This window comes from Microcoleus sp. (genome assembly GCF_041354475.1).
Taxonomy (GTDB): Bacteria; Cyanobacteriota; Cyanobacteriia; order Cyanobacteriales; family Microcoleaceae; genus Microcoleus.
Genome location: NZ_JBGJZU010000009.1, coordinates 1 through 113,870, shown reverse-complemented (window position 1 = coordinate 113,870; position 113,870 = coordinate 1). Strand labels below are relative to the sequence as shown.

Here is a 113,870-nt window from a genome sequence, read left to right as displayed (position 1 = left end):
TGGGAATCTTTCCATAGTTGGTTCTATGGATAACAGTACCATCAAGGAAATCTTACATACCCTTCATCGGGCTGTTAAGAAGCCCACATCATAATCTGTACTCAGATTTGATGTGGGAGTATGTCACTTGCGGAAACTCCTCTGGCAAATAACGACTGGAGCGACCTTTGAACGACTTAACCACCAACGCAGGTACATCTACTCAGCTAATGGCAGCATAAGTATTTTGTTGATACGACTTGAGATATCCACTATATTCGTTTAAGCTAGACAAATCAACAGTCTTTAAGGAAATAGAGGTGGCTAAAGCTAAAAAAACCATGGGAGTCCAGCAAGTATTGCTGTCTCCCACTAAAGAAGTCAAAGCATTGTTAGAGTATCTCTGCCAGCAATCTGGCAAGCTGTACAACAGTGGTGTTTATTTAGCTCGTCAAACTTTTTTCAAGACCGGGAAATTGCTGATTGGCAAATTTGACTTGTCCTTTGAACCATCAATTTCCAAGTCAATGGTTGCTAAATCATTGCCATCAACGCCAATGCAGCAAACATTGATGTCGGTCACAGAAGCCTTCAAATCTTTTAAAGAATTAAGAGATTTGTATATCAAAGGTCAACTGCATTTTAAGCCCAAGCCACCAGGATATCTTACGGGCGCTAAGTTGTTCAAAGTAGCTTATCCTAATTCGGGAGGTTTACAGCCTAAACTTGTTGGGAATCAGTTAAGGTTTTCCTTTTAAACGTGGATTGTATCAGTCAGCCGATGGAACTGTGGTGAATGCAGACTTAAATGGTTCTGCTAATATTCTGAGAAAAGTAGTCAGTAAGCTAGGTGTAAGCCTTGACCGACTGAATAGACGGTGTTTGACGACCGTAGCGAGAGTTAGACTTTGGGCGTTGCCTATGTCTATTCTGTCTGCAGAATCGAGCGTGTCTTTAGACCGCTTGAGTGTCAAAGGAATGTTAAAATTTCAAAGAACAGCAACAGTAGCAACTTGTAGTATTTTTGTACTATAATAAATTAGCTCGATCGAACGAAGTTCCAGTAAAATAGCCAGTTTTCTCCGAACCATGAACAAGATTGTTGTAGGCCTCTCCGGCGGGGTCGATAGTTCCGCAGCAGCCGCAATTCTACACCATCAGGGATATGAAGTGGTGGGTTTAACCCTGTGGCTGATGAAAGGTAAAGGCCAGTGTTGCTCTGAGGGAATGGTCGATGCAGCTAAAATTTGCGAACAGTTGGGCGTTCCTCACCACATAGTTGACAGCCGCGAGGTTTTTCAAGCAAGTATTGTGGATTTTTTGGTGGATGGTTACAGTGCTGGAATTACGCCTTTGCCTTGTTCCCAGTGCAATAAAACTGTGAAGTTCGGCCCGATGCTCAAGTATGCTCGCCAAGAACTCGGAATTGACAAAATTGCTACAGGTCACTACGCTCGGATTACTCATGATACTCTGACAGGTCGCTATCAGTTGCGTCGGGCGATCGACCCCGGCAAAGACCAGTCCTATTTCTTGTACGATTTGACACAAGATTTTCTCGCAGGTACGGTGTTTCCTTTGGGGGAAATTACCAAGACCGAAACTCGCAGAATAGCCGCGGAGTTTGGCTTGACAACTGCTGATAAGCCGGAAAGTCAGGATTTGTGTTTGGTGGAAAGTAACGGTTCCATGCGGGCATTTCTGGATAAATACATTGCTCCGCAAAAGGGTGATATTGTGCACAAGGATGGCCGAGTGCTCGGACAGCACGACGGGATACACCACTATACCATCGGCCAACGCAAGGGACTGGGTATTGCAGCACCTGAACCCCTGTACGTGGTCGAATTGGATGCTGCCAGAAATCGGGTGATTGTGGGCGATCGACTCTTAGCAGTAGAATCCGAGTGTTATGTCCAGCAAGTGAATTGGGTTTCTGTAGCACAGCCAACAGCTCCCATTCGAGCCGAAGTACAGATTCGGTATCGATCGCACCCAGTCCCCGCCACAGTAATTCCCCTAGAATCCTCCCAGGAAGCAGAAAATACTCGCGGTACAAGAGTCAAGTTAATTTTTGACGAACCGCAGTTGAGCATCACCCCCGGACAAGCCGCCGTTTGGTACGAAGGGGACTTGCTTCTTGGTGGCGGACTCATCGAAAAACAAGCAACATCAAAGGCAGGCTAGAAGCCCGCCCCACCCAAAAATTTAAATTCAGTCCTAGACGCCTGGGGGACCAAAAACCCCAGGTGGTTGCCCTTCGACTACGCTCAGGAACCGCGGAGTCGAAACCCTGCGTGAATATTTGTCGAAAAAATCGACGATTTTTGGAAGAAACCGGGTTTTTTGCATAAGTCTTATAAATTGATTTATAGCAACTTGGCGACAGCTACACATCAATTTTTCGGTTCCAAACGCAACACCTTTCCCCTAGCATCGGTGCGATAAACCCAAATTTGGCGGCCATCAGAAACCACAACCCGCCAACCTTTCACAATCATTTGGCCGCACAACTCATTAGTTGTCGAGATTCCCAAACAAGTATTCGGCCAAGTTTGGCGCGTCGATTCAGTCACTCGTAACCCTCCAGCAGCAATACCAGTTTGGCGCGACAAGTCCACTCGAACAGCCTCAACGATGGAAGCGGGCAATTGGCTTGGGGGGTTTTGGGGCGATCCTTGAGCCAAATTGTCTAATTCGGAAGTTAAATTATTCCCTACAAATTCCGAATAGCTGATGTTTTCCAGAACAGGTGTGGGCACAAATTCCTTGATGCTTGGCTGTTGTTGGCTTTCCAACTTGGTTAAGGAATGTTTCAGCGCCCCAGCATTAGCAGCAGCGGTATCTACCAGACTCGGATACATTTCCAATGCCAGAATTCCTGTTAACACCAAAGCCAAGACTAAAGGCCTGGGCTGCTTTTGGGCTTGGTTTTGACTGTCTTGAGAGTTATTTTCGGAAATTCGTTTCATTACAAGCCCTCCACCTCACTTCAGACTGCGGCGCGATCGCTGCTGAACACAACACTAACAATACTTATGTAGACACTGCTAATGTTAGTGTTGGTTCCTTTGTCAAGAACTAACATTACAAGTGCAGCGATGTAAGTATCGTCTTATTCTGTCTCTAGAGTAGAGTTTCAGGAAATAAGTATATTAATCCTCGCCAAACTTCTGATGGTGCGTCAAAACTGATTTTTTCAGGAATGATCCAAAAAAATTAGTAGCTTTTGCTACTAATTGAGTAAAATATTTGTGGATTGTGTCACATATGAACCAAAAATCCTTCGGTATCCATTTAATGAATCGTCTGAGCTATCCCCAAAAATTTATCCTAATTGGCTTTCTCTTTGCCCTGCCCTTAACATTGGTCATATACCTGCTGATTTCCGAAATTAATAGCCAGGTAAATTTTGCTCAAAAAGAAATTTACGGCAATGAATACCTGCGCCCCCTGCGACAATTGAGACAACACATACCGCAACTTCAACTTTTAGATTATCAGCCTTTAAACACAAATTTAAGCCGACCAGAGTTCAGGGCAGAACTAGAAGCAACAATAGACTCTAAATTTCAAAATCTTGCCAATACTGATAGCAGGATCGGAAGTTTATTGAAATCTTCAGAAAAAATGAATCAAACTTATCTTACTTGGCAAAATTTTAAACTGCGTCGCCACCAGTGGAGCTTAGAAACCTATGATTTTTTATATCAAACATTATTAGCAAATATTAATAAATTGGCTGCTGATGTTGGGGATAGTTCTAATTTAATATTAGATCCCGACTTAGACACTTATTACTTAATGGATGCTACTTTATTGAAACTGCCCGAAATTCAAAAAAATCTTTCAGAAATCAGAAGGATTTCTGAAAAAACCAGCCAGAAGTCAAATGCTACACAAGATGATAGAACCCAATATATTGCTCTTTCTGTAAAATTAAGAGAATTAAGTGAGGCTTTAGAGTTTAACATGAATGTTGCGTTTATAAACAATCCACAACACAATTTAAAGCTCAAATTAAATAATGATGTGCAAAGCTTTATTTTTCTTATATATCAATTATCTAAAAGTCTAGATAAACTAAACTATCCATCGGAAACTGTTCAGTATTATGCCTATATTGACTCAACTGAAAGAGTGCTAGAATTAAGTTTTGATCTGTGGGATAAAACCCTAGACGAATTAGATGTCTTACTACATAATCGTATTGAACATCTTATGAACAAAAAGCGAACAATTACAATAGTTGTTTTTTTGAGTCTCTCCATAGTATTTTATGTATTTGTATCTTTTTATCAGTCGGTGATGGAAACTGTCTTGGTACTGGATGAAGCTTCCAAAAAAATGGCAAGAGGGAATCTTGACTACAAAATTAATTTGGATAATAAAGATGAATTGGGGCAAGTTGTGAGGTCATTTAACAAAATTGCTGAGGCATTGGTTTATGCGAACCAAGAAATTACTGTTTTAAACTATCGCCTCAAAGCCGAAAATGTGCGGATGAGTGCCGAATTAGATGTGACTCGCAAAATTCAGCAAATGCTGTTGCCGAAAGACCGAGAACTTAAGGAAGTTATCGGTCTAGATATTGCAGGATTTATGGAATCTGCCGATGAAGTAGGAGGCGATTATTATGATGTACTTCAGCAAGATGGTAGAGTAAAGATTGGTATCGGCGATGTCACTGGACATGGCTTAGAGAGTGGTGTTTTAATGATTATGGTTCAAACGGCTGTGCGAACTTTGCTAGCTTACAATGAACCAGACCCTGTTCGATTTTTAAGTGCTATTAATCGGGCTATTTACGATAATGTGCAACGGATGAAATCTGACAAGAATGCTACCTTGGCTTTGCTAGACTATGAGGAAGGAATGCTGAAATTGAGCGGTCAGCACGAAGAAATGATTGTGGTGCGTTCTAATGGTTCTGTAGAGCGATTTGATACTATCGATTTGGGTTTCCCCATCGGTCTCGATGTAGATATTGCTGAATTTGTTGCTGAAAAAATGGTGCAGTTATATAAAGGAGATGTGGTAGTGCTGTACACTGATGGGATTACGGAAGCTGAAAATATGGATAAGATGCTTTACGGTTTAGAGCGGTTAATTGATGTCATACAAATAAATTGGCAACGAACGGCATCAGAAATCAGGTACGCTGTCATTGACGATGTGCGATCGCACATCGGCGAACAAAAAATCTTTGATGATATCACATTGCTGATTCTCAAACAAAAATAATACTGGGTTATCAGTTATTGGTTAGGATAGATTAGTTATGAAAACCCAAAATTCATAAATAACCGCCTGTAAATCAACACTACATAATCACAAATAACTCCTCACAAATAACTAAGACTAACAGACCACAGACTAATCAACATGAATCAGATATTCGGTAATTTCATTGAGCCGACTCCCAGCCAAGAATATTTAATCATTGGATTTTCCCCTAGTTCTATTCCCCTGAAGCAACGATGGCGGAATAATGGTTTATCGGCTGATTTCCTCGCGGACTACTTGACGACTTTTTTTCCGGGGACTCAAGAGGATGGCTCAGCACTGACAAGACAAGCGGAGGTGAAAAGTGCCGTTAGCTATATTGCTAATGAGTTATTGGAAAATGCGATGAAGTTTAACGATGAAAATTCCCATTACCCGATCGATATTAAACTGCAATTGGAGGAGGACGGGCTAATTTTCTCCGTGGCTAACAGCATTCCGGCTTCTGCTGTTGACAATTTTCAGGGTTACATTCAGAAATTGATGCTTTGCGACCCCAGCGAGATGTATATTGAGCAGTTAGAAAAAAATGCTGCTGATGAGAACTGTACCGCTTCAGGGTTAGGCTTGCTGACTATGCTCAACGACTACAGCGCCAAGATGGGCTGGAAGTTCGAGACGGTTCAACAGGACCCGGAAGTCATTGCCGTCACCACGATGGTACAACTAAGATTATAAGCCCATCGGGCATCAATTATCCAACTTAAGCAACTTTTTTCGCCACAATGGAAATTAAGACAGAAAAATACCACATCTGCTACGATCGAGAGACAGCCACGGTGAGTTTTTCCGGCTCCCTGCGACTAAGCGGGCCCGAAGAATACCAGCCGATTACCCAGTTGCTCGGCGATGTAGCCGATACGCAAACGGAAAAAATTATTCTGAATTTGCAGCAGTTAGAATTTTTGAACAGTTCGGGGATCAGTATGCTGTCGAAGTTCATCATTGAGATGCGAAAAAAACCTGGGGTGCAAATGGCGGTACAAGGCTCTAAATCTGTCGCTTGGCAAGGTAAATCTTTGAAGAATTTGCAACGTCTAATGCCTGCTTTAGTGGTGGAATTAGTGTAGGAACTGCCAGAGCCTTTGGGATTCGGAATGATGATGCAATTTTCTGTTGGTAAAGGCGCAAGTTCTAGGGTTATGTTAGAAGAACAACCATCGAGAGAAGAGCTAGTTTTGGAACTCGAAAAATTGCGCCAGCAAGTGGAAGATTTGAAAGAGGAAAAAGCGGATCTGGAAATTTTGTTAGAAACCAGTGCCGCCCACTCTGATAATCTGACAAGCGAGTTACGCTATCGGGCGTTGCAAGCAGTGCGCGAAGCAGAAAAGCGGCTGGCTCAGTTTCTGGAAGCTATTCCCATCGGAGTGGTAGTTCTTGATTTTGAAGGCCAACCTTGCTATGTTAATCGTGCGGGAAAGCAGTTGCTCGGCAAAGGGGTTTTACCATTAAATACCGTTGATAATTTGTCGGAAGTTTATCAAATTTATCTCGCGGGTACTGATACTATTTATCCGAGCGAAAATTTGCCCATCGTCCGAGCTTTGAAGGGCGAAACTTCCACGGCTGAGGATATGGAAGTTCATCTACACGACAATATAATTCCGATCGAGATTTGGGGAACACCAATTTTTGACGAGGATGGTAGTGTGGCTTTTGCGATCGCAGTTTTTCAAGATATTACAGAACGTAAACAAGCAGAAAGCGATCGCCATAAGTTTATTAATGAACTCTCTCTCCTCAATCAAAGTCTGGAAGCCTCCCTAGATGCCGAGTCAGAATTAACTGATGCCTATGGGCGGTTTGTTCCCCATCAATTTCTAAATTTACTGGGATATGAAAGCATTATCGAAGTTAATTTGGGAGATCAAACACAGCAAGAAATGTCGGTTTTATTTGCGGATATCCGGGATTTTACAACACTTTCTGAGACCATGACACCCCAAGAAAATTTTAATTTTATCAATGCTTATTTGTCGCGGATGGAGCCGGCTATTGCTAGAAATAATGGGTTCATCGACAAATATATAGGTGATGCAATTATGGCTCTATTTAGCGACTGTGCCGATGATGCTGTCAAGGCTGGTATTGCTATGTTAAATATTCTCAAAGACTACAACAAACACCGTCAAAATGTGGGATACATCCCCATTCAAATTGGGATTGGCATTAACACAGGTTCTTTGATGTTGGGGACAGTTGGTGGCAAAAGTCGGATGGATAGCACTGTGATTAGTGATGCGGTTAATTTGGCCTCTCGGATTGAAGGATTGACTAAAGATTACGGCGTACCGCTGTTAATTTCTCATGCCACTTTTGAGAAGTTGCGAAATCCGGCTGATTATGCTGTTCGCATCGTCGATAAGGTACAGGTCAAAGGAAAATCTCAATTTGTAACAGTTTATGAAGTATTTGATGCCGAACCAGAGGAGGTGAGATTGGCAAAGCTAGAAAATTTGCCCATATATAATGAAGCTATGTTATTGTGCGATCGCAAGGAGTTTCGAGAAGCGGGAAAATTGTTTGAAGAGTGTTTGCGGAACAACCCTAGCGATCGGGTGGCTCGCATTTATCTCAAACGCTGTCGAGATTGGCGCACTTTACTCAAAGGAATTTGATATTTGGGAATCGGGAATGGGGCATCGGGCATCGGGCAATTTTAGATTTTGGATTCTGGATTAATGATACGTACTGGGGAATTATTGCGTAAAATGACAATGGGAACAGCTAGGTGGCCGCTAAAAATATTTATCAGACCTTCGGTGATTAAAGTTCTAGCGCTGTTGAGTCTTTGCTGCTGTTTAATTATAAGCTGCCGACAGCCGACAAATCCATCGGTTAACTCTGGCGCTGACAATACTCAAAAAGATCGGATTACGATTGGCACAACCTTGAAACTGCGGACGATCGACCCTGGGGACGCCTACGAAGTGATCTCAGCACAATTGTTGCGCAACTTGGGCGATACTCTCTACACCTATGAGTCGGGAACTACAAAGTTAATCCCGGATTTAGCCACAGCCATGCCCAAAATCAGCCCCGATGGATTAACCTATATAATTCCTCTGCGTCAAGGGGTGATTTTTCATGATGATACACCCTTCAATGCCGCAGCAATGGAGTTTTCTTTACAGCGGTTTATCAAAAATGGTGGCCGTCCAGCTTTCCTGTTAGGTGATGCTGTAGAATCAGTGACAGCGACGGGCGAATATGAGTTAACTGTTAAATTAAAAAAGCCTTTTGCGGCTTTTCCGGCCATGCTAACCTTTGCTGGTACTTGTGCCATTTCTCCGAAAGCTTACGAAATTGGCGACGGTAAATTTAAACCAGATACATTTGTGGGAACCGGACGCTACAAGCTAGCCAAGTATGGCACCGATTCTCTCAAAATAGATGTATTTGATAAATATTGGGGAGAAAAACCCCAAAATAAAGGTATAGATTTGTTGCTGCTTTCTAGTTCCGCCAATTTGTTTAATACTTTTCGCACGGGTGCGATCGATGTTGCTTATTTATCTCTGGATGCAGATCAAGTTCGCAGTTTGGATGAGGGAGCAAAAAAAGGGAAATGGCAGGAATTCGAGGCCGAGAGTAGTACCGTCAGTTATATGACGCTGAATATCCAGTCTAAACCCCTGGATAATATATATGTGAGACAGGCGATCGCAGCTACGATCGATCGCCCACTAATTAACGATCGCGTACTCCGTGGACAAGCACAGCCACTGTACAGTCTGATTCCCACAACCTTTGACGTTCAAAAACCCGTTTTCAAAGAGCTCTACGGCGATGCCAACATGGTAAAAGCCAAGGAATTATTGACTAAAGCGGGATACTCAGCAGCAAATCCTTTAGTATTGCAAATCTGGTATCCTTCATCTTCCGCAAAAAGAGGTTTAGTGGCGAGTACCATCAAGGCCATAGCTAAACTCAAGATGGAGGGAATTCTACAGATAGAAGTTAATAGTGTGGAATCTCCCACTTTATTTCAAAATATTGAGAAGGGAATTTATCCTGCGGTGTTAGTGGATTGGTACGCCGACTTTTTCGATGCCGATAACTATATACAGCCATTTTTAGATTGTGCCGAAGGTTCGGTTGCTGGCGGCTGTTCCAAGGGTGCTAGCCAGGGTCAGGGTTCGTTTTATTATAACGATCGCGTGAATCAACTGATCGCCAAACAGCGCCAAGAACCAAACCCACAAATCCGCAACGCCATTTTTGCTGAACTTCAAGACATACTAGGTAGAGATGTACCTTTCATCCCCCTCTGGCAGGATAAAGATTATACTTTTGCTCAAAAAAATATTACAGGTGTTAGCTTAGAACCGACGCAAGCTTTTCCGTTTTGGTTCCTGAAAAAGCAATAATTTTTAACAAATTTTAACTTTGTTAAAACATCTAAAATTATAGCATTTTTGGGGTACACAACACAGTGATAATAATCACACTATATCCAGATGTCGATCGCTCAAGATCCTTCAAAAATAAACTAAATTTGTAAGTAGAGATTTGGTGGGAGCGGGTATATGAAGTTTGAGATTTTGGCAGCTACAGGGTTACTAATTGCGATCGGTTTTGCCTCTCCAGTGAAAGCCGAAAATCCCGCAGAAGTCAAGCAGTTACTAGAAACCAAAATTTGTTCCGGTTGTGACTTGACAGGAGCGCAACTTTCTGGTATAGATCTCAGCGGTGCAGATTTGAGTGGGGCGAATTTGAGTGGGGCGAATTTGAGGGGAACGAATCTCAATGAAGCCAAGCTGAATCAAGCCAATCTCAAAAATGCCAAACTAGCCGGTGCGAGCTTAATCGCTACGAGGATGCACGGTGCGAATTTGGAGCAAGCTGACTTGAGCCGTGCTAATCTGAATTTGGCTGGTTTAGTGATTGCGAATTTGAAGAATGCCAATCTCAGCAGCTCGAATCTAATCGGAGCTAATTTGGAAAGTGCTAATTTGACTGGCGCAAACCTCAAAAATGTTCGTCAGTCATTGTTGAATCTAGCCAATGTCACTCTCAAAGGTGGGAGTTTGTTCGGAATGGATATGGTGGGAGTCAACCTACGGGATGCAAATTTGACCGGTGCAAATTTGACTGGTGCAAATTTGGTGGGTTCCGACTTGACAGGTGCTAACCTCAGAAATGCAAATATGGCCAATGTAGAGTTGAAGAATGCTGCACTGCCCTAGGGCGATCGCCTATTGTGATATCAGACGATCGTGCTTAACAACTTTAATATAAAAATGTAGGGGTAGTTCAGAAACTGCCCCTACACTTTTAATTGTCAAGGATTAATCTTCTTCGTGAGTATCTTGGGGAAAACGAATGATGTCATCGTCGCCGAGATATTCGCCATTTTGAATTTCAATCATCACCAGGGGAATCACGCCAGGGTTTTCCACACGGTGAGCAGCATTCATGGGAACGTAGGTTGACTGTTTTTGCATCAAAATAGTTTCTTTATCATCGCAGATAACTTTAGCGGTACCGGAGACAACAACCCAATGTTCGCTGCGGTGATAGTGCATTTGGGTACTGATGTGGTGGCCAGGCTTGAGCTCAATGCGATTGATTTTATAACGCTCGCCAGCGTCGATGACTGTAACTTTGCCCCAGTAGCGGGTTTGGGTGCGAGTATCTATTGTTTCCATTGTTTCGACTGTTTCCATTGTTTTCGCCCTGCTGTTGGTGTCGCCAACGGTATCTGCTGTGAATATTTGTAGTTGAAAGTATAGCAGGGAGAGAGTAAGTGCGATCGCATTAAATACTACTCAATTAACCGCCATTCACGAGCATCAACAAATTGAGACAAATGACCCACATTTGTGGTGGCAATTATCACCTCATGCCCTTTATTTGCTTCCAATATTGCTTGAGCCGCCAAAATCACATCCCCATCAAGTGCATTGGCTTCTGCGGTTGGTCTTCCTCTCATTCTCGCGTCAGCCCATAACTGAGCGGCCAAAAGCATTACTTCTGTAGTCAAAGGACGGTATGTCAGTTGTAATTTCAATTCATCAAGTCTTTGAATACCTGCTGACTTACCTGCACGGATTAACTCGCGTCGCACTTCGTAATCAGCAATTTCAGGCAGAATTATTATTTCGCCTCTCCGCATTAAAGAGTTTAGCCGAACTTTGCATTCTTGAACTTCAGTAGAGGATGTTTTAGGGTTGGTCACCATTCCTAATGGGCCAGAGTCCAGAAATATTACTCTACTCATGGGAATAATGGCCGATTAGAAAGACGGTCTTCATCTAAAACTTTACGGAGATATTCCCAAGTTTCAGTTTGTTCCTGTTCATCTCCCTCCTCCACCCATGAATTGATTAAATCAATTGCACCTTGATTTCTTTTTATCCGTTCCTCCAGCGACAGTTTAGTCATATCTATTTTCTCAGGTGTGGGGGCCAGCTCGGACAATATGGGCTTTACTGTCACCGTTTCCAGAAGTAATCGCATCATCTGAAGTAAGTTTGGCCAATATTCTCTGGGAGTTTGCTGAATTATGCGGAGAAATTCGGCGATGGGCTCGCTTAACGGGCGATCGATCTCTTTCCCTTCAGCCATAGGAAGTTCGGGCGCGGAGGTTACGGTTCCTTGGGTTTCGCTGCTTAAAACTTGTTCGGACATAATTACTTTTCTCCTTTCTCTTATCTATATTATGTGCTGTTGATTAACCATGTTGAGAGGCTTTGGCAAATATTGTGAGAAAAAAGTGCCCCTACGTGCGATCGTAGGGGCGGCTTTTTCTAACCATTTATGTCGGAAACAAACAATGTAATAAACCCGCCTCGGCTCAACGACAAAATGGCGTTGAATTAGCAAGAACAGAGTTCACAATTGCTAAGTTTCCATTCAATTAGTTTCCCCAACGAGTGGGGACTCCATTCTGGTATTACGCCAAAACAGACGAGAACGAGTTTCCATTCAATTAGTTTCCCCAACGAGTGGGGACACGTTGCCGAAAGATTTCAAATTCTTAATCTTTTAGAAGCCAAGTTTCCATTCAATTAGTTTCCCCAACGAGTGGGGACATTTTCATTGGTAAGTATTGCATCGTTCGTTCGCAAAAGTTTCCATTCAATTAGTTTCCCCAACGAGTGGGGACTCTGGAATCTATCTATCATGAACTTTAAAAATTTCATTGCTGCAAGTTTCCATTCAATTAGTTTCCCCAACGAGTGGGGACCCCTGCATTATACACCCAATACACCGCAAGGTGTCCAGAGGCCATTTGCGAGGGATAGCAAATTTGTACCTGCAAACCACCTCCGAGCATACCATCGAAATTGTTGAAACCCTTACAGGGCAATATATCGAGGGATAGAACGAACTTGCGCGATCGCAGCCATTTCTTCCATCCCTCGCGAGTGATATACCAAATCTGGGTTTATTAACCTTTAACTGGTTCCCAGGCTAGAGCCTGGGAACCGAGATCCAGAGGCTCTGCCTCGCTTGCGGACAAAAACAGGAGGCAGAGCCTCATAGAAGGCATTCCCAGGCTCTAGCCTGGGAACCAGCAAACTATTTTATTTTTACAGTTAAATTTCTGCTTGGACTGCTTGATCTAAACGATTAGTTTCACCTTTGGCATCTTTGAGTAAGTCATCCCAATTGTCTGGAGGGATGCCACTTTCAAGCATTTTTTTGAAAGTTCGATAAGCGTATGTCTTACTGTCATAAGCTCGCTTAGAGTTCTCATCATTCACCCAGGCGAAAACAATAATTTTACCCTCTTGATGATATCGGAAAAACAGTCGGTACTGCTGAAAAAATTTAGCTCTAAACCAGTGCTTATAATCATCTCCGAGCGTATCACCCTGACGATAATCACTACGTGTTGGATCTTGAGGAATAACATCAAATGCCAGCTTTGCTATGGCAGCTAGACGCTTTGCGGCATTTTTATGCTTGTAGTCTTGAGGATACTTTTGACGCAAATGTTCAACTTGCGTCAGAAGTTCTTCAAACTGGTTGAGGAAGAGAGGATGGGCAAATATATTCCACCCATTAATCACCAGCGGCTGATTTACAGACAAACTTATTCATCCTCATCCGAGAGTGGTGCATCAAGCTCAAGATCAATTTCAGAAACTAAGGACTGAACACGACTTACTAAATCAGAGCTAATTGCTTGTAAGTGGTGAGGATTCTGTTTCATATCTCGTGCCAGAAAATTCAGAAACAGTCCAAGTATCGGATCGCTTTCTGTCGGGTTAGCACGAGAAATGACTACTTGACCGTCAGAGTCGATCGTATAGCAGATTTTATCACGCTTATTCAAGCCAAGGGCTTTGCGAACTGGCTCAGGAACTGTAGTCTGATAGCGATCGGTCAGAGTAGACTCTGAGTATAGGGCTAGTATTGCAGCCATAGCAACCTCTAAATCTGGCGGTTCAAATCTATGGTAATGCAACCGCATTGTCTTGTCAAGAGACTACTGGTTTAACTGGTTCCCAGGCTCAAGCCTGGGAACCGAGATCCAGAGGCTCTGCCTCGCTTGGGACAAAAATAGGAGGCAGAGCCTCATGGAAGGCATTCCCAGGCCAGAGCCTGGGAACGAGCAATCAAGCCTGGGAACGAGCAAAACCAGCCAACACCTACGCTTTGAGCTTCCGACGGCGAATCAGCACGCTCATCACTTGCTTAGGATTAGCTGCACGCTGTACGGGACTCCAATCCCCCACTTCCGCAAAACCCAGTCGGTACAAAGTGAGTATCGTTTCCCTCACACCCTGGGGCGAACCGACAACAGTTAACAGCACCACATCCTGTTCCGATACTGCTGCTGATTCGTCATTTGGGCACTCAGATTCGCGATCATCAGGCAAAAATTCCTGTGACATATTATTTTCTCCTGGTTTTGGGTTTTCTAGAAAAACCCAAAAACCCAGCCGCCCCGCATTTCAACACATAGCAGGGCGGCTACAGAGAATGTTAAGATTCTCGGAGCCTCCAGACTGCTTGTCCCAGTTTGGCGGTTAGCTGTCCATTGCTGTTGTCGCAGCTTTGGGCGAAGCGAAGCGGAGGGAGTGCAACTAGATTTTCGGGCGACGACGCGGGCTGCCTTCTCTACAAGCAAAGCAACCTCTCACTCAAAAGCGTAGCCACATAGGGGGGCCCGTGTCAATCCATTTTGGATTTTAGATTTCCCTCGCGAGTGATATATCAAATCTGGTTCTAACTGGTTCCCAGGCTCTGGCCTGGGAACCGAGATCCAGAGGCTCTGCCTCGCTTGGGGACAAAAACAGGAGGCAGAGCCTCTGGGAAAGCATTCCCAGGCCAGAGCCTGGGAACGAGCAAACACGCCTTTCATGGCGTGGTGATAAAATTAAGCTGCTAATAATATGGCGGAATGAACAATGATGACTCACTAACCCCTCCTGATAACCTTTTGCAGGCCCTCGCGACTAGAGTACGTGTTCTGCGGAGGGAGCAAGGTTTAACCCAAGAACAACTTGCCGATCGGGCTGGGTTGAACCCCCGCCACATTCAGAAGGTAGAAGCTGGGGAACTAAATGTCACAATTAGTACGTTGTCTGCCTTAGCTTTGGCTCTTGGTGTCACAATTACTGGCTTAATAGAACCACATCTTGTCTCTGAGTCTAGACCTCAGACTACTAGCCTGTCACGCCTCTCTCCAAATGAAATGCTGCCATGTTGCAGAAACACTGATGCACTAAATTCTATCGGTCTGACTCCCGAAATGCTATGCCATGCAATTTTCCATGCGTATACGGTGATAGATTCGATAGATTCTAGTTTGCTTGAAGGCGGTTTGGAGCGTCTCGCCGGCGGTACAGTTGAACTAGCAAATTTATCTTCTATTTTTGGTAACTTACTAGGTGCTGGAGTAGCTCTTCATTCGGGCGGACAGTTTGTTCGCAATGGTTCCCACAAGTTTCCCGATTTGGTATCTGTTAATAGTAATTTTGAATCTGGAATAGAGATCAAGGTAGCTCTCGAAACCAACATTCCGAAAGGACATCTGGCAAAATCAGGAATATACTTCACCTTTCGTTATGTATTAGTGACTGTAAGCGGTTTCGATCGGTCTCATCGCGGTGACATAGTTTCAATTTGGGAAGTTCGATGTGGAAGGCTTTCTGATATTGACTTCTCGTTAAGCAACACAGCAGGTGATAGTGGAAAGACGGCTGTGATTAAAACTGAAGCACTGCGCCAAATGAGTCTAGTGTATTTTGACCAAGCACTATGTCCGTACAAGAGATATGTTTATTTCAACTAGCTTTGACTTGGCATACCTCTAATTACAACTGTGCCAGCAATGCTGTAGCAATTGCACGACTCAAAAGTGGCGGAACAGCATTACCAATTTGTTTAACTATCTGACCACGGTTGCCTATAAATATGTAGTCATCATCAAATCCTTGAAGTCTGGCTCCTTCCCTGGGAGTAAGAGCTCGGTCTTGATACGGGTGAATACATTTATTTGAACCAGGGTGTACAAAGTTGACAGTTACAGTAACAGAAGGTTCATCGGGTTCTATTCGGCTATATGAGGTACTAAAGCCACTACTTACCGCTCCGGGAGGCAAGGCAAAAATATTTGAGCCTGCATATTTAATCACCTTTAACATTTTTTCAGTGTGAGCGGTGGCTTCGTGTAGTGCAAGCACTTTCTCAGTTTTACGCCGTTCCAATTCATATTGAGTAGGAGAAATATCACATCGATAGTGAGTGTCTTTTTCTCCAGCACTCACCTCCGGCAGGTCGTGAATTGCCTCCATAACTGTAACCGCTGGTGCAAGGATATATTGCATTAACGGATAGGTGCGTAATACTTTCGGATGACTGAGAGGAGCCATACTGCGACCTTCAAAATAGTGAGTAATTTCGGGAAACTTCACCTTATTGTTATTTCCAAAACGGCCGATAATAACTACCCTTTCTCTCCTTTGAGGTAGACCATAGTGGACTGCATTGAGCACTCGCCAATCTGTGGAATATCCAATAGCTTCAAATAGTTCGACAATTTGTTTAATTGTCTGTCCGTTCTTGTGGCTGATTAAGCCAACCACATTTTCCATGACGAAAAAAGTTGGCTGATAGAACTGAACCAATAATGCAAATGACTCAAACAGTGTATTCCGAGGATCATCAACATTCAGACTACGAAATGGACGTACTGACGAAAAACCCTGACATGGTGGGCCTCCTATAACTACATCAACATCCCCAGGGGTAAGTCCAGTAGTTTTGCAAAACTTATTAGGTGACCATTGTCTGATATCTCCCTCGATCGCACAGACATCTTTGTGATTTGCTTTAAATGTCCTCAGTCGATCTCGGAGAATGTCAATACCAGCTTTTACCTCAAATTCACCTGTCGCCTCAAATCCTGCTGAAAAACCGCCCGTACCACAAAATAAGTCGATAATTTTCAATTTCTGTCCCATTGCTGCTCTTTAGTATTAGCTAATACTATATCAAGTGTCTTATGTAATTTTTAGTTTAGCAGCTAGACAATAAGTATACCAAATAAAAAAATGTAATACCCAGATCCCCGACTTCTGAAAGAAGTTGGGGATCTAACAGCGAGAGTTTTACGTTTAATTAGGTTGATTTACTTACTTGCTCAACACGCCTTCGGGAATTCCCAAAATATCCTCAATCCGAGGCATATCTTCCACAGCAATCACTCGCCCTTCATCCTCAAAACCAGCAATTTGATCGAAATTCAAATACCGATACAAATCGTCAGCAAAAGGATTAATCTTCTTCGCCACAATCTCCATGTATTCTTGGACTGTGGGAATTCGACCCAACAGCGAACAAACTGCGGCTAGTTCAGCGGAACCCAGATAAACTTGCGCGTCTTTCCCCATGCGATTGTTGAAGTTGCGAGTAGATGTTGAAAACACCGTTGTGGCATCTTTAACTCGTGCTTGATTTCCCATGCAAAGACTGCAACCGGGCATTTCTGTACGAGCTCCAGCGGCTCCAAAAATGCTGTAATAACCTTCTTCTTTGAGTTGTTGTTCGTCCATGCGAGTTGGGGGACAAATCCACAGGCGGGCTTTCACTTCCCCAGCACCTTCCAATACTTTCGCGGTGGCGCGGTAGTGACCGATATTGGTCATGCAAGAACCGACAAATACTTCGTCAACCCGATCGCCCGCAACCTCACTTAACAACTTAACATTATCGGGGTCATTGGGAGCAGCCACAATGGGCTCTTTAATCTCATTCAAATCAATTTCAATGATTTCGACATATTCAGCATCAGCATCAGCCTCCAGCAACACCGGATTTGCCAGCCATTCCTCCATCTTCGCTACCCGGCGCATCATCGTCCGCGCATCTGCATAGCCCCGCGCCATCATATTTTTCAGCAGCGCCACATTGGAACGAATGTACTCAGAAACAGTCTCCACGCTCAGTTTAATCGTGCATCCAGCACAAGAACGCTCGGCCGTGGCATCAGTCAATTCAAAAGCCTGCTCGACCTTCAAATCTGGCAAACCTTCAATCTCCATAATCCGTCCAGAAAAGATGTTTTTCTTGTTCTGTTTCTCGACGGTTAGCAAACCTTTTTGAATTGCTACATAGGGAATTGCATTCACAACATCCCGCAGGGTTACTCCCGGCTGCAATTCACCTTTGAACCTTACTAAAACCGACTCCGGCATATCCAAAGGCATCACGCCCAAGGCAGCAGCAAAGGCCACCAATCCCGAACCCGCCGGAAAGGAAATTCCCAAGGGAAAACGAGTGTGAGAATCGCCACCAGTTCCTACTGTATCTGGCAATAACATCCGGTTTAGCCAGGAGTGAATAATGCCGTCTCCGGGACGCAAAGCTACTCCACCTCGTTGAGCCATGAAATCGGGTAATTCATGGTGAGTTTTAACATCAACTGGTTTGGGATAGGCGGCGGTGTGGCAAAAACTTTGGATTACCAAATCGGCGCTAAATCCTAAACAAGCTAGTTCTTTTAATTCGTCCCGTGTCATCGGGCCGGTGGTATCTTGGGAACCGACTGTGGTCATTACTGGTTCGCAGGATGTACCGGGACGCACCCCAACTAAACCGCAAGCTTTGCCGACCATTTTCTGCGCTAATGTAAAGCCTTTGTGGGTGTCTACTGGAATGTTAGGACGGGTAAAAATGGTGCTGATTTCTAGTCCTAAAGCTTCACGGGTTTTGTCGGTTAAGGTGCGTCCAATTAATAGGGGAATTCGGCCACCGGCGCGAACTTCGTCTAGTATTGTGTCTGGTTTGAGGGTGAATGTGGAGATGATTTCTCCGGCTTCATTGGTGATTTCGCCTTTGTAGGGATGGATGGTAATTACCATGCCTGTTTCCATTTTGGCGACGTCGCATTCGATCGGCAATGCACCGGAATCTTCAGCGGTATTGAAGAAAATCGGGGCGATCGCACTTCCTAGAATATAGCCACCACTGCGTTTGTTTGGCACAAATGGAATATCATTACCAATATGCCACAAGACTGAATTAATCGCCGATTTCCGCGAGGAACCGGTGCCGACAACATCGCCCACGTAGGCGACGGGATGACCTTTTTGCTTCAATTCGGCAATGGTTTGCAGAGCACCGGGCATTTTAGTTTCCAGCATGGCCAAAGCGTGCAGCGGAATGTCCGGCCGCGTGGTAGCCTGCGGTGCAGGAGATAAATCGTCGGTATTCGTCTCTCCCGGCACTTTAAACACCGTTACGGTGATGGCTTCGGCTAGTTGGGGGCGACTGGTAAACCACTCGGCATTAACCCAAGAGTCGATGACTTGTTTAGCATAGGGATTGACATCCGACAGGGCCAGGACATCGTGGAAAGCATCAAATACTAACAGAGTTTTGCTGAGGGCGCGGGCTGCGGTGGCGGGAATAGCGGTTTCGGCTGTGGGATTGAGTAAATCGATGAGGGAGTGGACGTTGTAGCCGCCCATCATTGTCCCTAGCAGGTAGACTGCCCATTTGGGGGCGATGAGGGGGCTGTGGATTTCTCCTTTGGCAATGCTGGTCAAAAATCCTGCTTTGACGTAGGCTGCTTGGTCTACTCCGGGTGGCACGCGATCGCGCAATAATTCTACTAAGGTTTCTTCTTCGCCCGGTGGCGGATTTTTGAGCAATTCGCAAAGTTCGGAGGTTTGCTGAGCATCTAGGGGCAGTGGGGGAATTCCCAAGGCTGCCCGTGAAGCTACGTGTTGGCGGTAAGATTCAAGCATTTCTGTCCTTCGTTGATTGTTTGCAGTTCAGTTTACTTTGAAAACTAGGAGCTTGTACTCATGATTTGACAAAGTATCCCACTCTATAAAAACTTAACGCAAGGGTAAAAAAAGTGGAGTTCAATACCAAAGACAAATATTCACCGAACTTGCCCGCCAGTCAAATTTAAAAACTTAGGGTATGGGATTGTCACTTTTTTTCACCAAAAGTCGATGAATTAGGCTGGTTTATGATACTATAATATTATGGTACTTGTTGCCCTATTCCTACATAAGCTCAGTCTCCCCTCCATAACTTAACAATCGCTTGAGCTAGTTTGTTTGTGAAAAAAGATACCTAATTATTAAAGTTAAATCACTCTGGGGCTAAACTAATCAAAAACAGTGGATTAGTTTAAACTGCAAGTGGGGTGAAAAATTCCTCACTTACTTACAGCGATTCCTCAAAAGGAAAAAAAACTAAACGTTATAATTTATAGGGTTTAGGATGGGGTTGTTTCAGGATTCAGATAATGCTAGAGATCGGTACCGATCGTCCGGGATCATCTAAAATCGCCAACTACCAAAAATTCATAGCCCTCGGTAAGAGGTAAAGGAGTCAGGTTTTGTGCAAAAAAGATTATTAGAATGGGTCAATCAAAAACTGGAAAGTTTGATTCCCGAACACTGTCAGAGTTGTGACTTTAAGTCTGAAGTCCGGGAAGCACTGCAAGATACTCAAGAATTATTGCTGGCGATCGCTGAGTCGATGCCACTCCCTTTGGCGATCAGCAGTCTGGCCGACAGTACCATTCTTTATTGCAACGATTTGTGTGCTATTTCTTTCGGAATCAAACGCACAGATTCGATCGAGCCTCCAAAAGCCGAAACACTTTACAATAACCCCGCAGACCGCCAGAAACTACTGGAGGCACTAGCTCGCAATCAGCACATCTCTGAGGCAGAAGTCTGCCTGAAAAAGGCGGACGGCACATTATTTTGGGCAACTGTGTCGATGCGCTACCTGACTTTGTATTCGGAAAAAGCTGTTTTGTCAGTGTTCTGCGATATTACGGAGCGAAAGCGAGCCGAAGCTCTAGAACGGGAATTGCTGGCGTCAATCCATTGTCGCGCTCGTCAGCAAGTCGCTGTCGCTTACTTAGGTCATCTGGCGCTGGCTGAAACAGATTTGTTGGCGCTAATGGACAAAACAGGAGTGTTGATTGCCCAAACTTTGGATGTAGAGTATTGTCAATTTTTGGAACTATTGCCTTCAGGTCATGCTTTCCTGTTGCGATCGGGCTTTGGCTGGTCTGTCGGCCTCGTTGGTAGTGCGACTGTCACCGCTTCACCACGGTCTCAAGCTGGCTATACATTGTCCGTGGGGGAACCAACTATAGTCGCAGATTTGCGGATAGAAACCAGGTTCAGTGAATCGCCAATGCTGCACAACCAGCAAATTGTCAGCGGTGTCACCTTGCTGGTTCCGGGCACTCCCGGTATGGCTAATACGAACTGGGGAGAATCCATTGAAGTCCCCAATACGACATCTCCTGTTTGGGGTGTTTTGGGGGTTCACAGCACTCAAGAGCGGGTTTTTAGCCAAGATGATGTCTATTTTATGGAGGCGATCGCCAATCTGTTAGCCGCGGCGATCGAGCGGATTCGATCGTCAGAACGCCTGCAAATGATGGAAAGGGCGATGGAGAGTGCCACCAACGGCATTGCGATCGCCGATGCGACAGTTGCCGACAATCCGATTATTTATGTCAATCCCAGTTTTGAGCGGATCACAGGCTATAGCCGAGAGGAATTAATTGGTAAAAATTGCCGATTCTTACAGGGCCAAGGCACTAATCCAGCCTCTGTCAAAAAACTCAAAAAATCTATTGAAGAAGGCAAAGAATGCCAAGTTATTTTGCGTAACTTTCGGAAAGATGGTACGCCTTTTTGGAACGAACTTTCTATTGCTCCGGTGTACAACTCGCGACGACACTTGACCCACTTTATTGGGGTTCAAACAGATGTCACAGACCGTCAAAAAGCCGAAGAAGAATTATACTCAAAATCTCAAGATCTAGCTACTTTTAGTGCCAATCTCAAACATTTACATCGAATTACCACCTATAATTATCAAAATTTTCAAGAACTGGTTGATGATTATCTAACCGCGGGTTGTTTGATTTTTGGTCTGGCTATTGGCATCATTGCTAAAGTGGAAAATCAATCTTTTATAATTAGGTCTGCCAAGACAGAATTAGAATTTTTAGCTCCGGGATTAGAATTAAACCTAGAGGATACTTACTGTGACGCAGTGATTAAGTTCAAGAAAACAATGGCCTGTTCTCACATCAGAGAACTACTGGATGAGGATGACCATCCAATTTATCAAAAATTGGGTCTGGAATCCTACATCGGCACACCTATATTTGTTAATAATAAAATCTATGGTACTTTGAGTTTTTGTTCACGAGAAGTCAGACGTAAAAATTTTGCATCCCAGGAAAGAGAAATTATAGAATTGATGGCTCAAAGCCTGGGTAAATTTCTGGCGGCTCACAGAATGGAAATAGAACGCCAGGAAGCAGAAAAAGAGCGATCGGAGTTGATAGTATCTCTCCAAGAAAGTGAAGAACGCTACCGCCGTCTAGTCGAACTCTCTCCAGAAGCGATCGCCGTTCACTGTCAAGGTAAAATCGCCTATATCAACGCAGCGGGCGCAAAACTCCTCGGCGCTAGCTCTCCATCCGCGCTCATCGGCTTTCCGGTGCTGCATTTCGTCCATCCCAGCTATGTAGAAATCGCCAGAGAGCGGATTCGGAAAGTCGAGGAAGAAAATAGACCGATCGAACTGGCGGAAGAAAAATTGATGCGCCTAGATGGAACCATCATCGATGTGGAAGTAGCAGGTATACCCGCTACTTATCAAGGCTCAGCCGCCGCCCAAATTATTATCAGAGACGTCACCGAACGCAAACGAGTAGAACAGCAACTCCTGCACGATGCCTTTCACGACGCACTAACAGGTTTGCCAAACCGCCTCTTATTTATCGATAGACTCGCACAAGCGATACAGCTTTCTCAATATTCTCCCGATTACAAATTTGCCGTCCTATTCCTAGATTTAGACCGCTTCAAAGTAGTTAATGATTCTCTAGGACACATTCTCGGTGACAAACTGTTAATCGCTCTGGCGCAGCGACTTCAGAATTGCGTGCGCGTTACTGATACCGTCGCCCGACTTGGCGGAGACGAATTTACCATCCTCCTAGACCGCATTCAAAACCTCAGCGATGCCACCCTAGCAGCTAACAGAATACAAAAAGAATTGACCATACCCTTTAACCTGGAAGGTCATGAAGTATTCACCAGCGCTAGCATTGGCATAGTTTTTAGTAGAGACGAAGTAGAAGCATTAGAAGAGGAAGATTTGAACGGTCAGCAGAGTGCTTTGTATCACCATCCCGAAGAATTGCTGCGGGATGCCGACATTGCGATGTATCGTGCTAAAGCTTTGGGTAAGGCTCGCCACGAGGTGTTTAATTTGGCGATGCACGACCAAACTATGTCACTGTTGCAGTTAGAAACAGACCTGCGATTGGCGATTTTTGGTAAGGAAGAATTAGGAAAAGATAAGGACGAAAGTTCCCATTTTATTGTTAACTATCAACCGATTATTTCGATCGTTACTGGTGCGATCGAGGGTTTTGAAGCTTTAGTACGGTGGCAGCACCCGGTTCGGGGTCTAGTGCCACCGTCTACTTTTATTCCGGTAGCTGAAGAAACAGGCTTGATTGTACCTCTGGGAGCGTGGGTATTGCGGGAATCTTGCAGGCAATTGCGCCAGTGGCAAGAAATGTTAATGTCAATGAAGGAAGAAGGAAGAGGGAAGAAGGAAGAAGGAAGAAGGAAGAAGGAAGAAGGAAGAAGGGGGAGAGGGGGAGAGAAGGCTACTAATGCCCAATTCCCGATGCCCAATTCCCAATGCCCAATTCCCGATGCCCGATGCCCCATTCCTAATTACCGATTACCAATAATTGACCCTTGGCAATTAACAATGAGTGTTAATCTGTCTCCAAAACAGTTAGGTATGCCCAATTTGTTGGATCAAATTGATGAAATTTTGGCAGAAACAGGCTGCGCTCCAAGTTGTTTAAAATTGGAGATTACTGAAAGCGCGATCGTGGAAAATGTGAAGAAAGCTAATACTGTACTCTCTCAGTTGAAAGCTAAAAATATTCGGTTGTCGATCGACGATTTTGGTACGGGCTATTCGTCTTTGAGTTATTTGCACCGTTTTCCGTTGGATACCCTGAAGATCGATCGCTCTTTTGTGAGTCGTTTGGGAACTAGCGAAGACGGTAATGATGGGAGTCAGCATTTACAAATTGTACGGGCGATTGTGACTTTGGCTCACAATTTGGGACTGGAGGCGATCGCAGAAGGTGTTGAGACAGCCGAACAGTTAGCACAGCTTAGGGAACTTGAATGCGAACTAGCTCAGGGATATTGGTTTTCTAAACCTTTGGATAGTAATGCCATCACTGAAATGCTCAAGCGATCCATTGATTTATAACAGGTTTCACATTTTTTGAAGTCCCCGCAGTTAATCCGTAGGGTGCGTCGCTGCGAGATATAGCAGTCGCCAAGGCGGTTTGGTCATTGAGCGTAGTCGAAATGTCCACTTCGACTACGCTCAGTGACCGGAAGCATCCTAACCACCTTGGCGGTTGCTATATTGGATATAACTTGCAGATTATAGATGGCGACGCACCCTACTTGCTTCAGTTCAAATATAAAGAATTTGGTTTTCCATTTCGTCGGCTGTTGTGGTATTAAGGATTGAAACGAGCCTATTCACGATTTTTCCATATGGATGTCGGACTGCAATAATAATTCCATAATGTTTTTCCTCCCGACTGAAATATTCTTGAGCAAGCGCTGCAAAGTCATTTCGATTGTGGGTAAGAATAGCTGCTTTTTGGCTAATAGCATACTCCAACTGCTCGACATCTGTTTTTCCGAGTTGTCCTGCTTGTTTTGCAGTTGTTGCCTCAAAGCCGCGAGAATTTAGCAAGCTAGCTACAAGCGCATCGACATCTTCATCTAAATAAACATGGATAAAAATTTCACTCATTGATCTTTAACTCGCGGATCGATTAACTCATCGGGAATGCGGTTAAGTTCAATATACTTGTTAATTTCTGCTTGGCAATCTAGATAGTAGCTCAAGGCATCAAATACTTGTGCTAGGGTGAGGTGCGGCAAACGATGAGGAATCTCTTCTGGCGAAACTCCAATGCGCCACATCTCCACGATCGCCCGCACCGGAGTTCGAGTACCCTTGATAATGGGTTCACCACTCAGAATTTCATCATTCCTGACAATGTGACAGTGTTCTGTTGACTGAAGCATATTAGTTTGATTGCTCTATTTTGGAGAATCCATAAATATTTTAGCTCAATATGATAACTAATGAGGAGACGGCAGTGCCCATAGGTGTCAACTTAACGTCAAGCCCAGTCACAGACTGTTGTTTGACTATTAAATCTAGATCCCCCCTAGCCCCCCTTAAGAAGGGGGGGACAGGAATCTTTTCAAAGTCCCCCTTCCCCCCTTGGGGGGGGCTAGGGGGGGGTGGGGATTTAGGGGGATCTAGACTTAGGTAAAAACGAGATTTATCAAAGCTCTCAGGCTTAAGTTGACACTAATGGGCAGTGCCGTTTCCCTACCCCAAGATAATCACGTAGGGACACTCCAAAAGCCGTCTCCTGATTCCGGGTAATATTAAGAATTAGCTTTGAGCGGAATCTCGATCGCAAATTCTGCACCGTTTCCTAGGGAAGAAGTGCATTGCAGGGAGCCGCCGTGTCTGTCGGTAATAATTTGGTAGCTAATGGACAAACCCATTCCAGTACCTTTACCAACAGCTTTGGTAGTAAAAAATGGGTCAAAAAGTCGATTCCGTACACTCTCTGGCATTCCAGGTCCATTGTCAGCTATCTTGACGAGTACGCGATCGGGTTTGGACAGTTCTGTTTTAATGGAGATAATACTAGGATTTTGGCGCATTTCCTCAGTAGAACGACCCAAATCTCGTTCTTCCAAAGCATCTAAAGCATTGCTCAACACATTCATAAATACTTGATTTAACTGTCCGGCATAACATTCCACTAAAGGCAAGTTAGCGTATTCTTTAATCACCGGAATCTCTGGATGATTGTGTTTAGCTTTAAGTCGGTGCTGCAATATCATCAAAGTGCTATCTATGCCTTCATGAATGTTGACTGCTTTCATTTCCGCTTCGTCCATGCGAGAAAATGTGCGGAGAGAAGCAACTATTTGTTGAATGCGATCGGCACCGACTTTCATCGATGTCAGCAATTTAGGCAAATCTTCCATGAGAAAATCAAGTTCAATATTTTCTACTTCTTCTTGAATTTCTGGTACTGGTTCGGGATAGTGGTTTTGGTAAAGTTCGATTAGGTGCAGTATGTCTTGGGTATATTCGTTAGCATGGCTAAGGTTGCCGTAAATAAAGTTAACTGGGTTGTTAATCTCGTGGGCTACCCCCGCAACTAACTGACCGAGAGATGACATTTTTTCGCTTTGAACTAACTGAGATTGAGCGCTAGTTAATTTATCCAATGTGTGTTCTAATTCGCGAGCTTTATTGAGAGTTTGAGTGTAAAGATCTGCTTGATTGAGGGCGATCGCCAATTGAACTGTAATCGCTTGCAACAATTCTACTTCGCTGTCACTCCAGGGGCGCACAGCAGCGGAGTGGGCGCAGGCAACAACGCTGACGACTCCCGAAAGTGCCTGGATCGGAATTGCCAACACAGATTGGTAGCCCATAGGGCTAAGAGACTGTCTCCAAATAGGGTCTGTTATCGCTCCGATATCATCGATTTGCAGCGTTTCTAGACGCAACATCTGTTCTCCTAAAGTGCCGAAGTCAGAAGCTTTATAGCAACCGATTAAATCGGGAAGTTCTCTGGTGCGAGATTCTTGAATAATTTCCCAAAATGCCTCTTCTTGTTCGCTACGGTACTGGGCAAAATAGCAGCGATCGATCTGCATGAAAGCACGAATTTCTTGGACTGCGACAGTAATTATGTTGTCAAAGTCGAGGGAATTGCGGATTTGGGTTGTGAGGCAGTTGAGCAATTTTTCTCGATCGGCTTGCTGCTTGAGTGTGGCGGAAGAGCGCCTCAAAGTAAGTTCTGCTAGCTTGCGATTGGTAACATCTTCGGTAATTGCTAATAAATATTCTGGCTGACCATAGGCATCGATAATTGCGGTTTTCTTAGTATGAAATATCCGCGAGGCTCCTGTAGCTATTTCAATTTCTTCTTCCTCGATATCTACAAGTAGTCTGTTGTTGAGAACTTCCCGGTCTTTGCTCATAAAAGTTTGGGCTTGTTCTGTGGGGAAAAAGTCAAAATCATTTTTGCCTATAACTTCTGTGGCGGAAAAACCGAATAAGTGTTCGGCTGCTGGATTCCACAGTACAAACCGTAAGTCTGTGGCTGATTTGGCAACTACTCCTACTGGTATGGTTTGGAGCACAGATTCCATAAATTTTTGGGTGCGTTGCAATTCGGCTTCTGCCAGTTTGCGATCGCTAATATCTCGGACGTTGGCAATGATGCTAACATTGCCGTTGAGATTAATTTGAGACAAGGCTATTTCTGCATCAAAGGTTGAATTGTCATGGGGACGCCTAGCTTTCCATTCAATGCGGGCTGTTTCTCCGGCTATTACCCTTTGCCAAATTTCGGCAAATTCTGCCAAGGGATTTTCAGCGGTGGAATAGTCATTTTTAAATGATAATGTGGTGGCTTGGGAGGCGCTAACTCGATACATTTCTAACATTCGATTATTGACATCTAGAATGTTTCCTTCTAAATCATGAATGAAGATAGCATCGTAGACATTGTTAAATATAGTTCGGAGGTTTTGTTCGGAAATTTGGACTGCTGCTTCAGCGTTTTTGCGCTCGCCGATTTCTAGTTCTAGCTGGGCGACGGCTTGCCACAATTCGGCTGTGCGATCGCTCACTCTGTCTTCCAACTCGGCGGCTGCTTGTCGCAGGGCTGCTTCAGCGTTTTTGCGATCGGTAATGTCGATCGCAGTACCGAACAATTTTACCACATTGCCGTTGGCATCAGTTTCAGCTCTGCCCAGGGCGTTCAGGTGTCGCAGCGTGCCGTCGGGACGGTAAAGACGAAAGTCAAAATCAAAGGGAATGCCAAAGTCAACTCCCCGCTGTATTTCGGTTTCCCACAATTCCACATCTTCTGGATGGATCAGAGCGACTTGCTGTGCTCTGGTGGGTGCTGTGGCGGCTGGTTCGAGTCCGTGGATGCGGAAAAGTTCCTCTGACCAAGTAACGGTTCCCGTTGTGACATCGAGTTCCCAATTGCCGACATGAGCGAGTCTCTGGGCTTCTTGTAGCTGTCGTTGGCTGTCGCGAATGGCTGTTTCTGTGAGTTTGCGATCGGTGATATCGAGCAAAACGCCACAAAATACTATTTCGCCGTTCTGATTGCGGGTGGGCACTGAGTCGCCCTGCCACCAGTGAATCTCGCCGTTGGGATTGACTAACCGCCCTTCGTAGTGCCAGGGAGATAGGTTTTCTACGGCTTCGTTGACGGAGGCGATGTAGCCATCCAAGTCTTCGGGGTGGATGCGGGAAATGAATGTATAGATGTCTTCCATCATTTCTGCTGCTGTGACACCGCCGATCTCAAAAATGCAATCGCTCATGTAGTCAATTCTCCATACTCCATCCCGGCTGGTAAACTGGAACACAGCTCCGGGGATGGTGGCTGCGATCGTCCGAAACTTGGTTTCGCTGACACTGAGGGCGGCAACAGTCTGTCGCAGTTCTGCCGTGCGGGCTTCTACTCTGCGCTCTAGTTCGGCGTTGGCGTGTTGCAAGGCTGCTTCTGCGAGTTTGCGATCAGTAATGTCGGTAGCCGTACCCGTGGTGCCGAGGGCGTTTCCTGCGTCGTCGAACAGGGCGATCGCATTGAACATCAAATGTTTCATGCTGCCGTCTTTGGCGATTTGGGTGGTTTCGTACTGGAACACTGATTCTCCGGTCAGCAGGCGGGCGAAAACTTCTAAATCTTTCCGGCTTTGTTCTGGTGTCACAAAGTCGGAAAAAGGTCGGCCGACCATTTCTTCTGGTTCGTAACCGTAGATGTATTTGACTGCTGGGTTGACGAAGGTGTAGCAACCTTGGGCATCGACTGACCAAATCATGTCTTGGGAGGTTTCTACCAGGCTGCGGTATTTGGTTTCGCTGGCTTTGACTGATTCCTCTGCTAGTTTGCGTTCCGTTATGTCGCGGGAGACACCGACGGTCATTGTTACTTGGCCATCTTCGTTGCGGATCGGTGTTTTGACTGTACTAAACAGTCGCACTTCTCCATCGTGCCGCACGATCGGTTCTTCGGAAATTGCCAGAGTTTGTCCGGTTTCAAATACGAAGGTGTCATCTTTAATATATGGTCGAGTATCGTCTGGATTGGCGAAAGGTGCATCTACAATTCCTTGAAGTTCCTCTTCACTCATGCCGTAATAGTCGCGAAATGCTTGATTAGCCCAGAGAATTTTTGATTCAGGACCTTTGACTAATACCATGTCGGCGATCGAGTCGAGAATTTGGTGATATCTTTGCTCGCTTTCCCGCAGTTGTTGTTGCGTGCGATCGATTTCTGCTAATTGCCTTTGGGTTTGCAAGTGCAATTCGGCTTGGTAGATGGCGATTGCTAGGTGTTCTCCTATTTGCTTGGCAAATTCGATTTCATCTTCTTGCCAATCACGGGGTTGGCCACATTGGTGAATGCACAGCAATCCCCACAAATGCTTTCCTTGAAGTAGGGGTACGACTAAGTTAGCTCGGATTTGAAATCGCTTGAGGATGGAGAGGTGACAAGGACTCAACCCAGCTCTATAGATATCAGTGAGAGCTTGAACGTAACCTTTTTCGTAGTTAGCTGCAAATTGTTCGCCGAAACAGCGATCGTGAACTTGTGCGCCTAGGGAGGGGCTGTATTGGGGTAGTACGTCTTCGGATACTATTTCGCCGTCGTTCCATTGGGAGTCGGGGATGAATCGATAAATGGCGACGCGATCGGCATTTAGGAGTTGCCGGACTTCTGTGCTTGTGGTGTTGAATATTGTTTCTAAGTCTAGGGATTCGCGAATTTTGCCAATAACTCCCATCAGGGCTTGTAGCTTTTTGAACCAGGTTTGAGACTGCATTTCTCTTTCTAGATGAATTAACTTCATCCGCAGGCTGGTTACTTCGTGATACAGGTATTGATGAAACATATAGTATCTCTTTAGTTATTGTGTGGTTTGGTATAGATTTAGCCGACACCCCAATTAGCGATCTTGATTTGAGTTTGGTAAATACTGGGACTTGATAGCAAATGCTATTGATTTTTCGGTAACTCAGCAGCAAATTATACTGATCTTACCAAGTGTTATTTTTCACCATCCTTCGCTCTGCATAAATTTTTTGTACCTTTAGTGATTGATTTTGCCCTCGATTATTTGGTAAGGTATCAATGGTAGTTAATTTTATAGTTTACTTAGTTTGACATTTTTTACCATCTGTGTTTGTTTTAATTATCACATTCTTATGATGACTGCAAAGTTAATTAGCTATCTTGCTGAAGGTGATAATTAAAAAATTTTATAGAGCGTGTTTACTCAAATTTATGGAAATTGAGCCGATGGCGTTTGAGCAAATTTTGCCTGTTAGATAGTAAGCCTAAATGATTGGTGCAAAAACTGTAGGGATAGTAGATGGTGCGTGCCTAACCCGAATATATTGGCGCAACCAGGGGGGAATCCCTCCGCTGCGCTTCGGCCCTAAAAGAATTACACAATTGATTCAGACCTGCTATAACAGAGGTGGAACTAAGAAGCAATAAGCAATCCCATCTAGGATTTGAGCAATTAACAAACTCCTCAGCGCATCGGGGGTTTCTATATTTAGCTATTATAGCAACCGCCCCGACGATTAGGACATTTTTGAACCCTAAAAGTATTGCTGTTATTGACTCTTCCTTCTTCCTCCCACCTATGCTATAACCTATATTTTATTCTATTTTAAGATGTCTACCAGATTTTTTAAGAAAAACCTAGGCTTTTAATCAGAATGATTCAAGATAGCCTTGGCTTCTTGAATACTTTGCCAAACTAATTTGCTGCATTCCATAAAAGCAGCTCTTTCAGTATCACTCAGAGCGAGTTCGATCACCTGTTCCACACCCTGATATCCCAAGCGACAGGGAACACCTAAAAACATATCTTGTACGCCGTATTGACCATGCAAATAAACGCAGCAAGGCAGTATTCTAGACTGATTCAATAGGATTGATTCTATCATGACACAGACAGAAGATGCTGGTGCAAAATAGGCACTAGAAGTCTTCATCAAGGTGACGATTTCTGCACCTCCGTGACGGGTCCGATCGACTAAACGTGCGATCGTCCTTGCATCCATAAGTTGACTAATGGGAATACCATTGACTGTAGAATAGCGGGGTAAAGGAACCATCAAATCTCCATGAGAACCGAGGACAGTTGCATTGATTTCAGCAATCGAAACGCCCAACTCCATTGCAATAAAAGTTTGGAAGCGGGAGGAGTCGAGAATTCCTGCCATACCCATAACTCGGTGCTTTGGTAAACCGGTAGCTTCCCAGGCTAAATAGGTCATGACATCGAGGGGATTTGTGACTACGATTAAGATTGCTTCGGGGGAATAGGCGATCGCCTGTTGTGCGGCTTCAGTAACAATTTTAGCATTGATTTTAATTAAATCTTCGCGATTAATACCGGGCTTGCGTGGTATACCTGCGGTAATGACGATGATGTTTGAGTTAGCAGTATCAGCATAGTGGTTTGTACCGAGAATTTGGCGATCGTGTCGTTCTACACCCCTTGCTTGCATCAAATCCAAAGCTACACCCTGGGGCCAACCTTCCACAATATCTAGCAATACCACATCAGCCAGATTTTTTTCAGCTATCCGCTGGGCTAAGGTACTGCCAACTTTCCCTGCACCAATAATTGAGACGCGAGTTGATGGACAATTTGAGGTACTGGAATTGATAGAAGTCATTCTATTTTAGATTTGAGATTTTGGATGTTAGATTGGGAATTTTTACTCGTTCCCAGGCTCTACCTGGGAACGCAGATCGGTCGGCTCTGCCTCCAATTTTCCAAGCGAGGCAGAGCCTCTGGGCATGGTTTCCCAGGCAGAGCCTGGGAACCAGTTAAAGTTAGTTGAAATCTTCGAGTTGGTCTACCCGGAGCCAAATATTGGGGGTAGGGACTTTGCCAAATTTGACGAAGGCATAGTCACCACGAACATCGAGCACTTCGCCCTTAGTTTCAAATATATAGGAGGAAAAGCGTCGATCGCTGGCTTTTGCTTCCAAACTATTTTCCAATTTTTCGCGTAGGGCGCGGACTATGCTGCCTTTTTTAATTGCCATGACTTGCTTTGTTTAGTTTAAAAAACTATACAAATTTTAATCTAGATTTGCCTTTATAGCACTTTTTTCTCTTGACTACTGCCTCATAGACCTCTCCGATAATTATTGTGGAATAGGCATCCCTTCGACTTCGCTCAGGACACCGCCTGCCTGTTCTTGACTGTCTTTTTAGGAGATGTCTAATGACTACTGACTACTGACTGATGACTATGTTTGACAAACGGGGCAGAAATGAGTCGATCGCCCTGCTAATTTTATCCGTTCGATCGGTGTGGAGCAAGCGCGACAAGGTTGGCCTTTACGGTTATATACCCAAGCAACACCGCCATAGTTGCCATTGACGCCTTGGACGTTAAGAAAATTGCTGAAAGTAGTGCCACCAGAGTCGATCGCCTTGTCGAGCACTTGAATAATAGCTGCATGGAGACGCCCAATTTGGTCTGCTGTCAAATCAGCGCACAGAGTTGTGGGCAAAACCCCGGACACAAACAAAGCTTCATCAGCGTAAATATTGCCCAAACCCGCCACCAGAGACTGGTCTAGCAATGCTGTTTTAATTGGTCGCGCCCGTCGGTGTAGCTTGTGGGCGAAATATGCTGTGGAAAATTCTGCTGAAAATGGTTCGGGACCCAACAGTTTGAGGCCAGTGACAACGCTGGAAACCTCTGTTTCTGAAGGTACATACCACATTTGCCCGAAGGTGCGTTGATCTACAAACCGCAATTCTTGGTTTTCCTCAAGGAACAACCTGACTCGCGTGTGTTTTGGTAGCGGTTCCGATTGGTTCACCCACAGAAGTTGTCCTGTCATCCGCAGGTGTACACCCAACCAGCCAAATTGGGAAGGAAGGAAGACAGAAGAAGTCAACCCCCCCCACCCCCCCCCAAGTGGGGATGTTGAAGGAAGTACGGTCTGGGCGGGCACGGGGGCACCGCCCCTACATTGAGATAGTTCTGCCAGGAGGTATTTGCCGCGTCTGTACCACCGCTCGATCGACTTTCCTTTGAGTTTTGTCAAAAAATCGGTCGCAGAGATGGAGCGGGCGATCGAGCTGGCTAACAGCACGTCTCCGCCCAAAATTGCTCGATCGAGGGTGAGATGATTTAGCCCGCGGCAAATAGTTTCTACTTCTGGCAGTTCTGGCACAATTAGCGTTGTTCTGTTCCTTGATTTGGCGAACCTTCGACGCTTCCAGGAACTTCGGCACCTGGCTTGCTGTCTGCGGAGGTTTTGGGCTGCTGGGGGGTGCCACCGCTGCCGGTTTTGCGGGTTTTCTCGGCGACGGTGGTTTGCTTGCCACCGGGGGCTGCTGGTGCTTTGGCTTTGGCTTTGGGTGCTGACACTTCGACTACTTCGCTGAGGGCGAAGTTGTTGGTGTTGACGCCGGCATAATTTACGTTGTTAAAGCGAACGATAACTGGGTATTTAATGCCGCTTTGGTCTACCGTAGCAACGGTGCCGACTTCTTGATACCAATAAGATTCTTTGCGGAGAATCCGAACTGTAGAACCGCGTTGAGTCATGAGCTTTGTTTCCTTTGCGATAAATAAACGGATAAAGCCATTTTTTTCACTTTAGTCGATCGCGCGACGCATTTAAAGTCTGTCAGGAAATTTTTGTTTTATACGGTGTTTTTTGTGGTTATTTGTAAAGAAAGGTAAACTTTTTTGTAGTGTGAACTGTGGGGAGCAAAAAATAAATAACCTCTTATTGTCTATCAAATGACAACTGTGCGATCGGGTTGATAAAAAAGTTTACAAATCGGAGAGTGGGGGGTGTTGGGGGGTTGAGAACCTAGAGATCCCCCAACCAAGAGGGCGGGCACGGGAGCACTGCCCCTACAAGGGGGGAATGGAAGCATTCTCAAAGTCCCCCTTCTTAAGGGGGATTTAGGGGGATCTAGACTTCGATATAAACGAGAGATACAGAGGGTTTCAGTCTTCAGTTGAAAACCTGGAGATCCCCCCTAGCCCCCCTTAAGAAGGGGGGAACAAGAGTATTTAAAGTCTCTGGTTAATCCGGTAAATTATCCTTGTATTTAATTATCTCACCGCGCTAAACTATTCCAAAGTATGAGAAGTATTTAAATTATGTCGTTAGTAGATTTAGCTAATACAAAAGTTCGGGTAATTGGATGCAGCGCGGTGATGGCTGTCGGGCAGATTATTTCAAGTGCGATCGCGAATCCGGCAGTGTTAGCAACGGGTTTAACGGGTGGTACGATCGCACTTGGAGGCATTTCGATCTTAGCAGCGATCGTCGGTAGTATGGCTGAGACTATGGCCGCCGATCAACTGGCAAATCGGATGACGGAACGATTGGGGAAAAATCCGAGGATTCTGGACAATCATGATTTGATTAAGGCGGCGGGTGAGGCGATCGGCTATATTTTGAGAGAGGTTGCGAAGTCCGATCGATTAAAGGTGATTGCACTTAGCAAAAATTTGCCTTCTCCTGAAAGGGCTTTAGATCGATTAGCCGAAAAAACTCCCCAATACTGGCTGGATATTAACACGAGTACAGCCGATTTGTCAAGGGGTTTACAGATTTCCGAAGACCAGCTAACCAAGATTTTTTCTGCGGATGTCGAGGAGTTCGATCGCGTTACCGGATTGACACCAGCAGATTGGGCAACTTTCCTGGGGGAATTCGCAGCCAGCGAGGGCAAATCCTTCGATGCGGAAATTGTGGAATTTGTGGCGGACAAGCTGTACACAACTTTCCCGAAAGCGTACCGGGAAGTGCTGAAACTGGATGCGGCGAAGGGAGGCGAAAAGTTTGCGGCGATGCTGTTGAATCTTCACCAAATTGCTTTGACTGAATTGAGAGATTTGGGGCTGCAAAATGGGGAGATTCTGCAAAAGTTGGAGGCGGTGGCGACTCGGCAGCAGATTTGTCAAGTGATGGTGAAATTGGAGGCGATCGAAATTGGCATCCGCGACGATTTGGCGCAGATTCAGAATTTGCTGGAACGATTTATTGATACTGCCGCGCCTCGATTGCCGCTTCCCTACGAGTGCGAAACGATTATTCAAGACCGCACTCAAGACTTTACCGGACGGCGATTTGTATTTGCAGCAATTGCCGAATTTTTGCAGAACAATCGCAAAGGCTATTTTGTTTTAGAAGCAGATCCGGGTGTCGGCAAAAGTTCAATTATGGCGAAGTTAGTGCTGCTGCTGAAGCGGCGCTGCGTCGCCCATTTTAACTCGCAATCTCAAGGCATTGTCCGCGCCGAACAATTTCTGGAAAATGCCTGCACTCAGTTAATTCGACGCTATCAACTAAATTATCCGCAACTGCCGGAAAATGCCACCAGAGATGGCAATTTTCTGAGTCGATTGTTGGGGGAAGTCAGCGCTAAATTGGGCGGCAAAAAGTTGATTATTGTCGTCGATGCCCTGGATGAAGTGGATCTTAGTTTGCAGGGGCGCGGCAGCAATGTTTTGTATTTGCCAGATGCTTTGCCCGATAATGTTTATTTTATTGTGTCGAAGCAGCCGAAAACTCTGCCTTTGCCAAATCATCAGGTTTTTGATTTGATGCAGTACAGTGCAGAAAGTTTGGCGGATGTCAAGGTTTATATTGACAAACGCACGGGCAATAGCGCGTCTATTCAGAGTTGGATTAACCGTCAAAATTTGCAGCGCGAACAGTTTGTGGCGGCGGTGGCGGAAAAAAGCCAGAATAATTTTATGTACCTGCGCTATGTGTTGAATGATATCGATAGCGGCAAGTACAGCGATGTGAATTTGGAAGATTTGCCGAGGGAGTTGGAAGGATATTATGACAAGCATTGGGCGCGGATGGAAATGGCAGTGAGAGATAAAGAATTGCGCCGCCGGAAGTTGAAGGTGATTTATTTGTTGACGAAAACTCGCAAGCCGGTTTGTTGCGATATTTTGGCGGATTTTGCTGAGGAAGATGCTTTGGATGTGCAGGAAGTTCTGGATGATTGGGAACAGTTTCTGCGACGCAATAACTATACTCCACCACATTACAGTATCTATCACGCGAGTTTCCAAAGATTTCTGCATCGTATTGATGTGGTGCAGAAAGCTGGGGTGTCGCTGCGGGATATTGAAACGGCGATTTCTGATAATTTGTGGGAGGCTTTGTACGGCGATGAGTAAGTTTAAAAAACGGTTGGGGAAACTGTCGCCGAAAAAGCGGCTTTATGCTTTGGAAACTCTGCCGGGGCATTTGGCGGAGAGTGTTCAAGGGGAACGGCTGCATCAGTTGTTGACGGATTTTGATTTTATTGAGGCGAAGTTGGATGCGGTGGGAGTTCAAGGGTTAATTGAGGATTATGATTTGGCGAGGGTTTCTGATGTTTTGTTGTCGGAGGGGCAAACTGAAACTTTGCGGTTGATTCAAGGGGCAATTCGCAAGTCGGCGCACGTTTTGGATGGGGATAAAACGCAACTCGCAGGGCATTTGTGGAGTCGGTTGGTGGATTTTGAAATAGCTGAAATTCAGGGGATGTTGGAACAGGGGTGGCAATCGAAAGATAGTGTTTGGTTGCGGCCTTTAAAGGGTAATTTAGAACGGGCAAATGAAGGTGCACTGCGGACACTTGCTGGTCATACTCACTTTGTAAATGCAGTGGCGATCGCACCCGATGGCAAAACTGCTATTTCCGCTTCATTTGATCAAACTCTGAAAATCTGGGACATAGACAGCGGCAGGGAATTGAGAACTCTTACCGATCATACTAGCGGGGTAAGTGCAGTGGCGATCGCACCCAACGGCAAAACAGCGGTTTCGGCTTCAGCGGATAAAACCCTGAAAATCTGGGACACAGACAGTGGCACCGAACTGAGAACTCTCACTGGTCATGCTCACAGGGTAACAGCAGTAGCGATCGCACCCGACGGCAAAACAGCGATTTCGGCTTCATCAGATAATACCCTGAAAATCTGGGACACAGACAGCGGCACGGAACTGAGAACCCTCACCGGTCATACTAGATCGGTACAAGCAGTGGCGATCGCACCCGACGGCAAAACAGCGATTTCGGCTTCAGACGATAATACCCTGAAAATCTGGGACACAGACAGCGGCACGGAACTGAGAACCCTCACCGGTCATACTAGATCGGTACAAGCAGTGGCGATCGCACCCGACGGCAAAACAGCGATTTCCGCTTCAGATGATAAAACCCTGAAAATCTGGGACACAGACAGTGGAATCGAACTGAAAACTCTCACCGGTCATACTGGCGCGGTACTAGGAGTGGCGATCGCACCCGATGGCAAAACCGTGATTTCGGCTTCAAGGGATAATACCCTGAAAATCTGGGACTCCGAGACAGCCAGGGAACTGAAAACTCTCACTGGTCATACTAACTTGGTAAATGCAGTGGCGATCGCACCGGACGGCAAAACCGCAATTTCAGCTTCAAAGGATGAAACCCTGAAAATCTGGGACACCGAGACAGGCCGGGAACTGAAAACTCTTACTGGTCATACTAACTCGGTAAATGCAGTGGCGATCGCACCGGACGGCAAAACCGTGATTTCGGCTTCATGGGATAATACCCTGAAAATCTGGGACACCGAGACAGGCCGGGAACTGAAAACTCTCACTGGTCATACTAACTCGGTAAATGCAGTGGCGATCGCACCCGATGGCAAAACCGCGATTTCGGCTTCATCGGATCACACCCTGAAAATCTGGGACACAGACAGCAACCAGGAACTGAAAACTCTCACTGGTCATACTAAATCGGTAAGTGCAGTGGCGATCGCACCGGACGGCAAAACAGCAATTTCGGCTTCAAAGGATAATACCCTGAAAATCTGGGACACCGAGACAGGCCGGGAACTGAAAACTCTCACTGGTCATACTAGCTTGGTAAAGGCAGTGGCGATCGCACCCGATGGCAAAACAGCGATTTCCGCTTCATGGGATAACACCATGAAAATCTGGGATCTGCTTAGCAGCAAAGAGGTTGCTAGTTTCAGCGGAGATGCTGAGTTTAATTGCTGTGCGATCGCCCCTGATGGAGTGACAGTTGTAGCGGGCGATCGATCGGGCCGGGTGCATTTCCTGCGATTGGAGGGAGTTAGCGGCGGGCGATAATCCAAGAAACCGGGTTTTTGCCCGAATCTGTGGGTTGTAGCGAAGTATTTCGGAAAAAACCCGGTTTCTGGGCCCCCCGCGATCGGTTTTTTTTGTGGATGGGCGATCGAATTTGATTTGTGAGTCCGTTAGTTAGTCGGCGCCAGGGGCTAGTTGGTTCGTTGCCTAGTCCGCCAGGGGTTGAAACCCCTGTCTCATAGCGAAAGTCCTCTAAAAGAGGACTGAAGAATTAGTTGATGTGTATAGGTTTCATGCGAATTTTCAGTCGGTTTCAACCGACTTTCGCTATGAGACGGGGGTTTCAACCCCCGGCGGACTGTGCCACAAAGCAGACAAATTTTCGGTCGGTTTCAGGGCGATCGAATTTGAGAGAAATGTGCGATCGCATTTTTCGATGGATGGGCGATCGGATTTTTGGGTGGATGGGCGATCGCATTTTTCGATGGATGGGCGATCGGGTTTTTGGGTGGATGGGCGATCGGGTTTTTTGTGGATGGGCGATCGGGTTTTTTGTGGATGGGCGATCGAATTTGATTTGTTAGTCCGTTAGTTAGTCCGCGCCAGGGGCTAGTTGGTTCGTCGCCGAGTCCGCCAGGGGTTGAAACCCCTGTCTCATAGCGAAAGTCCTCTAAAAGAGGACTGAAGAATTAGTTGATGTGTATCGGTTTGAGGCGAATTTTCAGTCGGTTTCAACCGACTTTCGCTATGAGACGGGGGTTTCAACCCCCGGCGGACTGTGCCACAAAGCAGACAAATTTTCGGTCGGTTTCAGGGCGATCGAATTTGAGAGAAAGGTGCGATCGCATTTTTGGGTGGATGGGCGATCGGGTTTTTTGTGGATGGGCGATCGCATTTTTGGGTGGATGGGCGATCGGGTTTTTGGGTGGATGGGCGATCGCATTTTTGGGTGGATGGGCGATCGAATTTGATTTGTGAGTCCGTTAGTTAGTCGGCGCCAGGGGCTAGTTGGTTCGTTGCCTAGTCCGCCAGGGGTTTAAACCCCTGTCTCATAGCGAAAGTCCTCTAAAAGAGGACTGAAGAATTAGTTGATGTGTATCGGTTTGAGGCGAATTTTCAGTCGGTTTCAACCGACTTTCGCTATGAGACGGGGGTTTCAACCCCCGGCGGACTGTGCCACAAAGCAGACAAATTTTCGGTCGGTTTCAGGGCGATCGAATTTGAGAGAAAGGTGCGATCGCATTTTTGGGTGGATGGGCGATCGCATTTTTTGGTTTTTGGGCGATCGCATTTTTTGGTTTTTGGGCGATCGCATTTTTGGGTGGATGGGCGATCGGGTTTTTGTGTGGATGGGCGATCGAATTTGATTTGTGAGTCCGTTAGTTAGTCGGCGCCAGGGGCTAGTTGGTTCGTCGCCGAGTCCGCCAGGGGTTGAAACCCCTGTCTCATAGCGAAAGTCCTCTAAAAGAGGACTGAAGAATTAGTTGATGTGTATAGGTTTCATGCGAATCTTCAGTCGGTTTCAACCGACTTTCGCTATGAGACGGGGGTTTCAACCCCCGGCGGACTGTGCCACAAAGCAGACAAATTTTCGGTCGGTTTCAGGGCGATCGCATTTTTTGGTTTTTGGGCGATCGAATTTTTGGGTGGATGGGCGATCGAATTTGAAATCGGAGGCGGTTGAAACCCCGGCGGTTAGAAACCGCGTCTACACAAACGATGTCCGCCTCCGCGGACGAAGAAGGTATTCGCTAGCAACTTTTAGGCGAGCGAAATGGTTTCTTTTATTCATAAGGGGCGTGCGACGCCTGTTATGAATAAAAGAAACTCTCTCCCCCTCCCCCAATCTCCCCCTCTCCCCCTCTCTTGAGATGAGAGTTTTCAACTAGGATTTGGGATGAGTTTCTGAGGAGGACTTCAGCTATGAGACGGGGGTTTCAACCCTCGTCGGACTTCGTAACGTAACAGATAGCAACCTCAAGAAAAAATATACAACCAGACATTATATCAAAAACCCACGTAATTTTGCCGCCACCAAGCACGCACTAATTTAATCTCCTCAAAGCTATAAGCTTCTTGCAAAAAGTCATAGATTGCTTTCAATCTTTCATCCCCAATTATCTCAATTGCTTGCACAATTGGTTGCTGTCGTTCCGGTTCCACTAACAAATGAATATCGACTTTTTGATCCATATCTATTAATTCTACTAAGTGCCCAACAATCGTAGTAGGACTCATGCCTCTGATTTCTGCTATGCCTTCAACTGTTAAACCTTTTCTGTGCAATTCCCAGGTTTGCATCTGTGTATAAGAAGGTATATTCCCAGCATTAGAAGTTTGAGCTACAACAGAAGGTGCTGCACCTGTTGGTAAGCCTTTTTCTTTACAAAAAGTCCGAATCGCTTCCAAGAAAACTTGACCGTACTTATCTCGCTTGTTGCTACCAACTCCGTAAACTTCTACGAATTCGGTGAGGTTTTGGGGGCGTTTTTCTGCCATGTCTCGCAAGCTTTTATCGGCAAAGATGACGTAGGGCGGTACGAATTGTTCGTCGGCTATTTGTTTGCGTAGTGTCCGTAATATGGCAAATAAACTTTCCACTTCTACGGCTAAAGAGCGATTTGTTGCTTGTACTTCGCGTTTGGGTTGAATGGCGATTTCTACTGTGCGCTGACGTTTCATGACTTCCCAACTTTTCTCGTTGAGTTTCAAAATTGGGAAGCCGTCGGTTGTTTCATCTAGCAATCCTTGGTGTAAAAGCGAGCGCACTAAGTTTTTCCAATCTTCTGCACTTCTATCTTTGCCGATGCCATAGGTAGAAAGTTGGTTATGTTGGTATTGCAATACTTTTTGATTTTTAGATCCACGCAACACGTCTATGATGTGATTCATGCCAAATTTTTCTTTGCATCTAGCCACGCAAGAAAGAAATTTCATGGCTTCTATTGTGCAGTCTTCTACGGGTTTTTGATGGCAACAGTTATCGCAATTTCCACAATTTCCGGGGAATGAGTCGCCAAAATAACTTAGCTGAATTGTGCGACGACAATCGGTTGATTGAGCGTAGTTGATGACTCTTCGCAATTGTTGGCGGGCTATGCGCTGTTCTTGTTCATCGGGTTTTTGATCGATGATATATTCGATGGTTTTGACATCACCGAATCCAAAAAATAGGGTACAATGGGATGGTTCGTTGTCTCTGCCTGCTCGACCTGATTCTTGATAGTATCCTTCGAGATTTTTGGGTAAGTCGTAGTGAATGACAAATCGGACATCGGGTTTGTTGATTCCCATGCCGAAGGCAACTGTGGCTACCATTACTTGTACGTCGTCGCGAATGAAGCGGGTTTGGTTGGTTGTGCGATCGCTATCGTTCATGCCAGCGTGATAGGGTAAAGCTGGGATGCCACTTTGTTGCAATTTATAGGCAACTTCTTCTACTTTTTTGCGGCTGAGACAGTAGATAATTCCCGAACCGCCTTTTTTTTGGATTATTTGCAAAACTTCGGCAAAACTGTGCTTGGTTTTGGACCTAACTTCGTAGTATAAATTGGGGCGATTGAAACTGGCGACGTGGATGTAAGGATTGCGCAGGGTTAACTGCTGGATAATGTCTTGGCGGACGCGCTCGGTGGCGGTGGCAGTTAGTGCCATAATGGGGATGTCTGGGTAGCGATCGCGCACTCGTTCCATTTGTCGATATTCGGGACGAAAATCGTGCCCCCATTCGGAAACGCAGTGGGCTTCGTCGATCGCAAAGGCCGAAATTCCCAACTTAGCTGCTACTATATCTAAGAATGGCAAAAATCTCTCGCCCAGCAAGCGTTCAGGAGCAACGTAGAGTAGTTTAATTTTACCTTCGAGAATTGCTGTTTCGCGCGATCGCACTTCCTGAGAATTCAAAGTGCTATTGAGAAAAGTCGCCCCAATCCCATTATCTACCAAAGCTTCCACCTGGTCTTGCATCAAGGCAATTAAGGGGGAAACAACTACACTTAAACCCGGTTTCAATAGGGCTGGCAATTGAAAACACAAAGACTTGCCACCCCCTGTCGGCATCACAATCATCTGATCTCGTTTTTGGAGAGCAGCTTCGACAATTTCTCGTTGTCCCGCACGGAAGGAGTCATAGCCAAAAAAATGTTTCAGAGCTTGTTCGAGGGTGGGTGGGACAGGAGATGTGGGCAGATTCGACCCTGACATTTGCAGTAGTTGGTTTGTGAGTTCTACATTATTCTATGCTTTTTGAGTACAAATACAGTTACAATAATTAAAATTCTTAATTTAACCAGAGAAACCGATGCCGAAAGCTATTTGGAATGGTGCCGTTTTGGCCGAAAGCGACAAGTGCGAAGTCGTAGAAAACAATTTTTATTTCCCGCCAGATGCCATCAAACGTGAATATTTTAAGGACAGCAGCACCCACACTACTTGCGGTTGGAAAGGTGTCGCTAGTTACTACAGTATTGAAGTGGGTGGACAAGTTAATAAAGATGCCGCTTGGTATTATCCTACTCCGAAAGATGCTGCTAAAAATATTGAAGGCTACATTGCTTTTTGGAAAGGAGTTAAGGTAGAAGCTTAAGGCTTTTTTGAGTTAATTTCTTGAGAGAACAGGCCATCCAGCCTGTTCCACCAAGAGTTAGTTTTCTGGTATTTTCAAAGCTAAAACAGGCGGGAGTTCCTGCTATACTATGGCTCTGCCCAAGCAGCCGCAGCTTCCCATCCCAAACCGCGACGAACAATCACCGGTTCTTTGTCTGTTAAATCTAGGATGGTAGATACTTGATATCCAGGATCGGAACCGTCATCAACAATAATATCTACCAATTTTTCCAAACAGTCAAATAGTTCAGCTTTGCCAAAGTTTTGTGTTTTGCTGGTGGCTGATGGTGCTTCACCTTCGTCATCATCGGTAGTCATGTGAGCGGATGTGGAAATAATTGGATTTCCCAAGGCTTCCAACAGTGTAAAACAAATTGGGCGATCGGGCACGCGAATGCCCGTAGTTTTGCGTTTTGGGTTCATCACCAACCGGGGCACTAACTTGGTAGCTGGCAACACAAACGTATAAGGTCCAGGAATTAATCGCTTGATAATCCTGTAAGCTTCGTTGGTGACAATGGCATACTCGGCAATATTTGACAGAGAAGAACAGAGGAACGTTAAAGGTTTATCATTAGAGAGTTGCTTGATCTGCCGGACTCGTTCTACCGCAGATTTAGCATTGATATCGCAGCCGATCGCATAAACCGTATCAGTCGGATAAAGCATTACGGCCCCAGCTTTTAGGGAAGCTTTAATCTTCTCGATTCGGTCTTTTTGGGGTGTAACTGGATGCACTTCGTAAATAATTGCCATGTTATGATATTGCAGGCTAATTGGGCGATGGAAATATCCGCTGAAACAATCAATGATGAAAATTAATTGTTAATAATGAATAAAATAGCTTATTTTGAATGCCCAACCGGTATTGCTGGCGATATGTGTCTGGGAGCCCTCGTCCATGCCGGCGTCCCCTTGGAGTACCTAATTGAAAAACTACATTTATTGGGAATTTCGACAGAGTATCAACTGCGTACCGAATTAGTCCATCGCAATACTCAACAAGCAACTAAATTTCATGTGGATTTGATTGCGGATTTGCCGAAAAAAGCTCAAAATCTGGCTGCTGACTCTACCCTCGATCCCTCGGAAACCGAATCCCCCACATTCGATCGCACTCACCACCACCATCACCACGGTGACGAACATTCTCACCATCACAATGCTGGGGAGGCCGAAACTAGCCACACTCCCCATCGCAACTTGCCAGAAATTGAGCGCATCATCCTCTGTGCCCAGTTACCGGCGCGAGTGGAAGCCTGGAGTTTGGCCGTATTTCGCAAATTGGCAGAGGCTGAAGGTGCCGTACATGGTATCTCCCCAGAGGAGGTTTATTTTCACGAAGTGGGCGCTACGGATGCACTTGTGGATATTATCGGTACTTGTTTGGGTTTGGATTGGTTGGATATTGATGAGTGTTACTTTTCGGCAATGCCCACTGGGGGCGGTACGGTGAAGGCGGCCCACGGCATATTAGCGGTGCCCACGCCGGCGGTGATGCGGTTGTGGGAAATGCACCAAGTGCCGGTTTATAGCAATGGGATCGATCGCGAATTGTGTACGCCAACGGGGACTGCGATCGCCTGTACTCTGGCTTCTGGGTTTGGCCCGCCACCATCTATGCAGATTCAGGCGATCGGATTGGGTGCCGGTTCTCGAATGCTGGTAATTCCTAATATTTTGCGCCTCTGGATTGGGGAGAAAGCAACCCCCCCCTACCCCCCCCAAGGGGGGAAAGTCGCAGGGGAGAAAGCAACCCCCCCCTACCCCCCCCAAGGGGGGAAAGTCGCAGGGGAGAAAGCAACCCCCCCCTACCCCCCCCAAGGGGGGAAAGTCGCAGGGGAGAACTCAACCCCCCCCTACCCCCCCCAAGGGGGGAAAATCCGAGGGGGAGAAGGGGAAACCGCTATTAATTCACAATTACCGATGCCCGATGCCCGATGCCCAATGCCCGATTCCCTAGAAACTATTATGGTATTGGAAACACAAATTGATGATTTGAGTCCCCAGGCGATCGCCTATGTTTTTGATGCTTTGTTTACCTGCGGAGCTCTTGATGTTTTCACCCAACCAATTGTGATGAAAAAGTCGCGGCTGGGGGTGTTGTTAACTGTGATTTGTCATCCCGAACATCAGGCTGCTTGCGAAACAACGATATTTCGCGAAACTACTACTTTGGGAATTAGGCGATCGACTCAACAGAGAACAATTTTGCACCGAGAATTCCAGACTGTTCAAACAGAATATGGCGAAGTGCAAATCAAAGTTGCGAAGACTGGAGAAATGATTACTAATGTCCAGCCAGAATATGAGGATTGCGCGGAAATTGCCAGACTTAAAAATATTAGCTGGCGGGAAGTTCACCGCTTGGCGCTGGAAAGTTGGTACGCTCAATGATACAGCCTATTCTAGCTTCATGACTTTAATCTGCCAGATTTGTGACTAAATGCCCGTCTTCCATGTAAATAATGCGATCGGCAATATCCAAAATACGATTGTCGTGGGTGACAAGCAAAATCGTGCAACCTTGTTCTTTGGCTAGTTTCTGCATAATTTCTACCACATCTCGCCCGGATTTTTTGTCTAAAGCAGCAGTGGGTTCATCGGCTAATACTATTTTAGGGTGGCTGACTAACGCACGGGCGATCGCCACTCTTTGTTTCTGTCCTCCTGACAAATTTTCGGGGTAATAATTAGCCCTCTCTCCCAAACCAACTGCTTCTAACATTGCTATGGACAAAGCATCCATATTCTGATTTAGCATTTCTTTATGCAATTCCAAAGACATTCGCACGTTTTGCTTAGCTGTCAAAAATGTCATCAGATTGTGTGCTTGAAAAATATACCCAATTTGCTTTCTCAGTTTGGTTAATTGATGTTTGCTCGCTGAGACTATTTCTTGTCCCAGAATTTTGAGACTCCCTTCCTGGGCAGAACGTAAGCCTCCTAACATGGTTAATAACGTGGTTTTCCCGGAACCGGAGGGCCCCGTCATAATTACTATTTCTCCTGGGTTGATATCCAAATTTATGTCAAATAAGGCTTGTTTTTTGAGGGACCCTTGGCCGAAGTAGTGATTGAGGTTTTTGACGGAAATTACTGGTTCGGTTATTGTGGTTGTTTCAGCAGGGAGATTTAGGGTTTCCATGGGGATTTTTGGGGCAAAATTTACCGAAAATTAGGGATGATTAAAAGATGATTAAAAGATGTCTGCGGGGTCTGCTGATTGAAGTTTCCGAAGGGCGATCGCACCGGAACCTGTACACATCACAATCGTCAAACCTAACACTACTACTGCTCGATTTGTGGTCATTATAATTGGTAGTAAAGTGGCAGATTGTGCTAGGGAATACATTCCATTGGCGATAATAATTCCTGGCATAAAACCTAAAACTGCTAAGAGGAGAGCTTCTTGAATTAAGACTCCTACTAAATAGCGATCGCTATATCCCATTGCTTTTAAAGTAGCATATTCTGCTAAGTGGTCGGAAACATCGGAGTAAAGAATTTGGTAAACAATAATTAGACCCACAATAAATCCGATGATAGTGCCAAATCCAAAAATAAAGCCAATGGGGGTAGCATTTGCCCAGTAAGCTTTCTCGATTTCCGCAAATTCTGCTAAGGTTAAAACTTTAACATCATTGGGTAAAGTTGCTTGTAGCATAGACTGGACTTTTTTGATATCTGTACCGGGTTTAAGGGTGATTAAACCCACATCCATTTCATCGGGTTTCCTTTCGGGAAATAAGTTCATGAATGTGGAGTCACTGACTATGACATTCCCATCAGCGGTGAAAGAAGTACCGAGGGTAAATAAACCCGATACTTGAATGTTGCGTTTGTTTAGTTCTGTTTCAAGGCTGGATTCTTTCTGGATAATTTGGGCAATATCGCCATATTCAGGTCTCGAAGATTGGTCGAATAAGGCATGATTAAACATTTGAATTTGATGCAGTTGTTGGTTGACATCTGGCAAATTAAATGTGATGTTTCCGGGATCTACTCCAAAAATTAAAATCGCTCTCGTAGTGCGATTGGTGGGATTTCGCCACCGCCCGATATCAATATGCAAAGAAGTTACAGATTTGACTCCTTCAAATCCTTGGGCTTGGTATAATCTATCTCTTTTGAAACTTTTTACCGCAGCAAATGTTTCAAATTGAGGATTGATTAACACTAAGTCTGTTTGTAAACTTTGGTGCGGTTTAATGGCAGAATCGAAAAGTGCATCTCGGAATCCTAGTTGCACGAAGATTAGGATATCTGCAAAGGCAATGCCGGCAATGGCAACTGCAAGGCGGGTTTTTTCTCTGGTTACTTGCAACCATGCAAGGGGTGTTTTGCGAAACATATAATTTGGGAATGGGGGATGGGGAATATGGAATTGGGAATGGGGAATTGGTTATTAGTTATTTGTAATTCGTAGGGGCGAAGCATGACCGCAGATAATTTATTAGTGATAACCAGAGATTTACAGCGGTCATGCTTCGCCCTTACCAAATCGGGATGCTCCCTTTTATTCGGCATCTATCAGTGCTTGAATATCACTGTTCATAATCAAGTTAATATGGCGCGTAATCTTGTCAATTTGCCAATCCCACCACCGAATTTCTAATAATTGTGCAACTTCAGCATCGCTGAAACGCTGTTTGATTATACCTGCGGGATTTCCACCGACAATGGTGTAAGCCGGAACATCTTTTACTACCACAGATTTCGCTGCAATCACCACACCGTCGCCGATTTTGACTCCGGGCATAATCACTGCTTCGTAACCAATCCACACATCATTACCAATCACAATATCTCCTTTACTTGGCAGTTCCATTAATAAATTCATTGCCGTTTCCCAACCATTGCCAAAAATGGGAAAAGGATAGGTGGAAATGCCGTCTAGTTTGTGATTTGCACCGTTCATGATGAATTTGACATTGGTGGCGATCGCACAAAATTTACCAATAATTAATCTGTCATTTCCGTAGTTGTAAAGAACATTTTTCTCGAAGTTTTCCGGACCAGTCGGATCGTCATAGTAGGAGTAATCACCGACAATAATATTAGGCGATTTCACAAAGTTTTTGATGAAACCTACGCGCCACTGGTCTATCATGGGATAAGGTAGGTTTGGATCTGGACCAAATTCTGCCATAACTTTCCATCCTTCAAGGTTCGGATTCGGGACTTTAGTCTTTCTGAATTGCTACCATTACCTGCAAGTTTGTCAACCCTTCAACTTGTTTGCTACCTTCTGAATTCAAGTGAAGTTTTACTTCCACTACTCGGCTGTCCAAGTTTTCTCCCGGTTGGTTGCTAAACACATTTTGTTTGCTGACTTTCAATCCAATCTCTTTAACAACTCCTGGCAATTCTCCGGGAAATGCTTGGCTGGTGACAGTTGCTTTTTGACCGACTTTGATTTTGCTAATATCAGTTTGATAAACTTCGGCTACGACTACCATTTGCTCAGTTTTTCCTACATCCGCAATGCCTTCGTCGCTAATTTTTTCGCCTGGGCGAGTATGAATTTTGAGAATTTTTCCGGGAGTTGGGGTGCGGATATAAGCTTGATTTAATTCCGCTTGGGCGCGATTCACTTGGGCGATCGCACTATTGATTTCTGTTTCGGCTGCTTCTATATCTACCGGGCGTACTTCGGCTATTTTTTCGAGAGTGGCTTTCGCTTCTTCTAGTTGTTGGCTACCACTTCCTTTGATGCGTTTGAGATTGGCTTCGGCTTCATTTAGCTGCTGTTTGGCTGTATTATTAATTCTCGAAAGATTGGCTTGGGCTTCCTTCAGTTGCTGTTTGGCTGTATTGTTGATTCGATCGAGATTTGCTTGGGCTTCTTCAAGTTGCTCTGTTGCTGTACTATTAATCCTGGTGAGATTTGCTTGAGCTTCTTTAACTTGCTGGCTGTTGGTTTCTACTGCTAGCTTTTTGGTATCCATTACGGATTTAGAAATTGCACCTTCGACAACAAGTTGTTGATTTCGCACGTATTCAGATTGTGCATTATTTAACTCTGCTTGCAACTTGTTAATCGCTGCTATTTGTGCTTGTTTTTCTCCTTTCCACTGGGCATTTATGCGGCTAATTGTTGCTGTTTGAGCTTTCTTTTCTCCTTCCCACTGGGCGGTGATTCTGTTAATTGTCGCTTGCTGGGCGCTTCTGTCTCCTTCCCATTGGGCGAGGGTGCGATCGACTGTTGCTTGTTGTGCTGTTTGATTTCCTTGCAATTCTGCTGCTAGCTTGCCAATTGTCGCTGATTGTGCTGCAATTTCTCCTGATTTTGCACCGGCTTTGACTTTTGCTAAATTTGCTTGGGCAACTTTTACTTTTTCTTTGGCTTCGTCTAAGGCAGATTTTAGCCGATCGCCTGCATCCAAAATTGCGATTAACTGCCCAGCTTTCACCCCATCGCCTTCTTTGACTAAAATCTGGGAAATGCGATCGCCATTGAGATTTTGCGATACTCCCAACCGAATCACTTCTCCTTGGGGTTCCAATCTTCCTAAAGCGGTTATTTTCCTAGCTGGAGGAGTTGTTTCCACAGGCAAAGGTTCAGCAGTTTCACTGATAATTCCCGACTGAGAAATTCCGTAAAAAGCAGTACCCACGCTAATTAAAGCGCCAGCAATTACTAATCCCGTTACCAATCGATTATGAGGTTTGATGTAATCTTGAAAGTTCATATATCTCCTCTATTCGCCTTGTTTTTTTTCTAGATAAGCAACCAACAGCTCTTTTAATAAATTCGCTTGTTCTGTGAAAGAAATCCTTTCACCTTGATAAAATCTTCTTCCCAACAAACCATCAACATAGTTGATGATAAATATCGGAATTTCTGGATTGGAGATGCCTAAGTAGCAGCCTACGGCTTCTTCATAACGCTTTCCTGCTTCCTGAAGTGCCTGATTACTCTCAACCTCTTGCCTAGTTTTGTGATGACAAAAATCAAAGGTAATTGACAAACTTTTGACAATATAATCCTCACTTTTACAGACATATTCCATCAGTTTTTCAATCTTTTCACCTAGGGTTGGTGGATTTCCTAATTCCGCTAGCGCTTCTTCTTTTGTATCTTCATAGCTCAAGTATTCAATTAATTGGTCGAACAGGCTTTCTTTACTGGGGAAATAGTGGTAAAGCGTGCCTGTAGAAACTCCAATTTCTGAGGCTATTTCACGCATTGTTACTGAGGAATAGCCTTTTTCGGCAAAGATCTCAAAGCATTGGTTCAACAGTTGTTTGCGGTAGAGTTCGTGGTCAACTATCTTTGGCATAAGGTCGATCGATCTGACATGGTGGATTTTAGATCCTAGGTTATCGAAAATTTAAAATCGATCGAAACATATTACTATATCGAACATCCGATATAGTATAACCTAGATTTTAGCTAGGGCTTAGCTGTTGAGTTAGGTTATATTATATCGAACATTTGTTATAATTAATCTTGCACAAAGTGGTAGATTTTGTCAAGAGGTACAGTAAAATTATTTGGGTCAATGGAAGTGGCAGAAATTAATCCAACTGTATCGATCGCCTTTTTGCACCCTCTGGAAACCAGCTATGAAAGTCAGAAACTACGAAATAGGGGATACCGAACAAATTATCAAACTGTTTTATGAAACCGTACACCAAGTAAATATCCAGGATTACACAAAAGCACAAGTAGATGCTTGGGCTCCTGTTGACATCGACCGGGAAAATTGGGTTAAAAGTTTAAGCAAGAAATTTACCTTTGTAGCGACAGAAGGTGACATAATTGCAGGTTTTGGAGAACTAGAAATCAACGGCCATATCGATCGCTTTTACTGCCACAAGGACTTTCAAAGGAAAGGAGTAGGTACAAAAATATTAGAACACATTGAAGCCAAAGCCAAGGAATTAGGACTAAAAAGCATATTTACAGAAGCCAGTATTACAGCAAAACCCTTCTTTGAAAACAAATATTTTCGGGTAATTAAACAACAAGAGGTAGCACGGAGAGGGCAAAAATTCATCAACTTTGCCATGACCAAAAATCTCTAACATTTTTATCGCTCAAACTCAGAGGTATAATTTAGAGAGAATGTTTTATCAAGGAGTGGAAATTGTGACAGAAGCTACAAATGTGTTGGGTGGAAAATTAGAAACTTGCTGCACGTCGCCCATGACGGGATATTATCGGGATGGCAAATGCAATACAGGTGGTGGCGACTATGGGGCTCACACAGTTTGTGCTCAATTGACAGCAGATTTTTTGCAATTTAGCAAGTCGAGGGGAAATGATTTGATAACTCCAGTCCCCGCATTTAATTTTCCCGGTTTGAAACCAGGGGATTGCTGGTGTTTATGTGCGTCACGCTGGAAGGAAGCGATGGATGCTGGAGTTGCACCCAAGGTAGTTTTATCAGCGACTCACGCCTTAACTTTGGAATACGTTTCTTTGGAGGAATTGAAGCAGCACGCTGCTGATTTGTAGGGAAAAATGGTTGACAGTTGACAGTTGACCCTTCGACTCCGCTGCTCCAACCGCGTAGCCGAAGGGTGGAAGGACACGGCGCGCCACAGTTGACAGTTGACCAATAACCAATAACTAATAACTAATAACCAATAACTAATAACCAATAACTAATGACTATATTCAGTATATTTACGCACATTAATCATAACTTTACAATTATGGGATAGAAAAAAGGTGAAGATTACGGAATTGATTTTGGCAAGTCTACCCATAATAGACGTAAAAATACTGATTAGCAGTAATGATTTAGCCTGTTGTCGATCGATTGGGAGCAAAACAGCGCAACGACAGGCAACTCCTAATTGCTTTAAACAAGCTTTATAATATCCCTAATTTACAAAATGAGTATCCCAGTTAACCGTAAGAGTTGACAGGAAAAGTTTATGCTTAAAAAATAGGCTTGCCTAAAAATCAGAGTGCCTCTCAGAGAAACTATGTCACAGTCTAACAAATCAAGCTATTGCTCCTGTGCGAGGGCGCAAACGCCAGACACTACTACTAACTTGCAGCTCATAGTAGAGCAGCTAACAGCAGAATTAAACAACACCCGCGAGCAACTTCAAGGGGAAATCGATCGCCTCAAAACAGCCAACGAGACTTGGCAAAGAGCGATGGGTGTTGCTCCGATTCTGCTATGGGCGACAGACAAAAACGGCAAATTAACGCTTGCCGAAGGCAAAGGACGAGAAAATTGGGGTTTTTCGCCAGAAGAACTCACCAGAACCTCGATTTTTGAAGTCTACAATCACCATCCAGATATCTATGAAAATATGACTTGGGTATTGGCGGGAAACTCACGCTATTGGAATGCCCAACAGGGGGATTTAATATACGAAATTCGATCGACGCCTGTATACAATTCCCAGGGCGAAGTTGTCGCTGCCGTCGGTGTTTCTACGGAAATAGGGGATGGATCGCGATCGCCAGCGGCATTGCAAAAAGCAAATCAAGAATTACAACGCCAGCTTCAGCAGCAAACAAAAAACTTTCATGCAGCACTTTACGAAAGCGAAAAAAAGTATCGCAATCTCGTCCAAACATCCCAAGAATTAATTTGGTCCGTCGATATTCAAGGCTTGTTAACCTTTGTCAATGCCGCCGCGGAACGCATCTACGGTTATGAACCACCAGAAATGATCGGGCGCAGTTTCACCGAATTTTTGCTTCCCGAACACAAACCCTTACAAATACAAATATTTGAACAACTTTTAGATAACACCAGCCTTCAGCCCCCAGCACCTAACTATGCTTACGAAATAGTACATATTCGTAAAGACGGCACTCCCGTTCACCTGCGGGTAAACAGCATCGTTAACCAAGCCGAAAACGGCACTATTTTAGGACTAACTGGTACGGCGACAGATATTAGCGATCGCAAGCGATCGGAAGAAGCTCTAGAAAAAACAACCGACCAACTTTGGGCAGTTTTAAATGCCGTACCAGGATTAATTTCTTGGATCGATTCAGATTTGCGGTATATAGGAGTCAACCAGCACTTAGCAACTTCTTTCAAGCGTTCTCCTGAAAGCTTTGTTGGTGAAGAAATAGGGTTTCTCGAACGAGGGTCTAACTTTGGACAACTACTGCGACAATTTTTTGAAAGTTCAGATCGGGAAACATCCCAAGAAATAGAAATAGAAATTAACGGCTCCCTGCGCAACTATTTAATAGTAGCTCAAAAATATCATCAAGGAACCGCAGCAGTATCTGTAGGAATCGACATTACCGATCGCAAACGCGCCGAAGCTCAAAAAACCAAATTAATTGCTTCGTTGCAAGAATCAGAACACAAATTTAGGAGCCTTTATGAAGCCACCAGCGACGCAGTAATGTTGCTAAATGAAGAGATGTTTTTTGACTGCAACTTCGCAACATTAAAAATATTTGGATGTAGCAAAAAAGAAGATTTCTATGGTAAACATCCCAGGGATTTATCTCCACCATTTCAGCCTAACGGAGAAGATTCAAAGACTCTTTCTAAACAAAAAATAGCCACAGCCATGGAAACAGGAAGCTGTCGATTTGACTGGGTTCATAAACGACTCGATGGTTCAGAATTTCCCGCAGAAGTGCTGTTAAACAGCATGGAAATTAATGGAGAAAAATTCTTACAAGCAGTAGTGCGCGACATTACGGACCGCAAGCGAGATGAAGATCAAATCAAAGCTTCCCTCGCCGAAAAAGAAGTGCTACTCCAAGAAATTCATCACCGAGTCAAAAACAACCTGCAAGTTATTTCCAGTTTGCTCAAACTTCAGTCTCGCTATATTCAAGATAGCCACGTTACTGAAATGCTAAAAGAAAGCCAAAACCGCGTCAGATCAATGGCCCTGGTTCACGAACAATTGTATCAATCCAAAGACTTATCAAAGATTGACTTTGCTGATTATATCCACAACTTAGCCAAAAATTTATTCCAAGCCTATGAAATCAATGCCAAAGGAATTAAATTACAAACCAATATTGCACCATGTTTTTTGAATATTGACACCGCAGTTCCTTGCGGACTAATTATCAACGAATTCGTGACCAATTCCCTAAAGTATGCTTTTCCAGAGGCAAATCAAGGTACAATTAAAATAGATTTTAGTTTCGATGATGACAGGGTTTGCGTGCTAGTTGTTAGCGATAGCGGCATTGGTTTACCCAAAGAATTAGACTATAAAAATTCTCGCACATTGGGTTTGCGTTTAGTAGTATCTTTGGTTAAACAAATTCGCGGGAATATAGAACTTGTAAAAACTGCCGGGACAGTTTTCAAAATAACATTTTCACAACCAGAAATACACCAGGAGAGCAAACCTAATGTCAAATAATAAAATACTGATAGTCGAAGATGAAAGCATCATTGCTGAAGACCTTTTCGACAGTTTGACAAGTCTGGGATATCAAGTAACTGCCATTGTCTATTCTGGGGAAGAAGCGATTATAGCCGCATCAGAAGTGCGACCAGATTTAGTGCTGATGGATGTGAATTTACAGGGAGAAATAGACGGGATAACAGCGGCAGAGAAAATTAGATCGCGCTTTCAAATCCCAGTGATTTACCTCACAGCTTATGCCGATGAAAATACTTTGCGACGAGTCAATTCTACTAAACCTTTTGGTTACATCGTCAAACCATTTGAAGAAAAAAACTTGCACACAACTATTCAAATAGCCCTCCACCGACATCACTATGATAGCTTGACAAATCTACCAAATCGTTCCTTGCTTCGAGAAAAGCTAAGTCAGCTATTAAACGAACAAACAGAATTGTCAGAATTCATTCCGGTTGTCACTCTCAGCTTAGATAGAATTAACCGGATTAATAGTACCTTGGGACACCATATTGGTGATTTAGTAATTTGCAGTATTGCTCAGCGGCTGAATAACTGTACAAACAAAATTAATCTGGTGGCTCGTTTGGAAGCAGCCGAATTTGCGCTGGTTCTCGAACCTGTGAAAGACAAACAGGATGCGGTCAAGATTGTTCACAGCATTTTGGAAATTGTCGCCCAAGCAATCATTGTAGAAAGCAGCGAAGTTTACCTCACGGCTAGTATCGGTATTTCTTTGTATCCGGGCGACGGTAGGGATGCAGAGGATTTGCTAAAAAATGCTTATACAGCTATGTACTATGCTCAGGAAAAAGGTGGAAATAATTATCAATTTCATGCCAGAAATATTGCAACTAATTCTATCAATAAACTAGCTCAAGAAATTAGTCTTCGTAATGCTTTAAAAAGGTCAGAATTTGAAGTTTATTATGAGCCGAAAGTAGAAATAAAGAGTGGAAAAATAGTAGGTGCAGAAGCTTTAGTGCGTTGGAACCATCCAGAAATGGGACGGGTTTCCCCTGGAGAATTCATTCCCATGGCGGAAGAAATGGGCTTGATTGCGCCTTTGGGGGAATGGGTATTAGAGACGGCTTGTAGGCAAACTCAAGCTTGGCAAGCGCAGGGTTTGGGTCCGCTAAGAGTAGCAGTCAACGTGTCAGCCCGCCAATTCGATCAAAAAAATCTGACGCAAAGAGTCAGTCAAATATTAACAGAAACTGGTCTCGACCCTAAATATCTGGAATTAGAATTGACGGAAAGTCTGGTGTTGCAAGATGAAACAGCAGTATCCCAAGCTTTTAGTGTGTGGAAAAAAATGGGAATTAGGGTGGCAATTGACGATTTTGGCACGGGATATGCTTCCTTAAGTTATTCAAAGCGGTTTCCCTTTGATGTTCTGAAAATAGATAAGAGTTTTATTCGCAATATTACAGAGGATCGTCAGAATGCAGCGATTACGATCGCGATTATTCAAATGGGACACTCGATGAATATGACGGTGGTGGCTGAGGGGGTGGAAGATGAACAGGAACTTGCTTTTTTGTGTACTCACGATTGTGACGAAATTCAAGGCTATTTTTTCAGCAAGGCTTTGCCCCAGGATGAGTTTGAAGCGCTGTTGAAAAGTGGTAAGCGCTGGGAGTTATGGAAGACGGAAGAAGGAAAAAGGAAAATGCAATAAATCCGATCGCCCTTTAAATCCTGATGGTTGGGCGATCGGAATAAAGCCGATTTGCCAAAGCTTACAGCGGGAACTGCTGTGTATTAAAAACAGCTCATCCCGTGTGTGGTTAGACGGCGGAGAAATTGTCGATAAATCGCCCCGCTGAGAAAACCGCGCGGTGTTAGACTGCCGGAACCGCTACCCGATTCTTGGGAACAATCTGTGGCTGATAGGAAAATACCTCTCGCTCACGGGGATTGACGGTAACTTTGATCCACTGCACGTCGTTGAGGCCATTCGCCACATTGTCGCCAAAGGTCTCGACGCGAGTGAAGTTCTCAAGGCGTTGACCCTCACTATCCAGAAATGGCTTGTCAATGCGGTAGTAGTGCGAGTCGCCATGCACGTAGGCCACCGGCTTACGGAAAGCGATCGTCTCATCGCGAAGCGCGATTAAAAAGTCCTTGTAGCCATCAGGCGTGAGAGTGCCATCAGCCTGCTTATCGGTTTCCACCAGTGTTTTCGGATCGCGCAAAGGCGCTCTGGTGCCATCGGTTAGATCCCACCCCGGATTGGCTTGGGTGATAATCATCACCGCCACTGAATTGCTGTCCTTGGCTGCTTTAAAGCTCTCACGCAACCAGACAATATTGGATTGGTTGCGTGCGTTATACTCAGCCGAGTCAGGTGCGGTGTCACAGAGGTTGTTGCATGAACCGGGAACGTTGAGGGTGACATAGGTAACATTACCGACTGCCCAGCGACGGTTTTCGACACAGGGTACGGCACCCTCAACGCCGAGGCACAGCGGCGCTGTCTGCACTTTCTGGGCTAGCTTACGTTGTCCGAGTGTAAACTTGGTGTTGAAGAATAGCTGACGCTCGCGATCGAGCCGCTCGCGTGATGAGAATCCACCGTTTGCGGGGCGATCGCAGTCAGTCCAATCGTTATCGCCCGGTGTGAAGGCTGCCGGTGCCTTCAGCGCGTTGAAGAATCCGAGGGATTGCCTATAGAAATCTTCGCTACAGGTGGTCGGCGTGACCGAGCCGGGGGTACCACTGCCCGCCTTCAGATCGCCGTCGTGGACTGTAAAGACCAGGTTTTGCGAGTTCATGTCAGCGATCAGGTTCGGAACCCCCGTCAACGCCTGTACGTCTGAGTAGGGAAGATCGCCCCAAAGGCCGATCGCGTATGGCTGGCTCTTGTTCTCCTGTTTGCGCTCGGCAGCAGTTGCTACACTGATGGCGGAAGTGACCAAGAATGCTAAGATCGCCCATAAACAAATATTACGTAGCATACGCTTAGTGGTAAAGCGTTGAAACACTGAGTAACCAAACTTCATGATATAAATATCCTCAATTATTCTTTGCCTCGGAGAGCGTATGTTGGAAAAATAGCTGCTGTCCAAACCATTCAAGCCAAAGCTTAGTGTATTGGATATAGTTTATTAAGGAGTTACGAGCAGGTTATTTATGAGTTATGAGTTTGATTTTTGACAGACAATTTAACAACAAGTCCTGATTACGAACCAAAATTCAAAAAATTCGATCGGCTAACCAGTTTCCTAACCACAGTCCAAAACCAGAAGTAGTCATTAACAGAATAGAGGTGTAAAACCCATTCCCAGAGACGATCGACCTTTCGGCGGCCACCATCCTCGCCACAACTCCAGCAATAATCCCGATCGCCACCCAAGCCCCATAGACAGCCTTAGAACCCGCCATTACCAAAGCTAAACCCAGATTCTCGGCACCAGTCAACGCCACCGCACCCGCCATCGCCCCAACTCCCAAGCCAATTAAACCTACAAGCCCCCTAGGGTTCTCAGAAGTAACAGATACTTCCCCCATCAGCCCACACAGCAAGCCCACAACCCCCCAACAGATACCCCCCGCCATCGTCCTGATCCAATCCCCAGAAGCAGTTCCAGCCATCAATCCCGTCACTGTCGCGACTCCCGCCACAGCCAACACACCAGCCACAGCCCTAGACTCAGCCTCAGAAGTGGCGATCGCCCCCAAGCCAGCCCCAACCAGAGCCCAAACCATCCCTGTGATCGCGCCTCCCGCCTGAAAACCTGCGATCGACCCCCCCACCGCCCCAGCTAAAACAAAAGCCGCCAACCAAACTCTCGCTGTTACTGAACCCTCCGCCACCAAAATCACCGCCCACAGCCCATCAGCACCACAGATTAAAGTCCACATCCATAGGGGGACGGCAGATTTGGTCAAAATCCAGCTAGTCAAAGCATAACTGGCAAAGGCGATCGCCAGCGGCCACCAAGGAAAGCCAGAATATTTGGGAGATTGTCGCCTGGAAGTAGCAAAGTTTCGCGACTTTGAATATTGAATCGAAAATTGTTGTTTCCGGTTCGAGGTAGCCTGGGCATGGCTGGGAGTGTGGAGATTGCCACGCCGCCCTGGAAACCTTTGACGGTTTTCAGCTTTAAATCCTTTGTGGCCTTTCGAGGTAGCTTTTGGAGAATTTTGACTTTTTTTGAAATTAGCCCTAGTTTTTGGCTTGATAAAGCCCCTTCTGTTGAGTTTTTCACGTACAGGTGCAGGGGTTGTTGCTGTCTCAAACGCAGGTTCGATCGCTTTTAATTCCGGCTGACTCAGAAACGACACCAATTGCTCGTAAGCTAGATTAATCTCTGCTAATCTTTGTTGAGCTTTTTGTTGCAGCCGATCGTTGTGGGCAAAGCGATCGGGATGCCACACAAAGGCCAAATCTCTGTAAGCTTGCTTAACTTCTTCTAAGGAAGCTCCAGGCTCAATTTCTAGGATTGCATAGTATTGGTCAATGTCAGCCATAAACTTCGATCTGGAAAAAGTGCGATCGTACTTCACATCTTCCACTATTCTCAGGCAAGCTGCACAGCCCATAAATTTTAGATTGGGGATGTGGAACTTGAGAATTACTGACTCGGAATAAATCGATTCGTCCTTGAGGAACGATGGGGCGACAACTCGCTACAATGAGGAAATACTTTCGTGCGATCGCCCTCAGTGCCAGTGTCCGCCAATAAAACACCCACCTTCATCCTAGTTGACGGCCACTCCCTGGCCTTTCGGTCCTACTTCGCCTTTGCCAAAAGTCGAGATGGAGGTTTGCGAACTAGCACCGGCATTCCCACCAGCGTCTGTTTCGGCTTTCTCAAGTCTCTGTTGGAAGTCATGGCGGCGATCGCACCAGAATACATGGCGATCGCCTTTGACACCGCCGCACCCACCTTTCGCCACGAAGCCGACGAAACCTACAAAGCCGGCCGCGCCGAAACCCCAGAAGATTTTATCCCCGATTTGCAAAACCTCCAAGAACTCCTGGGCTATTTAAACTTACCAGCCATCACCGCTCCCGGCTACGAAGCCGACGATGTTTTAGGAACTTTGGCCAACAAAGCCAGCACCTCCGGTTATGATGTCAAAATCCTCACGGGCGATCGAGATTTATTTCAATTAGTAGACACCGCTAAAAAAATCAGTGTTTTATACTTAAGCACAGAGGAATTAAGGCGATCGGGAAAAGGCAAATCCCAAGAATACGGTCCCGAACAAGTCCAAGAAAAACTCGGCATATTGCCCCAACAAGTAATAGATTACAAAGCCCTCTGCGGCGACAAATCCGACAACATTCCCGGAGTCAAAGGCATTGGCGACAAAACCGCCATCCAACTCCTCACTACTTACAACACCCTCGACGGAATTTATGCAGCCCTAGACGAAATTAAAGGAGCAACCAAGAAAAAGTTAGAAGAAGGAAAAGCAGCAGCCTATCATTCTCAGCACATGGCAACCATCGTCCAAGACGTTCCCTTAGAAGTAGAACTAGAAAATTGCCAGCTCAAAGGTTTTGATGAAGCAGCATTGATACCGATGCTAGAAAAATTAGAATTTAAGACATTTTTAAGCAAAGTCAAACAAATTCAACAACGTTTCGGCGGTGTAGAAGAGAAAGCAGAAGCAATCAGCAATAACCAAGAAAGAGTCTCCTCCAACAGTGGAACAGAAAACTTGCTTGTTACTGTAAATACCAATGACAGTGCCACAGAAAACTTACCTGTTACTATAAATACCAATGATAGTGCCACAGAAAACTTACCTATAGCTCTTGAAAATTCAGAAGACCTATGGTTTTGGAGTTATACTGATACAACAACAGCCCAGGAAGCAAACAAATTACCAATCAAACCCCGGATAATTCAAAACATAGAACAGTTAAATGAATTAGTCAAACTGCTAGAAACCCGCACAGACAAAACAACACCTGTGGCCTGGGATACCGAAACCACCGCCTTAGAACCACGAGACGCCGAGTTAGTAGGAATTGGCTGTTGTTGGGGAACCGGCGAACAAGATTTAGCCTATATCCCAACCGGACATAAAACAGGCAAAAACTTAGATAAAACCACAGTTTTAAATACTTTGCGTCCGATTTTAGAAAGCGAAAATTATCCCAAAGCGCTGCAAAATGCTAAATTCGATCGCCTCATCTTCCGCTGTCAGGGAATTAAACTAACAGGAGTCATCTTCGACACCATGCTAGCCAGTTATGTACTCAATCCCGAAACCAGCCACAGCCTCAGCGAATTATCCAGGAAATACTTAGGAATTGTCGCCAAAAGCTACAAAGAATTAGTCCCGAAACACAAAACAATTGCTGACATCAGCATTCCCGAAGTAGCCGACTACTGCGGCATGGATGTGTACACCACATTTCAATTAGTAGATAAACTGAGAGCAGAATTAGATGAACAGGACTTACGCACTCCGACTGAAGAAACCGGGTTTTTTACTGAATCTGCTGGTCATAACGAAGTATTTTCGTCAAAAAACCCGGTTTCTGGGCCCCCATCAAAGTCTTTGCATCGGTTACTACTCGATGTCGAACAGCCCTTAGAACCAATTTTAGCAGAAATGGAACTTCGTGGCATTCGCATTAATTCAGCCTATCTGCAAGAACTCTCACAACAACTAGAACAGAGATTAGTCCAACTCGAAGAAAACACCTATCAAGCAGCGGGGAGAAAGTTTAATTTAGCTTCCCCAAAACAACTAAGCGAAATCTTATTAGAAAAAATCCCCGAAGAGTTTCAGAAAAAATCTCGCAAAACCAAAACAGGATATTCCACCGATGCCGCTGTTTTAGACAAACTCCAAGGAGACCATCCGATTGTAGATGATTTATTAGAACACCGAACATTATCCAAATTGAAATCTACCTATGTGGATGCTTTGCCGCAGTTAGTGCGTGCAGATACCGGGCGAGTGCATACAGATTTTAACCAGACTGCTACCGGGACGGGCAGGCTTTCTTCTTCCAATCCAAATTTACAGAATATTCCCATCCGTACCGAATTTTCCCGACAAATTCGCAAGGCTTTTTTACCAGAATCAGGTTGGCTGATGGTGTCGGCTGACTATTCTCAAATTGAACTGCGAATTTTAGCTCATTTGAGTCAAGAACCTGTGTTAATCGAAGCTTATCAAAATAACCGAGATGTGCATACAGTCACCGCTCAATTATTATTTGAAAAAGAGGATGTTACGCCGGATGAAAGACGGTTTGGCAAAACGATTAATTTCGGGGTAATTTATGGGATGGGGGCGATTAAGTTTGGCAAATCTATGGGCAAAAGCTCAGCAGATGGTAAAAAGTTTATTGAACGATTTAACCAGCGTTATAGTCAAGTGTTTGAATATTTGGAAAAAGTCAAAAAAGAGGCGATCGCCCTTGGCTATGTTTCCACCATACTCGGCCGCCGCCGCTACTTAAACTTCGATCGCCTCAGCGACTTAAAAGGCACTAACCCCCAAGACATCCACCCCGATAGACTTAAATCTCTCAGCAGAGATGACGCCCAATCTTTGCGGGCGGCAGCCAACGCTCCCATCCAAGGCTCCAGTGCTGATATCATTAAACTTGCCATGATTGAAGTCAACCAAGTTTTGCAAAACTATCAGGCGCGATTGCTGCTGCAAGTTCACGACGAATTAATCTTTGAAGTACCTCCCCAGGAATGGGAAGAATTGCAGCCAAAAATCAAAGATGCCATGGAAAATGCCCTACCTCTGAGCGTACCATTGATAGTTGACATCCACGCGGGTCAAAATTGGATGGAAACCAAATAAAAACAGAGAACTATGAGTCAAACAAAAATCACTCTTTTCCGATTAATTACAAGATTTATGACCTTAAGTATGGTATTCTTACTATTCGGATGTCCCCAAAAATTAGCAGCGAATAACTATGCTGTCAAACGAGTCAGCGATGGCGATACCCTTGTCGCCCTCGATAGCGCTGGGAAAGATATCAAAGTGCGTTTTGCCTGTGTAGATGCACCGGAAGTTCCCCACACAAATGCTGAAAAGAATAGCAAAGCAGCAGCCCAAAAAAATCAATTTAAGTGGGGAAATTTAGCGCAGCAAAGAACTCAGCAGCTAGTGAAACAAGGAGGCGATAGAGTGGTTTTGACTGTCACCGATACTGATCGCTACGGACGCCAAATCAGCGAAGTTCGCTTACCAAACGGCACATTTGTGCAAGAAGTTTTGACTAGCGAAGGACTAGCCATGGTTTATCGTCCTTACTTAAAAAACTGTCCCAGCGCCAGTATTCTGGAACAAGCCGAAGCAGCAGCTAAGAAAAATCGCCGTGGCGTTTGGGGAGATTCCAAGTTTGTCCCCGCTTGGGATTTTCGTAAAAAATGATTTAGTTATTTGTTGTTGACTGTTGACTGTTGACTGTTAAATGCGAGCATACCTAATGCTTCCAAAATTCCTCCTGAGTTAGCACAATTTCGAGTTTGCCAGTAGAGGAAAGTTGCAAATTTTCAGATCCTCCCCCCGTCGTCAGGTGCGGGGGATTTTACAAACGCCCATGAATTTTGCAAAATGTCAAGTAGAGCAGGTGGCGGAATTATGCAAGGACCCCATAAATGACGAAATTTGTCGATCGAGTAACAACTTATTTACGGTCAGGCTGGCATCAATTATAATTTAGATAGTGCCTTTCTGGGTAACGAGTACATTGCCCATGTCTTTAACCTTAATCTTGAAAAATCAACTCCAGAACCCTCCTCAAACAGGGTTGAAGCATCTATTCAGTCGCTTGGGTATCAGGCAGAAAATCGGCTGCGGATACGCCTTGGTCATTAGTATTGCAATGTTGGGCGCGGTGGCGGGACGGGTAGTGGAATCCTATTGCAAACACCAGGTTAGGGAACAACTGGCGATCGAGCGAGACAAAGCTGAAATCCTGACCAACCTTAATAATATCGCCCAGGAAGTCAGAATTCACCAGTTGTGGCTGGTGAGTCTGACGAAAAAACCGCAAATTTTCGATCGCGAACGCTCGGACTTTCTCAGTCGCGTGGCTCAGATGAGCGCACAACTAGAACAACTGCAAAGCCTCCCGCAGACTTCAAATCACGGCGTAGTCCAAGATTATCAAAAAATTCAAGAGTTCGCTAAAGCCAACAATAAAGTAGTAGAAACTTACTTCCAACAAGTCCAGAAACTATTGGGGAATGAGAAATTATCTGCTTTGAATCCCAAACAGCAGCAGGTGTTCGAGCGCAACTGGTATAATTTTGCGACGGGGGACAGCGCTTTTAAACTGGAAAAATTTTCCCAGGATTCCGCCCAACTAGCGGGTACTTTTCGCGACAAAGCAGACGAAGTATTTAGAACCTACGACCAAGCTGAAAAACTGGGAACTCTAATTCTCATCTGTTCTCTAGGAATATCAGCAGCGATCGCAGCCATGTTAGCAGCATACACCAGCGGTGCGATCGCCGGCCCCCTAGAAGCCACCACCCTCATCGCTCAGCGAGTTACCGAAGAATCCAACTTTGATCTACAAGCACCCGTCACTACTTCCGACGAAGTAGGATTGCTAGCAATTTCCATCAACGAACTTATCCAGCGGGTAGCAGAATATACAGAAGACTTGCAGGAAGCAAAAATAGCAGCCGAAGCAGCCAACCGCTCCAAAAGTGCATTTCTCGCCAACATGAGCCACGAACTGCGTACCCCCCTCAACGCCATCATCAACTACAGCGAAATGCTCCAAGAAGATGCTCAAGATTCTGGTTCAGAAGACTTTCTGCCCGACTTACAAAAAATTCAAACAGCAGGCAAACACCTGCTGGATATGATTAGCGATATCCTGGATATTTCCAAAATTGAAGCCGGTCACGTCACCCTTTATTTAGAAAACTTCGATGTAGCAACAATGATTGAAGAAGTGATGACCACGGCTCAACCATTAGTAGAAAAAAAAGGCAATGCTTTAGCACTAAAAACCGAAGGTGAACTAGGTACCATGTACGCCGACCAGCCCAAAGTGCGGCAAATTCTGCTCAACTTGCTCAGCAACGCCGCCAAATTCACCGAAAAAGGTGTGATTACCATTGGGGTAGAAAGAATGAAAATTGAAAAACTCCGACCGACAAAAAGGAATAAAAATAAGGAAGATTCTGTCTCTAATTCATACTATACTGCTCAAGTTTTAGTCTTTCGAGTCACCGACACTGGCATAGGGATGACCGAGGATCAATTACAGCAGATATTTAAGCCTTTTATTCAAGCCGATGCTTCAACTACTCGCAAGTATGGAGGGACTGGTTTGGGCTTGACAATTAGTCAACGTTTGTGTCATATTCTGGGCGGCGAAATTAGTGTCGAAAGTCAGGATGGTAAAGGTTCAACTTTTACTGTCAGCCTCCCAGAACGGGTGACTATGCAAGTATGAAGGAAGAAGGAAGAAGGAAGAAGGAAGAAGGAACGACGCTGATTTTGAACGGATACACGGATTAATTATTGAGTAATCCCAACATTATCTGCGATCGACTGCCAGAAAGGACGGAAATCCTATCTTCAGATAGCGGAATACCGATCGCCCGATCGCCACTAACTCCCTACAATGACAATTATACGGGCGATCGAGCATTAGCCTTTACAATATCGCTCTTTTAAAATTCAGGGAATTAAAATTTATGCAACCCAATAATCCAAACCAATTTACCGAAAAAGCCTGGGAAGCCCTGTCTCGGACTCCCGAACTCGTAAAAGCAGCCCAGCAGCAGCAGCTAGAAAGCGAACACTTGATGAAAGCTTTGCTAGAACAAGAATCGGGACTAGCTAGCAGCTTATTTAATAAAGCAGGCGTATCAGTAACCAAATTGCGCGATCGCACCGATGAGTTTATCAGCCGCCAGCCGAAAATCTCTGGAAGCACCAACAATGTTTATCTCGGTCGTTCTCTCGACACTTTACTCGATCGAGCCGAAACTTATCGAAAAGACTACGGTGATGAATTTATTTCCGTCGAACACCTGATACTAGGATACGTCAAAGACGATCGCTTTGGCAAAAATCTATTACAAGAATTTAAACTAGATGAAGCCAAACTCAAAGAAATAATTACCCAAGTCCGGGGGAACAACAAAGTGACCGACCAAAATCCAGAAGGCAAATACGAAGCGCTGGAAAAATACGGCCGAGATTTGACAGAAGCAGCCCGTCAAGGCAAACTCGATCCAGTCATCGGACGAGATGACGAAATCCGCCGCACGATTCAAATATTGAGCCGCCGCACCAAAAACAACCCCGTATTAATCGGAGAACCGGGAGTAGGAAAAACCGCCATCGCCGAAGGACTCGCCCAGCGAATTATCACCGGAGATGTCCCCCAATCTCTCAAAGACAGACAATTAATCAGCTTAGATATGGGCGCATTAATTGCCGGTGCAAAATTCCGAGGAGAATTTGAAGAACGCTTGAAAGCAGTCCTCAAAGAAGTGATGGATAGCAACGGGAAAGTCATCTTATTTATTGATGAAATTCACACCGTTGTCGGTGCCGGTGCTACCCAAGGTTCCATGGATGCAGGCAACTTGCTAAAACCGATGTTGGCGAGGGGAGAATTGCGCTGTATCGGCGCAACAACTCTCGACGAATACCGCAAATATCTGGAAAAAGATGCAGCCCTAGAACGCCGTTTTCAACAGGTTTATGTTGACCAACCAACAGTTGAAGATACTATTTCAATTCTGCGGGGTTTGAAGGAACGTTACGAAGTACACCACGGCGTAAAAATCTCCGACAGCGCCCTAGTGGCGGCGGCTACTTTGTCTACTCGATATATTAGCGATCGCTTTTTGCCAGACAAAGCCATTGACTTAGTGGACGAAGCGGCGGCTAAACTCAAAATGGAGATTACATCCAAGCCGGAAGAACTAGACGAAATCGACCGCAAAATTTTGCAGCTAGAAATGGAAAGACTATCGCTGCAAAAAGAAAGCAATGCTGCTTCCATTGAACGTTTGGAAAGACTGGAAAAAGACTTAGCCAACCTCAAGGAACAGCAAAGGGGTTTGAATGCTCAATGGCAATCGGAAAAAGGTGTCATTGGTAGCATTCAAAAGATTAAAGAACAAATCGACAAGGCTAACATTGAAATTCAACAAGCTGAGTTGAAATACGACCTCAACCGCGCTGCTGAATTGAAATATGGAACCTTAACTCAGTTGCAAAAACAACTGCAAGAAGCGGAAACTCAACTAACAGCAACTCAAACTACAGGTCAAACTCTACTGCGAGAAGAAGTCACGGAATCGGACATTGCCGAAATTATTTCTAAGTGGACGGGAATTCCGATTAGCAAGTTAGTTGAATCGGAAATGCAGAAACTTCTGCATTTGGAAGATGAACTGCACAACCGGGTAATTGGACAGGATGAAGCGGTGACTGCGGTTGCAGATGCCATTCAGCGATCGCGCGCAGGTTTAGCCGATCCGAACCGTCCCGTTGCTAGTTTTATATTCCTCGGCCCGACGGGTGTGGGCAAAACCGAGTTAGCTAAAGCCTTAGCGTCTTATCTGTTTGATACAGAAGAGGCGATCGTGCGAATTGATATGTCGGAATACATGGAAAAACACGCAGTTTCGCGGTTGATTGGTGCGCCTCCGGGATACGTCGGCTACGATGAAGGCGGACAATTAACTGAGGCTGTGCGCCGCCGTCCTTACTCGGTGATTCTATTTGATGAAATCGAGAAAGCACACCCGGATGTCTTCAATATCATGCTGCAAATTCTCGACGACGGCCGCGTTACCGACGCTCAAGGTCACACAGTAGATTTCAAGAATTCTGTGATTATTATGACATCGAATGTCGGCTCTCAATACATTTTAGATGTGGCGGGAGATGAGGAACAAATGCGGAGTCGGGTGATGGAAGCCATGCGGGGAACTTTCCGCCCGGAATTCTTGAACCGGATTGATGAAATGATTATTTTCAAAAGTTTGACTAAGAGCGAATTGCGGCAGATTGTGCTGTTGCAAGTTAAGCGTCTGGAAAAACGTTTGGCGGAACGCAAAATGTCTCTGAAATTGTCGGAATCTGCGCTTGATTTCTTGGCAGAAATAGGGTACGACCCGGTGTATGGTGCGCGGCCTTTGAAACGGGGAATTCAACGGGAGTTAGAAACGCAAATGGCGAAGGGTATTTTGCGGGGAGATTTTGTGGATGGAGATACGATTTTTGTGGATATCGAGAATGAAAGGTTGGCGTTTAAAAGGTTGCCGGCCCAGTTGGTGACAGTTAAATAATCTTAAGGAGTGCAACCGGAATTGATATGATTCCCTACGGGATAGCTGCGCTCGCGCGGCTTTTTTTTCTCTAAATCACGGTAGGTGCTTTAAAAACTTCTAAAATCTTTTGTTTCAAAGTAACTAACTCATCTGTAGCTGCATGAGCTTCATAAATAGCTTCGGATGCTGCTACAAAAGGATCTGCATAAAGGGCAAAATAGAGTGAATTAACTGCGCGCGCTGTGTGAAATGCAGCTAAATAATCTGATAATTTTATATTGCCTTCTCCCATTTTTTCTTGCAAGTCCCACTGAATCTCATCGAGTCGATCGACCAAGGATTGAAGTTTGTTTTGAAGTGAAACATCACCACATTGACCTTTTTCTAGCGCTTCTAATCCTTCGTCAAGAATTGGGTGACTCAAGCTAGTGCGCTCAATTGCGAATTTACAAGCGGCTTTGGCTGCATTTCGCTGTTCGGAAATAGTTGCTTGTTTCAGCATTTCCGATTGTTCAGGAGCGATAATTTCTAAGCGATTTTCTGTCATTGTGTAATTAACTCCTTGTAGTCTTCTGGCAGTGTTATCTCCTCGGTTGTTAAAGATTAGGCTATGGCGATCGCTCAAGGGCGATCGCCTTCTGATTTATCTTTTTTCTGCTCTTGGCGCTCTCGAACAGATTTCGTCAGCAGGTACGTTGCCAAACTGCTGATGGATCTGCTTTCTGCTTCTGCCCATTCTTCGAGAGCTTTTTGAATCTCCTCTGGCAGATATGCGGTAACTCTTCCCCTTGAAGCCATTGGTTGCACTGCAAAACATCTCTACACAGTCCATCTTACGCTGTGGCCATCGCTCAAGGGCGATCGCCTTCTGATTCGTCCTTTTTCTGTTCTTGGCGCTCTTGGCGCTCTCTGACTGCTTTAGCTGCCACATGGGAGAGCAGGTTTGCGAGTGTTCTATCTTCCTGTTGGGCCCATTCGGACAGGGCTTGATGAACGTCTTCTGGCAGTGTAACTGTGACTCGCATACGTGAAGGCATTGGCCGGCATGGTTTTACTTCTATTGTCTTAAATTTTACACTCTAACGTCATTAGATATATTTTTGTGTCATTTGATGTTTTTAACATCAAAATATGCTATTAGTGTATATAAGGCTCAGGCCTTAAAACGTCAGAAGCCAGCCCCTTACTGTGGAAGGTTCCGGGCTGGCTCTGGCTCCAAAAATATCAATGGAGACGAGTTCTATGTTGACATATAAAGACCGCTTGTGTTGTTGGGCGATCGCCCGTTTGTTACCCTCTGAGCAATGGATAATTGTTGCCCGCTTCCGCAGCCGTTCCGATGCCGACGGCCATTTCAAGTTTTTGCGACAAACAATACCTCACGTTAAGTTTGAGGTTGTGTTCGATTTAAGTGGAGACAGTCACCGTTTATCCGCGTTGGCAGATCGTCCTTCCAATCCCGTCACCAGCGCGTTATAAATGGTAATTTTCGCGGCGGTTTCAGTTAACTAAACATTGGCGATCGCACTTTTTGTTAGTAAGTGCGATCGACCGCATCATCTTAGCCAAATCATAATTTACACAGGGATGCCCTCAAGACTAATATTCTCCGAACAGGACTTGAGCGACCCTGGGCTGTGGTAAAATTATCATATCGACACCACTTTCTCGTTACTTAAAAATATGCGATCGAAACTAGAACAAATTACGCTGCAAGACAGAAATGCTGCTGAAATGCAAATCCGCGATAATCGGCAGCAAATTAATTACGACACCAAACAGTATCCACTCGAAATACTTGTTCAAAAATATATGGAAGGAATTGACGAGGATACTAATAAGTTGTTTATTCCTGACTACCAACGTGAAATGACTTGGGATGAAGCAAGGCAATCAAAGTTTATCGAATCTGTAATTTTGGGGCTGCCAATACCTTATCTATTCGTTGCCGCTCTCGGTGATGATGAAAATGATGAATCACGTTTAGAGATCGTAGACGGTGCAGAACGCATTCGTACTCTAACCAGATTTGTCAACAACGAATTAACCTTAAGTGGACTGAAAAAATTAGAGCATTTGAATGGATTTAAGTTTAGTGATTTACTCATGCCTCGTCAGAGGCATTTCAATCGAACTACACTTCGGGTAATCCAACTAAGCAAAACTGCAAATGAGGAATTCCGAAGAGATTTATTTGAGCGGCTACAATCATTTTAATAGCAAAGTAAATACATTTGAAAGAGAGCCAAAAATTTCTGGGTATTAGTTTGAGAAATCAAAAAATTGTTGTGTGGAATATGTCTGCGATCGACTGCTAGGATAATCATGGAAACTGTACTCTTCGACTTTAATACACGCGCTAAAGATGTGGATGATTACTTCATTTTTCTGGAGAGCTTGGAAAAACAGACAACCCAGTTAGCTGTATTCGATCCTGCTGGCACATACAAAATACAAAGTCTCGATCCTGAGTTAGCAAAAACCCTGAGAGCTAATGGTTTTTTGTTACTGTATAACTTAGTTGAATCCACTATGCGAAATGCGATTGAAGCCATATTCGAGGAGTTAAAAAATAAAGCTATCTCTTTTGACAATCTCAAACCAAAAATCAAAATAGTTGTTCTTCAAAATCTTAAAAATCGTTCTCCTAAGAAAATTCATTTAACAATCAACCAAATCTCTACAGATATCATCACAGCTACATTTGAACGCGAAGAACTGTTTTCAGGAAATGTGGATGCTAGGTTGATTAAAGAAATAGCAGAAAAATATGGTTTTTCATATCAAACAGACTTTGCTAAGACAAAGAACGGGCAAAATCTTGTAGTGATTAAAAGTAATAGAAATGACTTAGCGCACGGCATTAAGTCTTTTGAGGAAGTGGGCGGAGATCAGGCTATTGAGGAACTCTTAGAAATTAAGGAAGAAGTCGTAGAGTATTTGACGCAAATACTGCAAAATATCAGAGATTATCTTGACAATGAAGAGTATTTGGAGTTACTCACAGGTAATCCTTAATTTCTATTTTCTTCAGTCCCCCTCTGCTCGGACTTTGTTTTTGTAGACGCGATTTCAATCGCCGAGTGATATTGTTTCCGGTTGCATCGTCAGGTGATTTAACCACAGAGAACGCAGAGAACACAGAGGGAGATAAGAGAGATGAATAATTCCGATGCTACCGGATTTGATATGACTTTGTTTTTGTAGACGCGATTTCAATCGCCGAGTTACTTCCGTACCATCACAGACTCAATTACAGCATTCGGCTGATACTTATTAGTCTGAAAAAATCCCCCTTTACCAGCGCCATATACTCCTCCAAACTGCTTCCCTTCAGCCTTGGGAACAAACATAATCTTTCTAGTGGGTTGCTTGGCAAAAACCACATTTTCTCTCATTTCATTATCCACATTATAAGATAAAGTAGCTTGGCCGTAAATTGCCTCTGCTTGTTTCAGAGTCATTCCCGGCCCGACACCCTGAACTGTTTTATAATTGGCATTGTCAGTCCTTAAAAGTTCAATGACATCGGTATCTTTGAGCTTTGTACCCGCAGCGTAGATTATCCGATACTGCACTTTTCCCGACTGGCTGACGGCCACTGCATCAAAGTCTACCATAAAAGGAGACTGAACCTTAAACAGTGCCGTTGAACCCAAAGCCTTTTTCAGTTGTCCGAAAGTCATCCCCACCTGGGCCGCTCCCATTGTGCGATCGCTAATTGCTACACTTGCAGAAGCAGCTTTTTGAGCAGCATTAGCCACTTTTGGCTGCGCGTTGGTACCCACACGCGCCACAGCGACACCGGGATTTGACATTGCTCCCAAATAAGAGCCGATCGCCAACAAAACAGCTATCATCGATCCAGACAAAACTTTAATATTGAACATGACTAATTCTCCTAGATTTCAAATGCGACTATCTACCCGCATATTTTGGGCTATATTGGGCATCACCTTGTTAGTTTGGATTCTCAGAGGCGTTGGCCTCTTGACATTCATTCCGGGTGTGGTGATTTGGATACTGATTTTGCTGTCTTTTGTCGCGGGTATCCTCACCACTCTACTGCGTAGGTAATTTGGTATCCGGTAAGTAATAACAGTTATTGATTATTGGTTATTGGTTATTGGTCGCAAATCACAAATAACTACTGACAACAACCCATTCCCCATTCCCCATTCCCCATTCCCCATTATTTGAGTTTCATTGCCTTTCCAACAGTCACATTCAATTGCGCTCCGATCAGCATCACCAAACAACAAAGATCTAGCCACAACAGCAAAACAATAAAAGTGCCGATCGTCCCGTAAGTCCAACTGTAATTGCCCAAATGCAAAACGTAGAAGCGAAACAAAGCTGAAATCAGCGCCCACAAAACAGCCGCAAAAACAGCACCAGAAAAAATCGGTATATTTCGTTGGTGGCGGCTCGGCCCATAGCGGTAAATAAAAGCAAAGGCAACTGATATAATTCCCAAAGCAATCGGCCAGCGCCACAACCGCCAAACAGCCAATAGTTGCGACTCCAAAGGGCAATTTTTCACCAAGGATAAGCAATTTTTAACATCTTTTAAATTGCAATTAGCAACGGATTCCAGCAGACAACTCTCGCGGGCAATAGCTTGTACAATTAAATCGCTGACAAATACTGCTCCCGATGCCATAATTAATAGTATAATTGTACCGATACTCAGGGTCAAAGAAATCAGTTTGGCATTCAAAAAATGGCGCGTGCGATCGGGCGGAATTTCATGGATGCGATCGAGTGCAGCCATGGCCGCGCTCATTACTCCAGAAAAAGCCCACAAGGATGCTACAAAACTCAGCGAAAATAGTTGTTGGTTGCGATATGAAAGGATTTCTTTGAGGGAACTACGAATCAAATTCCGCACGTCATCGGGTATGACTTCGCCTAAAAGACCGGCGATTTGATACAGTGTTGATTGCAAAGGTTCAAAAAGGGCGATCGCACATAACACAGCCAACAACCCCGGAAACAGCGCCAGCATAGAATTGTAGGCCATTTCCGCCGATAGCCCCGGCAACCGCTGCTCTCCTGCCTTCACGCAGACTTCGCGAAGCGTGCGCCAAGTCAAACACCGACAAAATAGCCAAAAGTGACTAAATTTCTGTTTGATAGCTCTCAGCAGCTTCCAAAGCACCCGAAACAAAGCTAAAATCAGGTAGCGCAGCCAGTAATAAATGTTCATAATTAATTAAGCTATTACCAATTCGCAATTCGCAATTCGCAATTCGCAATTCCCCATTCCCCAATTCCCCAATTCCCAATTCCCAATTCCCAATTCCCCAATCTATAATCAATATTATGGTTCAAGATGTCAGACAGTGGTTAGATGAAATCAAGCGGCTGCAACAGCAGTTAACAGAGGTTTCGCGCGATCGCGATGAAGCGGGTGAAAGTGCGGCTCAGTGGCGTCAACTCTATAATACCGAAGCGGAACAGCGGCGGAATGATACTAAATTAACTCAGCAAACGATCGCCAATTTAGAAACACAAATACAGCAACTCCAAACTTTCTCTCCCATTGTATCGGAAGGCGAAGCAACTGGAATTGCTCGCATGGAAGAAGTGGAACAACTGCAAACAGTGGGGGAACTTAAGGCTAAATTAGTTATGGTACTCCAAGAGCGCGATCGGGCGATCGAACAAATCAAACAATTGACTCAAGCCCTCAAACAAGAAGAAGCGCGCCACGCCGAAACTAGCAAAAATTTAACTAGCGCCCTAGGAGATGCCGTGGACTTGCTCACGAAAGCCAAAAATCCTGCCCCTGTAAAAACAGAGACAGCGTATTCTTTGGAGATAGTACCTGTTACCACTGGAAATTCGGGAGAAAGTGCGATCGAGATCCGCCACAATCCGGCCCAACTTCCGCCTTCTAAAAATCAGTTACTTCAGCTACCACCTTTTAGCAATTAGTAGGGTGTGTGACAGAGAAAAATCTTTGATTCGTGGGAAAAGATGATTCAGCATTGTGGGGATGTAATACAGAAACCAGCTTTTGCACAAGAGACTGGGTTTCTCAGCCGATAAATCTCCAAAAAGGTGGTTTATGGGGGTTTGTGAACAATACATAAACCCTGTTTTGATCGACAATAATCGAGGTTAAAGGAAATGAATTTTTTTAATCAATTGGCTAATGGTTTAAGTCAGCGTTGGAATGCCTTTACGCAAGAACTAGAGTGGTCAAGGCTTCATGGACAGTCTTACCAGCTTTGTAAAGAAGGCAAATTCACTGAAGCGTTTTTGGTAGCTGAACAAGCATTAATCTTAGCTCAATCCCTTCACTCAGGCGACCATGCTGATGTGGCACTCAGTCTCAATAAATTGGGATTACTCTACTACTCCCAAGCACGCTACAGTGAAGCGGAATCCCTCTACCTACAGGCATTAGAGATGGAACAACGCCTATTTAGAGGCGACAGTTATAGGGTGGCATTCAGTCTCAGTAGCTTGGGATCACTCTACGACTCTCAAGGACGCTACAGTGAAGCTGAAGCCTTCTGCCTACAGGCATTAGAGATGGCACAACGCCTATCTACACACGGCAGTTCTACTGTGGCAATCATTCTCAATACATTGGCCAAACTCTACGATTCCCAAGCACGTTACAGTGAAGCTGAACCCCTCTACCTACAAGCATTAGAAATGTGGCAACGCCTATTTGCAGGCGACCATCCCGATGTGGCAAAAAATCTCGATACCTTGGCAGAACTCTACAACTCCCAAGGACGTTACAGTGAAGCTGAATCGCTCTGCCTACAGGCATTAGAGATGAGACAACGCCTATTTACAGGCCGGGCGTCAAGTTAAAAATCCTTAAGCGGTTGCTTTGGAATTACCCGCCAATGGGGTATTAGTGGAATATGTGCGGTTTAATCGTTTTGATTTTACCGCCACCACAGGTCAAAACCCTTAATCTGCCGAATATTGGGCATTTATTTGACCTGCTAAAATCCCATCGCCCCAGCTACCGCATCCAAAGTCGGAGCAATGCCATTTTTAAACTGATTGTTGCTGTGATTAATCGCCGTATCCGGGTCTTTCAAACCGTTACCCGTCAACACGCAAACTACCGTCGCCCCCGTCGGAACTTGGTCTTTTACCTTCAGCAAACCGGCCACAGAAGCTGCACTCGCAGGTTCGCAAAAAATCCCTTCCTGGGATGCTAACAAACGATAAGCATCTAGAATTTCCTCGTCGGTGACAGCACTAAAACTGCCGCGACTGGCTTCCGAAGCTGCGATCGCCTGTTTCCAGCTAGCCGGGTTCCCAATCCGAATCGCCGTAGCCAGAGTTTCCGGGTGCGACACCGGATGTCCCGTCACCAAAGGTGCAGCCCCCGCCGCTTGAAATCCCATCATCCGTGGTAGGCGAGAACATTTTTTAGCTTGATGGTATTGACAAAAACCCATCCAGTATGCTGTGATATTTCCGGCATTTCCGACGGGAATGCACAGCCAGTCGGGGGCATCGCCCAAAGCGTCCACGACTTCAAAAGCGCCGGTTTTTTGGCCTTCCAATCGGTAAGGATTCACCGAATTTACCAAAGTCACGGGGTAGTTGACGGCCATTTCGCGGACAATTTCTAAAGCCCGATCGAAATTGCCTTGAATCGAAATCACTTCCGCACCGTACAGCAAAGCTTGGGCTAACTTGCCCAAAGCCACGTAACCTTCGGGAATCAACACAAAGGCGCGCATTCCCCCACGTCGGGCGTAGGCGGCCGCTGCTGCCGAAGTATTGCCCGTACTGGCGCAAATTACCGCCTTGGCACCTGCTTCCTTGGCCTTGGAAATCGCCATTGTCATCCCCCGGTCTTTGAAACTACCAGTGGGGTTGAGGCCGTCGTATTTGACTAGGACTCGCACGTCTCTACCGATGAGAGCTGCGATCGCAGGTGCTGGAATTAAGGGAGTATTGCCTTCTTGGAGTGTCACTACCGGCGTGGCTTCACTCACCGGCAGGTAGGGGCGATAAGCTTCGATCAAGCCCGGCCAGCCGTAGTGTTTCGGCAAGACTGCGCGGGCAGCAGGGTTATGAGTAGAGTCAGTTACAGGTAGAATCAGGGTCACGATGTCAATGGTTTTAGGCAATGGCCGAGGAATTTACACCAATTTTAGCTCGATCGGTTAATTTGATGTTTAATATGATCGGTTCAGGTTAAAGTTACTTAATGGTGTGAATGTGTAGATATGTCTACCCAATTACTAATGTCAAATAATTCCTCCACTCTTTCTCGGCCTCAAATCACGGCTAGCAATCCCGAAATGGCTAGTTCTTCTACCCTACCGACCGGTTTGACCCGCAAAGTAGAGTCTGTTAAGTCTCCGTATCAAGCCGACCACCAAGTTAAATTTCTGCACCTGCAAGCAGAAATCGAATCCTTGCTGCTGCAAGTGCAAACCCTCAAACAGCGACGCTATGTTGCTTGCTCTCAAGTTGCGATCGGTCAAAATTCTGCCCGTAGCAACAACAATTAGCCGTGGCAACTCGTGCTAATTGTGCCGCCCCTGTGGTATAAAAAGTAAAGTTTTGTTAACCGCAGTGTTTTTTTAACCAAAAGCGCTAGCCAATTAATCTGCGGCTAGCGATAGCTAGCATTTGTTAAAACGCGCTTGTTAAAACGCGATCGCCTACCTCTAAACTAGCCTGCTGCTGACTTGCAGCAGGCGACATGGTACTGCGTTAATTTTGTGACCGGTTCTACTGGTACAGGGAAAATCTAGATCGATCCCCAACTTCTAGTTGGGGATTTCCAAACATTCCAAGAGAGTTTATGACAGCATCGATCGAAAAACCACTAAATTTGACATCCGCAAGTGATACTTCCAACTTGCGCCTCAAAGATATTCTCAAAACCCTGCCACGGGAAGTATTCGTCAAAAACCCCCGCAAAGCTTGGACAAAAGTCATCATCAACGTTTTGCTAGTTGCTGTCGGTTACTGGGGCCTAGCAGTATCCCCTTGGTTTCTACTACCAGTAATGTGGATTTTCACAGGTACTGCATTAACCGGTTTTTTTGTGATCGGGCACGACTGCGGACACCGGTCATTTTCTAACCGCCGCTGGGTAAACGATTTAGTCGGACATCTAGCATTTTTGCCATTAATTTACCCGTTTCACGCATGGCGTCACGGACATAATTATCACCACAAGCATACCAACAAAATTGGGGAAGACAATGCTTGGCAGCCCATGAGAGCAGAAGACTACGCTGCTGCTCCCAAGGCTTTACAAATAGCTTATAGTTTAATTTTTGGTCCGCTATGGTGGGTAGGCTCGATCGCCCATTGGGCAAAAGTGCACTTCATGTGGTGGCGCTTCAAAGGCCAACAGAAACAAGAACAAGTCCGCTTTTCTGTGTTAGTAGTTTTAATCGGTGCTGCGATCGGATTTCCGATTTTAATTGCTACAACCGGAATCTGGGGATTCGTCAAATTTTGGTTACTCCCGTGGATGGTTTACCATTTCTGGATGAGCACATTCACAATTGTTCACCACACTGCACCAGACATTTCATTCAAAGAACCTTCTGAATGGAACGAAGCCCAAGCGCAACTATCGGGAACAGTTCACTGCGATTATCCTCGCTGGGTAGAGTTCCTGTGCCACGACATTAACGTCCACGTTCCCCACCACTTGTCAACAGCTATTCCCTGGTACAACTTGCGCCTAGCCCACAGTAGCTTGAAAGAAAATTGGCAAAATCATCTCTATGAAACCAAATTTTCTTGGTCTTTGATGAAGCGAATTTCCGACAACTGTCACCTCTACGATCCCGCTGGCGGCTATCTGACATTGGAAGATTTTAAAGCTCAAGCTAAGTAGTCAGCAGTCATTAGTCAGCAGTCATTAGTTATTGGTCATTGGTTATTGGTTATTTGCTACGAATTACAAATGCCCAATGCCCAATGCCCAATGCCCAATGCCCAATGTCCGATTCGCAATGAAACATGAATTTCAATCCGAATAACTGCCGCAACGAAAGCGAAGTAGAAACCAAACTAATTGTCAGCTATCTACTGCCAAAACTGGGCTATACCCCCGACAATTGGCACCAAGAAATAGCCTTTGGGAATATCCGTCTAGACTTCCTATCCTTCGCCACCCAAGTTCTCCCCATAGTCATCGATGCCGACTCGCCAATGAGCGTCGTAATTGAGGCGAAACATCCGAAGGAAAAATTAGACCGCCACATCAGGAGACTGAAACGTTACTTAACAAGTTTAAACATTCGCTACGGATTGATCACCAATGCGAAAGAAATTAGAATATATGAAATAGTAGCCTCCGAGATTCAGCTAGTATTCAATTGCTCTGGCCAAGAACTTGAAACCAGAATCGATGAAATTATTGCTTTAATTGGCAGAGATAGTTTAAGAATCATCAAAAGTCCAGAAAATCTCGAACTAAAAGATAGTCAACTAAATATAGTGCCATTCGCTCCCGAAATTGTACCCGAAATAAAATTAGATATAGTTGAACCCACAACCAGTCAAAATACTATGAAAATAATTGCTGTTTACCACAATAAAGGCGGAGTCGGCAAAACTACAACCGTAGTCAATTTAGCCGCAGCCCTCAGCAAGCAATGTAAAAGAGTCTTGGTGATAGACTTAGACAGTCAAGCTAATACAACCTTTGCCACAGGATTAGTCAAATTTGATGACGAAGAAGATGATGATTTGAAACAAAAAAATATTCTGCACATCTTACAATCAGAGGATTTTTACTCAATATCAGAAGTAGCTAGAAAGTCTAATTTTTGCACTCCAGCAATAGATGTAATTCCTTCTCACATTGATTTAATGCAATATGAAACAGAACTAAACTCACTGGATTACAGTAGAATGATTCTGATACAGAAACTAGCAGAAGTACAAGATAAATACGATATTGTATTGATTGATACGCCACCCTCTTTAAATTTTTATGCCAGAGTTGCCCTGATTGCAGCCGATTATTTAATTATTCCTTCTGACTTAAAGCCTTTTGCGAATCAAGGATTAATTAATGTCAAAGATTTTATCAAAAAAGTTAATGGATTTAAGAAACAAATCGGCAAAAATCCTCTACAGGTTTTAGGTGTACTTCCTTGTAAAATCTCAACTAACGCTAAATTTATACAGCACAGTTTGCCTAGGCGGAGGGATGCAATTCCCAAACGTTACGGTATGGAAATTATGGAAAGCGTAATTTATGAAAGAGATGATTTGGCTAAGTGTGCAGAACAAACTCAAATATTCGGAGATATCGAAATTGCCGACCCCATTTCGGTGTTAGACTTTAAGCCAGATTCAATCGCATCTCAAGAGTTTGAAGTCTTAGCAATGGAAGTTTTGGAAAAGATAGGTGAGACATAATGCAAAAATTATCCCCGTCGTTGGTTGCAGTAAAAAAGATTACATCTAAAGTTCCTCGTGACAATTTTGCCGATCGCGATTTAGAAAAAGTCGCCCAACTAATTTTAGAATTAGGAGGATTGATCAACCCCATAATTCTCCGGCGCAACGGGATGGACGCCTACGAGATAGTAGACGGAGACTTTGAATACTATGCGGCGGCGAAAGCCAGGGAAATCAACCCTATGAAAGGCGAGACAATCGGAGCATTTATTCTGGAACCAGAAAATGAAGAACTTCTGCTAGAGCAAGTTCAAGCGCTGAGAAAATGTACAACAACTGAGAATTTAGTTGAGATCCCCGAAACCGGGTTTTTGTACGAAAATACTTCATCGCAGCCCCCAGATTCAATTAAAAACCCGGTTTCTTTGGTCGAAGTCCCTAATTCCGGTGAAAATGAAACTCCTCAATCATCATCCAGTTTAGAACAGCGACTAACCAATCTTGAAGCTCAGTTTGAAAACCAAATTAATGAATTAAAAGCCGAGTTTTCCCGTGAAAAACAGGTGTTAGCCCAGAGTATACAAGAATTAGAAACCAGACTTTTACAACAAGTACCTCTGTTAGTGGAAGCTGAGTTAACAAACAGAATTAATGAGTTGAAATCAGAGTCGCCACCCGAAAAACAAGCGGTGGTAGAGAGGATACGAGAAGTTGAAAACGTAGCTTCCGAATCAATGTCGCTGTTGGAAGCACTCAATACTTTAGATAAATCTGGATTGTTGGCGAATTTTAAAGATGCTGGCTTGAAGTCTCAGATAATCGACAGAATAATCAAAGAACGAGAGGTTCAGCCGTTTGTGTCATTTACAAGTGCGGTGAAACGTATTGAAGGGTTAACCGACAAAGCAATGATTAAAATAATTGATAAGTGGCACAAATACTCATAACTCGCAATTCCTGTAGCGTGTTTTCTTGCCTTTCCAATTAGGTTCAGATCCCCCTAAATCCCCCTTAATAAGGGGGACTTTGAATGCTCTTGTTCCCCCCTTGTTAAGGGGGGCTAGGGGGGATCTCCGGGTCAATAAAACACGCTCTGTGCCCACTGGGAACGTTAGCCCAGTCAGGCTCCACACGAAAAAAAGTAAAGATGAGTTAAGCAATGTATCATTGGTGTCCCCCAGGCAGTTAAACTCATCACAGTCGCTTGTTTTAGGAATTGCAGTAACTTTTGTCGTTAGCGAAGCCCTCGAAGAGGATCGCCAGGGATGTCGCCCCACGTAAGCCGCGTAGATATACATAAATACCTAAAACACCTGATTTTAATGACAAAAGAGGACTTGTAACAAGATGGAGCGATCGCAAGATCAAAACCGAATAATTGAATATTTGCGGATTAAGCCAATTAGTCACAGTCAAATTTACACTTCCCAAATTGCGATACCAGAGACTCAGCGGGGCGAAATAATACGCGATCGCCGTGAAGCTCTCAGAAGAAGTCTAATTGAGCAAGGGAGCAACTTGATCCCTTTAATTGTACGCCCCACAGAAGCTTACAGCAACGAAGAAGAATACGAAGTTGTCTGCGGCGCTGATTGGTGCATGGTTGCTAAAGAAATTGGCCTCGCACAAATGTGGGCTTGGGTTTTTGAAATGACCGATGAGGAAGTAGCTGCTGCTCAAACAGAAATGGAACTTTTAGCTCCACAGCCAACTCAAAAAACAGCCCAAATTGAGAGTCTAATGCAACAATTTGAGCTATCATTTCAAAAAAAAGTAGAGAGTCTAACAAAACAAATAGAACAATCAATAAAAAAAAATGAAGACCTACTCAAAAAACAAGTAAAAGCTCTAACTGAGCAGAAGTTAGAGGGTGACAAAATAGAACAGATTAGGATTGTAATCGAAGAAATTGAACAAGCATTTAACAAAAAGGTAGATAAATTGGCTAAAAAAATTGAGCAATCGGGCAGCAATATTCCTCCCACATCTTCTGCTATGGATGAGATGAATCTTGAAGGTGCGTTAACACTGTTGGATGAATTCGAGAAATTGCTGTCAATTAAATTAGAGTTCACCGTCGAAACAATTAATCAGTTTGTGTCGGAGGCAATTACAGACCTAGAATCCGACCTAAAAAATCAAATTGCAAGGCTCCGTCGCCAACTTGGAGCCACCGCCCACAACTCTGGAATACAACCAGAGACTAAGCCCAAAACTAAGTCGAAGACACAGCCAAAAAAACCGTTTTTGCCACAATTACCGCCGTTGCAATCGCCGCCAGAAGACTACGACAGTCTCTCCCTCAGACGCTTGAAGGCGATCGGCAAAGAGCGGAAATTGCACGGTTATGCACGGATGAAACGACCAGAAATTCTGGCTGCTCTCAAACAGATTGACGGTAAATAAAATCGAAGGAATACCAACATACCCTAATTATTAAATAATTCGGGTATTTAACACAGATATTAAAACATTGCTAAAATAGACTCACAACCTCTTGGTGCCGAGTATATCGATGCTTCACACCCACAGGAAAATACTCCGAATCCCCCGTTACAGTTAGCGTCACAATGGGTAATATCGTTTCCGGCTGCATCGGAATGATTTAACCACAGAGAACGCAGAGAACACAGAGGGAGATAAGAGAGATGAATAATTCCGATGTTACCGGATTTGATATGATTTAACCACGAAGGCGCGAAGGACGCGAAGGAAGAGAAGAGAGAGATTAATCATTCCGATGTCAACGGATTTGATATAACTGATATTCTGGCGGTACATAGTTAGCAAATTCGCTGTTTAGCCGCCGCTAAATCATTATTTTTGGGGTGATTAATTTAAGTCTTGATTATTGCCTATCGGCAGTTCTATAATAAATTCTGTACTGTGATTTTCTCGTGAAATACATTTGAGTTTACCTCCATGCTTTTGGACTACTATTTGATGACAAATATACAATCCTAAACCAGTGCCTTCTCCCACAGGCTTAGTCGTAAAAAAAGGGTCAAAGATTTGATTTTGAAATGCTTTTATAATCCCCATTCCATTGTCCAAAATACTAACAGATACACATTTACTATCTAAAATATTTGTGCTAATTTTGATGCAAGGTAAAGTTTCCCCATCCTTCAAGTCTCTTTTCATCCGTTTGTCTGCCAAAGCATCGATCGCATTAACAAGTATATTCATAAACACTTGATTTAACTCCGAAACATAACATTCTATTTCTGGCAAATTACTATATTCTTTAATCACTTGAATGCTAAAATTTCCGGGATTAGATTGCAAGCGGTTATCCAAAATCATGAGGGTACTATCCAATCCCTCATGAATGTCTACTATCTTGACTTCCGACTCGTCCATCCGGGAGAAATTACGCAAAGATAAGACTATATTTTGAATTCTGTTTGTTCCTTTTTTCATAGAAGCTAAAACTTTTTGCAAATCTTGCATCGCAAACTCTAGATCCACTTCTTCTATGGCGTTTTGAATTTCTGGGGCTGGTTGAGGATAAAATTTTTGATACAATTTAACCAGCTCTAGTAACTCTTGAGTATATCGATTAGCGTGAGCTAAATTTCCACTGATAAAAGTAATCGGGTTATTGATTTCGTGAGCAACTCCCGCCACTAATTGTCCCAAACTAGACATTTTTTCGTTGTGGATTAATTGAGCTTGTGCCTGCTGTAAGTCTAGTAAGGTTTTTTTCAGTTTTTGACTTTGAACTCGTAACCGATCCTCTACTTGCTGCCGTTGTGCGATCGCAGCATACAGCATTAAATTAGTCAGTACCACAACGCCGATAAAAGACTGCAATAACACCAGAGATTCATTCAGATCTGGACGTACAAAGGGTCCGCCACCTTTAACTGTTCCTAAAACAGCAATGGCCGAAACAATAAAAATTAATAATGTTGACCCTTTGATGCCAAAACGAAATACTGCCCATAGGATAAAAGGAATCATCATATACTCCACCGGATAGCCGCCACCAAAAGCAACTTTACCGACGGCACATACCAGCAGGATTAATAGAATAAATTCAGCCTGTTGTAACTGAAATGGCCGAGATTTAAAATGTTTAAATTTCCGGTGGTATTTTTGCTGGATTGGGGCATTGCCGAATTCAAACAATTCTTGAATAAGCTCTAAAAGTAGTGGACTCCAGATTAACAACAGAGGAGTAAAAATCAGAATCCCGCCTACATTAGACATCCACCATGTAAACCAGTTAGTTCCCCAACTTTCCAGAGGGACTATACCTCGCAAATAGAGAGTGGTAATCCCGACTGTGGCACTGACAATGGGCCCACACATTCCCCCCATAACTACAAATCTGAACACACTTTGGGGGCGATCGAACAGATGGCGACTTCCCACAAACTTATGTAGCAGGAAACTGCCTAAGATTGCCGAGCCGCTAGTTCCCACGGCGATGCTAGAAGCAATGGCGATGGAAATAGCTACAGAAGCTGGATTTGTTTTGTCCAAAAAAGCCCAAATATTGGCAAAAAATGAACCGATCCAAATTCCAGGCCAAACGCGATATCCTACTAGCAGGACCGCTGCTAAAGCGAATCCGTCAGGAGGCCAAACGGGAGTCACATTGTCCGGGGTGGATGCCAAAAATCGTCCCAATTCAGCGGTGCTGTAATATACAGCAGCTAAAACGGCAACTGCTGTCGAGTGCAGCAACCATTTTGGTAGGGATAAAAAATTCATTAACAACCCTCGAATTGAATCGGATTTTTTTCACTATACTGCAAGCCCATCACCAAGCTGTTGACAAAATTGCTTTCTGCCTTGAGCAATGCAGCCTTTGCTTCAGATTTCTGGCTTTCTTGAGTTTCTTGCCCTCGATCGCTACGCCTCTAATCGCTAATTCATTGGACGTTTGTGGAAAACGCATACATATACCCATCGTTGCGCACATCCTATCAAAATATCAGAACTGCTCAACTGACAACACCGACTTGCCCATAAAGCTCGTCTATCGACGAGTATGTCTTGATTAATTTGACACTCGCCCGTCAAGCGAAGGACGGGGATTCTTCGTTCACAGACCCAACTTGCTCAGACTGGATGACTCCAATCAAAGTAGAGGTCGAATCTCCCGAAGCGTTGGGGTCTTTGACCCAAGTTCCCACATGCCCTGTGGTACTCAAGGCTAAGCTCAGAATGTTAAGTGCCGCATTCCAGTCTCGGTCTAGAACCAGCCCACATCGACAAACGTGAGTTCTCGTTGATAGAGACTTTTTCACCACCGTGTGACAGCATGAGCATTCTTGGGACGTGTAGGCTGGGTTAACTGCAACAGTTATCTTACCTAACTTCTTTCCAAAATACTCTAACCACTTCCTGAACTGATACCAACCTGCATCATTGATAGATTTGGCGAGACAATGATTCTTTACCAAGTTTTTAATCCTCAAATTTTCATAGGCGACCAAATCGTTAGATTGGATTACGCAACGCGCCACTCTCTTAGCGTGTTCTTCACGTTGCCTACTTATTTTGAGGTGTACTCGCCCTAGTCTATTAATGGCTTTCTGGCGATTGGCAGAGCCTTTCTTTTTACGAGAAACACGGCGTTGTCTAAACTTCAACCGCTTCTCGTTGGTTCGATAAAACTTGGGATTAGGTTCGGTTTGACCGTTGCTGTCGGTGTAGAACTCTTTAAGCCCTACATCCAAACCAACAGTTTTACCAGTTGGTTGAGCAGCTACTGCTTGGTGCTCATTCCTAATCAGAAACTGAACGTAGTAGCCATCAGCCCGACGTACTAACCTGACTCGTTTTATCTGGTCTAACTGGTAGAAATGTAAGTCCCACGTTCCTTTGAGTTTTAGTCTACCAATGCCTTTCTTGTCGATGAAGTTGATTGTACGTCTGTCCTCGGAAAGCTTCCAGCCTGAAGTCTTGTACTCAACTGAGCGACAATTCTTCTTGAACTGCGGATAACCTTTCTTTCCAGGAATTGCCTTTTTACAATTCTCGTAAAACCGAGCGATGGCAGAATAGGCACGCTCAACCGCAACTTGGCAGGCATGAGAGTTCAAGGCATTTACAAAGGGAAACTCTGCCCTCAGCTTAGTGTTATGGCGATATAGTTCCTTCTGTCCTACACCACGATTATCCATCCAGAATCGGATGCATTTGTTGCTGACAAATTGAGCGGTTCTAATCGCCTCGTCTATCGCCGAATATTGAGTTGTTTTTCCTTTCGCCTTGAATTCTAAGACAATCACTTGACGTGGAACAATTCTACGGCAACTATTGTAGCATAAATAAAGCCGTCAAGCGAAGGACGGGGCTTGAATCCCATTTTTTTGGTCAAAATCCGACGCAACAAGTTCCAATGACTAATCCTATCTATCCCGGCATTACTCTAGGCAACCACTACCGCATTGTCCGCGAATTGGGACATGGTGGCTTTGGGCGCACCTACCTCGCTGAAGATGCTCACCGATTTAACGAGCCCTGTGTTTTAAAAGAATTTGCGCCCCAAGTACAGGGGAGTTACGCTTTACAGAAATCCGAGGAACTCTTTGAGCGGGAAGCCGGAGTGCTCTACAAGCTCAAACACAACCAAATTCCCAACTTCCGCGAACTGTTTCGGGTGAATATTAGCGATCGAGGCTACCTATTTCTCGTCCAAGACTACGTACCAGGTCAAACCTACCGTTTTCTGCTAGATGCCCGCAAACGTCAGGGTTTGCGCTTCATAGAAGCCGAAGTCAACCAACTGCTAATCCAGCTTTTGCCCGTGCTGGAATATACTCACTCTTTGGGAGTCATTCACCGCGACATCTCCCCAGATAACCTGATTCTGCGACTGTCTGACGGGATGCCCGTACTCATCGACTTCGGCGGAGTCAAACAAGTCGCGGCCACCGCAGAGTCTCTGTTTGCTGAGACTAACAGCACTCCCGCCCCCGCCACTCGCATCGGTAAACTCGGCTACGCCCCCGCCGAACAGATGCAGATGGGCATTGTGTATCCCCACAGCGATTTGTACGCTTTGGCAGCAACGGTTTTGGTATTGCTGACAGGGAAAGAACCCCATCAGTTGCTAGACAGCCATACCCTGAATTGGCATTGGCGATCGGAATGTTCTGTGTCTCCCAATTTGGCTCTAGTGTTGGATAAAATGCTCGCTCACGGGCCTAGCGATCGCTATTCCTCGGCTCGCGAGGTAATGCAGGCTCTCTCTGGCAATCCGGCTTCCATGCCTCACTCACAACCGACACCAACATCAACCTTTCCGCCCACCCAAGCGCCGCCGGAGTTACAGCCCATACCTATCGTGCCCCCGAAACTGCCGGGAGTTCCGGTTTCCATGACTAATATTCGCAGTCAGGAAAAGTTGCCTGCTTGGAAAATGGTGTTACTGGTGGTAGCAGTTTTGTCAAGTATGGGAGGATTGGGCTGGTTTGCGGGTAATTATTTGCTAAATCTGCAATCTAAAGTGCAGAAAATTCCCGTAGCTACGGGCCCAAAGCAGCAGCAGGAAGATGCTTTGCGCGATCGCTTTCAAAAATTAGAAATTGACGATAGATTTTATAATGGTTACGTGAGTCTGGTGGACGAGACTTTCTATGCCAAATACTCGGAATTGGGAGGACGGCTGCTAAAAGAAGGTGAGGGCGATCGCACTTGGCGAGAAAGGTGGCAAAAAATCGGTGACGAATTACTTGACAAATTGGAAAACATCAGCAGTAACGCTAGAAAGAAGTTGGGCAGTTACGACACCAGCGATATCAATACCTGGAAAGTGGAAGTCAACAAGATCAATTTGAGTAGTCGGGCGCTTTATGATTTGGCTGATGCTAAGTTTTTCTATCTGTTTCCAGAACAACCGCGCGATCGTAATATAATTGGTTTGGCGATCGGACAAATTTGGCAAGCAATTACAGCAGATGCCCTCGCAGCCTTACAAGCAGGAGCAACTATCGAAAGCGTTGAATTTGAAAACCGAGCTTCCCAAAAAACCCTCAAAGGCAATCTCAAACCAGGAGAAGGGAAAGCTTACATAGCCAGACTAGCTCAAAATCAAACTCTGCGAGTAAATTTGCAAGCTCCCCCTAAATCTACTCTGCTGTCAATTTATACTCCGGGGCGGACAAACAAGTCACGAGCTTTGCTGGAAGATGCAGAGGGACTTAGTTGGTCAGGATTGTTGGATGATGCTGGTTATTATGAATTCGTGGTAGTTTCTAAATCGTCAGAGCCAATTTCCTATGATTTGAATATGGCGGCAGAATAAATAATCGCCCCTGGATTCATCCGGCGCGTAGCGTGCTGTATTTTTCCCATCTCAAATCTCAAATCTCAAATCGATTGACGTTGCACAAAACCCAGGCAATAATAGAGAATAGTAATCAAGTGAATTTTCAGGTTCAAAAAAGAATATGCTGAGATTTGCGATCGTAGCTTTAGTGACCTTAGAGTTAGTATTGCTGACAGCACTAGGTATGAATCCAGCCACTGCGACAGTCAGCAACCCCGAATTTTACGCTTGGAACTTTGCCTCTGTAGGCAGCAGCGAACTTGTTTGTAAAAAAATGGTAGTCGCCCCCCAAAACTTAGTTCTACCCTCATCGCCCATGCAGGCGGTTAATATCAGTTCAGCTATTGTGGACGAAAAATTTTGTGCGAATTCCACTAAACCTTTGAAATAAGACGGTTAATCGGTTTTTTGTCGCTAGCAACCGAGTGATGTTGTTGGCGGCAATTTTTAGGTAAATTCACTGAAAGGAAGCGTGAATATAGTCATATTCTGAAGGCTGAATAATTAAAATTCAAAACTACACTTGAGAAAGCAAAAAATCCCGTGAAACTAAATCATCTGAAAGTTTTCCTTCTGAGGGTAAATATATGGCTACAGGAATATCAATAGAAGTCAAATACTTACACATCAAAGGACCAACATCTCGCCACTCTAAACCACCAAGTCCGCATCCAAGTGCCGGCATTGCTAACGACTTTATCCCTTCACTTTTGTAGTTTTCACAAAGCCACTGCAAGCCATTCTCAATGTCAATAAGAGTTGAATTATTTTTCCAGTGATTCTTGGTGGGAAACAATAAAAACCATGTTTGAGAGTTATCATTTAAATTTTCTGAAGGCAATAATGTAGGCTCAGCTAATTGTTCTATAACCGATGACTCACGTTTGTATAAGTAAGGTTTTCCTATCTGCAAACTCTTATTTCTGCACACTTTTTCATACCTGACATATACATCAGGAAAACGATCTTTTGCTGTTGATGCCAATCCTTTGCCCATGACACCTACACAATTAACGCTAACAGTAAGAGTTTGCATTTTTGAAAAAAACATATCTCCGCGAATCAGAGAAACAGTTGAAGTAAGTCTAGCACTCCAGACTGGTTGAAAAAATCTTTCTGGTTCAACAGTAATAGGTATCTCCGAAAAAATAGGCTTGTCACAAGCAAGCAGCTTTTTTCCTAAATCTTCTCTGGCGCGATCGCAAGCAACATAAATCATTTGAATATAACTTGGCACAATCGGTTCAGGAACCAAGCATTCAGCCATCATTTTTCTTTTTGACCCATCTTCATTATTCCACCATGTTTTATTGATTTCCTTCCTGATTTGAGGTAAAAGTTTTTCACTTTCCTCAATGGGAATGATTTGCGAATCCTGACTAGCAGCATTACCTGTAGTAATAAAAATGTTTTTTTTATCTAATATTTTCTTTTTTATGCAGATAATTGCCACTTGATGAACGGCTGTTTTATTGATAACTGAGTAAAGCATTGCATTGCGCGGCTGAAAGTAAAGATTAGCGAAACTCCACAAGGATTTATTATCGCTAACTATTCTTCTAGAACGAATATCAACTATTTGACTGTTGTATATAGGCGTGTTATTCAATCCCTCTATCTCGATAATTTCGTGAGATAAAATACCCTTTTCTAAAATAGAAATAATGTTGTCAAAATGAACAATATAGTACAATCCTTGAATGCCGATTTTTTGAACCATTTTTTACCTAAATATCCAATATTTTATGAGTAAATAGATTGATAAAATTATACCGACATCAAAATTTAGCTGACTTGCACTAATCAAACTAGGTTTACTGGCATTCTATCATAACCACACAAACATTGCTTCAAAGGCCGATCGCCATTGGTGTCAACTTAAGACTGAAAGCCTTGATAAATCTCGTTTTTAGCTGAGTCTAGATCCCCCTAAATCCCCACCCTGCCCTAGCCCCCCCACCCCCCCCTGCCCCCCCCAAGGGGGGATGGGGGAAGGGGGACGAAAGAGAACACTCTTGTCCCCCCCTTCTTAAGGGGGGCTAGGGGGGATCTAGGCTTAATAGTCAAACAGCATTCTCTGACTGGGTTTGACGTTAAGTTGACACCAAAGGCCGATCGCACTTCCCTACATCCTCCAAGACTCAAAAACAAAAAGTCCGCCTGCGCGGACTTCGTTTGTCTAGAACCACACATCAGTCTAGCCGACTAATCACTCCAAATTCAAAACACAATCAGGAAAACGAGTATTCACACAAACCACCGGGCCCACATTCGTCCCCCGTAAATTGGCACGTTCCAAATCAGCCTGACGAAAATCCCTCACCGCATCTATATTTGTACCACTCAATTGAACTTTAGTCAGCCTAGTATTAGACAAAATAGCATTCTGCAAATTCGTATCGCGCACATCCGCAAAAGACAAATCAGCCCCACTTAAATTCGCTCGACTGAAATTAACTCTAAACAAAAGCGATCGCCTCAAATCAGTATTCGACAAATTAGCTTGCAACAAATAAGATTCCGCCAAATTAGCCCCAAAAAGTTTAGCACCACGCAAATCAGCCATCGTCATATTTGCCCTACCCAAAAAAGCATTAGACAAATTCGCACTGCGCAGATTAGCACTATCCAAATCCGCACCATACAAATCAGCATTAACTAAATTAGCACCAGCCAAATTAGCATCAGTTAAATCCGCTTGTACCAAATTAGCTTCATAAAGATTTGCGCCGCTTAAATCTGCTCCTTTCAACTTAGCCCTGTACAAGCTAGCCTTGAACAAATCAGCATTTCTCAAATCACAACCCTCACACTCCTTAGTTTCCAACAATTGCCTCACATGATCGGCATTTTGAGCTAGAACAGGAGCGGAATACCAAAATAAAGCTAAACTTGCCGTTACAGTTGCTAAAACTTTAAATTTCACAAACAAACCTCACAGCCACTTCAAATAAATTATACTAACAAACTCTAGACTTTAAACCCATTGCCCCTCTCTTTTCTCCCTCCTCTGCGTTCTCTGCGCCCTCTGCGGTAAATCCCCAAAAAACCTATTCGCAGCAAGGCGGGCCAAGCCCGCCCTACCTAACTGGGATTAAGCCTCATCTAAAGCAGCAACACCAGGCAATTCCTTACCTTCAAGCAACTCCAAACTAGCACCGCCACCAGTAGAAATGTGGCTCATTTCTGAACCCAAATTCAACTGTTCCACAGCAGCCACCGAGTCACCACCACCAATAATAGTGGTAGTACCAGTCTTAGTCAGTCCAGCCAAAGAATGAGCGATACCTTCAGTACCCGCAGCAAACTTCTCCATCTCAAACACGCCCATGGGTCCGTTCCAGATGACAGTTTTGCAATCAGCCAAAGCATCTTGGAAAGTTTTCACCGAATCCGGGCCGATATCCAAACCCATCCAACCATCAGGAATGCTCTCAACAGAGACAGTTTGAGTATTAGCATCACCAGCAAACTTATCAGCAACTACCACATCAGTAGGTAACAGAAAAGCAACTCCCCGTTCCTTCGCCTTAGCTTCCAAAGACTTAGCCAATTCCAGCTTGTCATCTTCCACCAAAGACTTACCAACGCTCAAGCCACGAGCCTTGTAGAATGTGAAAACCATGCCACCGCCCAAGAGCAATTTGTCGCACTTCTCCAGCAGTTTTTCAATGACTCCAATCTTGCTCGAAACCTTAGAACCGCCGATAATGGCAGCTAAAGGACGTTGAGGATTGTCGATCGCACTACCAAGATACTGCAACTCCTTCTCCATCAAAAAGCCAGCCACAGAAGGACTCAGATACTTAGTAACACCCTCAGTAGAAGCATGAGCTCGGTGAGCAGTGCCAAAAGCATCATTGACATACAAATCAGCCACAGAAGCTAACTTCTTAGCAAATTCCGGGTCATTTGCCTCCTCTTCTGGGTAAAAGCGGACATTTTCCAGCAAAATCACATCGCCATCTTGCATCGCCGCGACGGTAGCAGCGACTTCATCACCGATGCAGTCGTCAGTTTTTTTGACTTCTTTACCCAACAATTCCGACAGTCGCTTAGCAACAGGAGTCAAGCGCAACTTCTCAGTCACGCCCTTGGGACGGCCGAAGTGGCTGCACAAAATTACCTTAGCGCCCTTGGATGCTAAATCTTGAATTGTCGGCAGAGCAGCCCGGATGCGAGTATCATCGGTGATACTGCCGTTGTCGAGTGGCACGTTAAAGTCCGCCCGCACGAGTACCCGTTTTCCCGATAAGTCCGATGCCGATAAATTTGCTAGAGTTTTTTTTGTCACAGGATTAACCTCCTAAATATGTGTCTTTTTGTTGAATTCCGTTGTAATGGTGGCACTGGTCACTGGTACTTGGGCCTCGGACGCATTCAACCGCGCCCGTACAAAAAACGGAAGATGGAACAAACGGCACTGATTGGCTTAACCTAAACATTTTATCGGACTCCGTGTCCCGGAGATGTGCAGTATGTTCAAGACTGTCTTATTTCCAGTAGATCAAAGCCGAGAAGCCCGCGAAGCCGCCGAAAAGGTTGTCAATATTGTGAAAACCTATGGTGCTCGTTTAGTGATTCTGTCGGTAGTCGAACCCCCAGCCGAGAGTGGCGAATCCCCGCCGCGAGAAACAATGGCTTCACCCGAAGCCGTCGCCAAACTGCTGTCTGATGCTCAGGCGATGTTCTCCCAGCAGGGAATTCAAGCTGAAATCATTGAACGGGAAGGCAAGCCTGCTTTCACGATTTGTGATGTGGCTGACGAAATTGGGGCTGATTTGATTGTGATGGGCTGTCGAGGGATGGGTTTAACTGATGATGGGGCGTCTGACAGCGTTACCAGTCGGGTGATAAACTTATCTCCTTGTGCAGTTTTGATTGTGCCTTAGTCATTGGTCAGTAGTCATTGGTCAGTAGTCATTGGTCAGTAGTCATTGGTCAGGAGTCATTAGTTATTAGTTATTAGGTGAATGATAACTGACTACTGCCAACAGCCCACTGACCAATAACCCATGACCAATGACTAACAATTAATAACCAATAACTAATAACTAATAACTAATAACTCATGAAAATTCACTGGTATCCCGGTCACATTGCCAAAGCGGAACGGGCATTAAAAGAACAACTAAAGCGAGTAGATGTGGTACTAGAAGTCCGAGATGCCCGCATTCCTTTGGCTACTCACCATCCCCAAATGCTGAATTGGGTGGGCAGTAAAGCACGCATCTTAGTTATTAATCGGATGGATATGATTTCGCCTCGGTTGCGGGAGGAATGGGAAAGCTGGTTTGAAGCAAGGGGGGAATCGGTTTATTTTACTAATGCCGAACATGGACACGGCATAAATGCTTTGGCGGATGCTGTACAGAATGCTGGGGTGCAACTGAATCAAAGAAGATTCGATCGCGGGATGCTTCCTCGTCCTGTCCGAGCGGTGGTGATTGGCTTTCCCAATGTGGGAAAATCTGCTTTAATTAACAGGCTGTTGGGACGCAAAGTGGTAGATAGTGCGCGCAGGGCTGGAGTAACTCGATCGCTCCGATGGGTTCGCATTTCTGACCAAATTGAGTTGTTAGATACCCCCGGAGTGATTCCCACCCGTATTAACAATCAAGACAATGCCCTAAAGTTAGCTATTTGTGAAGATATTGGCGAAGCAGCTTACGACAATCAGGTAGTAGCAGCGGCGATGGTGGATTTGCTCCTGGGGCTGGAAGCTACTGATGATACTTTGATCTCAGTATCTGGTTTCAAATCTAGATATAAATTAGATGCTTTATCTAGTAATGGTGAAAATTATTTACACGAGGTAGCGAAAGAAAGACATCAAGGAGACGTGGAACGAATGGCACGGCAAATGTTGAATGATTTTAGAACTGGTGTTTTGGGTCAGCTTCCTTTGGAGTTACCGCCGATTTGATCTAGCAGTTTAAAATCCACAATCCACACTTGACTTGAGGCTGATGATTTTCACTTCATCTCCTATGTGTAGTATTTTTCCTGATAAGCGATCGGGTACTCGCGTGTTAATGTTAAGTTGCGACAAGTGATTTAAAGGCAATCGTCTTGCGGAATCAGCTATGGTTTTATTCCGCTTGGCTGTGAATACCTTTTCAAAATTGGGATAAACTTCTTCCCTAAAATAATGGCGCTGCGATAGGATAGAGCGTTGGCTGGGATTAAGAGCTTCAAATGTGGTTGTTCCTATTTGCAAGCGCACAATTTCTTCATTTTCTGCAAACAGTTGGTCTTCCCAAAACGGCGGCACGTCTCCAATTTCAATATTAGCTCGTAAGTGCTGTCGCATTTCATTGACACAAACTCTGGGAAACCAAGATGCAATTTCTGCAATTGTTTCGGTACTGATGATGGTTGGTCCGGGTGCTGCGGGATTTTCGGGAAAGCCGGTTAGCAAGTTCTCAACTAACTTGACACGGAAACCGAAGTAGTTAGTCAACCAAGATTGTATTCTGGCCCGTTCTCGATCGATGTGAAAAAATATTTCTTGTTCAGTGCCTTGAATTTTCAGACCGACGATGTTATTGCTGATATTAAAGGATAAACGCAGAAAATAAGCTCCGTTGTGGCGATCGCCGTTGACAAATTCCCCTTGCTCGTCATAGATAGCAAAGGAGCGATCGCCTTTTAGAGCCCCGCTAGGAAGAAGAGTTGCTTGACTGACAGCTATGCCGTCTAGGGATTTGATTGGATAGATATGAATACTGGCAACGTAAGCCATTTCGATTTATTGAGCAAAATTATTGTGAATCTCTAATTATAGCTTTTATTTGGTATTAACGTGGTAATAATTTATAATTATTCATCATTTTTTTAAATTAGTCAGAGATGGCTTGTAAAGAAACAATAAAAAAATTAGTCAAAATTTATTGTACATATTATGCTCAGAATGTTTAACGCTGAAAGAGAGTTATAAATAATGATGGAACCAAAAAAAACAGGCGGGATGTCGAGGCGGAATGCCATCTTGATGGCTGGTGCAGGGGCGCTGGTGGCAGCCATTGCACCAGGAGTCTTAAAAGTGGAAGCGGCGAATGCTAACACAGAGGCCAGCCCAGACATCACTTCTGATGCCGCACTCCAGAAATTGATGGATGGGAATCGGCGCTACATTCAACAAAAACGGACATTTCCCGACCAAGGCCGATCGCGCATTGTAGAAGTAGCAAAGGGTCAACGTCCGTTTGCGATCGTTCTTTGCTGTTCCGATTCGCGGGTGGTTCCTGAAATTCTTTTCGACCAAGGATTGGGGGATTTATTTGATATCCGAGTAGCTGGAAATGTCCTAGACGATGCTATTATCGGTACCATGGAATATGGTGTCGCAGAATTGGGTACTCCCTTGATAATCATCCTGGGTCACGAACGCTGCGGTGCTGTCAAAGCAGCTTTAGACGGCAAACCAGTTCCTGGTAAAATTGGCAGTTTGGTGGCGGCGATTAAACCGGCGGTTGATTCGATCAAAGGTCAACCGGGGGATGCCTGGGATAACGCAGTCAAAGCTAATGTGAAAATGAACGTAAGTAAGTTAAAACAATCATCACCAATTATAGCTGACGCAGTTAAAGCAGGCAAACTTAAAGTTGTCGGGGGACGCTATGATTTGGATACTGGTACGGTAGAGATGGTTGGTTGATTTTCTTGATTGTATCTGACTTTTGACTATTTTTATGAACAGGCAAGATGTCTGTTCCACGAATAGGGAATTTGATGGTGGGGTAGGCCGGAGAACCCGCCCGTAAAAGCCTTCAACTCAGTTAGATTAACCCCATCTCTTGCAGTCCCCGGCGCAGGCGTTCTGCTTCAAAAGGACGGCGCTGTTCGTGAAGGGCGATCGCCCTTTTGAATTCTGCTAAACTCTCAGGCATTTTACCAATTTTCAGCAGCGCTACTGCCAAATTTTGATGGGCTTCCGCGTGTTCTGGTTCGATTTTAATCGCTTGTCGATAATAGGCGATCGCATCTGTCAAATTCCCAGCGGCTTTCAGCGTTAGTCCTAAATTATAGTGACCAGTGGCAAAAGTGGGGTCAATTTTCAAAGCAGCTTTGTAAGCCATTTGGGCACTGGTCAAATCTCCCTCATCTTTGAGCAAATTTCCCAAATTATTGTAAGCACCCAACTTGATTGGTGGGAATACTTTGGTATTAATTGCTGCTTGATAGTGTTCCTTCGCTTTCACAAATTGCTGTTGGTGGCGGTAAGCAATTCCCAAATGATAGTTAAGTTCGTAAACAATAGAATCATCAATGGGAACAACCGTCAAGCCCTTAGTTAATAAATCAATTCCCCGCTGAATTTGTCCGCTTTCTACATATAAAGCGCCTAATTTACTACAAGCATAGGCATCGTTTGGATAATAGGTGATATATCTTTCCATTGCCACTTGAGCTTTTTGGAATTTGTTTTTAGTGGCGATCGCATCTTGTTGATAACCAGAGTGCAAAATCGCCACATCCGCCAGAGCACCTATTTTCCACTCCGGTTCCCTCTGCAAAATCTCAGCCACGCTGTCGTCTACCATGGCGTGATAAGGTCGAGAAAACCGGATATCGTGGCGATGGCGAAACAACCGCGACACCAGGGAATAGGGAGATTGAGAAGCACCGATTTCTTGACGGATCAGATTGATTACTAAAGTGCGATCGCTCTCAAGAGCCTGCTTCATTTGAGGTACAATCTCCGGTACCAGCACTTCATCGGCATCCAACACTAAAATCCAGTCACCCGTGGCGTACTTGAGACACTCATTGCGGGCGGCTGCGAAGTCATCGCCCCATTCAAAGTGATAGACTCGCGCCCCGAATTCTCGTGCAATTTCACAAGTGCGATCGCCCGAACCCGTATCCAGCACCACCATTTCGTCAACAACATCCTTAACGCTAGCCAAAGTCCGCAGTAGGGTTGCTTCTTCATTCTTTACAATCATGCACAAACTTAGATCCATCGGGCCCAATCTTTCCTATTTTTAAAGAATTATTGTAGTTTGATTGAGAAGTAAAAAATCAAAACCTCAAGCCAAAGTTGTCATTTTCCCTTCAGCATCCAGCCTATAGCAGTCCTTGCAGGAGTCGTAAAGTTTTTTACCCCACCCCAACCCTCCCCTTATTAAGGGGAGGGAGTAAGAAATTCACAAATGATTTAGGATTGCTATAGTTACTTTCTAGCTTTTACCTTTCTTCACTAAAAAGGTGGGGTTAACTCTTTTGACATACTCAACGACCTCAAAATTTTAACTATTCCTGATAAATCGTACCACTTGATGTTCTTCCCTACGGTAGAGACAACCAATCAATATCTGTTGTTATTCTAAGAACATAAGACAAGGCACAAAACAGTTTAGGATTCAGGAGAAAAAGAAATGGGCATTATTGCATGGATTGTTTTAGGACTCATTGCCGGCGCGATCGCTAAAGCTATTTATCCCGGACAACAAGGCGGCGGTTTCCTCGCTACAACAGGTTTAGGAATTTTGGGAGCGCTAGTGGGAGGTTATTTAGGTCAAGTCTTTCTGGGGACGAGCGGGGGAGCATCCTTCGGCGCATTAACACTACCTAGCGTTGCTTTTGCCGTCCTAGGTGCGATCGTTCTACTTTTCATCTGGGGTTTATTAACTCAACGTACCGTATAAAAAATCTTGTAAATTCCCAGTCAATAATTTTAACAATCCTCCAGGCAGAATACTGGAGGATTGTCAATTGAGTAAGAATTAATAGCAGTTGCCCTGGGGCTTGGGCGGTTGCTATATAACTCATCTCAATATCAATTAATCAATCCGAAAATTAAAAGGCAAGCGAACATAAACTCCCTGGGGATCGTTCATCGACTGCACCACGGCAAGTTCCTGCTGCATTTTATGCACTTCTGCCGTCAGCGGATCGAGTTTGACTGCGGCTTTGGTGGCGCGCACGCCGGACAGTTTCTCCAAAATGCGCTCCTCTAAACTGCGACGTTTTGGATATTCTTCCAATTGCCAATCATTCCCTAGTTTAGCTTGTTTGACGGCTTCTTTGACAGCATCTTCAAGACCCCCAATTCGATCGACTAAACCCAACTCCTTAGCGGCCGCACCAGACCAAACTCGGCCTTGAGCAATTTCCTGTACCTTTTCTTTGGGCAGTTTGCGAGAATCGGCGACTTTAGTAATAAATCGATCGTAAATGCGATCGACAACCCTCTGAATATTAGCCAGTTCTTGAGGATTTTTAGGGCGAGAAATCGTGTTAGTATCAGCAAAGCGGCCAGTTTTAACGACATCCCAAGTTACGCCGTTGTTGGTAGCTAATTTTTCGACGTTGGGTAACATTCCAAAAACGCCAATCGAACCAGTAATCGTATTGGATTCAGCAAAAATCTTGCTAGAACCCATAGAAATCCAATAGCCACCGGAAGCTGCTAAATTACCCATGGAAACGATCACGGGTTTTTTCTTAGCAGTGAGTACCACTTCCCTGCCGATGATTTCAGATGCCGTGACACTGCCTCCGGGACTGTTGACGCGCAAAACTACTGCTTTTACGTCGTTATCTTCTCGGATTTTACGCAATTCTTGAGCGATGCGATCGCCTCCTACTTGACTGACGCCCCCTTCGCCGTCTACAATTTCTCCTTCGGCATAAAGAATAGCCACTTGCTTGTTATTATCAGCGCGATTCGAGTTTTTATTTTCAGCAATTTTGGCGTAATTTTTCAGACTAATTTGTTTGAAAGATTTGTTTTCTCCATCGGTTCCGGTTAGTTTCTTAAGTTCGGTGACAATTTCGTCAAAGTATGCAACTTTATCAACTAACTTGCTTTTGAGAGCTTCCTCAGCCATCAACGTGCCACCATTATCTGCGATCGCCTGCAATTGCGGCACAGTCAATTTGCGATTTAGCCCCACAGTTGTCAGATATTCACCCCAAATATCTCCCAACAACTTTTGAGTTTGCTGGCGATTTTCGGGGCTCATCTTTTTCAGCAAAAATGGTTCGACTGCTGACTTATATTTGCCGACGCGAGTAACTTGCACTCCCACTCCATATTTTTCTAAAGCGCCGGCAAAAAACGTCGTCTGACTGCTAAAACCGTTGATTTCCACAGAACCAAAGGGATTGATAGCAATGGTATTGGCAACGGAACCAAGGTAATATTCTCGCTCGTTCCAATCCATTTCATAAGCAAAAATTGGTTTTTTAGCCTCTCGAAAACGCTGCAATGCCGATCGCACTTCTTTGAGATTAGCAAACCCACTGCCGCCGGAATCAGAATTACCTTCCAGATAAATACCAACTATTTTTGGATCTTTTTTCGCAGATGCGATCGCATCTAAAACAGTACGCAGCGTCACAGTATCTGAACCATCCTCAGAAAGCACTTCTTCAATGGCAGCCCCGGTACTGCGGCTGGGTTTGCTGTCAGTAATATTGAGAGAAAGATCTAATACTAATACAGACTTATCTTTAACTTGCGGCCCCGAATCTTTAGACGACGACGCAGCCATAGCAATTAGAATTACGAGTCCTCCCAATCCTATGCTACCGATCAACGCCAATCCTAGGAGGCTTCCCAGCAAACTTGCAAACGTATATTTTAGGAAATCTTTCATTTAATTAATTGGTAATTGGGCATGGGGAATTGGTAATTGGGCATAGGGAATTGGGCCTAGGGAATTGGTAGCAACCATTGGTGTCAACTTAAGCCTGAAAGCCTTGGTATCTCTCGTTCATAGCCAAGTCTAGATCCCCCTAAATCCCCACCCCCCCCAGCCCCCCCCCAAGGGGGGAAGGGGGACGAAAGATCGGACTCTTATCCCCCCCTTCTTAAGGGGGGCTAGGGGGGATCTAGATTTAATAGTCAAACAGCAGTCTGTGGCTACCTTTGACCTTAAGTTGACACCAATGGGTAGCAACTAACCACTAATATCAAATCCGGTAGCATCGGAATTATTAGTAGCCCAAATTAGGAGACGGCTTGGCCTTAGTCCCTACAATATTACTTTGGGTAGGGAGACGGCACTGCCTTGGACTCTATATCATAAGGAGTGCAACCGGATTTGATATAACTACAAACTACTAACTACTGTCAACTGTCAACTCCCAACTGCCAACTGACATCTTTTTATCTTAACCTTTCCAAAACTCCAGAATGTTTTAACTCATCAAGGTTAGCGCAGCCGGTACAGAACATCACTGTGGCAATCTCTGCAATTAAAACCTCAACCAAAAGCTCTAAGGCTGATTCCGATTCCGCTGCTGCTTGCAAAAACGCTCTCGCCAGCCCCGCCATATCTGCACCCAGGGCGATGGCCTTGGCTGCATCCAAACCATGCTGCAAGCCTCCAGAAGCAATCAAAGGAACATCAGGCGCTGCGGCGCGGGTACTGACAATGCACTCGGCTGTCGGTATTCCCCAGTCAGCAAAGGTTGTGCCCAATCGGCGTTGCTTACCATCACGGGCACGCTCTCCTTCTATTTTCGCCCAAGAAGTGCCTCCAGCTCCGGCAATGTCGATCGCACTCACCCCGGCTGCGAGCAATTTTGTTGCCATCTTTCCTGAAATGCCATTACCAACCTCTTTCGCAATTACAGGTACTGGCAATTTTTCGCACAATTTGGCAATCTGATCGAGGAGTCCTTTAAAGTTAGTATCACCTTCAGTTTGAACACACTCTTGCAGAGGATTGAGGTGCAAAATTAGAGCATCTGCTTCCAGAATATCCACAATTTTCTGACACTGTGCCAAACCGTAATTATAGTTTAATTGAACTGCGCCGATGTTAGCAAATAACAGAATATCAGGAGCGCGCCGGCGCACTGCAAAGGTATCGGCGAGTTGAGGATTTTCGACGGCGATGCGCTGGGAACCGACACCCATAGCAATTTTGTATTTTTGAGCGACATCTGCAAGGCGATAATTGATAGTCTGGGCTAATTCAGTGCCGCCAGTCATGGAGGAAATTAGCAGAGGTGCAGCTAATTTTTTTCCTAGAAATGTTGAGGTTAAATCGATTTCAGTGCGATCGAGTTCTGGCAAACAGCAGTGAGTAAAACGGTAGCGTTCAAATCCGCTAGTAGTTTCGCGGAATTGTACATCTTCTTCGATGCAGAGCCGGAGGTGGTCTGCTTTACGGGTTTCGATGGGCGAGGGCGGGGTTAGGGACAAGTTCACAGGGGAGTTCACAGGGGGAATTTTGGGGGTTAAACTATCATCTTAATTCTACTCTTTTATTGCGATCCAGGAACAGTCATTGACACGCCATTATCCGTCGGTTTAAACTTCAATAAAAAAGGCACAGCTTTTTGCGCCCAACCTTTGACTGTTGTGTAATTCCTAGCATCTTCTCCGAAACAAATTTCCAGCATATCCGTGTGAATTATCCCCGGATTTAAAGGGATCGCAGCCATCCCCCGTGGCAATTCTTGAGCTAAGGCTTTGGTCAGTCCTTCTATGGCCCATTTAGAAGCACAATAGGGAGCCACTTCCGGTGAAGTTGACCTGCCCCAACCAGAAGTGAAATTAACCACAATCCCGCTTTTTTGGGCAATCATGGCTGGAACAAAGTGGCGAATCACATTCGCAACACCTTTAATATTAACATCAATTACCTGGGAAAACTCTTCACTGCTGACATCCCACAGGGGAGCGAGATGATTGATGACACCTGCATTGTTAATCAGCAAATCGGGAGGGGAGTAATTTGTAAGTATTTCTGTTGCCCAGTTTTTCACTTGAGCATCCACTGCCACATCCAAACACTTAAAATTGTGAGGGGTGCTATATTTTTGTTGGAGTTTTTCCACTGCTTGGGGAGAACGGGCGCAGCCTAAAACAGTATGTCCTAGCTCAATAAACTTTTCAGTCATCGCCAAACCAAGGCCGCGACTTACTCCAGTAATTAAAATGATTTTTTTCATAAATTTGTGGAAATTGTTAAATTAAATAATACAATACATTGTGCATAATAGGTAATTGACAATTTTACAGACCGGAATAGATTATGAAAGTAAAAGCAGCCGTTGCTCGTAGCGCGGGGAAACCTTTAACCATTGAAATGGTCGATTTATCAGGTCCACAAGCCGGAGAAGTCCTGGTGGAAATTAAAGCCACGGGTCTGTGCCATACTGACGCTTATACTCTTTCTGGTGCCGATCCTGAAGGTTTGTTTCCGGCTATTTTGGGCCATGAGGGAGCTGGTATTGTCGCAGAAGTAGGAGCGGGAGTAACTAGCGTCAAAGTGGGCGATCGAGTAATTCCACTATATATTCCCGAATGTCGCAACTGCGAATATTGTTTGAACCCAAAAACTAATCTCTGTCAAGCAATTCGAGTGACTCAAGGACAAGGGGTGATGCCCAATGGCACCAGCAGGTTTTCCCTAGACGGGGAGAAAATTCATCATTACATGGGAACTTCCACCTTTGCCAATTATACAGTATTACCAGAAATTGCGGTAGCAAAAATTCGTGACGATGCTCCCTTTGACAAAGCTTGTTTAATTGGTTGCGGAGTAACAACAGGCATCGGCGCTGTCATCAACACCGCAAAAGTAGAACCAGGCTCTAATGTGGTAGTTTTCGGTTTAGGAGGGGTGGGTTTGAATATAATTCAAGCCGCTAGGATGGTAGGAGCTAATATGATTGTCGGCGTAGATCTCAATGGCGACAAACGAGCACTGGCTGAAAAATTCGGCATGACTCACTTTGTGAATCCCCGCGAAATCGAGGGAGATTTAGTTGCTTATTTAGTAGATTTAACCAAAGGGGGAGCTGACTACAGTTTTGAATGTATAGGTAATATCAATGTCATGCGTCAAGCCTTAGAATGCTGCCACAAAGGCTGGGGAGTGAGCGTCATTGTCGGCGTAGCAGGAGCTGGTCAAGAAATTAGTACCCGCCCATTTCAGTTAGTAACGGGCAGAGTGTGGAAAGGCACAGCTTTTGGCGGAGCCAAAGGCAGAACAGACGTGCCAAAAATAGTGGATTGGTACATGAACGGTAAAATTGATATTGATAGTTTAGTAACTAAGGTAATGCCAATCGAGCAAATCAATGAAGCCCTGGATTTAATGAAAAAAGGCGAAGTAATTCGTACAGTTTTAACATTTTAAAGGAAGTCAAGGAGGGCCGACACGCACCATCCACGGCCCCTACCAAGAATCAAACTTCTCAATTCTCTCTTCCTCTGCGCTCTCTGCGCCCTCTGTGGCAAAAAAGATCCATACTCAAATAAAATTAACATGATATCCCAATCGCTAAAACTTCACCAAGAACATAAAAGCTGCGGCGGAAAACTAGGCTATTATAGCCATCAATCCTCAGCCTGCAATAGCGAAATGAAATTCGCAGTTTACCAACCACCACAAGCCGAATATCAACCCGTACCAATTCTATATTTCCTCTCAGGATTAACCTGCACAGAAGAAAACTTTATGATAAAATCTGGAGCCCAACAATTTGCAGCAAAATATGGGTTAATGCTAGTAGTGCCGGATACTAGCCCGCGGTATACAGGTATTCCCGGCGAAGACGACAATTGGGATTTGGGAAGTGGTGCGGGTTTTTATATTGATGCCACAGCAGCACCTTGGAATTCTCACTATCGGATGTACAGTTATGTTGTCGATGAGTTACCTAAATTAATCGCTGAAAACTTTCCGGTACTAGCGGAAAAGCAGGGAATTTTCGGTCATTCTATGGGCGGACATGGGGCTTTAATTTGTGCGTTAAAAAATGGCGATCGCTATCTTTCAGTTTCTGCTTTTGCGCCTATTTGCGCGCCCATGCACACCCCTTTGGGACAAAAAATATTCAGCCACTACCTCGGTGACAATCGGGAGGATTGGCGGGCTTGGGATGCGAGTGAATTAGTGCTGAAAGCACCATATAACGGTTCAATTTTAATTGATTGTGGCACGGCAGATTCGTTTCTAGCTGAGGGGCAATTGTTGCCGGAAGTTTTTGCAGAAGCTTGTGCAAAAGCTGGACAGCAGTTAAATTTAAGAATGCAGGAAGGTTACGATCACAGCTATTATTTTGTGGCGAGTTTTATGGAGGATCATATTCAGCATCATGCTGCTGTTTTGTGCGGGTAGTTTGTAGCAGGAAGCAGCCGCCTGTTAACTGGTTTAACTGGTTCCTAGGCTCTGCCTGGGAACCGATGTCCAGAGGCTCTGCCTCGAATTAACTGGTTCCTAGGCTCTGCCTGGGAACCGATGTCCAGAGGCTCTGCCTCGAATGGCTGCCATCAAATTTGGAGGCAGAGCCTCCGGATCTACGTTACCAGGCCAGAGCCTGGTAACGAGTGAAGGCAGAGCCTCCGGATCTACGTTACCAGGCCAGAGCCTGGTAACGAGTGAAGGCAGAGCCTCCGGATCTACGTTACCAGGCCAGAGCCTGGTAACGAGTGAAGGCAGAGCCTCCGGATCTACGTTACCAGGCCAGAGCCTGGTAACGAGTGGAGGCAGAGCCTCCGGATCTGCGTTACCAGGCCAGAGCCTGGTAACGAGTGGAGGCAGAGCCTCCGGATCTGCGTTACCAGGCCAGAGCCTGGTAACGAGTGAAGGCAGAGCCTCCGGATCTGCGTTACCAGGCCAGAGCCTGGTAACGAGTGAAGGCAGAGCCTCCGGATCTGCGTTACCAGGCCAGAGCCTGGTAACGAGTGAAACGAGTGAATTATGGATTAATTTAGGGTAATCGGAAATACCCAGTCTTTGTACTTGCTATCGCGATTTTCGATGATTCCACTCAATTTTTCCAATATCTTTTCAGTGATTGGTCGCTCTTTTGGTAAATGATAGTTTTCGATGCGCTTAATTGGGGTAACTTTAGCTGCGGTGCCACACAGAAATATTTCATCAGCAATCAATAATTCTGATTTGTCAACTGGTCTTTCTATGACTTCAATTCCTAAGTCTCTGGCGATAGTTATTACGCTGTCTCTGGTGATTCCTTCGAGAATGTCTTGCTCGAAACCTGGTGTCACTAATTTACCGTTTCGGGCGACAAATATATTCATTCCTGAAGCTTCGCTGACTTTTCCCTGACTATTCATCATGATAGCTTCGTCAAACCCAGATTGTACTGCTTCTGTTTTGGCTAAGGCTGAGGTGATGTAAGCACCGCTAATTTTTCCTCTCAAGGGTAAACTGCGGTCTTCTTGGCGATACCATGAGCTAATTCTACAGTTTACTCCTTCCTTGGGCAAATAGTCGGAAAGTTCTAATCCGTAGACAAAAAAGTCTGTTTCTACGTTGTGGAGTCTGGGGGCAATTCCCAAACTTGATGTGTAGACAAATGGGCGGATATAAAAAGATTTGGTGGGCTGATTTTTTTTGACAAAATCAGTGATTATTGATTGTATTTTGTCGGCGGGCAAATCGCATTGCAGGAAGCTGGCACTTTGGCTTAATCTTTGACAGTGGCGGTCTAGTCTAAATAGTAAGATGCGATCGCCATTTTCGGGATCGGGAATTCCGCGCAAACCGCCCAAGACTCCGGTTCCGTAGTGCAGTGCGTGGGTGGCTATGGAGATTTTGGCGTCGGTAAATGGCAGGAATTGATTTTGAAAGTAGGCAATGGGGAGAAAACTATCCATGATTCAAGGTAGCGATGAGTTTTTCAGTCCGCGAGGAAAGGTGAATTTGGTTATATTACCATAAGTTATTATTTTGTTGTTTAAGGGAATTGTAAAACTTTAAAAAGTTATCTCCTTTTGGTTGATAATTGTTTTCGGAAAGATTTGGTTAAATTACAAATAAAGAGGTAGCTATGGGGCGTAAATGTTTTATCATTGAAATGGGGATGGGTATTGACCAGCACGGACAAGAACCGACGGTAGCGGCGGCTAGGGCGGTCCGAAATGCGATCGCCAATAATGCTTTACTCGGTGTCTGGGAAGTGGCGGGTTTGACCGATCCAAATCAAATGATTGTGGAGGTAAAGGTGGCGGTTCCTTACCCGGAACAAGTGCGAAGGGATGAGGTTTTGGCGGTATTGCCTTTTGGTGAAAAATCTCTGATTGTTGAGCAAGGTGGGATGGTGGTGGCTGGAAGGGCGATCGCCTCTCTGAATGATAAAAATGATGAAATGTTGATTGCAGTGGCTGCGGTGACTGTTTTTGTGGACACTCAGGACTGATTTGTGGTTATTTGAATCAATGGGCGATGTGCTAAGTGCGATCGCCAATCAATCTTTTAGCAAAATAATTACTTCTGTTAAAATGCTAGCTGGTGGAAAGCACAGGTTGGCGCGATCGACTGAACCCTGATATAGTAGAGAAACAGGTATGCCTGAGAGCGCTTTTTGCTCAAAACATTTCCAGGCTGGATATCAAGTATGCTTCATCGAATTCTTGCCAAAAGTCGCTATCTAATGTTAATCGCTGTGCTAGGTTCCTTCGCAGCCTCTGTCACTCTCTTGATCTACGGTGCCTTTGAAACTGCTAGCACGATAGTTTATGCTTTAACTTCAGGACCAGTATCGAGCGAGAACTCGAAAAAACTGGTTCTGTCTTTCATCGAAGTTGTAGATTTATTTCTCCTCGCCACAGTATTTTACATTACAGCACTCGGACTTTACGAGCTGTTTATTGACGAGCGCATCAAAGTACCAGACTGGCTGGAAATTCACACCATCGACGACCTGAAAAGCAAGCTCACCAGCGTGATTGTAGTGGTATTGAGTGTATTGTTTCTGTCTGAGGCGGTGAAGTGGAATGGGGTGACGAATATTCTGCCCTTTGGAGCTAGTATCGCTTTAGTAATCGCTTCCCTCACCTATTTTTTGAGTTCCCAGGTGAAGAAGCCGAAATCGGATCAATATTAGTCATTAATCCTAGGAGTAATGTAGAAAACTATGCTGAAAGAAGTTAGAATAAAAAATTACAAATCGATTGATAAGCTGAAACTGGAGTTAGGGCGAGTCACTATATTGATCGGTGAAAATGGTTGTGGCAAGAGTAATATATTAGAGGCGATCGCCCTAGCTTCTGCGGCGGCTGATGATAAACTGGATAACGAGTTTTTAGCATCTAGGGGCATTAGGGTTACAGAACCTCAATTTATGCGATCGGCTTTTGAAAAAGATAATCTTACTAAAGAAATTAAAATTGATTTAATAGGAAATGATCAACAACCATTTAGTTGTGTTTTAGAAAATGATAACTCTCCCTATTCTAAGTGGCTTAACAAAATCGATTTTTATAGTTTTATTGTTCCAGCGATAAACTTTATCAATGACAATAAAAATCATCTAGAAAATACTTTTAATATTCAGGAAGAATACGAGAACGATCCAAATAAATTGTCTATAGAACAAGCAAGCCAGGAATTAAAACTCAGAGAGTTAGTAAAAAGCGGAGATAAGATACTACAATCATTGCAAAGACATTCTAAAATGTTTGCTATACGTGAATTTATCATTTATTCTCCTGAAAACCAAGCATTACGAACTTTTGAAAAAGAAGGACAAATTCAACCATTAGGAATTAATGGAGAAGGCTTATTTAAACTTTTAAAAGTTTTGAATTCAGATGAAAACCAAGAGCCACTTAATGAAATCAAGAAAAAACTGCAATTGATAGATTGGTTTCAAGATTTTGAAGCGTCTCCAAATTTATCCAATATTCAAAATTCTCTCCAAATCAAAGATAGATACTTAGATCCAGATTTAGCTTACTTCGACCAACGCAGTTCTAATGAAGGCTTTTTATTTTTGCTTTTTTACTTTGCTTTATTTATTAGCGATATCACACCTAAATTTTTTGCAATTGATAACATTGATGCTTCCCTCAACCCTCGATTATGTCGCAGGTTAATCCAAGAATTAGTTGAATTAGCAAAAAAACACGACAAACAAGTTATATTTACAACCCACAACCCGGCAGTTTTGGATGGCTTAGATTTAGATGATGACGAACAGCGGCTGTTTGTGATCTATCGCAGCCAATTAGGGCATACTAAAGCAATACGCATTCTGAAACCTGAACCTTTGGAGGGACAAGAACCTGTATCATTATCAGAGGCATTTTTGAGAGGCTATATCGGCGGACTTCCTGAAAATTTTTAATATGATTAAGTTTGGATTGATTACAGAAGGACATACCGATCAGATTGTTATTAAGAGTATTTTAGCTGGATATTTCAACAGATCAGATCTAGTTATTAGACCACTGCAACCAGAAATAGATAAAGACAAAAACTCTGGTGGTTGGACTCTAGTTTTTGATTATTGCAGATCAAAAAAATTTCAAGAATCATTTCAATCTAATGACTATATCATTATTCAAATAGATACTGATGTTTCAGAAGATTATAATATCGCTCATCAAGATGAAAATGGCGAATTTACTCCTCAGCAGTTGATTCAAAAAGTTATTGAGAAATTCAGAGATGCGATTGGTGAGGATTTTTACAACACAAATCAACAGAAAATCCTGTTTGCAATCTCTGTACATTCTCTTGAGTGTTGGTTGCTCCCACTGTATTATACAGATAAGAAGAAAGCAAAATTCAAAAACTGTCTCAAGACTTTAAATGATGAGCTTTCCAAGAAACACAGGTTTACAATTGACAAGAATGCTAAAAATCCTGATTATTATCGAGAAATATCAAAACAATACGGGAAGTATAAAGTTTTGATGCAGCATTATCAAGATAATCCTAGTTTAAAAACTTTTATAGAAGAGATTGAGAGTAGAAATATTCAAATTGTTGAAGAGGATGACTGGTAACTATCCAGATTTTTATGTCCTTCCTATAATAGAGACAAAGCTTAGGAGATTAGTATGCAAGCATACAAACTTAGAGGTAAAAATGATTCAAGACTTAACAAATTATCCCCATAGCATTTTTCAATTCTCTGAAATACAGGACACGCCACTGCCGTTTCCCTACCTGAGAACGGATATAAATTTCCCAAATACCTAAACTTCCGACTCCAATTCCCTAACCCGCAACTGCACCGGCAACTCTACAGGATTCAATTCAGATGACTCCAATAAACCTGTAGCTTCTTCCTCAGCATTTGGTTCGCCATCGCGCACTTTTCGCCATTTATCAGCCAAAGTATCCCGCTGATTGATTAAATAAATGCTCACTAAAGTTAACCCAACTCCCATCGATTGCAGCGGATTTAGCACTTCGCCTAAAAACAAATTGCCGAACAGTAAGGCAAAAACTGGGGTAAGAAAGGTAAGAGAACTTAAACTGGTGAGACTGCCACTTGAAGCAAAATAAAAGAACAAACCGTAGGCGATCGCACTTCCGAACACAGTAGAATAACTTAAGGCCATCCAGCCGGAAAAATCGATATTGACAAATTGCTCAGATTCAGTTGCAGCCGAAACTGCCAACAACGGCAAACCACCCAAAATCATGTGCCAACCAGTCGCCACCACCGGGTCAACATAACGACAAACCCAGCGCACCAAAACTGTTCCCACAGCCATCGACAATGCCGCCAACAGCATCAGCCATTCTCCACCCTCAAACAACTGTGCGATATCAGCAGAAACCTCGACATTTTTAGGATGAAACAGTCCCAAAATCCAGCTATCCGGCAACCCAATTAAACTAATCCCAATCACGCCAATAACTAATCCCAGCCAGCCCCAAAAACCAATTTTTTCTTGAAACAGCCACAAACACAATATCGCCACAGCTAGTGGCTGAGAGTCAATCATCACCGAACCTAAACCCGCACCGGTTCTGGCCAAACCTTCTGCTAAAAAGCCTTGAAACAAAGTACCGTCAACTAAGGCAAATAACGAAATCCACAGCCAAGCTTTCCAGCCCTGGGGCTGTGATTTTCCCATAAATGCGGCGGCTAGGAGCACCAACACGCCAGCCGGCATCAAACGCACGACAGCCACAAACAGCGGAGTCGTGTGGGGCATGACTCCTTTCATAGCTACCATGGCGGTTCCCCACAGGAAAAACGGCGCAATTAGTAACAGCGGCGCGAAAGGCAGTTTGGAATCGGTAATTTTTAGCTGCATGGCGGAGGGCTCCTGATAATTGATGAGACTGACTCTCGTGGGGATGATGTAGTTTTGTTAAGCAATTTTTACAATTATATATTGATGTTGGATGAAGTGCGATCGGACTCTGTGGGGGTAGGGGGGTAACTTCTTCGTTGTTCCTGCTTCGTTCTTCCTTCGGATAAGGCACACTATAAGTTAGCTACACAATTTCACATTGCGCGAAAACTGCCCATGATTTGGCCATTCAAGCCTCGCTACCGTAAACAAATCGCTCACATCGAAATCACTGGCGCCATTGCTGGAGAAACCCGCAAACGAGTTTTAGAAGCCCTCAAAACCGTTGAAGAACGCAAATTTCCCGCTTTGCTGCTACGGATAGACTCTCCTGGTGGCACTGTGGGCGATTCCCAGGAAATTTACAGCGCCCTGAAGCGTTTGGGGGAAAAAGTCAAAATAGTTGCCAGTTTTGGCAATATTTCGGCTTCTGGGGGAGTTTACATCGGTATGGGTGCCGAATATATCGTGGCTAATCCAGGTACGATTACCGGTAGCATTGGTGTAATTATCCGGGGTAATAATCTAGAACGGCTATTGGAAAAGGTCGGTGTTTCTTTTAAGGTCATCAAATCTGGGCCATATAAAGATATTTTGTCATTCGATCGCGAATTAACTCCACCAGAACAGCAAATTTTGCAAGATTTGATCGACACCAGCTATCAGCAATTCATAGAAACAGTGGCCTTCGCCCGGAAACTGCCTATTGAACAAGTTAAAAGTTTTGCCGATGGTCGTGTTTTCACGGGCCAGCAAGCCTTAGAGTTGGGTTTGGTGGATAGATTGGGTACTCAAGAGGATGCCCGTCGCCATACAGCCGAACTGGCGGGACTTGACCCGGAAAAAACTGAGTTGTGCACTCTGGAAAAACCAAAACCTTTCCTAAATCGCGTCTTGGGGAGTAGTCTGGATACATCGGGGCTTTCAGCTTACAAAAGTTGGCTGGAATTCGAGCTGTCTGCTAGTGGTTTGCCACTGTGGCTGTATCGCCCGTGATTAAATAAATTAGTCAGTTGGCAGTTGGCAGTTGAAAGTTGTTGGTAATTGCTAACAAATAACAACTAACAACTAACAACTGCCAACTCTCAACTCTCAACTAGCAACAGACTAATAACAAAAAAATGGAGAATATTTGCGTGGAATGGCAAGTGCGGGCGATTCGCGGGGCAACTACTGCCAGCGACAATTCGGTAGAAGCAATTCGAGATGCGGTGAGAGAATTATTAGATGAATTAGAAGCAAGAAATGATTTAGAGCCTGAATTAATTATTAGTGCTACGTTTTCTGTCACTCGCGATTTAGATGCTGTGTTTCCTGCCGCGATCGCCCGCGAACGTCCCCGTTGGTGTAATGTTCCCTTATTGGATGTGCAGCAGATGTATGTCAAGGGTGCTTTGGAACGTTGCATCCGGTTTTTAATTCACGTCAATTGGCCAGCACATACCGAAATTTATCATCCTTATTTGCGGGGAGCTCAAAATTTGCGGCCGGATTGGAATTTAGCAGTGGCGGTGGCTGGGGAGAAATAATAAATTTTTGGCTTAGAGAAGCGATCGCATTCTGGTTGATTTTTTTTATACAAGACTTACGGACGCTTCTACCTAAAAAACCCGGCTTCTTGGAGAAACCGGGTTTTTGTCAATCAGACGCTTTCTTGTGATGCAACCTAATCCCTAAAAAGATGTCATATATAAAACTCCAAAAGTCCTTTTTCCCTTCTAATATTCCCAAGCTTTGAGGAGAACCTTTTTCATCTAATAGCGGCTTGACAGCTTCATAGGCTGGCTTGTAGTTGTACCAAGGAATTGAAGGCCACAGGTGATGAATCAGGTGATAATTCTGACCCAAAATTAAGATATTTAGAATTGGACTAGGATATACTCTGGCATTTTTCCAGCGATCGCGCTCGTGAAATGGACGGTGTGGCAAATAATCAAAAAATAACCCCAAGGCTAACCCCACCACTAAAGCAGGAGAAAACCAAAAATTCAGCACGTAACCTAAATGGTCGTATTGAATGGAGATATACACCACTCCGATCACAAATAAACGGCTGAAAAACCATTCCCAAAGTTCGTTTTTTCGCCACAGTTTGCGCTTAAAGAAGAAAATCTCGTGGTAAAAAAACCTCGCAGCAATTAACCACAGAGGCCCGCCGGTGGAAACATAATGGTCTGGATCGTTATCTGGATCGTTAACGTGAGCGTGATGCTGCATATGTACCCGTGTAAACACGGGAAAAGCAAAACCCAACATCAGGGCGCTACCGTGTCCCAAAATAGCGTTAATGGTGCGATCGCGGTGCGCTGCATTATGAGACGCATCGTGAATCACTGTTCCAGCCATGTGCAAAGCCAGAACATTCAGGAAAAAACAGCACCATTGGGGCCATTCCCCATACCAGAAACCCCAGTATGAAATCACGATAATCGCTAATGCACTCAAAAATAGCAACAGCGTCGGATTGAAGTCACCTGGAGGACTCAGAAACTCTTTCGGCACTGTCAGTGGCCGTCCTGCCTCCGACATTTTTGTTAGCACTCCTTAATATTTCACACTTGCGTAGTATAAGATACAAGGCTGCCAATAGTAAAGTTTTGTGAAATAAGTGTATCTAATCTCGATCGCCCGTCCTGTACACAAAATCCCAGTCACACAAAGCTGTAGGCAAACTACAAAAAATAAATGGGTATATTTGTATATTTGTCAAGTAGTAGACGAAAATTATTGGAAAACTGTTGCGATCGAAAAGAAAAGATTACCGATGGGTAAAAAGTCAGATATTCTATATATTGGTCAATACCTGCGGTCTAAACGATCGAAAAATTTTTAAGAATTAAGACAACTAGCGTCATTGCTTGTACTGAAAGATGAAACGTTAGCCGAAAATTACACAATAAATCCTCCAGCCACCCCATCTCAATTCATGCAACTGCCAAAAGCCTTACGCCGGACTAAAATCGTCGCCACCATTGGCCCCGCCACCTCTGATCCACAAGTGCTGCGGAACCTCATAGAAGCAGGTGCGACAACTTTGCGACTCAACTTTTCTCACGGCTCAGAAGAAGACCACCAACGGAGCATTCGCTTAATCCGGCAAACATCCTTTGAACTAAATCAGCCGGTGGCAATCCTGCAAGACCTCCAAGGCCCGAAAATTCGCTTAGGTCGCTTTGAAAAAGGGTCGATTGTGGTCAAAAATGGCGATCCGTTCATTTTAACCAGCCGCCCAGTTCCAGGCACTGAGATGATTTCCTCAGTCACCTATGAACCTCTAGCAGACGAAGTGACCGAGGGAGCGATGATTCTGCTAGATGACGGGAAAGTGGAAATGCGCGTGGAAAAAGTAGACCGGGTGTCGCGGGAATTGTACTGTCGCGTTGTTGTCGGCGGACCGCTTTCCAACAACAAAGGCGTGAATTTTCCGGGAGTGTACCTGTCAATTAAAGCGCTGACCGATAAAGACCGCAAAGATTTAATGTTCGGACTCGACCAAGGTGTCGATTGGGTAGCTCTGAGCTTTGTGCGGAATCCCCAGGATATGCTGGAAATTAAAGAGCTGATTGCCAGTGCCGGTAAGCAAGTACCTGTTATTGCTAAGATCGAAAAGCACGAGGCGATCGAACAAATGGAGGCTATTCTGGCCCTGTGTAACGGAGTGATGGTTGCCCGCGGGGACTTGGGAGTAGAACTGCCGGCAGAAGACGTGCCGATTTTGCAAAAGCGACTGATTGCTACTTCTAACCGCATGGGAATTCCGGTGATTACCGCTACCCAGATGCTCGATAGTATGCTTCACAATCCTCGTCCCACCCGCGCGGAAATTTCCGACGTGGCCAACGCGATTCTCGATGGGACTGATGCGGTGATGCTCTCGAACGAAACCGCCGTGGGGGACTTCCCGGTAGAAGCAGTGGCGACTATGGCAAGAATTGCGGTGCGGATCGAGAGAGAAGGAATTAGGGGCAATATTAGGAATGTAGAAGATATTGGTCGATCGATCCCCAACGGCATCAGTCAAGCTGTCAGCCAAATTTCCGAACAATTGAATGCAGCAGCGATTATGACGCTGACAAAAACCGGTGCTACAGCCCGAAATGTGTCGAAGTTCCGACCAAAAACTCCGATTTTGGCAGTTACTCCCCACGTAGACGTGGCGAGACAACTGCAACTGGTGTGGGGAGTAAAACCGCTGCTGGTGCTAGATTTGCCCTCGACCGGTCAGACATTTCAATCTGCAATCAATGTCGCCCAGGAAAAAGAGTTACTGTCCGACGGAGACTTGGTAGTGATGACTGCCGGTACTCTGCAAGGGGTAGCGGGTTCAACGGATTTGATCAAAGTTGAGGTAGTGACAGCGGTTTTGGGTAAGGGAACTGGTGTGGGGCTAGGCTCAGTCAGCGGTATGGCCAGGGTAGCTCACACTGCTGCGGATGTGGCGAATTTCCACCCAGGAGACATTTTGGTAGTCAACCACACTAGCGCTGAGTTTGTGGAGATGATTCGGAAAGCAGCAGGTGTGGTGACGGAGGAAGAAAGTTTGACTTCTCACGCGGCGATTATTGGTTTGCGTTTGGGCGTACCGGTGATGGTGGGCGTGAAGAATGCCACCCAGGTGATTCGGGACGGCACTATGCTGACGCTGGATATGCAGCGGGGTTTAGTTTATTCCGGTGCTAGAGGTGGCGGGACTGACGGCGAACTGGATGTTTGATGGCAGTTCTGAGTGATGAGTTGTAGGGTTTGAATTCTACAACTCATTGCTTTTTGTCTGGCGGTTGTGCTAAGGTTATTAATTGTCTGTGCCGATGTAGCTCAGGGGTAGAGTATTCGATTCGTAATCGAACGGTCGCGGGTTCAAATCCCGCCATCGGCTCTGGGTTTGGACGATTTTCGGTGATGGGCGATCGCGGTTTTGTCTCAAAACTGTCTCAAAAACGCAGCAAAATCGCCCCGAAA

The 113,870-nt window shown here is 44.6% G+C and carries 98 protein-coding genes, 1 tRNA gene and 1 CRISPR repeat array; of the genes, 55 read left to right on the top strand and 44 right to left on the bottom strand.

Annotation, left to right across the window (positions count from 1 at the left end):
* Positions 1–299 precede the first annotated feature (299 nt).
* Positions 300–737: a hypothetical protein gene (locus tag ACBR23_RS05800; protein WP_371118817.1), complete on the top strand. Its 438-nt coding sequence runs from the start codon at positions 300–302 to the stop codon at positions 735–737.
* Between the two features lie 331 nt (positions 738–1,068).
* A complete protein-coding gene (mnmA, locus tag ACBR23_RS05795; RefSeq protein ID WP_371118236.1) occupies positions 1,069–2,166 on the top strand; it encodes a tRNA 2-thiouridine(34) synthase MnmA in 1,098 nt (365 codons plus the stop codon).
* A 209-nt stretch (positions 2,167–2,375) separates the two neighbouring features.
* Here the strand turns inward: mnmA and ACBR23_RS05790 are convergent, their stop codons facing one another.
* The gene (locus ACBR23_RS05790; protein WP_341739001.1) at positions 2,376–2,951 is read right to left on the bottom strand and encodes a hypothetical protein; all 576 of its coding nucleotides are present in this window, start codon (positions 2,949–2,951) and stop codon (positions 2,376–2,378) included.
* Positions 2,952–3,249: 298 nt separating this feature from the next.
* Here ACBR23_RS05790 and ACBR23_RS05785 point away from each other — a divergent pair, with 298 nt between their 5' ends.
* From ACBR23_RS05785 to ACBR23_RS05760, 6 genes are all read left to right on the top strand, one after another.
* Positions 3,250–5,223 carry a SpoIIE family protein phosphatase gene (locus ACBR23_RS05785; RefSeq protein WP_371120910.1) on the top strand — a complete coding sequence of 658 codons (1,974 nt, stop codon included), beginning with the start codon at positions 3,250–3,252 and terminating at the stop codon, positions 5,221–5,223.
* Positions 5,224–5,364: 141 nt separating this feature from the next.
* Complete coding sequence (locus ACBR23_RS05780; RefSeq protein WP_371118819.1) at positions 5,365–5,943, top strand: DUF6272 family protein; 579 nt, start codon at positions 5,365–5,367, stop codon at positions 5,941–5,943.
* Positions 5,944–5,990: 47 nt separating this feature from the next.
* Positions 5,991–6,335: an STAS domain-containing protein gene (locus tag ACBR23_RS05775; RefSeq protein ID WP_341738998.1), complete on the top strand. Its 345-nt coding sequence runs from the start codon at positions 5,991–5,993 to the stop codon at positions 6,333–6,335.
* A gap of 72 nt (positions 6,336–6,407) precedes the next feature.
* Positions 6,408–7,883, top strand: coding sequence for an adenylate/guanylate cyclase domain-containing protein (locus ACBR23_RS05770; RefSeq protein ID WP_371124789.1), 1,476 nt, complete (start codon positions 6,408–6,410; stop codon positions 7,881–7,883).
* A 99-nt stretch (positions 7,884–7,982) separates the two neighbouring features.
* Positions 7,983–9,635 (top strand): ABC transporter substrate-binding protein, encoded by a 1,653-nt coding sequence (locus ACBR23_RS05765; RefSeq protein WP_371117425.1) that lies wholly within the window; start codon positions 7,983–7,985, stop codon positions 9,633–9,635.
* A 159-nt stretch (positions 9,636–9,794) separates the two neighbouring features.
* On the top strand, positions 9,795–10,454 hold the full coding sequence (locus ACBR23_RS05760; protein ID WP_371117407.1) for a pentapeptide repeat-containing protein: 660 nt from the start codon (positions 9,795–9,797) through the stop codon (positions 10,452–10,454).
* A 102-nt stretch (positions 10,455–10,556) separates the two neighbouring features.
* On the opposite strand, the gene ACBR23_RS05755 is transcribed toward ACBR23_RS05760, so the two are convergent.
* The 6 genes from ACBR23_RS05755 to ACBR23_RS05730 form a co-directional block, all read right to left on the bottom strand.
* Positions 10,557–10,934 carry a cupin domain-containing protein gene (locus tag ACBR23_RS05755; RefSeq protein WP_371117426.1) on the bottom strand — a complete coding sequence of 126 codons (378 nt, stop codon included), beginning with the start codon at positions 10,932–10,934 and terminating at the stop codon, positions 10,557–10,559.
* A 98-nt stretch (positions 10,935–11,032) separates the two neighbouring features.
* The gene (locus ACBR23_RS05750; RefSeq protein WP_371118820.1) at positions 11,033–11,449 is read right to left on the bottom strand and encodes a nucleic acid-binding protein; all 417 of its coding nucleotides are present in this window, start codon (positions 11,447–11,449) and stop codon (positions 11,033–11,035) included.
* Positions 11,450–11,484: 35 nt separating this feature from the next.
* Positions 11,485–11,898, bottom strand: coding sequence for a hypothetical protein (locus ACBR23_RS05745; RefSeq protein WP_371118821.1), 414 nt, complete (start codon positions 11,896–11,898; stop codon positions 11,485–11,487).
* 215 nt (positions 11,899–12,113) lie between these two features.
* Positions 12,114–12,457: a CRISPR direct-repeat array (repeat unit 38 nt; unit sequence AAGTTTCCATTCAATTAGTTTCCCCAACGAGTGGGGAC).
* A gap of 352 nt (positions 12,458–12,809) precedes the next feature.
* Entirely contained in the window at positions 12,810–13,307 is a 498-nt protein-coding gene (locus ACBR23_RS05740; RefSeq protein ID WP_371118822.1) for a type II toxin-antitoxin system YhaV family toxin, read from the bottom strand.
* A 2-nt stretch (positions 13,308–13,309) separates the two neighbouring features.
* Positions 13,310–13,642, bottom strand: a complete 333-nt coding sequence (locus ACBR23_RS05735) for a type II toxin-antitoxin system PrlF family antitoxin (protein ID WP_371118823.1) — start codon at positions 13,640–13,642, stop codon at positions 13,310–13,312.
* A gap of 226 nt (positions 13,643–13,868) precedes the next feature.
* Positions 13,869–14,114: a hypothetical protein gene (locus ACBR23_RS05730; protein WP_371118824.1), complete on the bottom strand. Its 246-nt coding sequence runs from the start codon at positions 14,112–14,114 to the stop codon at positions 13,869–13,871.
* Between the two features lie 509 nt (positions 14,115–14,623).
* Here ACBR23_RS05730 and ACBR23_RS05725 point away from each other — a divergent pair.
* On the top strand, positions 14,624–15,517 hold the full coding sequence (locus ACBR23_RS05725) for a helix-turn-helix domain-containing protein (RefSeq protein WP_371118825.1): 894 nt from the start codon (positions 14,624–14,626) through the stop codon (positions 15,515–15,517).
* Positions 15,518–15,539: 22 nt separating this feature from the next.
* On the opposite strand, the gene ACBR23_RS05720 is transcribed toward ACBR23_RS05725, so the two are convergent.
* Both ACBR23_RS05720 and acnB read right to left on the bottom strand, forming a co-directional pair.
* Positions 15,540–16,688 carry a DNA cytosine methyltransferase gene (locus ACBR23_RS05720; RefSeq protein ID WP_341738988.1) on the bottom strand — a complete coding sequence of 383 codons (1,149 nt, stop codon included), beginning with the start codon at positions 16,686–16,688 and terminating at the stop codon, positions 15,540–15,542.
* Positions 16,689–16,859: 171 nt separating this feature from the next.
* Complete coding sequence (gene acnB / locus ACBR23_RS05715; RefSeq protein WP_371118826.1) at positions 16,860–19,475, bottom strand: bifunctional aconitate hydratase 2/2-methylisocitrate dehydratase; 2,616 nt, start codon at positions 19,473–19,475, stop codon at positions 16,860–16,862.
* A gap of 607 nt (positions 19,476–20,082) precedes the next feature.
* On the opposite strand from acnB, the gene ACBR23_RS05710 reads away from it, so the two are divergent.
* A complete protein-coding gene (locus ACBR23_RS05710; protein WP_371118827.1) occupies positions 20,083–24,030 on the top strand; it encodes an EAL domain-containing protein in 3,948 nt (1,315 codons plus the stop codon).
* Between the two features lie 213 nt (positions 24,031–24,243).
* On the opposite strand, the gene ACBR23_RS05705 is transcribed toward ACBR23_RS05710, so the two are convergent.
* The 7 genes from ACBR23_RS05705 to ACBR23_RS05675 form a co-directional block, all read right to left on the bottom strand.
* Positions 24,244–24,591: a DUF5615 family PIN-like protein gene (locus ACBR23_RS05705; protein WP_371117416.1), complete on the bottom strand. Its 348-nt coding sequence runs from the start codon at positions 24,589–24,591 to the stop codon at positions 24,244–24,246.
* Positions 24,588–24,869 (bottom strand): DUF433 domain-containing protein, encoded by a 282-nt coding sequence (locus tag ACBR23_RS05700; protein WP_371118828.1) that lies wholly within the window; start codon positions 24,867–24,869, stop codon positions 24,588–24,590. The genes ACBR23_RS05705 and ACBR23_RS05700 overlap by 4 nt, the downstream gene beginning before the upstream one ends.
* Positions 24,870–25,241: 372 nt before the next feature.
* A complete protein-coding gene (locus ACBR23_RS05695; RefSeq protein ID WP_371118829.1) occupies positions 25,242–29,801 on the bottom strand; it encodes a PAS domain S-box protein in 4,560 nt (1,519 codons plus the stop codon).
* An 826-nt stretch (positions 29,802–30,627) separates the two neighbouring features.
* Positions 30,628–31,605 carry a malate dehydrogenase gene (gene mdh, locus ACBR23_RS05690; RefSeq protein WP_371118830.1) on the bottom strand — a complete coding sequence of 326 codons (978 nt, stop codon included), beginning with the start codon at positions 31,603–31,605 and terminating at the stop codon, positions 30,628–30,630.
* Positions 31,606–31,765: 160 nt separating this feature from the next.
* Entirely contained in the window at positions 31,766–31,981 is a 216-nt protein-coding gene (locus tag ACBR23_RS05685; RefSeq protein ID WP_340522847.1) for an NAD(P)H-quinone oxidoreductase subunit O, read from the bottom strand.
* 207 nt (positions 31,982–32,188) lie between these two features.
* Complete coding sequence (locus ACBR23_RS05680) at positions 32,189–33,127, bottom strand: DNA-formamidopyrimidine glycosylase (RefSeq protein ID WP_371118831.1); 939 nt, start codon at positions 33,125–33,127, stop codon at positions 32,189–32,191.
* 2 nt (positions 33,128–33,129) lie between these two features.
* Positions 33,130–33,504 carry a photosystem I reaction center subunit IV gene (locus ACBR23_RS05675; RefSeq protein ID WP_371118832.1) on the bottom strand — a complete coding sequence of 125 codons (375 nt, stop codon included), beginning with the start codon at positions 33,502–33,504 and terminating at the stop codon, positions 33,130–33,132.
* A 567-nt stretch (positions 33,505–34,071) separates the two neighbouring features.
* Between ACBR23_RS05675 and ACBR23_RS05670 the strand changes: the two genes are divergently transcribed.
* The 6 genes from ACBR23_RS05670 to ACBR23_RS05645 all read left to right on the top strand — a co-directional run bounded on the left by ACBR23_RS05670 (position 34,072) and on the right by ACBR23_RS05645 (position 39,707).
* Entirely contained in the window at positions 34,072–36,114 is a 2,043-nt protein-coding gene (locus ACBR23_RS05670) for an ATP-binding protein (protein WP_371118833.1), read from the top strand.
* Positions 36,107–38,065 (top strand): hypothetical protein, encoded by a 1,959-nt coding sequence (locus ACBR23_RS05665; protein WP_371118834.1) that lies wholly within the window; start codon positions 36,107–36,109, stop codon positions 38,063–38,065. The genes ACBR23_RS05670 and ACBR23_RS05665 overlap by 8 nt, the downstream gene beginning before the upstream one ends.
* Positions 38,066–38,303: 238 nt before the next feature.
* Entirely contained in the window at positions 38,304–38,615 is a 312-nt protein-coding gene (locus ACBR23_RS05660; protein ID WP_371118835.1) for a hypothetical protein, read from the top strand.
* A 106-nt stretch (positions 38,616–38,721) separates the two neighbouring features.
* Positions 38,722–38,994, top strand: a complete 273-nt coding sequence (locus ACBR23_RS05655; RefSeq protein WP_371118836.1) for a hypothetical protein — start codon at positions 38,722–38,724, stop codon at positions 38,992–38,994.
* A 171-nt stretch (positions 38,995–39,165) separates the two neighbouring features.
* Entirely contained in the window at positions 39,166–39,390 is a 225-nt protein-coding gene (locus tag ACBR23_RS05650) for a hypothetical protein (RefSeq protein WP_371118837.1), read from the top strand.
* A gap of 122 nt (positions 39,391–39,512) precedes the next feature.
* Positions 39,513–39,707, top strand: a complete 195-nt coding sequence (locus ACBR23_RS05645) for a hypothetical protein (protein ID WP_371118838.1) — start codon at positions 39,513–39,515, stop codon at positions 39,705–39,707.
* A 323-nt stretch (positions 39,708–40,030) separates the two neighbouring features.
* Here the strand turns inward: ACBR23_RS05645 and recQ are convergent, their stop codons facing one another.
* A complete protein-coding gene (gene recQ, locus ACBR23_RS05640) occupies positions 40,031–42,226 on the bottom strand; it encodes a DNA helicase RecQ (protein ID WP_371118839.1) in 2,196 nt (731 codons plus the stop codon).
* A gap of 97 nt (positions 42,227–42,323) precedes the next feature.
* Between recQ and ACBR23_RS05635 the strand changes: the two genes are divergently transcribed.
* The gene (locus ACBR23_RS05635) at positions 42,324–42,608 is read left to right on the top strand and encodes a DUF427 domain-containing protein (protein ID WP_371115654.1); all 285 of its coding nucleotides are present in this window, start codon (positions 42,324–42,326) and stop codon (positions 42,606–42,608) included.
* 107 nt (positions 42,609–42,715) lie between these two features.
* Here ACBR23_RS05635 and ACBR23_RS05630 read toward each other — a convergent pair whose 3' ends face one another.
* Positions 42,716–43,384 carry an L-threonylcarbamoyladenylate synthase gene (locus ACBR23_RS05630; protein ID WP_371115653.1) on the bottom strand — a complete coding sequence of 223 codons (669 nt, stop codon included), beginning with the start codon at positions 43,382–43,384 and terminating at the stop codon, positions 42,716–42,718.
* 75 nt (positions 43,385–43,459) lie between these two features.
* Between ACBR23_RS05630 and larC the strand changes: the two genes are divergently transcribed.
* Complete coding sequence (gene larC, locus ACBR23_RS05625) at positions 43,460–45,025, top strand: nickel pincer cofactor biosynthesis protein LarC (RefSeq protein WP_371118840.1); 1,566 nt, start codon at positions 43,460–43,462, stop codon at positions 45,023–45,025.
* Positions 45,026–45,050: 25 nt separating this feature from the next.
* On the opposite strand, the gene ACBR23_RS05620 is transcribed toward larC, so the two are convergent.
* From ACBR23_RS05620 to ACBR23_RS05600, 5 genes are all read right to left on the bottom strand, one after another.
* Positions 45,051–45,776 (bottom strand): DevA family ABC transporter ATP-binding protein, encoded by a 726-nt coding sequence (locus ACBR23_RS05620; protein WP_371118841.1) that lies wholly within the window; start codon positions 45,774–45,776, stop codon positions 45,051–45,053.
* 51 nt (positions 45,777–45,827) lie between these two features.
* Complete coding sequence (gene devC / locus ACBR23_RS05615; protein ID WP_371115651.1) at positions 45,828–46,982, bottom strand: ABC transporter permease DevC; 1,155 nt, start codon at positions 46,980–46,982, stop codon at positions 45,828–45,830.
* 165 nt (positions 46,983–47,147) lie between these two features.
* Entirely contained in the window at positions 47,148–47,780 is a 633-nt protein-coding gene (locus ACBR23_RS05610) for a CatB-related O-acetyltransferase (RefSeq protein WP_371118842.1), read from the bottom strand.
* Between the two features lie 34 nt (positions 47,781–47,814).
* Positions 47,815–49,323 carry an HlyD family efflux transporter periplasmic adaptor subunit gene (locus tag ACBR23_RS05605; RefSeq protein WP_371118843.1) on the bottom strand — a complete coding sequence of 503 codons (1,509 nt, stop codon included), beginning with the start codon at positions 49,321–49,323 and terminating at the stop codon, positions 47,815–47,817.
* 9 nt (positions 49,324–49,332) lie between these two features.
* Positions 49,333–49,914 (bottom strand): TetR/AcrR family transcriptional regulator, encoded by a 582-nt coding sequence (locus ACBR23_RS05600; protein ID WP_341738965.1) that lies wholly within the window; start codon positions 49,912–49,914, stop codon positions 49,333–49,335.
* Between the two features lie 286 nt (positions 49,915–50,200).
* Here ACBR23_RS05600 and ACBR23_RS05595 point away from each other — a divergent pair, with 286 nt between their 5' ends.
* The 4 genes from ACBR23_RS05595 to ACBR23_RS05580 all read left to right on the top strand — a co-directional run bounded on the left by ACBR23_RS05595 (position 50,201) and on the right by ACBR23_RS05580 (position 55,637).
* Positions 50,201–50,662 carry a GNAT family N-acetyltransferase gene (locus tag ACBR23_RS05595; RefSeq protein ID WP_371115648.1) on the top strand — a complete coding sequence of 154 codons (462 nt, stop codon included), beginning with the start codon at positions 50,201–50,203 and terminating at the stop codon, positions 50,660–50,662.
* A gap of 40 nt (positions 50,663–50,702) precedes the next feature.
* A complete protein-coding gene (locus tag ACBR23_RS05590) occupies positions 50,703–51,095 on the top strand; it encodes a DUF2237 family protein (RefSeq protein WP_371118844.1) in 393 nt (130 codons plus the stop codon).
* Positions 51,096–51,571: 476 nt separating this feature from the next.
* Entirely contained in the window at positions 51,572–53,953 is a 2,382-nt protein-coding gene (locus ACBR23_RS05585) for a PAS domain S-box protein (protein WP_371118845.1), read from the top strand.
* On the top strand, positions 53,943–55,637 hold the full coding sequence (locus ACBR23_RS05580) for a putative bifunctional diguanylate cyclase/phosphodiesterase (RefSeq protein WP_371115646.1): 1,695 nt from the start codon (positions 53,943–53,945) through the stop codon (positions 55,635–55,637). Before ACBR23_RS05585 ends, ACBR23_RS05580 begins: the two co-directional genes overlap by 11 nt.
* Before the next feature lie 163 nt (positions 55,638–55,800).
* Here ACBR23_RS05580 and ACBR23_RS05575 read toward each other — a convergent pair whose 3' ends face one another.
* Positions 55,801–56,961 carry a hypothetical protein gene (locus ACBR23_RS05575; RefSeq protein WP_371118846.1) on the bottom strand — a complete coding sequence of 387 codons (1,161 nt, stop codon included), beginning with the start codon at positions 56,959–56,961 and terminating at the stop codon, positions 55,801–55,803.
* A gap of 193 nt (positions 56,962–57,154) precedes the next feature.
* Positions 57,155–58,432, bottom strand: a complete 1,278-nt coding sequence (locus ACBR23_RS05570; RefSeq protein WP_371118847.1) for a DnaJ domain-containing protein — start codon at positions 58,430–58,432, stop codon at positions 57,155–57,157.
* Between ACBR23_RS05570 and ACBR23_RS05565 the strand changes: the two genes are divergently transcribed.
* The 6 genes from ACBR23_RS05565 to clpB all read left to right on the top strand — a co-directional run bounded on the left by ACBR23_RS05565 (position 58,422) and on the right by clpB (position 67,233).
* Positions 58,422–58,553, top strand: coding sequence for a hypothetical protein (locus ACBR23_RS05565; RefSeq protein WP_371118848.1), 132 nt, complete (start codon positions 58,422–58,424; stop codon positions 58,551–58,553). The two genes, ACBR23_RS05570 and ACBR23_RS05565, sit on opposite strands and share 11 nt — an antisense overlap.
* A gap of 80 nt (positions 58,554–58,633) precedes the next feature.
* A complete protein-coding gene (polA, locus tag ACBR23_RS05560; RefSeq protein WP_371125635.1) occupies positions 58,634–61,750 on the top strand; it encodes a DNA polymerase I in 3,117 nt (1,038 codons plus the stop codon).
* A gap of 57 nt (positions 61,751–61,807) precedes the next feature.
* The gene (locus ACBR23_RS05555) at positions 61,808–62,329 is read left to right on the top strand and encodes a thermonuclease family protein (RefSeq protein WP_371120911.1); all 522 of its coding nucleotides are present in this window, start codon (positions 61,808–61,810) and stop codon (positions 62,327–62,329) included.
* Between the two features lie 325 nt (positions 62,330–62,654).
* Positions 62,655–64,373, top strand: coding sequence for an ATP-binding protein (locus ACBR23_RS05550; protein WP_371115641.1), 1,719 nt, complete (start codon positions 62,655–62,657; stop codon positions 64,371–64,373).
* A 68-nt stretch (positions 64,374–64,441) separates the two neighbouring features.
* Positions 64,442–64,597, top strand: a complete 156-nt coding sequence (locus tag ACBR23_RS05545; protein ID WP_371118850.1) for a hypothetical protein — start codon at positions 64,442–64,444, stop codon at positions 64,595–64,597.
* Positions 64,598–64,617: 20 nt separating this feature from the next.
* On the top strand, positions 64,618–67,233 hold the full coding sequence (clpB, locus tag ACBR23_RS05540; RefSeq protein ID WP_371115639.1) for an ATP-dependent chaperone ClpB: 2,616 nt from the start codon (positions 64,618–64,620) through the stop codon (positions 67,231–67,233).
* Between the two features lie 70 nt (positions 67,234–67,303).
* Here clpB and ACBR23_RS05535 read toward each other — a convergent pair whose 3' ends face one another.
* From ACBR23_RS05535 to ACBR23_RS05525, 3 genes are all read right to left on the bottom strand, one after another.
* On the bottom strand, positions 67,304–67,762 hold the full coding sequence (locus tag ACBR23_RS05535; RefSeq protein ID WP_341738954.1) for a hypothetical protein: 459 nt from the start codon (positions 67,760–67,762) through the stop codon (positions 67,304–67,306).
* A 74-nt stretch (positions 67,763–67,836) separates the two neighbouring features.
* Positions 67,837–68,013, bottom strand: a complete 177-nt coding sequence (locus tag ACBR23_RS05530) for a hypothetical protein (RefSeq protein WP_371115638.1) — start codon at positions 68,011–68,013, stop codon at positions 67,837–67,839.
* Positions 68,014–68,066: 53 nt separating this feature from the next.
* Complete coding sequence (locus tag ACBR23_RS05525; protein ID WP_371115637.1) at positions 68,067–68,252, bottom strand: hypothetical protein; 186 nt, start codon at positions 68,250–68,252, stop codon at positions 68,067–68,069.
* 205 nt (positions 68,253–68,457) lie between these two features.
* Between ACBR23_RS05525 and ACBR23_RS05520 the strand changes: the two genes are divergently transcribed.
* The 3 genes from ACBR23_RS05520 (at position 68,458) to ACBR23_RS05510 (ending at position 70,233) form a co-directional block, all read left to right on the top strand.
* A complete protein-coding gene (locus ACBR23_RS05520) occupies positions 68,458–68,694 on the top strand; it encodes a hypothetical protein (protein ID WP_341738953.1) in 237 nt (78 codons plus the stop codon).
* Between the two features lie 204 nt (positions 68,695–68,898).
* Positions 68,899–69,432, top strand: a complete 534-nt coding sequence (locus ACBR23_RS05515; protein WP_371115635.1) for a DUF262 domain-containing protein — start codon at positions 68,899–68,901, stop codon at positions 69,430–69,432.
* A gap of 108 nt (positions 69,433–69,540) precedes the next feature.
* Positions 69,541–70,233 carry an MAE_28990/MAE_18760 family HEPN-like nuclease gene (locus tag ACBR23_RS05510; RefSeq protein WP_371115634.1) on the top strand — a complete coding sequence of 231 codons (693 nt, stop codon included), beginning with the start codon at positions 69,541–69,543 and terminating at the stop codon, positions 70,231–70,233.
* 209 nt (positions 70,234–70,442) lie between these two features.
* Here the strand turns inward: ACBR23_RS05510 and ACBR23_RS05505 are convergent, their stop codons facing one another.
* Entirely contained in the window at positions 70,443–71,105 is a 663-nt protein-coding gene (locus ACBR23_RS05505) for a hypothetical protein (RefSeq protein WP_371115633.1), read from the bottom strand.
* Here ACBR23_RS05505 and ACBR23_RS05500 point away from each other — a divergent pair.
* Entirely contained in the window at positions 71,104–71,292 is a 189-nt protein-coding gene (locus ACBR23_RS05500; protein WP_340517244.1) for a hypothetical protein, read from the top strand. The genes ACBR23_RS05505 and ACBR23_RS05500 overlap by 2 nt on opposite strands.
* A 115-nt stretch (positions 71,293–71,407) precedes the next feature.
* Here the strand turns inward: ACBR23_RS05500 and ACBR23_RS05495 are convergent, their stop codons facing one another.
* Positions 71,408–72,424: a YihY/virulence factor BrkB family protein gene (locus tag ACBR23_RS05495; RefSeq protein WP_371115632.1), complete on the bottom strand. Its 1,017-nt coding sequence runs from the start codon at positions 72,422–72,424 to the stop codon at positions 71,408–71,410.
* Between the two features lie 116 nt (positions 72,425–72,540).
* Here ACBR23_RS05495 and ACBR23_RS05490 point away from each other — a divergent pair, with 116 nt between their 5' ends.
* Both ACBR23_RS05490 and ACBR23_RS05485 read left to right on the top strand, forming a co-directional pair.
* Positions 72,541–73,155 (top strand): hypothetical protein, encoded by a 615-nt coding sequence (locus ACBR23_RS05490; RefSeq protein ID WP_371115631.1) that lies wholly within the window; start codon positions 72,541–72,543, stop codon positions 73,153–73,155.
* Positions 73,156–73,350: 195 nt separating this feature from the next.
* Positions 73,351–74,049, top strand: a complete 699-nt coding sequence (locus ACBR23_RS05485) for a tetratricopeptide repeat protein (RefSeq protein ID WP_371115630.1) — start codon at positions 73,351–73,353, stop codon at positions 74,047–74,049.
* A 137-nt stretch (positions 74,050–74,186) separates the two neighbouring features.
* On the opposite strand, the gene thrC is transcribed toward ACBR23_RS05485, so the two are convergent.
* Entirely contained in the window at positions 74,187–75,311 is a 1,125-nt protein-coding gene (gene thrC, locus ACBR23_RS05480; RefSeq protein ID WP_371118852.1) for a threonine synthase, read from the bottom strand.
* 120 nt (positions 75,312–75,431) lie between these two features.
* On the opposite strand from thrC, the gene ACBR23_RS05475 reads away from it, so the two are divergent.
* The 5 genes from ACBR23_RS05475 (at position 75,432) to ACBR23_RS05455 (ending at position 80,991) form a co-directional block, all read left to right on the top strand.
* Positions 75,432–75,719, top strand: a complete 288-nt coding sequence (locus ACBR23_RS05475) for a hypothetical protein (protein WP_341739461.1) — start codon at positions 75,432–75,434, stop codon at positions 75,717–75,719.
* A gap of 296 nt (positions 75,720–76,015) precedes the next feature.
* Complete coding sequence (locus ACBR23_RS05470) at positions 76,016–77,068, top strand: fatty acid desaturase (RefSeq protein ID WP_371118854.1); 1,053 nt, start codon at positions 76,016–76,018, stop codon at positions 77,066–77,068.
* 125 nt (positions 77,069–77,193) lie between these two features.
* Complete coding sequence (locus ACBR23_RS05465; protein WP_371118855.1) at positions 77,194–78,603, top strand: AAA family ATPase; 1,410 nt, start codon at positions 77,194–77,196, stop codon at positions 78,601–78,603.
* Positions 78,603–79,532, top strand: a complete 930-nt coding sequence (locus tag ACBR23_RS05460) for a chromosome partitioning protein ParB (RefSeq protein WP_341739464.1) — start codon at positions 78,603–78,605, stop codon at positions 79,530–79,532. The genes ACBR23_RS05465 and ACBR23_RS05460 overlap by 1 nt, the downstream gene beginning before the upstream one ends.
* 400 nt (positions 79,533–79,932) lie before the next feature.
* Entirely contained in the window at positions 79,933–80,991 is a 1,059-nt protein-coding gene (locus tag ACBR23_RS05455; protein WP_371115625.1) for a Rho termination factor (modular protein), read from the top strand.
* Positions 80,992–81,417: 426 nt separating this feature from the next.
* On the opposite strand, the gene ACBR23_RS05450 is transcribed toward ACBR23_RS05455, so the two are convergent.
* Both ACBR23_RS05450 and ACBR23_RS05445 read right to left on the bottom strand, forming a co-directional pair.
* Positions 81,418–83,307, bottom strand: a complete 1,890-nt coding sequence (locus ACBR23_RS05450; RefSeq protein WP_371118856.1) for an MASE1 domain-containing protein — start codon at positions 83,305–83,307, stop codon at positions 81,418–81,420.
* Between the two features lie 308 nt (positions 83,308–83,615).
* Positions 83,616–84,833: an RNA-guided endonuclease InsQ/TnpB family protein gene (locus tag ACBR23_RS05445; RefSeq protein ID WP_371115623.1), complete on the bottom strand. Its 1,218-nt coding sequence runs from the start codon at positions 84,831–84,833 to the stop codon at positions 83,616–83,618.
* Between the two features lie 110 nt (positions 84,834–84,943).
* Between ACBR23_RS05445 and ACBR23_RS05440 the strand changes: the two genes are divergently transcribed.
* Positions 84,944–86,851: a protein kinase gene (locus tag ACBR23_RS05440; RefSeq protein ID WP_371118857.1), complete on the top strand. Its 1,908-nt coding sequence runs from the start codon at positions 84,944–84,946 to the stop codon at positions 86,849–86,851.
* Between the two features lie 145 nt (positions 86,852–86,996).
* Positions 86,997–87,266 (top strand): hypothetical protein, encoded by a 270-nt coding sequence (locus tag ACBR23_RS05435; RefSeq protein ID WP_371115621.1) that lies wholly within the window; start codon positions 86,997–86,999, stop codon positions 87,264–87,266.
* Positions 87,267–87,392: 126 nt separating this feature from the next.
* Here the strand turns inward: ACBR23_RS05435 and ACBR23_RS05430 are convergent, their stop codons facing one another.
* From ACBR23_RS05430 to pgk, 3 genes are all read right to left on the bottom strand, one after another.
* Positions 87,393–88,595: a DarT ssDNA thymidine ADP-ribosyltransferase family protein gene (locus ACBR23_RS05430; RefSeq protein WP_371115620.1), complete on the bottom strand. Its 1,203-nt coding sequence runs from the start codon at positions 88,593–88,595 to the stop codon at positions 87,393–87,395.
* A gap of 489 nt (positions 88,596–89,084) precedes the next feature.
* The gene (locus ACBR23_RS05425; RefSeq protein WP_371115619.1) at positions 89,085–89,801 is read right to left on the bottom strand and encodes a pentapeptide repeat-containing protein; all 717 of its coding nucleotides are present in this window, start codon (positions 89,799–89,801) and stop codon (positions 89,085–89,087) included.
* A gap of 168 nt (positions 89,802–89,969) precedes the next feature.
* A complete protein-coding gene (gene pgk / locus ACBR23_RS05420) occupies positions 89,970–91,169 on the bottom strand; it encodes a phosphoglycerate kinase (protein WP_371115618.1) in 1,200 nt (399 codons plus the stop codon).
* Between the two features lie 184 nt (positions 91,170–91,353).
* Here pgk and ACBR23_RS05415 point away from each other — a divergent pair, with 184 nt between their 5' ends.
* Both ACBR23_RS05415 and ylqF read left to right on the top strand, forming a co-directional pair.
* Positions 91,354–91,767, top strand: coding sequence for a universal stress protein (locus ACBR23_RS05415; RefSeq protein WP_341740083.1), 414 nt, complete (start codon positions 91,354–91,356; stop codon positions 91,765–91,767).
* A gap of 179 nt (positions 91,768–91,946) precedes the next feature.
* Positions 91,947–92,801 carry a ribosome biogenesis GTPase YlqF gene (gene ylqF, locus ACBR23_RS05410; protein WP_341740084.1) on the top strand — a complete coding sequence of 285 codons (855 nt, stop codon included), beginning with the start codon at positions 91,947–91,949 and terminating at the stop codon, positions 92,799–92,801.
* 9 nt (positions 92,802–92,810) lie between these two features.
* Here the strand turns inward: ylqF and ACBR23_RS05405 are convergent, their stop codons facing one another.
* Positions 92,811–93,620, bottom strand: a complete 810-nt coding sequence (locus ACBR23_RS05405; RefSeq protein ID WP_371115617.1) for an MOSC domain-containing protein — start codon at positions 93,618–93,620, stop codon at positions 92,811–92,813.
* Between the two features lie 198 nt (positions 93,621–93,818).
* Between ACBR23_RS05405 and ACBR23_RS05400 the strand changes: the two genes are divergently transcribed.
* A complete protein-coding gene (locus ACBR23_RS05400; protein ID WP_341740086.1) occupies positions 93,819–94,535 on the top strand; it encodes a carbonic anhydrase in 717 nt (238 codons plus the stop codon).
* A 121-nt stretch (positions 94,536–94,656) separates the two neighbouring features.
* Here the strand turns inward: ACBR23_RS05400 and ACBR23_RS05395 are convergent, their stop codons facing one another.
* Positions 94,657–95,844, bottom strand: coding sequence for a glycosyltransferase (locus tag ACBR23_RS05395; protein WP_341740087.1), 1,188 nt, complete (start codon positions 95,842–95,844; stop codon positions 94,657–94,659).
* Between the two features lie 414 nt (positions 95,845–96,258).
* Between ACBR23_RS05395 and ACBR23_RS05390 the strand changes: the two genes are divergently transcribed.
* Positions 96,259–96,528, top strand: a complete 270-nt coding sequence (locus ACBR23_RS05390; protein WP_371115616.1) for a GlsB/YeaQ/YmgE family stress response membrane protein — start codon at positions 96,259–96,261, stop codon at positions 96,526–96,528.
* 135 nt (positions 96,529–96,663) lie between these two features.
* Here the strand turns inward: ACBR23_RS05390 and sppA (ACBR23_RS05385) are convergent, their stop codons facing one another.
* The 3 genes from sppA (ACBR23_RS05385) to ACBR23_RS05375 form a co-directional block, all read right to left on the bottom strand.
* Entirely contained in the window at positions 96,664–98,484 is a 1,821-nt protein-coding gene (gene sppA, locus ACBR23_RS05385) for a signal peptide peptidase SppA (RefSeq protein WP_371118858.1), read from the bottom strand.
* A gap of 512 nt (positions 98,485–98,996) precedes the next feature.
* Positions 98,997–100,046, bottom strand: a complete 1,050-nt coding sequence (gene fni / locus ACBR23_RS05380) for a type 2 isopentenyl-diphosphate Delta-isomerase (RefSeq protein WP_371118859.1) — start codon at positions 100,044–100,046, stop codon at positions 98,997–98,999.
* A 56-nt stretch (positions 100,047–100,102) separates the two neighbouring features.
* Positions 100,103–100,792 (bottom strand): SDR family oxidoreductase, encoded by a 690-nt coding sequence (locus ACBR23_RS05375; protein ID WP_371115613.1) that lies wholly within the window; start codon positions 100,790–100,792, stop codon positions 100,103–100,105.
* Between the two features lie 80 nt (positions 100,793–100,872).
* On the opposite strand from ACBR23_RS05375, the gene ACBR23_RS05370 reads away from it, so the two are divergent.
* Both ACBR23_RS05370 and fghA read left to right on the top strand, forming a co-directional pair.
* Positions 100,873–101,985, top strand: a complete 1,113-nt coding sequence (locus ACBR23_RS05370; protein WP_371118892.1) for an S-(hydroxymethyl)glutathione dehydrogenase/class III alcohol dehydrogenase — start codon at positions 100,873–100,875, stop codon at positions 101,983–101,985.
* Positions 101,986–102,114: 129 nt separating this feature from the next.
* Positions 102,115–102,969, top strand: a complete 855-nt coding sequence (fghA, locus tag ACBR23_RS05365) for an S-formylglutathione hydrolase (protein WP_371118860.1) — start codon at positions 102,115–102,117, stop codon at positions 102,967–102,969.
* Positions 102,970–103,556: 587 nt separating this feature from the next.
* On the opposite strand, the gene ACBR23_RS05360 is transcribed toward fghA, so the two are convergent.
* Positions 103,557–104,471 carry a branched-chain amino acid transaminase gene (locus ACBR23_RS05360; RefSeq protein WP_371115611.1) on the bottom strand — a complete coding sequence of 305 codons (915 nt, stop codon included), beginning with the start codon at positions 104,469–104,471 and terminating at the stop codon, positions 103,557–103,559.
* A 173-nt stretch (positions 104,472–104,644) separates the two neighbouring features.
* Here ACBR23_RS05360 and ACBR23_RS05355 point away from each other — a divergent pair, with 173 nt between their 5' ends.
* The 4 genes from ACBR23_RS05355 (at position 104,645) to ACBR23_RS05340 (ending at position 107,606) form a co-directional block, all read left to right on the top strand.
* The gene (locus ACBR23_RS05355) at positions 104,645–105,013 is read left to right on the top strand and encodes a Lin0512 family protein (protein WP_341739778.1); all 369 of its coding nucleotides are present in this window, start codon (positions 104,645–104,647) and stop codon (positions 105,011–105,013) included.
* Between the two features lie 198 nt (positions 105,014–105,211).
* Positions 105,212–105,700: a YqhA family protein gene (locus ACBR23_RS05350; protein WP_341739779.1), complete on the top strand. Its 489-nt coding sequence runs from the start codon at positions 105,212–105,214 to the stop codon at positions 105,698–105,700.
* Positions 105,701–105,730: 30 nt separating this feature from the next.
* Positions 105,731–106,942, top strand: coding sequence for an AAA family ATPase (locus tag ACBR23_RS05345; protein ID WP_371118861.1), 1,212 nt, complete (start codon positions 105,731–105,733; stop codon positions 106,940–106,942).
* Between the two features lies 1 nt (position 106,943).
* Positions 106,944–107,606 (top strand): phage tail protein, encoded by a 663-nt coding sequence (locus tag ACBR23_RS05340; protein ID WP_371115609.1) that lies wholly within the window; start codon positions 106,944–106,946, stop codon positions 107,604–107,606.
* 192 nt (positions 107,607–107,798) lie between these two features.
* On the opposite strand, the gene ACBR23_RS05335 is transcribed toward ACBR23_RS05340, so the two are convergent.
* A complete protein-coding gene (locus ACBR23_RS05335) occupies positions 107,799–108,872 on the bottom strand; it encodes a DMT family transporter (protein WP_371115608.1) in 1,074 nt (357 codons plus the stop codon).
* A gap of 216 nt (positions 108,873–109,088) precedes the next feature.
* Between ACBR23_RS05335 and sppA (ACBR23_RS05330) the strand changes: the two genes are divergently transcribed.
* Both sppA (ACBR23_RS05330) and aroH read left to right on the top strand, forming a co-directional pair.
* Positions 109,089–109,907 (top strand): signal peptide peptidase SppA, encoded by an 819-nt coding sequence (gene sppA / locus ACBR23_RS05330; RefSeq protein WP_371115607.1) that lies wholly within the window; start codon positions 109,089–109,091, stop codon positions 109,905–109,907.
* Positions 109,908–110,032: 125 nt separating this feature from the next.
* On the top strand, positions 110,033–110,440 hold the full coding sequence (gene aroH / locus ACBR23_RS05325; protein WP_371115606.1) for a chorismate mutase: 408 nt from the start codon (positions 110,033–110,035) through the stop codon (positions 110,438–110,440).
* Between the two features lie 109 nt (positions 110,441–110,549).
* On the opposite strand, the gene crtR is transcribed toward aroH, so the two are convergent.
* Positions 110,550–111,440 carry a beta-carotene hydroxylase gene (crtR, locus tag ACBR23_RS05320; RefSeq protein ID WP_371115657.1) on the bottom strand — a complete coding sequence of 297 codons (891 nt, stop codon included), beginning with the start codon at positions 111,438–111,440 and terminating at the stop codon, positions 110,550–110,552.
* Positions 111,441–111,837: 397 nt separating this feature from the next.
* On the opposite strand from crtR, the gene pyk reads away from it, so the two are divergent.
* Positions 111,838–113,625, top strand: a complete 1,788-nt coding sequence (gene pyk / locus ACBR23_RS05315) for a pyruvate kinase (protein WP_371115656.1) — start codon at positions 111,838–111,840, stop codon at positions 113,623–113,625.
* A 90-nt stretch (positions 113,626–113,715) separates the two neighbouring features.
* Positions 113,716–113,787 (top strand) — tRNA-Thr (locus ACBR23_RS05310).
* The last annotated feature ends 83 nt before the right edge of the window (positions 113,788–113,870 follow it).

Excerpts from the sequence above, each read along its gene's own strand:
- ACBR23_RS05585 (WP_371118845.1), top strand. The coding sequence starts at position 51,572 with ATGTCACAGTCTAACAAATCAAGCTATTGCTCCTGTGCGAGGGCGCAA.
- ACBR23_RS05650 (WP_371118837.1), top strand. The coding sequence starts at position 39,166 with ATGAGACGGGGGTTTCAACCCCCGGCGGACTGTGCCACAAAGCAGACA.
- ACBR23_RS05790 (WP_341739001.1), bottom strand. The coding sequence starts at position 2,951 with ATGAAACGAATTTCCGAAAATAACTCTCAAGACAGTCAAAACCAAGCC.
- ylqF (WP_341740084.1), top strand. The coding sequence starts at position 91,947 with ATGAAAATTCACTGGTATCCCGGTCACATTGCCAAAGCGGAACGGGCA.
- ACBR23_RS05490 (WP_371115631.1), top strand. The coding sequence starts at position 72,541 with ATGGTTCAAGATGTCAGACAGTGGTTAGATGAAATCAAGCGGCTGCAA.
- ACBR23_RS05605 (WP_371118843.1), bottom strand. The coding sequence starts at position 49,323 with ATGAACTTTCAAGATTACATCAAACCTCATAATCGATTGGTAACGGGA.
- devC (WP_371115651.1), bottom strand. The coding sequence starts at position 46,982 with ATGTTTCGCAAAACACCCCTTGCATGGTTGCAAGTAACCAGAGAAAAA.
- ACBR23_RS05520 (WP_341738953.1), top strand. The coding sequence starts at position 68,458 with ATGTTGACATATAAAGACCGCTTGTGTTGTTGGGCGATCGCCCGTTTG.
- ACBR23_RS05705 (WP_371117416.1), bottom strand. The coding sequence starts at position 24,591 with ATGAGTGAAATTTTTATCCATGTTTATTTAGATGAAGATGTCGATGCG.
- ACBR23_RS05510 (WP_371115634.1), top strand. The coding sequence starts at position 69,541 with ATGGAAACTGTACTCTTCGACTTTAATACACGCGCTAAAGATGTGGAT.
- ACBR23_RS05335 (WP_371115608.1), bottom strand. The coding sequence starts at position 108,872 with ATGCAGCTAAAAATTACCGATTCCAAACTGCCTTTCGCGCCGCTGTTA.
- mnmA (WP_371118236.1), top strand. The coding sequence starts at position 1,069 with ATGAACAAGATTGTTGTAGGCCTCTCCGGCGGGGTCGATAGTTCCGCA.
- ACBR23_RS05760 (WP_371117407.1), top strand. The coding sequence starts at position 9,795 with ATGAAGTTTGAGATTTTGGCAGCTACAGGGTTACTAATTGCGATCGGT.
- ACBR23_RS05630 (WP_371115653.1), bottom strand. The coding sequence starts at position 43,384 with ATGGCAATTATTTACGAAGTGCATCCAGTTACACCCCAAAAAGACCGA.
- ACBR23_RS05405 (WP_371115617.1), bottom strand. The coding sequence starts at position 93,620 with ATGGCTTACGTTGCCAGTATTCATATCTATCCAATCAAATCCCTAGAC.
- ACBR23_RS05590 (WP_371118844.1), top strand. The coding sequence starts at position 50,703 with ATGTTTTATCAAGGAGTGGAAATTGTGACAGAAGCTACAAATGTGTTG.
- ACBR23_RS05750 (WP_371118820.1), bottom strand. The coding sequence starts at position 11,449 with ATGGTGACCAACCCTAAAACATCCTCTACTGAAGTTCAAGAATGCAAA.
- ACBR23_RS05390 (WP_371115616.1), top strand. The coding sequence starts at position 96,259 with ATGGGCATTATTGCATGGATTGTTTTAGGACTCATTGCCGGCGCGATC.
- ACBR23_RS05595 (WP_371115648.1), top strand. The coding sequence starts at position 50,201 with ATGAAAGTCAGAAACTACGAAATAGGGGATACCGAACAAATTATCAAA.
- ACBR23_RS05435 (WP_371115621.1), top strand. The coding sequence starts at position 86,997 with ATGCTGAGATTTGCGATCGTAGCTTTAGTGACCTTAGAGTTAGTATTG.
- ACBR23_RS05430 (WP_371115620.1), bottom strand. The coding sequence starts at position 88,595 with ATGGTTCAAAAAATCGGCATTCAAGGATTGTACTATATTGTTCATTTT.
- ACBR23_RS05550 (WP_371115641.1), top strand. The coding sequence starts at position 62,655 with ATGTCTTTAACCTTAATCTTGAAAAATCAACTCCAGAACCCTCCTCAA.
- ACBR23_RS05670 (WP_371118833.1), top strand. The coding sequence starts at position 34,072 with ATGTCGTTAGTAGATTTAGCTAATACAAAAGTTCGGGTAATTGGATGC.
- ACBR23_RS05360 (WP_371115611.1), bottom strand. The coding sequence starts at position 104,471 with ATGGATAGTTTTCTCCCCATTGCCTACTTTCAAAATCAATTCCTGCCA.
- sppA (WP_371118858.1), bottom strand. The coding sequence starts at position 98,484 with ATGAAAGATTTCCTAAAATATACGTTTGCAAGTTTGCTGGGAAGCCTC.
- ACBR23_RS05495 (WP_371115632.1), bottom strand. The coding sequence starts at position 72,424 with ATGAACATTTATTACTGGCTGCGCTACCTGATTTTAGCTTTGTTTCGG.
- aroH (WP_371115606.1), top strand. The coding sequence starts at position 110,033 with ATGGAGAATATTTGCGTGGAATGGCAAGTGCGGGCGATTCGCGGGGCA.
- ACBR23_RS05460 (WP_341739464.1), top strand. The coding sequence starts at position 78,603 with ATGCAAAAATTATCCCCGTCGTTGGTTGCAGTAAAAAAGATTACATCT.
- ACBR23_RS05400 (WP_341740086.1), top strand. The coding sequence starts at position 93,819 with ATGATGGAACCAAAAAAAACAGGCGGGATGTCGAGGCGGAATGCCATC.
- ACBR23_RS05505 (WP_371115633.1), bottom strand. The coding sequence starts at position 71,105 with ATGTTCAATATTAAAGTTTTGTCTGGATCGATGATAGCTGTTTTGTTG.
- ACBR23_RS05765 (WP_371117425.1), top strand. The coding sequence starts at position 7,983 with ATGGGAACAGCTAGGTGGCCGCTAAAAATATTTATCAGACCTTCGGTG.
- ACBR23_RS05775 (WP_341738998.1), top strand. The coding sequence starts at position 5,991 with ATGGAAATTAAGACAGAAAAATACCACATCTGCTACGATCGAGAGACA.
- ACBR23_RS05535 (WP_341738954.1), bottom strand. The coding sequence starts at position 67,762 with ATGACAGAAAATCGCTTAGAAATTATCGCTCCTGAACAATCGGAAATG.
- ACBR23_RS05485 (WP_371115630.1), top strand. The coding sequence starts at position 73,351 with ATGAATTTTTTTAATCAATTGGCTAATGGTTTAAGTCAGCGTTGGAAT.
- ACBR23_RS05375 (WP_371115613.1), bottom strand. The coding sequence starts at position 100,792 with ATGAAAAAAATCATTTTAATTACTGGAGTAAGTCGCGGCCTTGGTTTG.
- ACBR23_RS05450 (WP_371118856.1), bottom strand. The coding sequence starts at position 83,307 with ATGAATTTTTTATCCCTACCAAAATGGTTGCTGCACTCGACAGCAGTT.
- ACBR23_RS05780 (WP_371118819.1), top strand. The coding sequence starts at position 5,365 with ATGAATCAGATATTCGGTAATTTCATTGAGCCGACTCCCAGCCAAGAA.
- ACBR23_RS05785 (WP_371120910.1), top strand. The coding sequence starts at position 3,250 with ATGAACCAAAAATCCTTCGGTATCCATTTAATGAATCGTCTGAGCTAT.
- pyk (WP_371115656.1), top strand. The coding sequence starts at position 111,838 with ATGCAACTGCCAAAAGCCTTACGCCGGACTAAAATCGTCGCCACCATT.
- ACBR23_RS05500 (WP_340517244.1), top strand. The coding sequence starts at position 71,104 with ATGACTAATTCTCCTAGATTTCAAATGCGACTATCTACCCGCATATTT.
- fghA (WP_371118860.1), top strand. The coding sequence starts at position 102,115 with ATGATATCCCAATCGCTAAAACTTCACCAAGAACATAAAAGCTGCGGC.
- larC (WP_371118840.1), top strand. The coding sequence starts at position 43,460 with ATGAATAAAATAGCTTATTTTGAATGCCCAACCGGTATTGCTGGCGAT.
- ACBR23_RS05745 (WP_371118821.1), bottom strand. The coding sequence starts at position 11,898 with ATGTCCGAACAAGTTTTAAGCAGCGAAACCCAAGGAACCGTAACCTCC.
- ACBR23_RS05575 (WP_371118846.1), bottom strand. The coding sequence starts at position 56,961 with ATGAAGTTTGGTTACTCAGTGTTTCAACGCTTTACCACTAAGCGTATG.
- ACBR23_RS05345 (WP_371118861.1), top strand. The coding sequence starts at position 105,731 with ATGCTGAAAGAAGTTAGAATAAAAAATTACAAATCGATTGATAAGCTG.
- ACBR23_RS05580 (WP_371115646.1), top strand. The coding sequence starts at position 53,943 with ATGTCAAATAATAAAATACTGATAGTCGAAGATGAAAGCATCATTGCT.
- ACBR23_RS05415 (WP_341740083.1), top strand. The coding sequence starts at position 91,354 with ATGTTCAAGACTGTCTTATTTCCAGTAGATCAAAGCCGAGAAGCCCGC.
- ACBR23_RS05455 (WP_371115625.1), top strand. The coding sequence starts at position 79,933 with ATGGAGCGATCGCAAGATCAAAACCGAATAATTGAATATTTGCGGATT.
- ACBR23_RS05530 (WP_371115638.1), bottom strand. The coding sequence starts at position 68,013 with ATGGCTTCAAGGGGAAGAGTTACCGCATATCTGCCAGAGGAGATTCAA.
- ACBR23_RS05720 (WP_341738988.1), bottom strand. The coding sequence starts at position 16,688 with ATGGGACAGAAATTGAAAATTATCGACTTATTTTGTGGTACGGGCGGT.
- ACBR23_RS05620 (WP_371118841.1), bottom strand. The coding sequence starts at position 45,776 with ATGGAAACCCTAAATCTCCCTGCTGAAACAACCACAATAACCGAACCA.
- ACBR23_RS05725 (WP_371118825.1), top strand. The coding sequence starts at position 14,624 with ATGAACAATGATGACTCACTAACCCCTCCTGATAACCTTTTGCAGGCC.
- ACBR23_RS05635 (WP_371115654.1), top strand. The coding sequence starts at position 42,324 with ATGCCGAAAGCTATTTGGAATGGTGCCGTTTTGGCCGAAAGCGACAAG.
- ACBR23_RS05470 (WP_371118854.1), top strand. The coding sequence starts at position 76,016 with ATGACAGCATCGATCGAAAAACCACTAAATTTGACATCCGCAAGTGAT.
- ACBR23_RS05570 (WP_371118847.1), bottom strand. The coding sequence starts at position 58,432 with ATGGCTGACATTGACCAATACTATGCAATCCTAGAAATTGAGCCTGGA.
- ACBR23_RS05555 (WP_371120911.1), top strand. The coding sequence starts at position 61,808 with ATGACCTTAAGTATGGTATTCTTACTATTCGGATGTCCCCAAAAATTA.
- crtR (WP_371115657.1), bottom strand. The coding sequence starts at position 111,440 with ATGTCGGAGGCAGGACGGCCACTGACAGTGCCGAAAGAGTTTCTGAGT.
- recQ (WP_371118839.1), bottom strand. The coding sequence starts at position 42,226 with ATGTCAGGGTCGAATCTGCCCACATCTCCTGTCCCACCCACCCTCGAA.
- ACBR23_RS05665 (WP_371118834.1), top strand. The coding sequence starts at position 36,107 with ATGAGTAAGTTTAAAAAACGGTTGGGGAAACTGTCGCCGAAAAAGCGG.
- ACBR23_RS05340 (WP_371115609.1), top strand. The coding sequence starts at position 106,944 with ATGATTAAGTTTGGATTGATTACAGAAGGACATACCGATCAGATTGTT.
- ACBR23_RS05395 (WP_341740087.1), bottom strand. The coding sequence starts at position 95,844 with ATGGATCTAAGTTTGTGCATGATTGTAAAGAATGAAGAAGCAACCCTA.
- ACBR23_RS05770 (WP_371124789.1), top strand. The coding sequence starts at position 6,408 with ATGTTAGAAGAACAACCATCGAGAGAAGAGCTAGTTTTGGAACTCGAA.
- ACBR23_RS05565 (WP_371118848.1), top strand. The coding sequence starts at position 58,422 with ATGTCAGCCATAAACTTCGATCTGGAAAAAGTGCGATCGTACTTCACA.
- ACBR23_RS05350 (WP_341739779.1), top strand. The coding sequence starts at position 105,212 with ATGCTTCATCGAATTCTTGCCAAAAGTCGCTATCTAATGTTAATCGCT.
- ACBR23_RS05465 (WP_371118855.1), top strand. The coding sequence starts at position 77,194 with ATGAATTTCAATCCGAATAACTGCCGCAACGAAAGCGAAGTAGAAACC.
- ACBR23_RS05735 (WP_371118823.1), bottom strand. The coding sequence starts at position 13,642 with ATGGCTGCAATACTAGCCCTATACTCAGAGTCTACTCTGACCGATCGC.
- ACBR23_RS05685 (WP_340522847.1), bottom strand. The coding sequence starts at position 31,981 with ATGGCAATTAAAAAAGGCAGCATAGTCCGCGCCCTACGCGAAAAATTG.
- ACBR23_RS05695 (WP_371118829.1), bottom strand. The coding sequence starts at position 29,801 with ATGTTTCATCAATACCTGTATCACGAAGTAACCAGCCTGCGGATGAAG.
- ACBR23_RS05675 (WP_371118832.1), bottom strand. The coding sequence starts at position 33,504 with ATGACTCAACGCGGTTCTACAGTTCGGATTCTCCGCAAAGAATCTTAT.
- ACBR23_RS05440 (WP_371118857.1), top strand. The coding sequence starts at position 84,944 with ATGACTAATCCTATCTATCCCGGCATTACTCTAGGCAACCACTACCGC.
- ACBR23_RS05610 (WP_371118842.1), bottom strand. The coding sequence starts at position 47,780 with ATGGCAGAATTTGGTCCAGATCCAAACCTACCTTATCCCATGATAGAC.
- ACBR23_RS05755 (WP_371117426.1), bottom strand. The coding sequence starts at position 10,934 with ATGGAAACAGTCGAAACAATGGAAACAATAGATACTCGCACCCAAACC.
- sppA (WP_371115607.1), top strand. The coding sequence starts at position 109,089 with ATGATTTGGCCATTCAAGCCTCGCTACCGTAAACAAATCGCTCACATC.
- ACBR23_RS05600 (WP_341738965.1), bottom strand. The coding sequence starts at position 49,914 with ATGCCAAAGATAGTTGACCACGAACTCTACCGCAAACAACTGTTGAAC.
- ACBR23_RS05475 (WP_341739461.1), top strand. The coding sequence starts at position 75,432 with ATGTCTACCCAATTACTAATGTCAAATAATTCCTCCACTCTTTCTCGG.
- ACBR23_RS05730 (WP_371118824.1), bottom strand. The coding sequence starts at position 14,114 with ATGTCACAGGAATTTTTGCCTGATGATCGCGAATCTGAGTGCCCAAAT.
- clpB (WP_371115639.1), top strand. The coding sequence starts at position 64,618 with ATGCAACCCAATAATCCAAACCAATTTACCGAAAAAGCCTGGGAAGCC.
- acnB (WP_371118826.1), bottom strand. The coding sequence starts at position 19,475 with ATGCTTGAATCTTACCGCCAACACGTAGCTTCACGGGCAGCCTTGGGA.
- ACBR23_RS05700 (WP_371118828.1), bottom strand. The coding sequence starts at position 24,869 with ATGCTTCAGTCAACAGAACACTGTCACATTGTCAGGAATGATGAAATT.
- ACBR23_RS05515 (WP_371115635.1), top strand. The coding sequence starts at position 68,899 with ATGCGATCGAAACTAGAACAAATTACGCTGCAAGACAGAAATGCTGCT.
- ACBR23_RS05525 (WP_371115637.1), bottom strand. The coding sequence starts at position 68,252 with ATGCCTTCACGTATGCGAGTCACAGTTACACTGCCAGAAGACGTTCAT.
- mdh (WP_371118830.1), bottom strand. The coding sequence starts at position 31,605 with ATGACTTCTATCAATTCCAGTACCTCAAATTGTCCATCAACTCGCGTC.
- ACBR23_RS05355 (WP_341739778.1), top strand. The coding sequence starts at position 104,645 with ATGGGGCGTAAATGTTTTATCATTGAAATGGGGATGGGTATTGACCAG.